The organism is Streptococcus sp. XMC (assembly GCF_021341835.1).
Lineage (GTDB): Bacteria > Bacillota > Bacilli > Lactobacillales > Streptococcaceae > Streptococcus.
The window spans coordinates 807400-922742 of sequence record NZ_JAJTNQ010000001.1 but is presented as its reverse complement, the minus strand read 5'-3'; the positions used below and the strand labels follow the sequence as shown (position 1 = coordinate 922742).

At 43.9% G+C, this 115343-nt stretch carries 106 protein-coding genes and 1 other annotated feature (2 of these 107 only partly in view); of the genes, 89 read left to right on the top strand and 17 right to left on the bottom strand.

Annotated features, from left to right (window positions below; translation table 11 throughout):
- From birA to LXO72_RS04300, 3 genes are all read right to left on the bottom strand, one after another.
- A protein-coding gene (birA, locus tag LXO72_RS04310; protein WP_233331648.1) for a bifunctional biotin--[acetyl-CoA-carboxylase] ligase/biotin operon repressor BirA crosses the window boundary here: on the bottom strand, positions 1–109 show its 5' portion. The gene continues 833 nt to the left of window position 1, outside the view; the window shows 109 of its 942 coding nt (coding positions 1–109); the start codon lies at positions 107–109; its stop codon lies off the left edge, out of view.
- Positions 110–115: 6 nt separating this feature from the next.
- Positions 116–1120, bottom strand: coding sequence for a LacI family DNA-binding transcriptional regulator (locus tag LXO72_RS04305; RefSeq protein WP_233331647.1), 1005 nt, complete (start codon positions 1118–1120; stop codon positions 116–118).
- Positions 1121–1187: 67 nt separating this feature from the next.
- A complete protein-coding gene (locus LXO72_RS04300) occupies positions 1188–2021 on the bottom strand; it encodes an AraC family transcriptional regulator (protein ID WP_233331646.1) in 834 nt (277 codons plus the stop codon).
- 163 nt (positions 2022–2184) lie between these two features.
- Between LXO72_RS04300 and LXO72_RS04295 the strand changes: the two genes are divergently transcribed.
- From LXO72_RS04295 to LXO72_RS04200, 20 genes are all read left to right on the top strand, one after another.
- Positions 2185–4347 (top strand): alpha-galactosidase, encoded by a 2163-nt coding sequence (locus tag LXO72_RS04295; protein ID WP_233331645.1) that lies wholly within the window; start codon positions 2185–2187, stop codon positions 4345–4347.
- Between the two features lie 14 nt (positions 4348–4361).
- A complete protein-coding gene (locus LXO72_RS04290) occupies positions 4362–5621 on the top strand; it encodes an extracellular solute-binding protein (protein WP_233331644.1) in 1260 nt (419 codons plus the stop codon).
- A 13-nt stretch (positions 5622–5634) separates the two neighbouring features.
- Positions 5635–6501, top strand: coding sequence for a carbohydrate ABC transporter permease (locus LXO72_RS04285; protein ID WP_233331643.1), 867 nt, complete (start codon positions 5635–5637; stop codon positions 6499–6501).
- 13 nt (positions 6502–6514) lie between these two features.
- Positions 6515–7348 carry a carbohydrate ABC transporter permease gene (locus LXO72_RS04280; RefSeq protein WP_061590743.1) on the top strand — a complete coding sequence of 278 codons (834 nt, stop codon included), beginning with the start codon at positions 6515–6517 and terminating at the stop codon, positions 7346–7348.
- A 128-nt stretch (positions 7349–7476) separates the two neighbouring features.
- Complete coding sequence (gtfA, locus tag LXO72_RS04275) at positions 7477–8919, top strand: sucrose phosphorylase (RefSeq protein WP_233331642.1); 1443 nt, start codon at positions 7477–7479, stop codon at positions 8917–8919.
- 281 nt (positions 8920–9200) lie between these two features.
- Positions 9201–11423, top strand: coding sequence for an alpha-galactosidase (locus LXO72_RS04270; protein ID WP_233331641.1), 2223 nt, complete (start codon positions 9201–9203; stop codon positions 11421–11423).
- A gap of 115 nt (positions 11424–11538) precedes the next feature.
- Complete coding sequence (locus LXO72_RS04265; protein ID WP_233331640.1) at positions 11539–13962, top strand: glycoside hydrolase family 3 N-terminal domain-containing protein; 2424 nt, start codon at positions 11539–11541, stop codon at positions 13960–13962.
- A 237-nt stretch (positions 13963–14199) separates the two neighbouring features.
- Positions 14200–15378 (top strand): galactokinase, encoded by a 1179-nt coding sequence (locus LXO72_RS04260; protein WP_267913754.1) that lies wholly within the window; start codon positions 14200–14202, stop codon positions 15376–15378.
- Between the two features lie 12 nt (positions 15379–15390).
- Entirely contained in the window at positions 15391–16863 is a 1473-nt protein-coding gene (gene galT, locus LXO72_RS04255; RefSeq protein ID WP_233331639.1) for a UDP-glucose--hexose-1-phosphate uridylyltransferase, read from the top strand.
- 64 nt (positions 16864–16927) lie between these two features.
- A complete protein-coding gene (gene galE, locus LXO72_RS04250; RefSeq protein WP_233331638.1) occupies positions 16928–17926 on the top strand; it encodes a UDP-glucose 4-epimerase GalE in 999 nt (332 codons plus the stop codon).
- 122 nt (positions 17927–18048) lie between these two features.
- Complete coding sequence (locus LXO72_RS04245; protein WP_233331637.1) at positions 18049–19341, top strand: PTS sugar transporter subunit IIC; 1293 nt, start codon at positions 18049–18051, stop codon at positions 19339–19341.
- A complete protein-coding gene (locus LXO72_RS04240; RefSeq protein WP_233331636.1) occupies positions 19328–20188 on the top strand; it encodes an alpha/beta hydrolase in 861 nt (286 codons plus the stop codon). The genes LXO72_RS04245 and LXO72_RS04240 overlap by 14 nt, the downstream gene beginning before the upstream one ends.
- A gap of 110 nt (positions 20189–20298) precedes the next feature.
- Positions 20299–21447 carry a DUF4767 domain-containing protein gene (locus tag LXO72_RS04235; protein WP_233331635.1) on the top strand — a complete coding sequence of 383 codons (1149 nt, stop codon included), beginning with the start codon at positions 20299–20301 and terminating at the stop codon, positions 21445–21447.
- Positions 21448–21620: 173 nt separating this feature from the next.
- Entirely contained in the window at positions 21621–22349 is a 729-nt protein-coding gene (locus LXO72_RS04230; protein ID WP_233331634.1) for an ABC transporter ATP-binding protein, read from the top strand.
- Positions 22342–23862, top strand: a complete 1521-nt coding sequence (locus LXO72_RS04225; RefSeq protein ID WP_233331633.1) for an ABC transporter permease/substrate-binding protein — start codon at positions 22342–22344, stop codon at positions 23860–23862. The genes LXO72_RS04230 and LXO72_RS04225 overlap by 8 nt, the downstream gene beginning before the upstream one ends.
- 503 nt (positions 23863–24365) lie before the next feature.
- On the top strand, positions 24366–25304 hold the full coding sequence (locus tag LXO72_RS04220) for an AEC family transporter (RefSeq protein ID WP_233331632.1): 939 nt from the start codon (positions 24366–24368) through the stop codon (positions 25302–25304).
- Positions 25305–25399: 95 nt separating this feature from the next.
- Positions 25400–25831, top strand: coding sequence for an Rrf2 family transcriptional regulator (locus tag LXO72_RS04215; RefSeq protein ID WP_233331631.1), 432 nt, complete (start codon positions 25400–25402; stop codon positions 25829–25831).
- Between the two features lie 76 nt (positions 25832–25907).
- The gene (locus tag LXO72_RS04210; RefSeq protein ID WP_233331630.1) at positions 25908–26945 is read left to right on the top strand and encodes an NADP-dependent oxidoreductase; all 1038 of its coding nucleotides are present in this window, start codon (positions 25908–25910) and stop codon (positions 26943–26945) included.
- Positions 26926–27762: an alpha/beta fold hydrolase gene (locus LXO72_RS04205; protein ID WP_233331629.1), complete on the top strand. Its 837-nt coding sequence runs from the start codon at positions 26926–26928 to the stop codon at positions 27760–27762. Before LXO72_RS04210 ends, LXO72_RS04205 begins: the two co-directional genes overlap by 20 nt.
- Before the next feature lies 1 nt (position 27763).
- Positions 27764–28636 (top strand): SDR family NAD(P)-dependent oxidoreductase, encoded by an 873-nt coding sequence (locus LXO72_RS04200; protein WP_233331628.1) that lies wholly within the window; start codon positions 27764–27766, stop codon positions 28634–28636.
- A 159-nt stretch (positions 28637–28795) separates the two neighbouring features.
- Here the strand turns inward: LXO72_RS04200 and LXO72_RS04195 are convergent, their stop codons facing one another.
- Entirely contained in the window at positions 28796–29335 is a 540-nt protein-coding gene (locus LXO72_RS04195; protein ID WP_233331627.1) for a TetR/AcrR family transcriptional regulator, read from the bottom strand.
- 132 nt (positions 29336–29467) lie between these two features.
- On the opposite strand from LXO72_RS04195, the gene LXO72_RS04190 reads away from it, so the two are divergent.
- The 3 genes from LXO72_RS04190 to LXO72_RS04180 all read left to right on the top strand — a co-directional run bounded on the left by LXO72_RS04190 (position 29468) and on the right by LXO72_RS04180 (position 32709).
- Entirely contained in the window at positions 29468–30376 is a 909-nt protein-coding gene (locus LXO72_RS04190) for a cation diffusion facilitator family transporter (RefSeq protein WP_233331626.1), read from the top strand.
- A 111-nt stretch (positions 30377–30487) separates the two neighbouring features.
- Positions 30488–31582: a ferrochelatase gene (hemH, locus tag LXO72_RS04185; protein ID WP_233331625.1), complete on the top strand. Its 1095-nt coding sequence runs from the start codon at positions 30488–30490 to the stop codon at positions 31580–31582.
- A gap of 89 nt (positions 31583–31671) precedes the next feature.
- On the top strand, positions 31672–32709 hold the full coding sequence (locus LXO72_RS04180; RefSeq protein ID WP_233331624.1) for a zinc-binding dehydrogenase: 1038 nt from the start codon (positions 31672–31674) through the stop codon (positions 32707–32709).
- Between the two features lie 302 nt (positions 32710–33011).
- On the opposite strand, the gene LXO72_RS04175 is transcribed toward LXO72_RS04180, so the two are convergent.
- Positions 33012–33251 carry a hypothetical protein gene (locus LXO72_RS04175; RefSeq protein WP_233331623.1) on the bottom strand — a complete coding sequence of 80 codons (240 nt, stop codon included), beginning with the start codon at positions 33249–33251 and terminating at the stop codon, positions 33012–33014.
- Positions 33251–33451, bottom strand: coding sequence for a hypothetical protein (locus tag LXO72_RS04170; protein WP_233331622.1), 201 nt, complete (start codon positions 33449–33451; stop codon positions 33251–33253). The genes LXO72_RS04175 and LXO72_RS04170 overlap by 1 nt, the downstream gene beginning before the upstream one ends.
- 342 nt (positions 33452–33793) lie before the next feature.
- Here LXO72_RS04170 and LXO72_RS04165 point away from each other — a divergent pair, with 342 nt between their 5' ends.
- The 12 genes from LXO72_RS04165 to LXO72_RS04110 all read left to right on the top strand — a co-directional run bounded on the left by LXO72_RS04165 (position 33794) and on the right by LXO72_RS04110 (position 53892).
- A complete protein-coding gene (locus tag LXO72_RS04165; protein ID WP_233331621.1) occupies positions 33794–35350 on the top strand; it encodes a type I restriction-modification system subunit M in 1557 nt (518 codons plus the stop codon).
- Positions 35340–36344 carry a virulence RhuM family protein gene (locus LXO72_RS04160; protein WP_233331620.1) on the top strand — a complete coding sequence of 335 codons (1005 nt, stop codon included), beginning with the start codon at positions 35340–35342 and terminating at the stop codon, positions 36342–36344. Before LXO72_RS04165 ends, LXO72_RS04160 begins: the two co-directional genes overlap by 11 nt.
- On the top strand, positions 36344–38233 hold the full coding sequence (locus LXO72_RS04155; RefSeq protein ID WP_233331619.1) for a restriction endonuclease subunit S: 1890 nt from the start codon (positions 36344–36346) through the stop codon (positions 38231–38233). The genes LXO72_RS04160 and LXO72_RS04155 overlap by 1 nt, the downstream gene beginning before the upstream one ends.
- A 19-nt stretch (positions 38234–38252) precedes the next feature.
- A complete protein-coding gene (locus tag LXO72_RS04150; RefSeq protein ID WP_233331618.1) occupies positions 38253–39437 on the top strand; it encodes an AAA family ATPase in 1185 nt (394 codons plus the stop codon).
- Between the two features lie 2 nt (positions 39438–39439).
- Positions 39440–42535 carry a type I restriction endonuclease subunit R gene (locus LXO72_RS04145; RefSeq protein ID WP_233331617.1) on the top strand — a complete coding sequence of 1032 codons (3096 nt, stop codon included), beginning with the start codon at positions 39440–39442 and terminating at the stop codon, positions 42533–42535.
- A gap of 203 nt (positions 42536–42738) precedes the next feature.
- Complete coding sequence (locus tag LXO72_RS04140; RefSeq protein WP_233331616.1) at positions 42739–43503, top strand: nucleoside phosphorylase; 765 nt, start codon at positions 42739–42741, stop codon at positions 43501–43503.
- A gap of 31 nt (positions 43504–43534) precedes the next feature.
- The gene (locus LXO72_RS04135) at positions 43535–44917 is read left to right on the top strand and encodes a TrkH family potassium uptake protein (RefSeq protein WP_233331615.1); all 1383 of its coding nucleotides are present in this window, start codon (positions 43535–43537) and stop codon (positions 44915–44917) included.
- A gap of 9 nt (positions 44918–44926) precedes the next feature.
- Positions 44927–45595, top strand: a complete 669-nt coding sequence (locus tag LXO72_RS04130; RefSeq protein ID WP_233331614.1) for a potassium channel family protein — start codon at positions 44927–44929, stop codon at positions 45593–45595.
- A 134-nt stretch (positions 45596–45729) separates the two neighbouring features.
- On the top strand, positions 45730–46497 hold the full coding sequence (locus tag LXO72_RS04125) for a CPBP family intramembrane glutamic endopeptidase (RefSeq protein ID WP_233331613.1): 768 nt from the start codon (positions 45730–45732) through the stop codon (positions 46495–46497).
- 134 nt (positions 46498–46631) lie between these two features.
- On the top strand, positions 46632–49910 hold the full coding sequence (gene rexB / locus LXO72_RS04120; protein ID WP_233331612.1) for an ATP-dependent nuclease subunit B: 3279 nt from the start codon (positions 46632–46634) through the stop codon (positions 49908–49910).
- Positions 49907–53590 (top strand): helicase-exonuclease AddAB subunit AddA, encoded by a 3684-nt coding sequence (addA, locus tag LXO72_RS04115; protein ID WP_233331611.1) that lies wholly within the window; start codon positions 49907–49909, stop codon positions 53588–53590. The genes rexB and addA overlap by 4 nt, the downstream gene beginning before the upstream one ends.
- Positions 53587–53892: a DUF4298 domain-containing protein gene (locus LXO72_RS04110; RefSeq protein WP_233331610.1), complete on the top strand. Its 306-nt coding sequence runs from the start codon at positions 53587–53589 to the stop codon at positions 53890–53892. The genes addA and LXO72_RS04110 overlap by 4 nt, the downstream gene beginning before the upstream one ends.
- Before the next feature lie 317 nt (positions 53893–54209).
- On the opposite strand, the gene LXO72_RS04105 is transcribed toward LXO72_RS04110, so the two are convergent.
- Complete coding sequence (locus tag LXO72_RS04105; protein ID WP_233331609.1) at positions 54210–54380, bottom strand: DUF3042 family protein; 171 nt, start codon at positions 54378–54380, stop codon at positions 54210–54212.
- Positions 54381–54463: 83 nt separating this feature from the next.
- Between LXO72_RS04105 and miaA the strand changes: the two genes are divergently transcribed.
- From miaA to LXO72_RS04065, 8 genes are read left to right on the top strand one after another with little or no spacing between them, the layout of a single operon-like run.
- Positions 54464–55354, top strand: a complete 891-nt coding sequence (gene miaA, locus LXO72_RS04100) for a tRNA (adenosine(37)-N6)-dimethylallyltransferase MiaA (RefSeq protein ID WP_233331608.1) — start codon at positions 54464–54466, stop codon at positions 55352–55354.
- Positions 55341–56591 (top strand): GTPase HflX, encoded by a 1251-nt coding sequence (gene hflX, locus LXO72_RS04095; RefSeq protein WP_233331607.1) that lies wholly within the window; start codon positions 55341–55343, stop codon positions 56589–56591. Before miaA ends, hflX begins: the two co-directional genes overlap by 14 nt.
- Positions 56575–57195, top strand: a complete 621-nt coding sequence (locus LXO72_RS04090) for a cystathionine beta-lyase (protein WP_442805155.1) — start codon at positions 56575–56577, stop codon at positions 57193–57195. The genes hflX and LXO72_RS04090 overlap by 17 nt, the downstream gene beginning before the upstream one ends.
- A 10-nt stretch (positions 57196–57205) precedes the next feature.
- The gene (gene rnz, locus LXO72_RS04085) at positions 57206–58135 is read left to right on the top strand and encodes a ribonuclease Z (protein ID WP_233331605.1); all 930 of its coding nucleotides are present in this window, start codon (positions 57206–57208) and stop codon (positions 58133–58135) included.
- A gap of 28 nt (positions 58136–58163) precedes the next feature.
- Positions 58164–58655: a DUF7832 domain-containing protein gene (locus LXO72_RS04080; protein ID WP_233331604.1), complete on the top strand. Its 492-nt coding sequence runs from the start codon at positions 58164–58166 to the stop codon at positions 58653–58655.
- Positions 58656–58683: 28 nt separating this feature from the next.
- Positions 58684–59439 carry an SDR family NAD(P)-dependent oxidoreductase gene (locus tag LXO72_RS04075; protein ID WP_233331603.1) on the top strand — a complete coding sequence of 252 codons (756 nt, stop codon included), beginning with the start codon at positions 58684–58686 and terminating at the stop codon, positions 59437–59439.
- Positions 59440–59449: 10 nt separating this feature from the next.
- Positions 59450–60160, top strand: coding sequence for a class I SAM-dependent methyltransferase (locus LXO72_RS04070; protein WP_233331602.1), 711 nt, complete (start codon positions 59450–59452; stop codon positions 60158–60160).
- A gap of 1 nt (position 60161) precedes the next feature.
- Complete coding sequence (locus LXO72_RS04065; RefSeq protein WP_233331601.1) at positions 60162–60566, top strand: GNAT family N-acetyltransferase; 405 nt, start codon at positions 60162–60164, stop codon at positions 60564–60566.
- A 326-nt stretch (positions 60567–60892) separates the two neighbouring features.
- Here the strand turns inward: LXO72_RS04065 and LXO72_RS04060 are convergent, their stop codons facing one another.
- Positions 60893–62821: a Cna B-type domain-containing protein gene (locus LXO72_RS04060; protein ID WP_233331600.1), complete on the bottom strand. Its 1929-nt coding sequence runs from the start codon at positions 62819–62821 to the stop codon at positions 60893–60895.
- 577 nt (positions 62822–63398) lie between these two features.
- Between LXO72_RS04060 and recJ the strand changes: the two genes are divergently transcribed.
- From recJ to LXO72_RS04035, 5 genes are all read left to right on the top strand, one after another.
- Positions 63399–65612 (top strand): single-stranded-DNA-specific exonuclease RecJ, encoded by a 2214-nt coding sequence (gene recJ, locus LXO72_RS04055; RefSeq protein ID WP_233331599.1) that lies wholly within the window; start codon positions 63399–63401, stop codon positions 65610–65612.
- Entirely contained in the window at positions 65612–66205 is a 594-nt protein-coding gene (locus tag LXO72_RS04050) for a TipC family immunity protein (protein WP_233331598.1), read from the top strand. Before recJ ends, LXO72_RS04050 begins: the two co-directional genes overlap by 1 nt.
- A gap of 158 nt (positions 66206–66363) precedes the next feature.
- The gene (locus LXO72_RS04045; protein ID WP_233331597.1) at positions 66364–66876 is read left to right on the top strand and encodes an adenine phosphoribosyltransferase; all 513 of its coding nucleotides are present in this window, start codon (positions 66364–66366) and stop codon (positions 66874–66876) included.
- A 101-nt stretch (positions 66877–66977) separates the two neighbouring features.
- Positions 66978–67922 (top strand): homoserine O-acetyltransferase MetA, encoded by a 945-nt coding sequence (metA, locus tag LXO72_RS04040; RefSeq protein ID WP_233331596.1) that lies wholly within the window; start codon positions 66978–66980, stop codon positions 67920–67922.
- Between the two features lie 9 nt (positions 67923–67931).
- Positions 67932–68618, top strand: a complete 687-nt coding sequence (locus LXO72_RS04035) for a DnaD domain-containing protein (RefSeq protein WP_233331595.1) — start codon at positions 67932–67934, stop codon at positions 68616–68618.
- A 34-nt stretch (positions 68619–68652) separates the two neighbouring features.
- Here LXO72_RS04035 and add read toward each other — a convergent pair whose 3' ends face one another.
- Positions 68653–69672 (bottom strand): adenosine deaminase, encoded by a 1020-nt coding sequence (add, locus tag LXO72_RS04030; protein WP_233331594.1) that lies wholly within the window; start codon positions 69670–69672, stop codon positions 68653–68655.
- Positions 69673–69811: 139 nt separating this feature from the next.
- Here add and yghU point away from each other — a divergent pair, with 139 nt between their 5' ends.
- The 9 genes from yghU to rfbB all read left to right on the top strand — a co-directional run bounded on the left by yghU (position 69812) and on the right by rfbB (position 77967).
- Entirely contained in the window at positions 69812–70600 is a 789-nt protein-coding gene (gene yghU / locus LXO72_RS04025) for a glutathione-dependent disulfide-bond oxidoreductase (RefSeq protein ID WP_154858339.1), read from the top strand.
- Between the two features lie 270 nt (positions 70601–70870).
- A complete protein-coding gene (locus LXO72_RS04020; protein WP_233331593.1) occupies positions 70871–71560 on the top strand; it encodes a tRNA (adenine(22)-N(1))-methyltransferase in 690 nt (229 codons plus the stop codon).
- Entirely contained in the window at positions 71547–72344 is a 798-nt protein-coding gene (locus LXO72_RS04015) for a Nif3-like dinuclear metal center hexameric protein (protein WP_233331592.1), read from the top strand. Before LXO72_RS04020 ends, LXO72_RS04015 begins: the two co-directional genes overlap by 14 nt.
- A 6-nt stretch (positions 72345–72350) precedes the next feature.
- Positions 72351–73469: an NAD(P)/FAD-dependent oxidoreductase gene (locus LXO72_RS04010; RefSeq protein ID WP_233331591.1), complete on the top strand. Its 1119-nt coding sequence runs from the start codon at positions 72351–72353 to the stop codon at positions 73467–73469.
- A 224-nt stretch (positions 73470–73693) separates the two neighbouring features.
- The gene (locus LXO72_RS04005; RefSeq protein ID WP_233331590.1) at positions 73694–74518 is read left to right on the top strand and encodes a ZIP family metal transporter; all 825 of its coding nucleotides are present in this window, start codon (positions 73694–73696) and stop codon (positions 74516–74518) included.
- A 117-nt stretch (positions 74519–74635) separates the two neighbouring features.
- Entirely contained in the window at positions 74636–75070 is a 435-nt protein-coding gene (locus LXO72_RS04000; protein ID WP_233331589.1) for a hypothetical protein, read from the top strand.
- A 185-nt stretch (positions 75071–75255) separates the two neighbouring features.
- Positions 75256–76125 (top strand): glucose-1-phosphate thymidylyltransferase RfbA, encoded by an 870-nt coding sequence (gene rfbA / locus LXO72_RS03995; RefSeq protein WP_233331588.1) that lies wholly within the window; start codon positions 75256–75258, stop codon positions 76123–76125.
- Entirely contained in the window at positions 76125–76718 is a 594-nt protein-coding gene (locus LXO72_RS03990; protein WP_233331587.1) for a dTDP-4-dehydrorhamnose 3,5-epimerase family protein, read from the top strand. The genes rfbA and LXO72_RS03990 overlap by 1 nt, the downstream gene beginning before the upstream one ends.
- Positions 76719–76920: 202 nt before the next feature.
- Positions 76921–77967: a dTDP-glucose 4,6-dehydratase gene (gene rfbB / locus LXO72_RS03985; RefSeq protein WP_233331586.1), complete on the top strand. Its 1047-nt coding sequence runs from the start codon at positions 76921–76923 to the stop codon at positions 77965–77967.
- Positions 77968–78048: 81 nt separating this feature from the next.
- Here the strand turns inward: rfbB and LXO72_RS03980 are convergent, their stop codons facing one another.
- Both LXO72_RS03980 and LXO72_RS03975 read right to left on the bottom strand, forming a co-directional pair.
- Positions 78049–78450 (bottom strand): DUF6556 family protein, encoded by a 402-nt coding sequence (locus LXO72_RS03980; RefSeq protein ID WP_233331585.1) that lies wholly within the window; start codon positions 78448–78450, stop codon positions 78049–78051.
- Between the two features lie 102 nt (positions 78451–78552).
- Positions 78553–79116: a hypothetical protein gene (locus tag LXO72_RS03975; protein ID WP_233331584.1), complete on the bottom strand. Its 564-nt coding sequence runs from the start codon at positions 79114–79116 to the stop codon at positions 78553–78555.
- Positions 79117–79354: 238 nt separating this feature from the next.
- Between LXO72_RS03975 and LXO72_RS03970 the strand changes: the two genes are divergently transcribed.
- The 6 genes from LXO72_RS03970 to rpmA all read left to right on the top strand — a co-directional run bounded on the left by LXO72_RS03970 (position 79355) and on the right by rpmA (position 83624).
- Positions 79355–80497, top strand: coding sequence for a cysteine desulfurase family protein (locus LXO72_RS03970; protein WP_233331583.1), 1143 nt, complete (start codon positions 79355–79357; stop codon positions 80495–80497).
- A 21-nt stretch (positions 80498–80518) separates the two neighbouring features.
- On the top strand, positions 80519–81739 hold the full coding sequence (gene thiI, locus LXO72_RS03965) for a tRNA uracil 4-sulfurtransferase ThiI (protein ID WP_233331582.1): 1221 nt from the start codon (positions 80519–80521) through the stop codon (positions 81737–81739).
- A 74-nt stretch (positions 81740–81813) separates the two neighbouring features.
- A complete protein-coding gene (locus LXO72_RS03960; RefSeq protein ID WP_233331581.1) occupies positions 81814–82413 on the top strand; it encodes a hypothetical protein in 600 nt (199 codons plus the stop codon).
- 106 nt (positions 82414–82519) lie between these two features.
- Positions 82520–82606 (top strand) — a sequence feature (ribosomal protein L21 leader region).
- 33 nt (positions 82607–82639) lie between these two features.
- Positions 82640–82954 (top strand): 50S ribosomal protein L21, encoded by a 315-nt coding sequence (gene rplU, locus LXO72_RS03955; protein WP_003007734.1) that lies wholly within the window; start codon positions 82640–82642, stop codon positions 82952–82954.
- A 15-nt stretch (positions 82955–82969) separates the two neighbouring features.
- Positions 82970–83314, top strand: coding sequence for a ribosomal-processing cysteine protease Prp (locus tag LXO72_RS03950; RefSeq protein ID WP_006596492.1), 345 nt, complete (start codon positions 82970–82972; stop codon positions 83312–83314).
- A gap of 16 nt (positions 83315–83330) precedes the next feature.
- Positions 83331–83624: a 50S ribosomal protein L27 gene (gene rpmA / locus LXO72_RS03945; protein WP_003002805.1), complete on the top strand. Its 294-nt coding sequence runs from the start codon at positions 83331–83333 to the stop codon at positions 83622–83624.
- An 85-nt stretch (positions 83625–83709) separates the two neighbouring features.
- On the opposite strand, the gene LXO72_RS03940 is transcribed toward rpmA, so the two are convergent.
- The gene (locus LXO72_RS03940; protein WP_442805152.1) at positions 83710–83940 is read right to left on the bottom strand and encodes a tyrosine-type recombinase/integrase; all 231 of its coding nucleotides are present in this window, start codon (positions 83938–83940) and stop codon (positions 83710–83712) included.
- 145 nt (positions 83941–84085) lie between these two features.
- Positions 84086–84616: a hypothetical protein gene (locus tag LXO72_RS03935; RefSeq protein WP_233331580.1), complete on the bottom strand. Its 531-nt coding sequence runs from the start codon at positions 84614–84616 to the stop codon at positions 84086–84088.
- Between the two features lie 321 nt (positions 84617–84937).
- On the opposite strand from LXO72_RS03935, the gene LXO72_RS03930 reads away from it, so the two are divergent.
- The 6 genes from LXO72_RS03930 to proC all read left to right on the top strand — a co-directional run bounded on the left by LXO72_RS03930 (position 84938) and on the right by proC (position 90517).
- Positions 84938–85840 carry a LysR family transcriptional regulator gene (locus LXO72_RS03930; RefSeq protein ID WP_048690250.1) on the top strand — a complete coding sequence of 301 codons (903 nt, stop codon included), beginning with the start codon at positions 84938–84940 and terminating at the stop codon, positions 85838–85840.
- A 3-nt stretch (positions 85841–85843) separates the two neighbouring features.
- Positions 85844–86305, top strand: coding sequence for a signal peptidase II (gene lspA / locus LXO72_RS03925; RefSeq protein ID WP_233331579.1), 462 nt, complete (start codon positions 85844–85846; stop codon positions 86303–86305).
- Positions 86295–87185 (top strand): RluA family pseudouridine synthase, encoded by an 891-nt coding sequence (locus LXO72_RS03920; RefSeq protein WP_154858308.1) that lies wholly within the window; start codon positions 86295–86297, stop codon positions 87183–87185. Before lspA ends, LXO72_RS03920 begins: the two co-directional genes overlap by 11 nt.
- A 146-nt stretch (positions 87186–87331) precedes the next feature.
- Entirely contained in the window at positions 87332–88441 is a 1110-nt protein-coding gene (gene proB / locus LXO72_RS03915) for a glutamate 5-kinase (protein WP_154858306.1), read from the top strand.
- A 12-nt stretch (positions 88442–88453) separates the two neighbouring features.
- Positions 88454–89698, top strand: a complete 1245-nt coding sequence (locus LXO72_RS03910) for a glutamate-5-semialdehyde dehydrogenase (RefSeq protein ID WP_154858304.1) — start codon at positions 88454–88456, stop codon at positions 89696–89698.
- Between the two features lie 3 nt (positions 89699–89701).
- A complete protein-coding gene (gene proC / locus LXO72_RS03905; RefSeq protein ID WP_154858302.1) occupies positions 89702–90517 on the top strand; it encodes a pyrroline-5-carboxylate reductase in 816 nt (271 codons plus the stop codon).
- 34 nt (positions 90518–90551) lie between these two features.
- On the opposite strand, the gene LXO72_RS03900 is transcribed toward proC, so the two are convergent.
- Positions 90552–92075, bottom strand: coding sequence for an ATP-binding cassette domain-containing protein (locus LXO72_RS03900; protein ID WP_154858300.1), 1524 nt, complete (start codon positions 92073–92075; stop codon positions 90552–90554).
- 318 nt (positions 92076–92393) lie between these two features.
- Between LXO72_RS03900 and hemW the strand changes: the two genes are divergently transcribed.
- The 19 genes from hemW to ldcB all read left to right on the top strand — a co-directional run bounded on the left by hemW (position 92394) and on the right by ldcB (position 112419).
- On the top strand, positions 92394–93524 hold the full coding sequence (hemW, locus tag LXO72_RS03895) for a radical SAM family heme chaperone HemW (protein ID WP_117744164.1): 1131 nt from the start codon (positions 92394–92396) through the stop codon (positions 93522–93524).
- Positions 93525–93527: 3 nt separating this feature from the next.
- Complete coding sequence (locus LXO72_RS03890; RefSeq protein WP_117744165.1) at positions 93528–94286, top strand: acyl-ACP thioesterase domain-containing protein; 759 nt, start codon at positions 93528–93530, stop codon at positions 94284–94286.
- A complete protein-coding gene (locus LXO72_RS03885) occupies positions 94268–94972 on the top strand; it encodes a hypothetical protein (protein WP_023023018.1) in 705 nt (234 codons plus the stop codon). The genes LXO72_RS03890 and LXO72_RS03885 overlap by 19 nt, the downstream gene beginning before the upstream one ends.
- Positions 94962–95732, top strand: coding sequence for a TIGR01457 family HAD-type hydrolase (locus tag LXO72_RS03880; protein WP_154858298.1), 771 nt, complete (start codon positions 94962–94964; stop codon positions 95730–95732). The genes LXO72_RS03885 and LXO72_RS03880 overlap by 11 nt, the downstream gene beginning before the upstream one ends.
- Positions 95725–96354 carry a TIGR01906 family membrane protein gene (locus LXO72_RS03875; RefSeq protein ID WP_154858296.1) on the top strand — a complete coding sequence of 210 codons (630 nt, stop codon included), beginning with the start codon at positions 95725–95727 and terminating at the stop codon, positions 96352–96354. The genes LXO72_RS03880 and LXO72_RS03875 overlap by 8 nt, the downstream gene beginning before the upstream one ends.
- Positions 96355–96366: 12 nt before the next feature.
- Positions 96367–97326 carry a CPBP family intramembrane glutamic endopeptidase gene (locus tag LXO72_RS03870; protein WP_154858294.1) on the top strand — a complete coding sequence of 320 codons (960 nt, stop codon included), beginning with the start codon at positions 96367–96369 and terminating at the stop codon, positions 97324–97326.
- Positions 97327–97756: 430 nt separating this feature from the next.
- Positions 97757–99118: a hypothetical protein gene (locus LXO72_RS03865; RefSeq protein ID WP_233331578.1), complete on the top strand. Its 1362-nt coding sequence runs from the start codon at positions 97757–97759 to the stop codon at positions 99116–99118.
- A gap of 78 nt (positions 99119–99196) precedes the next feature.
- Entirely contained in the window at positions 99197–100189 is a 993-nt protein-coding gene (locus tag LXO72_RS03860) for a hypothetical protein (protein ID WP_154858290.1), read from the top strand.
- 144 nt (positions 100190–100333) lie between these two features.
- The gene (gene uvrC, locus LXO72_RS03855) at positions 100334–102166 is read left to right on the top strand and encodes an excinuclease ABC subunit UvrC (protein WP_154858288.1); all 1833 of its coding nucleotides are present in this window, start codon (positions 100334–100336) and stop codon (positions 102164–102166) included.
- Positions 102167–102261: 95 nt separating this feature from the next.
- Entirely contained in the window at positions 102262–103110 is an 849-nt protein-coding gene (locus LXO72_RS03850) for a metallophosphoesterase family protein (protein ID WP_233331577.1), read from the top strand.
- An 11-nt stretch (positions 103111–103121) separates the two neighbouring features.
- Complete coding sequence (locus LXO72_RS03845) at positions 103122–104753, top strand: hypothetical protein (RefSeq protein WP_233331576.1); 1632 nt, start codon at positions 103122–103124, stop codon at positions 104751–104753.
- A 125-nt stretch (positions 104754–104878) separates the two neighbouring features.
- Entirely contained in the window at positions 104879–105484 is a 606-nt protein-coding gene (locus LXO72_RS03840) for a nitroreductase family protein (protein WP_125329487.1), read from the top strand.
- Positions 105485–105606: 122 nt separating this feature from the next.
- The gene (gene pepV / locus LXO72_RS03835; RefSeq protein ID WP_154858282.1) at positions 105607–107013 is read left to right on the top strand and encodes a dipeptidase PepV; all 1407 of its coding nucleotides are present in this window, start codon (positions 105607–105609) and stop codon (positions 107011–107013) included.
- Positions 107014–107065: 52 nt separating this feature from the next.
- On the top strand, positions 107066–107668 hold the full coding sequence (locus LXO72_RS03830) for a uracil-DNA glycosylase family protein (RefSeq protein WP_154858280.1): 603 nt from the start codon (positions 107066–107068) through the stop codon (positions 107666–107668).
- A gap of 23 nt (positions 107669–107691) precedes the next feature.
- Positions 107692–108183 (top strand): prolyl-tRNA synthetase associated domain-containing protein, encoded by a 492-nt coding sequence (locus LXO72_RS03825; protein ID WP_154858278.1) that lies wholly within the window; start codon positions 107692–107694, stop codon positions 108181–108183.
- A gap of 21 nt (positions 108184–108204) precedes the next feature.
- Complete coding sequence (locus tag LXO72_RS03820; protein WP_154858276.1) at positions 108205–108486, top strand: rhodanese-like domain-containing protein; 282 nt, start codon at positions 108205–108207, stop codon at positions 108484–108486.
- Between the two features lie 98 nt (positions 108487–108584).
- Positions 108585–109757 carry a Yip1 family protein gene (locus LXO72_RS03815; RefSeq protein WP_233331575.1) on the top strand — a complete coding sequence of 391 codons (1173 nt, stop codon included), beginning with the start codon at positions 108585–108587 and terminating at the stop codon, positions 109755–109757.
- A 78-nt stretch (positions 109758–109835) separates the two neighbouring features.
- Positions 109836–111635, top strand: coding sequence for a TcaA second domain-containing protein (locus LXO72_RS03810; protein ID WP_233331574.1), 1800 nt, complete (start codon positions 109836–109838; stop codon positions 111633–111635).
- Between the two features lie 10 nt (positions 111636–111645).
- Positions 111646–112419: an LD-carboxypeptidase LdcB/DacB gene (ldcB, locus tag LXO72_RS03805; protein WP_233331573.1), complete on the top strand. Its 774-nt coding sequence runs from the start codon at positions 111646–111648 to the stop codon at positions 112417–112419.
- 101 nt (positions 112420–112520) lie between these two features.
- Here ldcB and LXO72_RS03800 read toward each other — a convergent pair whose 3' ends face one another.
- The 3 genes from LXO72_RS03800 to LXO72_RS03790 form a co-directional block, all read right to left on the bottom strand.
- A complete protein-coding gene (locus LXO72_RS03800; protein WP_023023047.1) occupies positions 112521–112763 on the bottom strand; it encodes a type B 50S ribosomal protein L31 in 243 nt (80 codons plus the stop codon).
- A gap of 222 nt (positions 112764–112985) precedes the next feature.
- Positions 112986–113969: a hypothetical protein gene (locus tag LXO72_RS03795; protein ID WP_233331572.1), complete on the bottom strand. Its 984-nt coding sequence runs from the start codon at positions 113967–113969 to the stop codon at positions 112986–112988.
- Positions 113970–114147: 178 nt separating this feature from the next.
- Complete coding sequence (locus LXO72_RS03790) at positions 114148–115086, bottom strand: DHH family phosphoesterase (protein ID WP_233331571.1); 939 nt, start codon at positions 115084–115086, stop codon at positions 114148–114150.
- Between the two features lie 177 nt (positions 115087–115263).
- On the opposite strand from LXO72_RS03790, the gene LXO72_RS03785 reads away from it, so the two are divergent.
- A protein-coding gene (locus tag LXO72_RS03785) for a flavodoxin (RefSeq protein WP_023026746.1) crosses the window boundary here: on the top strand, positions 115264–115343 show its 5' end (the start). 364 nt of this gene lie beyond the right edge of the window; 80 of the gene's 444 nt are visible here — the first part of the coding sequence; the start codon lies at positions 115264–115266; its stop codon lies off the right edge, out of view.

Below are 115343 nucleotides of genomic sequence, written 5' to 3'. Positions count from 1 at the left end.
CCTTCCAGATAGAGGTGCGAGACAGTCCCATTTCTTGGGCTAGTTGTTCGCCGTTGACATAGTCTTGAGCTTGTGCCAAGGTTTGGTATAAAATTTCGTGTGTTTTCATAGTTTCTTAACGTGTGCTTTCACGGATGGTAAGACGAGTGGCCAGAGTATGCATAGTTGGAACACCTGAATCTCCTCTTTGAAGGTCTTGTAACAGACTGTGAATGGCCTGTTTCCCCATTTCTTCCGTATAGACAGTGACGGTAGAAAGTGGCGGATAGACATGCTTAGCAATCGAGGTGTCATTAAAGGAGATGAGACTGACCTGATCTGGAACCGGAATGCTAGCTTCTTGGAGGGCACGAAGAGCCCCAACAGCCAAGGCATCGCTGGCCATAAAAAAGGCTGACGGAAGTCGATCTCCCAATTCATCAATTAATTCTTTCATCATTTCATAGCCAGAGTCACTTGAGAAGTGGCCCACTCGGATATAGTCTGGTTGATAGAGCTCTTTCTCTTCTAGAAAGTACTTAAAACTCAAGTAACGGGGATCAGTTTGAAGAGGACGATTATCGGCGGTCGTTTCTTGTCCAACAAGGAGACCAATCTGGTTGTGACCAGATTCTATCAAGTAAGCTAGCGCTTGGTAGACAGATGTTTCAAAATCTGTCATGACACAGGTATGGCCATATACTAAAGTATTGGAGTCCACAAAGACGAGTTTTTTCTGATAGCTTTCAAGTTGACGGATGGTTTCTGGGCTATATTTACCTAGAGCGATAATTCCGTCAGCTTTTTCAAGAGGTCCCCAATCCTCTAAGTTAAAGACACGGAAGATTTCATGCCCGAGTTCTTGGGCTTGTTTTTCAATCCCAACGCGAATAGAGTAGTAATAAAGGTCCTCTAACTCTTCCTCTTCGGTCACCCATTCTAAAATAGCAATACGGTAGCGCTTGCTTTGAAGAGGGTTATTTTTTCGCTGTTTCTTTTGGTAATGGAGTTTCTCAGCCGTTTCAAAGATCAGTTTCCGAGTTGTATCACTAACGGATAGGTTTTGATCCTGATTGAGGACACGAGAGACAGTTGCTTGAGATACTCCGACTTCTTGAGCAATATCTTTAATAGTAGCCATAGTTCATCCTTTATTGCTTGTTAGTTCCAGTATACTCTAAATACTAGTAAAAGGAAATAAATTTTTACTAAATTTTATGTTTGTTACGATATTGGCTAGGAGTCAGTTGGCTATAGGCCTTAAACGCCTTTGAAAAATAGAGAGGGTCTGAAAAGCCAACAGAGTAAGCCACAATCTTGATGCTCTCGTCTGTGTTGGTCAGCAATTGCTGGGCACGTTGCATGCGGACCGAGTGCAGGAATTCTTTGGGAGAGATCTGGTGAAACTCCTTAAAAACAGTTGTCAGGTAAGACCGATGGACATTGAGGTCATCAGCGATCTCTTGAATACTTAGATGCTCTTTATTGTAATGCGTCTCAATCACATGCTTGCAGGTCAGATAGAGTTGATAGGTTGGTGATGGATCGTTCCGATAGCTATCAGGAGCCACTTCACTGATAAGAAATAGCAGTTCGTAGATTTGCGAGAGAAGGTGGAGTTGGTAGTGCGAGGTCATCTTTGAAACCTCTGCCTTGTGGACGAGTTGCTCCATAAACAGCCCGATCCGCTCTGTGTCCACTTCATCTTTCTTTAGAAAGCCTTTGGCATGAAGAGTTGAAAAGCGCATGAAATCACTCACCTTGGTGCCGCTAATCCCAATCCAGTAGTAGGACCAAGGATCTTCTGCGTCTGCCTGGTAGTAGGTTACCATATTTTTAGGGAGAAGGAAGAGATCCCCGGCTTCTAAATGGATTTCATTTTTATTGATGTGAAAGACACCTTTTCCCTTGGTGATAAAATGCAGAACAAAATTGTCACGGACGCTAGGTCCGAATTCGTAGTTCTTCGGGCAATCTTCGTAGCCGTAAAAATCAAGGGCTAGATCAATGGTGTCGGTTTGGTATTCAGAAAAGACTAACATAGCTGAACCTCCTACCTAACATTTTACCATATATGCCCAACAAAATTCTATTTTCGGAAGCGTTTACAACTAGTAAAATAAAGACATGTAAATGAAAAAAAGATATTGTAACTGAATTTAAAAATACATAGTGATATTTTATAGGAACCAAGGGGAGGAAGATATGGCAATACGTATTGAACAAAATTTGTTCTATATAGAGAGTAAAGGACTGAGTCTCATCCTTGAAAATCGCGATGGCTATTTGATGCTCAAGCATCTAGGGCGCCCAATTCCGTCCTATCATTTTTCCAATACGGTGCATGAGAAGGACCATGCTTTCGCTGGAAATCCAACACCTGACAATCGAACTTTTAGCTTGGATACCCAGCGACAGATCTTGGGACAGCACGGGCTAGGAGATTTTCGAAAACCATCGATCAAGATCCAACACGGTGTTACAGAAGTGACAGATTTTCTTTATGTTGGAGCCAACATCTATTCTGGTAGTGTCGAGGCGACCTGTCTTCCGAACCCTCACTCAGTAGATCAGGCTGAAACCTTGGCACTGGTCTTTGAAGATGATCAAGCGGCCCTTCGTTTGACCCTCTACTACACCGCCTATGAGGATCGGGCAACCATCACTAGCTTCTCAAAGATTGAAAACTGTAGTGATGAAAATGTCGTAATCCACAAGGCTCTTAGTGTGTTGGCCGATCTGCCAGCCAGTGATTACGATATCATCACTCTGCAAGGAGCCTATGCGAGAGAAAAAACAGTTCGCCGTCAGCAAGTGGAGCAAGGAATCTTCTCCATCAGCTCCAACCGTGGTGCTTCTGGACACGCCCAGACTCCGGCCCTCATCCTTGCAGATCATGAAGTGACAGAAGATGCGGGCTCTGCTCTGGCCTTCCAACTGCTCTACAGTGGAAATTTTGAAGGATTTGTTCAGAAAAATCAACTCAATGAAGTTCGGGTTGGACTGGGGATCAATCCTGAAAACTTCTCTTGGGAATTGGAACCAAATCAGAGCTTTGATACGCCAGTAGCAATGATCACCTACTCCCATAAGGGATTGACCGCTCTCAGTCAAGAGAGTCAAGCATTTGTCCAAAACCATATCATTCCTAGCCAGTTTGCCCATAAAGAACGTCCAATTCTTATCAACAACTGGGAAGCGACCTACTTTGATTTCAAAAAAGACAAATTATTGGAGCTAGCAGACGAAGCTCAAAAAGTGGGGATTGAACTCTTTGTTCTTGATGATGGCTGGTTTGGCAATCGTTATGATGACAATCGGGCCCTTGGTGATTGGTCCGTCAATGAAGAAAAATTAGGTGGAAGTCTAGCAGAATTGATCCAAGGCATCCATGACAAGGGACTTCAATTCGGCCTTTGGGTGGAGCCAGAAATGATTTCTGTTGATAGCGACCTCTACCGGGCTCATCCGGACTGGGCTATTCAAGTCCCAGGTTACGAACACACCTATTCACGGAATCAACTAGTGCTTGATTTCTCCAATAAAGAAGTAGTGGCTTATATCAAGCAGGTCTTGGATGACTTACTTGGAAACCATGAGATCGACTATATCAAATGGGATATGAACCGCAATATCACCAAGCTTGGAAATGGGAAAACCTACCTGGAAACCAAGATGCAATCCCATGCTTATATCTTGGGTCTCTATGAAGTGGTTTCGTACTTGACGGAGAAATACGAGCACATCCTCTTTGAGTCTTGCTCAGGTGGTGGTGGTCGTAATGACCTGGGGATGATGCGTTACTTCCCACAGGTCTGGGCGAGTGACAATACGGATGCCATTGCCAGACTTCCGATCCAGTATGGATCTAGTTATCTCTATCCAACTATTTCTATGGGAGCTCACGTATCAGCGGTGCCAAATCATCAGATGGGACGGATCACACCACTAGAAACGCGTGGTCATGTAGCCATGATGGGAAATCTAGGCTATGAATTGGATCTGACCAGCCTTTCTCAAGAAGAGTTGGATCGGATCGCAGATCAAGTTGCTCATTACAAAACGATTCGACCCCTTGTTCAGTTCGGAAAACACTACCGCTTGATCAATCCAGGTCATGGTAGCAATCAAGCAGCCGTCCAGTTCACTTATCAAGACCGTACGGTTGTAACCTATGTACGGGTCTTATCAACGGTTGAGGAGATCGAGCCAACTCTGAAGCTCAAAGGTTTGGAAGAAGATGCGCTCTATAGCTTAGAAGGGACCAACCAAGTCTATTCAGGAGCTGAGCTCATGTATGCCGGCTTAACCGTCGTTCTTCCTCAGGGAGATTTCCTCACTAAACAATATGTTTTTGTCAAAAAATAAAAGGAGACAGCCAAATGAAATGGTATAAAAAAATCGGACTTCTTGCGACAACAGGCTTAGCCTTGTTTGGGCTCGGTGCTTGCTCCAACGATGGAAAATCGGCGGATGGCACAGTGACCATCGAGTATTTCAACCAGAAAAAAGAAATGACTAAAACTTTGGAAGAAATCGCGCGTGATTTTGAAAAGGAAAACCCAAAGGTCAAGGTCAAAGTTGTCAATGTACCGAACGGTGGTGAAGTATTGAAAACACGTGTCCTCGCAGGAGATGTGCCAGATGTGGTTAATATATACCCACAGTCCATCGAACTACAAGAATGGGCAAAAGCAGGTGTCTTTGAAGATTTGAGCAACAAAGACTATCTGAAACGCGTGAAAAATGGCTACGCTGAAAAATATGCTGTAAACGGAAAAGTTTACAACGTTCCTTTTACAGCTAATGCTTATGGAATTTACTACAACAAAGATAAATTCGAAGAACTGGGCTTGAAGGTTCCTGAAACCTGGGATGAATTTGAACAGTTAGTCAAAGACATCGTTGCTAAAGGACAAACACCATTTGGAATTGCAGGTGCAGATGCTTGGACACTCAATGGTTACAATCAATTAGCCTTTGCGACAGCAACAGGTGGAGGAAAAGAAGCCAATCAATACCTTCGTTATTCTCAACCAAATGCCATTAAATTGTCTGATCCGATCATGAAAGATGATATCAAGGTCATGGATATCCTTCGCATTGATGGTTCTAAACAAAAGAACTGGGAAGGTGCTGGCTATACCGATGTCATCGGAGCATTCGCACGTGGGGATGTCCTCATGACACCAAATGGGTCTTGGGCGATCACAGCGATTAATGAACAAAAACCGAACTTTAAGGTTGGAACCTTCATGATTCCAGGAAAAGAAAAAGGACAAAGCTTAACTGTTGGTGCTGGTGACTTGGCATGGTCTATCTCAGCCACTACCAAACATCCAAAAGAAGCCAATGCCTTTGTGGAATACATGACCCGTCCAGAAGTCATGCAAAAATACTACGATGTGGACGGATCTCCAACAGCGATCGAAGGGGTCAAACAAGCAGGAGAAGATTCACCGCTTGCTGGTATGACCGAATACGCCTTTACGGATCGTCACTTAGTCTGGTTGCAACAATACTGGACCAGTGAAGCAGATTTCCATACCTTGACCATGAACTATGTCTTGACCGGTGATAAACAAGGCATGGTTAATGATTTGAATGCCTTCTTTAACCCGATGAAAGCGGATGTGGATTAGGAGTAGAGAGACTATGAAAAAAGTATTACAAAAATATTGGGCATGGGCTTTTGTGGTCATCCCCCTCTTGTTACAAGCAATTTTCTTCTATGTGCCGATGTTTCAAGGAGCCTTTTACAGTTTTACCAACTGGACAGGATTGACGTATAACTACAAATTTGTCGGCTTAAACAACTTTAAGCTCCTCTTCATGGATCCAAAATTCATGAATGCGATTGGCTTTACCGCAATCATTACGATTGCCATGGTGGTTGGTGAGATTGCACTTGGGATCTTTATCGCGCGTGTCTTGAACTCTAAAATCAAAGGCCAAACCTTCTTCCGTGCTTGGTTCTTCTTCCCAGCTGTTTTGTCTGGTTTGACAGTGGCTTTGATCTTCAAGCAAGTCTTCAACTACGGTCTTCCAGCGATTGGGAATGCCCTTCATATTGAGTTTCTCCAAACCAGTCTTTTAGGGACTAAGTGGGGAGCGATCTTTGCGGCTGTCTTTGTCCTTCTTTGGCAAGGGGTGGCTATGCCCATCATTATCTTCTTAGCTGGTCTGCAATCCATCCCAACTGAGATTACAGAAGCTGCGAAGATCGATGGCGCGACTAGCACGCAAGTCTTCTGGAATGTTGAATTGCCTTACTTGCTACCAAGTGTCTCTATGGTCTTTATCCTAGCTCTAAAAGGTGGGCTGACTGCCTTTGACCAAGTCTTTGCCATGACCGGTGGTGGTCCAAACAATGCCACAACCTCACTTGGGCTTTTGGTTTATAACTATGCCTTTAAAAACAACCAATTCGGTTATGCCAATGCCATTGCCGTAATCTTGTTCTTCTTAATTGTAGTGATTTCGATCATCCAATTGAGAGTATCTAAGAAATTTGAAATTTAAGAGGAGAAGCACGATGAAACAAGATGAAAGAAAAGCCATGATTGGCAAATACATTCTATTGATTCTAGGATCGGTTCTGATTTTAGTGCCGCTCCTTGCCACCCTCTTTAGTTCCTTCAAACCCACCAAGGATATCGTAGACAATTTCTTTGGCTTTCCAACTAACTTCACATGGGATAACTTTAGTCGCCTCTTAGCGGATGGCATCGGAGGCTATTATTGGAACTCTGTCGTCATCACTGTCTTGTCTTTACTTGCAGTAATGATCTTTATCCCCATGGCAGCCTACTCCATCGCCCGCAATATGAGTAAGAGAAAAGCTTTTACCATCATGTATACCCTCTTAATCCTTGGTATCTTCGTCCCATTCCAGGTTATCATGATTCCAATTACCGTCATGATGAGTAAACTCGGTTTGGCTAACACCTTTGGTTTGATCTTGCTCTACTTGACTTATGCGATTCCACAGACCCTCTTTCTCTATGTTGGCTATATCAAAATCTCGATCCCAGAAAGTTTGGATGAAGCAGCTGAGATTGATGGTGCTAATAAATTTACAACCTATTTCCGCATCATCTTCCCAATGATGAAACCGATGCATGCGACAACCATGATCATCAATGCCCTTTGGTTCTGGAATGACTTTATGTTGCCACTCCTTGTCTTGAACCGGGATTCCAAAATGTGGACGTTGCCTTTGTTCCAATACAACTACGCAGGCCAATATTTCAACGACTACGGACCAAGCTTTGCCTCTTACGTGGTCGGCATTATCAGTATCACCATTGTCTATCTCTTCTTCCAACGCCATATCATCGCAGGAATGAGCAATGGCGCAGTGAAATAATAAGATACAAAGGGACGATTCAGCTTGCTGATTTAAATCGTATCCTAGAAAGCAATTCTAAAATAGAAAAACTCAAGAAAGCTAGGTCTCTTCAGACTTGGCTTTCAAATAAAGAAAAGGAGACCATTATGCCAATTCAAAACAAAACCATGTTAATTACTTACTCAGACAGCTTGGGAAATAACCTCAAGGACCTCTATGAAAATCTGGAGAAACACTTTGGAGATGCAGTAGGTGGTGTTCACCTCTTGCCATTTTTCCCATCAACCGGTGACCGTGGTTTTGCGCCTGTGGACTATGACCAAGTGGATCCAGCTTTTGGAGATTGGGAAGATGTCAAACGCCTGGGCGAAAAGTACTATCTCATGTTTGACTTTATGATCAATCACATTTCCCGTCAGTCTAAATACTACAAAGATTATCAAGAGAAGCACGACCAAAGTGCTTACAAGGATCTTTTCCTCAACTGGGACAAGTTCTGGCCAGAGAATCGTCCTACTCAAGCGGATGTGGACTTGATTTATAAGCGCAAGGATCGAGCTCCCAAGCAAGAAATTACCTTTGGGGATGGGACAACTGAGCATCTCTGGAATACCTTCGGGGAAGAGCAGATCGACTTGGACGTGACCAAGGAAGTGACCATGGACTTTATCCGCAAGACCATCGAAAATTTAGCGAGCAATGGTTGTGACCTCATTCGTTTAGATGCTTTTGCCTATGCAGTCAAGAAGTTGGACACCAATGATTTCTTCGTGGAGCCAGACATTTGGGATTTGTTGGATAAGGTGCGCGATATGGCAGCCGGCTACGGTGCTGAGCTCTTGCCAGAGATTCATGAACACTATTCCATCCAATTTAAGATTGCCGATCACGACTATTATGTCTACGACTTTGCCCTTCCAATGGTGACCCTCTATACCCTCTATAGCTCAAAAGTGGAGCGCCTTGCTAAGTGGTTGAAGATGAGTCCGATGAAGCAATTCACGACACTCGACACCCATGACGGGATTGGGGTGGTTGATGTCAAGGATATCTTGACAGATGAAGAAATTGACTATGCATCAAACGAGCTCTACAAGGTAGGAGCGAATGTGAAACGCAAATATTCAACAGCAGAATACAACAACTTGGACATCTACCAAATCAATTCGACCTACTTTTCAGCGCTTGGAGATGATGATGGCAAGTATTTCTTAGCCCGCTTGATTCAAGCCTTTGCGCCGGGTATTCCACAAGTGTATTATGTTGGATTCCTAGCTGGGAAGAATGATTTGGAACTCTTAGAAAACACCAAGGAAGGCCGCAATATCAACCGTCATTACTACAGCAATGAAGAAATTGCTCAAGAAGTAGAGCGTCCAGTTGTGCAATCCCTTCTCAAACTCTTTAGTTTCCGGAATAACTCGCAAGCTTTTGACTTAGAAGGTAGCATTGAGGTGGAAACACCAGATGAACATACCATTGTCATCACGCGCCAAAACAAGGACCAGACCGCCACAGCAGTAGCTCGAATCAATCTTGCTGACGGGACTTACCAAGTGACAGAAAACGGTCAAGACATTGTGTTTTAAAAACAATTGAAGTCAGGCGAGACAAGTTTCGGATATTCCCTTTTTGATTGGACAGATTGCTGGAGATTTTATGATTTTACAGTTTTTATCCAATATTTTTAAAACAAAGGATTTTGCACCCCTTTCTAGTAGCATCTCTACCCTGCAAGTGATCCTTTTGTTACTTTGATCTTGTCAGGGTCTGATCATTCAAGTTCTGCTATGATCTTCGCAAATTTTGTCTCTATCTACCTTAAAAGTTTCGTATGATACTAGGAACTTTGATACAAGAAAGGATAAATATGAGGGACCTCATTCACTACCAGGAAACATACAAGCAGTTTCATCTGCGAAATGATTTTATTTCTTATATCTTTATGATTTCCCATGATGGGAAGTTGCTCCATCTTTATTATGGACCGACCTTGCCAGAAGGGGATTATCGTCATTTGGCGGAAATGAAGCACCGCCCTATGACCACTTACCGGCAAGAAGGGGATCTTCTGTATTCACTCGAACACCTGCAGCAAGAATTCCCAGAGTATGGGGCGACAGATTTTCGCCATCCTGCCTTGGAACTGTCTTTGGAAAATGGTTCTCGGCTGACAGATTTTATCTATAAGGATCATGAAATTTCAAATGGAAAACCAAGATTAGAAGGTTTACCAGCAACTTATGTTGAAAATGAGGATGAATGCCAGACCTTGCAAGTCAATCTGACCGATTCGGTGTCGGGTGTGGAGGTGAGTATTCAGTATAGTATTTTCCGAGACTTCCCTGTGATAACGAGAAGTCACCTGATCAACAATCAAGGTTCAAGGCCTCTATCCATCGAAGGAGTCACCAGTCTTTCTTTAGACCTACCTGATCGAAACTATGAGATGATACAGCTTTCTGGAGCGTGGGCTCGTGAAAGGCATATTCATTCCACATTGTTACGTCAAGGAATCCAATCGATTGAATCAACACGTGGAATCTCTAGTCATCTGCACAATCCTTTCATTGCCTTAAAACGGCCAGAAACTACTGAAAATCAAGGGGAGGTTATTGGACTCAGCCTGATTTACTCAGGAAATTTCCTCCTCCAAGCAGAAGTGGATACTTTCGATGTTACCCGACTTCAAGTGGGAATCAATCCCTTCCAATTTTGTTGGAAATTAGCCCCTGGTGCTAGCTTTACAAGTCCAGAAGCAGTTCTGGTATACAGTAGAAACGGTTTAAACGATATGAGTCAAACTTTCCATCGTCTTTATCGTACCCGTCTAGCTAGGGGAGAATGGCGAGATAAGGAGCGGCCGATTCTACTAAATAATTGGGAAGCAACTTACTTTGATTTTGATCAGGAAAAACTGCTCAGGATTGCGCAAAATGCCAAAGAAGTTGGTGTCGAATTATTTGTGTTGGATGATGGCTGGTTTGGAAAACGAACCAATGATCGAGTTGGTCTTGGAGATTGGGTTGCCAATCGCGAGCGATTTCCAGATACCATCGGGGCTTTATCAGAGAAAATTCATGATATGGGCTTGAAATTTGGTCTTTGGTTTGAACCGGAAATGGTCAACAAAGATAGTGATCTTTACCGTTCTCATCCAGACTGGATCCTAGAAGTAGCAGGTCATTCATCACGTCATGGACGAAATCAATTTGTCTTAGACTTTAGCCGTGAAGAAGTAGTAGATGCCATTTATGAGCAAATGGCGCGTGTGATTGAAGAGACGAAATTAGACTATATTAAGTGGGATATGAACCGTCCGCTTACAGATGTCTTTTCTAAATCCTTGGCTCCAGATCAGCAAGGAGAAGTGTTTCATCGGTATGTTCTAGGATTATACCACTTATATGATCGTTTAACGACAGCCTTCCCTTCTGTTCTCTTTGAATCTTGCGCTTCGGGAGGCGGTAGATTTGATCCAGGTTTGCTTTATTATGCACCCCAAACTTGGACCAGTGACGATACAGATGCAGTTGAACGGCTTAAGATCCAATACGGAACCAGTTTAGTCTATCCACTCTCGACGATGGGAGCACATGTGTCCATTGTCCCTAACCATCAAACCAATCGGATCACACCGCTTGCGACAAGGGGAAATGTCGCTTATTTTGGGGTCTTTGGTTACGAGTTGGATCTAGCAGACCTGACGCAGGCTGAGAAGGAAATAGTAAAAGAGCAAATTGCTTTTTACAAAAAAGAGCGATCCCTGATTCATCAAGGAAATTTTTACCGTTTGCGCTCTCCTTTTGACTCAAATCAAGTCGTATGGTCGGTTGTTAGTCAAAATCGTTCCCGAATGATTCTGGCTCAGTATAAGCTATTGAACGAAGTGAACCGTGCTTATGATCGTGTGTATCTGCAAGGACTGAATGCAGATGCTCTCTATGAAGTGGACGGGAAACAGTTTAGCGGTGCAGAACTGATGTTAGCAGGTTTTAGTCTTTCAGACGCTTCCTGTGGACAGCCTTTAAATCAAGAAAAATTGAGTTGTGATTTTGACTCTCACATTTGGGTGTTTGAAGAAGTAACATAATAAGAGAAGCGAGTATCTAATTTTAGATACTCGCTTTTAATGATTTAAAATTGAAACCGTTTACAAAACTATAAAACAATGGTACAATATCTATTGAAAGAAAGGAGGTCGCTTTATGAAAAAAATCATGTATCCATCTGCGGCCCTATTAACGGCTTTTGCTCTATTATCCGTACAAACAGCAAAAGCAGACACAGCTCAAGCGTCGGATCAAGCCAATGAACCGGCGACAACAGTCGAAGAGGTGGTGGCTTCTCCAACGCCAGAGACCACCACAGAAAATCAGGGAGAAGTGGCTGAAACGCCGACTTCAACAGACCGTGCAGTAACCCCTACAACCTCCCCAACGGAAACAACAACGGAGACGGCATCTCCTCAAGTGGAAAAACTACTTGAAGACATGCCTCTCAAGCAAAAGGTTACTCAAATGATTATGCCGGACTTCCGTAAGTGGCAGGAGGCAGGTCAGGAGTCACCACAAGATCTCACCAAGGTCAATGCTGAAGTGGCAGAAGCTATTGATAAGTATGATTTTGGAGGCGTCATTCTTTTTGCTGAAAACGTTAAAGAAACCAAGCAAACCCTAGCTCTGACCCAAGATATGCAAAAGGCGGCTATTGAAAACAAGGCCAATAACGGGAAGATTCCGCTATTGTTAGCGATTGACCAAGAAGGGGGCATCGTCTATCGATTGGGTAGCGGTACAGCTCTCCCCGGAAATATGGCCATTGGAGCGACCAATGATCCCAAGTTAGCGACAGAAGCTGGACAAATTATTGGTCGAGAGCTTTCTGCTCTTGGTTTGAATGTGGACTTCGCACCTGTATTGGATACCAATAACAATCCTCAAAACCCTGTCATTGGGCTTCGTTCCTTCTCCTCTGATCCAAACCGGGTTGCTTACTTAGGAATTCCAATGATGAAAGGGATTCAAGACTACAATGTCGCTGTAGCTGCTAAGCATTTCCCAGGTCATGGAGATACAGCGGTCGATTCCCATACAGGTCTCCCATTGGTGGATAAATCTCTTACCGAACTTGAAAAATTGGAACTCCTTCCATTCAAAAAAGCCATGGATGCTGGCGTAGACCTCTTGATGACGGCCCATATCCAATACCCACAAATTGAAAAAGATCAGGTTGTGTCAAAAGAAACTGGTGAGAAAATTTATGTTCCAGCGACACTCTCTGATGATATTTTAACGGGTTTGGTACGGAAGAAATACGGTTATAAGGGCGTGATTGTCTCCGATGCCATGGGAATGGATGCTATCGCTAAGAACTTCGGTGAAGTCGAAGCTGTAAAAATGGCCATCAAGGCAGGAGTTGATTTGGTCTTGATGCCAACGACCCTTCGCAGTAAAACCGATTTAAGCAAGATTGATACCATTGTCGATGAAGTGGTGCGTGCGGTGCAAACGGGTGACATCTCAGAAGAACGTTTAAATGAGTCAGTTCGTCGGATTCTCACCCTCAAAGAAAAACGTGGGGTCCTGAATTTTGATCCGAGTGCTCGGACGCCTGAAAAAGCAGAAGAAGCAGTCGGCTCTACCCTTAATCGTGATTTGGAACGCAAGATTGCGGCAGCAGCGGTGACGGTTGTAAAAAATGAAGACCATACCTTACCATTTAAGGTTCAAAAAGGAGATCATGTCCTCCTCCTAGGAGCGTTTGAAAATGAAGTCCCTGGACTAAATTTGGGCATGCGTCGCTTAATCGAGGATGGGGTGCTTCCAAAAGATACCTCCTTTGTGGCGAAGAACTTCACCAAAGAATCCACCCTTGATAGTCTAAAAGAAGACCTCGAAAAAGCCACTCATATCGTAGTGATTTCAGAGATCGGTTATGAAGGGCAACTGGATAAAGATTTCTGGCGAACCAAGATCCCAACTGAAATCGTCCATTATGCTAACACCAACCATAAGAAGGCAGCTGTCCTTTCCATCTCGAAACCTTATGATGTAGCCAACTATCCAGCAGCCAAAGCTATTCTAGCAGTCTATGGAAATAAGGGAATGGATCCGACAGAATCCCTCAAACCAGACAATGCTTTCGGTCCTAATATTCCTGCAGGAGTGGAAGTCATCTTCAATGGTAAGGAACATCTAGGTACCTTGCCGGTGGATATTCCAAAAATTGTAGATGGAAAAATGTCGGAAACAGAGTATGCTTACCGTATAGGTCATGGTCTCTTCTATCCAGCACCTGCTCCATTACCAACACCATTACCAACACCAGAAGCCCAAGACCCAACTTCACCAGTTCTAGATCCAACCCATCAGACAAAACCAGTAGTGGTTGGAAACACAGAGATACAGGCCCTTCTTAGCAAGCAAGAAAAGGCAAGCTCTCTTGATGGACCACAAGTTACTCCGGTCTCTGTGTCATATGACACTGCTCAGATTCCTGCAAGTGTATCCGCTAGTCCTGCTTCATCGGTATTGCCAAAGACCGGTCAAACCGAGAACCTCCTAGCCCTTATGGGTGTCAGCCTCTTAACCTTCCTTGGATCTTTTGTCTATCCAAGAAAGAAAAACTAAGGAATGAAGAATCTCAATGGGGTCACTCCCAATTGAGATTTTTTGGTAAAACTTTACTAAAATTAACTCAAAATAGAAAAGTGTTAGAGGTTGGGATGGGGTAGGAAAGCTCTATTGTATGCTTTTTGAAGACAATATAAAAAATAAATAAAATTTTACTAAAAATACTTGAAGTTTTACTTTTGATCGATTATAATAAAAGTATAAAAGCGTTTACAAAACTAAAAGGAGTTTCTCATGACTACATCAATCACGTCTCAAGATCTACAAGAAAAGTTTCAGGCTGTCTTTGGCGAGAAGGCTGATCATACCTTCTTTTCACCAGGACGGATTAATTTGATCGGGGAACACACAGACTACAACGGAGGGCATGTCTTCCCGGCAGCCATTACGCTTGGTACCTACGGGGCAGCAAGAAAGCGTGAGGATAAGGTCTTGCGTTTCTTCTCAGGAAACTTTGAAGACAAGGGGATCATTGAAGTCCCACTTGAAAACCTCCACTTTGAAAAAGAGCACAACTGGACCAACTATCCAAAAGGCATGCTCCATTTCTTGCAAGAAGCTGGTCATGTCATTGATAGCGGTATGGATGTCTATGTCTACGGCAATATTCCAAATGGATCTGGTCTTTCTTCTTCAGCTTCCTTAGAGCTCTTGATTGGCGTCATCGCTGAGAAACTATTTGATCTTCAGTTAGACCGCTTAGATCTAGTTAAGATCGGGAAACAAACCGAAAATCACTTCATTGGGGTTAATTCTGGTATCATGGACCAATTTGCCATCGGTATGGGGGCTGATCAACGGGCTATTTATCTCGATACCAACACCCTAGAATATGATTTGGTACCGCTCGACCTTAAAGACAATGTCGTGGTCATCATGAATACTAACAAACGCCGGGAATTAGCGGATTCCAAATACAATGAACGCCGTGCAGAATGTGAAACAGCCGTCTCTGAACTCCAAGAAAAACTAGACATCCAAACCTTAGGGGAATTGGATCTCTGGGCTTTTGATGCTTACAGCTACTTGATTAAGGATGAAAATCGCATCAAACGGGCTCGTCATGCTGTACTTGAGAACCAACGGACCCTCCAAGCACGCAAGGCGCTTGAAGCAGGTGATTTGGAAGGCTTTGGCCGTCTCATGAATGCTTCCCACGTATCCTTGGAGCATGACTACCAAGTGACTGGTCTAGAATTGGATACCTTAGTGCATACAGCCTGGGAACAAGAAGGAGTGCTTGGTGCTCGTATGACGGGAGCAGGCTTTGGTGGTTGCGCTATCGCCCTTGTTAACAAAGATAAGGTTGAGGCTTTTGAAGAAGCAGTCGGCAAACGCTATGAGGAAATCGTTGGCTATGCGCCAAGTTTCTACATTGCAGAGGTTGCTGCGGGGACACGGGTGTTTGATTAAAAAGGAGATAGGATGACAGAACTGGTATTAGATGCATTTGTCACAGCCGTCATTGCGACAAGTGACTATGAAGAGATGGATCGGATTTATCTAAAAAACCGGGTTATGAGTCGCATTGGAGAAGAAGGGCTAGACGCCCCAGCCCATCAGGCTGACTTGATCGTACTCAAAGATCAACTGATGGAGATTGCGGTTGCGAATAATAAGATCCAAGACAGTATGGCCGCCAAGGACAGCCTGGGAGCGGAGTTGATGGATTGGATCACCCCTAGTCCTAGTCAGGTCAATCATCTTTTCCGGGAGACCTACCGTCAGTCCAAGGAAGACGCGATTGCGGATTTCTATGCTCTCTCTAAGCGCAATGATTACATCAAGGTCAAGGCGATTGCGCAAAATATCGCTTTTGAGGCAGAAACTCCCTATGGCTCCCTTGAAATCACCATCAATCTGTCAAAACCTGAAAAAGATCCTAAAGACATAGCAGCAGCGAAGCTGGCTAAAGCTAGTCATTATCCAGCCTGCCAACTGTGCTTTGAAAATGAAGGATATCAAGGTCGCCTAGACCATCCTGCCCGTGCCAATCATCGGATCATCCGCTTTGACATGGACGGTCATGATTGGGGCTTTCAATATTCCCCTTATGCCTACTTCAATGAACACTGCATTTTTCTCGATAGCCAGCATGTTCCTATGGCCATTAGTCGCAAAACCTTTGAGCGACTCTTGACCATTGTAGAGACTTTTCCAGGCTATTTTGCAGGCTCCAATGCAGATCTACCCATTGTAGGGGGATCCATCCTGACTCATGACCATTATCAAGGCGGACGTCACACCTTCCCTATGGAGCTAGCTCCTGTGGAGGAAAGCTTTAGCGTTGAGGGATTTGAGGCTGTATCGGTAGGGATTGTTAACTGGCCCATGTCAGTTCTTCGTTTGAATTCAGATGACAAGGCGCAATTGATTGCCCTGGCAGACCATATCCTCACAGCCTGGCGAGGCTACTCGGATCCAGCTGTTCAAGTCTTAGCGGCATCCGACGGTCAGCCCCACCATACCATTACCCCCATTGCACGGATTCGTGATGGGCATTATGAACTGGACTTGGTTCTCCGTGACAACCAAACCTCACCAGAGCATCCAGATGGCATCTATCACCCGCATGCGGATGTGCAACACATTAAAAAAGAAAATATCGGCCTGATCGAGGTCATGGGCCTAGCCATTTTGCCGCCTCGTCTCAAAGAAGAGCTCAAGCAGGTTCAAGACTATCTACTTGGACGTGAAAACACTGTAGCGACCTACCACCAAGAATGGGCAGATGACTTGAAAGCTACTCACCCATCCATCACAGACGAAGCAGAGGCAGAAGCTATTGTTCGTGAATCAGTTGGTCAAATCTTTGCGCGCGTGCTCGAAGATGCCGGTGTCTACAAGCGAACAGTAGAAGGCCAAGCAGCCTTTGGACGCTTTGTCGCGACACTTTAAGTGTGGAGAAGAGGCAGAAATTTGGTACAATAAGAGAGAAGACAAAGAAGCGAAAGGAAAACAAATGGCAATACTCGTACTCGGAGGAGCTGGCTATATCGGTTCCCACATGGTAGACCGTTTGGTCAATGAAGGACAGGAAAAAGTCGTGGTGGTAGATAGCCTGGTCACAGGACACCGTGCAGCGGTGCATCCAGATGCCGTCTTTTACCAAGGAGACCTAGCAGATCAAGACTTCATGCGCAGGGTTTTTAAGGACCATGCAGATATTGATGCGGTCATCCACTTTGCGGCCTACTCACTGGTCGCGGAATCTATGGCAGATCCATTGAAATATTTTGATAACAATACAGCTGGCATGGTCAAACTCTTGGAAGTCATGCATGAATGTGGGGTACACTACATCGTCTTTTCTTCAACCGCTGCCACTTACGGTATTCCAGAAGAGATTCCGATTCTTGAAACCACTCCACAAAAACCGATTAATCCTTATGGCGAAAGCAAGCTCATGATGGAAACCATCATGCGTTGGGCTGATCAAGCCTACGGCATCAAGTATGTGCCCCTTCGTTACTTTAATGTAGCGGGTGCTAAACCTGACGGCTCGATTGGCGAAGACCATGGACCAGAGACCCACCTCTTGCCAATCGTATTACAAGTAGCCCAAGGCAAACGCGAGAAGATCGCTATTTTTGGAGATGACTACAAGACACCAGATGGGACCAATGTTCGGGACTATGTCCATCCATTTGACTTGGCAGATGCCCATCTGCTTGCGGTGGAGTATCTCAGAAAAGGGAATGAATCGACTGCCTTTAATCTGGGCTCATCGACCGGATTCTCCAATCTTCAGATTGTCGAAGCAGCCCGCAAGGTGACGGGACATCCGATCCCACTTGAGATTGCAGATCGCAGACCAGGAGATCCAGATACCTTGATCGCATCCTCTGAGAAAGCGCGTGCTATCCTCGGATGGCAACCAAAATTTGATAATATCGAAACCATCATCCAAACAGCCTGGGCATGGCATTCCAGCCACCCAGATGGCTACAATGATCGATAAGAAGAAAACTCAAGTCAATTGGCTTGAGTTTTTGTGTAGGGTAATATGCTATAATGAAGTAAATAGAAGGGTGTGCACGAGTAATGTCACCTAATGGGTCAACAAGGATAGTAGGAGCAACAATGACAAAATATTTGGTGCAAAAATTTCTCTGGTTTCGAGAGCGTGGATTCGTACAAATCACCCAGAAGACCTTGGTCTCTCTCTTTCCATTTTTACTTTTTTCAGCAATTGTTCGAGTGATTTCCCAGTCCTTCTTTTCAGATAGAGGATATATAAATATGCTTTTTTCTGTCTCAGATTGGTTCCCGGGGTTTCAGCTAACGGGTCAGGTCTTGTCCAATCTATCGAATTTTACAGGAGGTTTGGCTGGCCCTTTAGCAACCTACTTTTCAGGGAAATACACTGCTGGACATTATGGAAGAAGCACAGGTACGGCTGGTGTGACAGCTATTTTAGTCAGTTTTATTGTTAGTTCCCAGGGATTATTGCTGGGATCACTTCGTGATGGACAATTGTCTCACATCAATCTACCTGCGATGACCAATATTGTGTTAGCGATTTTTTTAGGTTATCTAATTGGCCAGATTTTTCGCCTATCCAAAGCCAGTGACGACCAAATCGTGAATAAAGACTTCATTTATCAACCAAAGACTGTACGTCCGATTTTCTTGTCCCTGCTCTTAGGTATCAGTCTGAATGGTCTCTTGGTTCTGGGGACTCAGTACCGTGTCTTTCAGATCATTGTTCAGTATTTCAGTTCGCTAACTGTGACCAGTCATCACCTCTTATCCACCTTTGTCATGGGACTCTTGAATGGCTTATCGGGTTGGGTAGGGAACAGTCAGGTTTTTGTCTTAAACTCGATTGCGGATGACAGTTTTGCCTTGGAAAATCTGACTTATGCTGTAACCAATCATACGACGACAGGCATTCCTTATCTCTATACCTTGACCAATTTGTACCGAAGTTATGGAATGGTGGCAGGAGTTGGTGCAGTTCTAGCACTTTTGGTTGCAATTTTGCTGGTTTCACAAAGTCAAAAGGACAAGAAGGTTAGTTTCCTTAGTATGTTTCCAAGTCTCTTTAACAATGGGGCTTCTTTCATGGTAGGAATCCCGGTCCTTCTCAACCTGCTATATGTGATTCCCTTCTTATTGATCCCCTTGGTAAATATGTCAATTGCAGCTCTAGCTTTGTGCTTCAAACTCATGCCGGCAGCTGTCTACCCAGTGCCTGATGGGACACCTAGTCTTCTCTATGCCTTTATTGGGTCAGGAGGAAGCATGAGGGCTTTAGCTGCGAGTCTCTTTTGCTTTGCCCTAGATGTGGCCCTCTATATTCCCTTTGTCCGCATGGGCAACCAAGTTCGAAAAGATTTGCTAGAAGAAGGAGGAAGCCATGAAAGTCTCTAAAAAAACAGCGCTTGTCTTCACCTTGGTCTGTCTTTTCTTGCTTGGGTTAGCCGTCCCTTCTTATAGCTGGACTCGAAAAAATGTCCAGAAAATCGAAAAATTCTATAATTCAAAACTATCGCCTATTATCATGATTCCGGGAAGTTCCGCGACGGAAAATCGCTTTGATGGCTTGGTGACTAAGCTCAATCAAGACCGGCAAGGAACCAAACACAGCCTTCTTAAGGTCAAGGTCTGGAATGATGGTAGCATTACTTACAGTGGGAGCATCGATGCCAAGGACAATGAACCAATTATTGTCATTGGTTTTGAAAACAACAAGGATGGCTACAGCAATATTAAAAAACAAGCCAAGATGGTTAACCAAGCTTTTGAAGCTCTACAATCGAAATACAACTTCAATAACTTTAAAGGATTAGGTCACTCCAATGGAGGCTTGATCTACACATCCTTTATTGAAAATTATTTAGGGGATTATGATGTGGATCTTAAAACGCTCATGACTATTGGGACCCCTTATAACTTTACCGAGATCAATATCAAAAATAAATCAGAGATGTTGGCGGACTTTATCAAGGCTAGAGAAGCTATCCCAACAACCCTTCATATGTATTCAGTAGCAGGCACTATCACCTATGACTCGGATGAGTTGGTTCCGGATGCTAGTGTGTCAGCTGGCAAGTACATTTATCAAAATCAAGCAGCAAGTTATACAGAGATCACGGTGACAGGAGAAGATGCCCAGCACTCGGACTTGCCAACCAATGATGAAGTAGTTGCCTTGATTAAGCAGCATATTGAAAGCCAGGACAATCCGGGTCGTCGAGAGCAAAAAAATCCCAATTAAATCAAATAGCATAAGAAGGTTTTACACAAATCATCAGGTGTAGCCTTCTTTTTTGGTATAATATAAAGAGAAAAGTACAAATGGCAAGGATGACACAAAAGGAGAAGCTTATGAAACGAAAAGAGAAATTAGGAGCCTTCATTCTTCTACTAGCAGGACTTGTTACGGTTGGTTGTAGCAAACGGACTCCCCGACATTCTAGTCAGTTGAATAACAGCTCGGAAACAACGACGATATCATCTTCCAGTAAAAAAGTTACTAAAAAAGAGGTGAAAAAGGATTATAAGAAGTTGTACCAGCCTATATTTGAGGATTACCAAAGGATTTTGACCTCGCCAAAGGATACAGCAAGCATCGCAAGTCTTCCTCAAGAATTACATGCCACAGAGCGTCCAATCAATAGTTGGGCAATCGAGAATGCGGTTAACCAAGCAGATGAAATGCGTTATGCCTTTTCAGATTTAAATAACGATGGGATAGAGGAACTTCTGATTGCGGACCTAAATTTGAGTGGCAAATATTTCTTAACCGGCCTATATTATTTGAAAGACGGGAAACCAGTCCTTTTAGCCGAAGGATTTACTGCTGGTCATGGTGGAGCAAGAAATGCAGCCCTTGTCTATAAAGGTGGAGAGGTTCTGGAGCTTAGCTGGTCCTCAGGTACGGGTCAAGGTTATGGAACTCTTTATCAGCTTAATGCTAAGCAAGAGCAAGCGACTATACTCCAAGAAAAAGAGATTCAAATACAAGCAAATGATATTGCTGCTGATTTTGGAAAAAATGCATCGGATCAAATTGACTTAAGAGGTCTTGATTGGCAGGAATTTGAAGTTTCTGGTCGCACAATTAAATCAGAAACACAGCTAAAAGCTCCTTGGAACGCTAACAAATCAGCGAAACTGGAAGCTTTTATAAAAGACTGGGGAGAAAAACTAGGACAACCCAATTACCAAAAGGGAATCGCAGGAGGAGATGTTGGTCCTGACCACCTCTATACACTTAGGGATGATAGACCAAGTGAAAAAATGAATGCTGAGTACTCGGATACAGGTCTCGGAAATGCCCAGTATCGAATTGTAGAGCGTTATAGCAATTGGGATAAATACCCGGATGTTCATAGTTACTTTTTTGCGATAACTAATACGGGAGAAGCGATTGTCTTTCATTCACCGACGACTAATGGTGGAGACATGTACTTAAAACCAACAGAAAATGCTGAACTCCAGGCAGAGTTCAAACGCTTAGTGGAAGAGGAGTAAACAATAAAACGTAAGTGAGTTTGGGCTATCCCAAACTCTTTTTCTTATATATAATTTCAAATCAAAATCGTTGACAGATGTAATATCTAGTATTACAATGTTGTGATAATGATTACACTCTTATAAAAAGTGAGATAATGATCTTAGCTTTTAAGGAGATGGTGAGGAAGAACATGATTGAATACAAAAATGTAGTCCTACGCTACACGGAAAAGGACATTTTAAAAGATGTGAATCTCCGCATTGAAGATGGAGAATTTATGGTTCTTGTGGGACCTTCAGGATCTGGAAAGACCACCATGCTCAAGATGATTAATCGCCTTTTGGAGCCTACAGATGGTGATATTTATATGGATGGCAAGCGGATTAAAGACTATGATGAACGAGAGTTACGTCTTTCTACTGGCTATGTCCTTCAGGCCATTGCCCTATTTCCTAACTTAACAGTTGCGGAAAATATAGCTCTGATTCCTGAGATGAAGGGCTGGACAAAAGAACAAATCGCCTCTAAAGCCGAAGAACTCTTGGACAAGGTGGGCCTGCCTGCTGCAGACTATGCCTATCGGTTACCAAGCGAATTATCTGGTGGCGAGCAACAACGGATAGGCATTGTGCGGGCCATCATTGCAGAGCCTAAAATCTTACTGATGGATGAGCCTTTCTCTGCTCTCGATGCTATTTCCCGTAAGCAGTTGCAGGCTCTTACCAAAGAATTGCACAAAGGATTTGGTATGACAACTATCTTCGTAACACATGATACAGACGAAGCCTTGAAATTAGGCGATCGGATTGCGGTGCTACAAGAAGGAGAGATTGTGCAGGTGGCGGATCCTGATACCATTCTAGCCCAACCAGCCAACGACTTTGTTGCGGATTTATTTGGAGGTGCTCACCATGTCTAAACTAGTTGCAACCTTTCAAGAACGCTTTGGAGACTGGCTCACTGCACTAGGGCAACATTTGCAACTGTCATTACTGACCCTGCTCCTTGCTATTTTTCTAGCTGTTCCATTAGCTATTTATTTAAGTACACGCAAGAGAGCCAGCAACTGGGTTTTACAGGTAGCAGGGATCTTCCAGACCATTCCTTCCATGGCCCTTTTGGGGCTCTTCATTCCCATCATGGGAATTGGAACACTTCCGGCCTTGACATCTCTCGTCATCTATGCCATTTTCCCCATCCTTCAAAATACCATCACCGGTTTACAGGGAATTGATCCAAGCCTTGAAGAAGCAGGGGTGGCCTTTGGGATGACCAAGTGGGAGCGACTCAAGAAGTTTGAGATTCCCTTGTCCATGCCCGTCATCATGTCTGGGATTCGGACAGCAGCTGTGATGATTATCGGGACGGCTACTCTAGCCGCCTTGATTGGAGCAGGGGGACTCGGTTCCTTTATCCTTCTAGGGATTGACCGCAATAATGCCAGTCTGATTTTGATCGGTGCCCTGTCTTCTGCCTTCTTAGCCATCGCCTTTAACCTTCTTCTCAAATGGATGGAAAAGGCCAAATTGCGGACCATCTTTGCAGCCTTTTCTATCATGGTACTCGGATTGGGAGTTTCCTATACGCCGAGTCTTCTTGCCAAATCGGAAAAAGAAAACCTGGTCATTGCTGGGAAGTTGGGTCCTGAACCGGAAATTCTAGCCAATATGTACAAGATTTTGATCGAAGAAAAGACAGACATGACAGTGACTGTTAAACCAAATTTTGGCAAAACCACTTTCCTATATGAAGCTCTGAAAAAAGGGGATATTGCAATCTATCCAGAGTTTACAGGGACCGTGACCGAAAGTCTCCTCAAGCCGACGCCGCAAGTCAACCATGATCCAGAAGCAGTCTATCAAGCAGCCCGAGATGGGATCAAGAAACAAGACAACCTGGCCTTGCTCAAACCCATGGCTTATCAGAATACCTATGCTGTGGCAGTGCCCAAGAAAATTGCCCAAGAGTATGGCCTCAAGACCATTTCAGATTTGAAAAAGGTGGAAGGCCATCTCAAGGCAGGATTTACCTTGGAGTTTAATGACCGAGAGGATGGGAACAAGGGCTTGCAGAAGGTTTACGGACTCCATCTACAAGTCTCCACCATGGAGCCAGCCCTTCGCTACCAGGCTATCCAGTCTGGTGATATCCAGATCACAGATGCCTACTCAACGGATGCCGAGCTTGCTCGCTATGACCTGGTGGTCCTCCAAGATGACAAGCAACTCTTCCCGCCATATCAAGGGGCTCCCCTCATGAAGGAAGCTCTTCTTAAGAAACATCCAGAATTGGAAGGGATTCTCAATCAGTTAGCTGGTAAAATCACAGCAGAGCAAATGAGCCAGATGAACTACCAAGTCGGAGTAGAAGGCAAGTCAGCTAATCAAGTGGCGCGTGACTTTTTGACTCAGGAAGGGATGATTGAGAAATAATGTCACTTAAACTAGAAATATAAGTCACGTTATTTAAGTTACTTCAGATTGAAGGCAAAATAATTTTAGAATCTTTTCTTAGCTGACTACGGACGTCAGCGAACTTCTACGAAGTTCCATGACTAATTATTGAGCCTAAGGTCTCAATAATTCCGAGTGCCTGAAACAAATGTGTTTCAGGCACTTTTTTCACAGTGAAAAGTTTCTCAACTTCTTAAATGACTAAAAAAGTCATTTTATAAAAATAATCTAGCTGTTTTAAGTAAAAGAATAGTTTGTTTATATTTAAAAGTAACTTATTTAATTTGCCTTCTAAGGTTTTCTCTAAGAACCAAAACTATTTAGTTGTTGAAGGGTACCAAGCAGGACTAGAATTAATGATCTACAAACCACTAGAGGTTGGGTATGTTGCCCACCTCTTTTTGTGATATACTAGACTAGTTTTTGGGACTTGAAAATAATGGGTTTTCTAGTTCAAATTTATAAAAAGAAAAGGAGAGAACATGGATATCTTTCTTAAGAGCATATCGGGGATCCTGGTCATTCTGGGGATGATATTAGTGGGCTTTGTCATAGGTGAGAAAGGCTGGTTTGATGATAAGTCACGTGGCTTGATCGCAAAGCTAGTCACTCAAATTGCTCTTCCCTGCTATATGCTCTACACCATCACACAGCGTTTTACAGCGGCTGACCTCCTAAAAATGTTGCCAGCATTGCGTTTTCCTGCCCTGTCTATGGTCGTTTTGCTTGGAATAGCGACAGCAGTAGCCAGGATCTTTGCAGTGAGACAGGACCGCCGTGGCCTCTTTGTTTCCATGTTCTTTAACTCCAATACCATTTTCGTGGGACTCCCCATTAACCAAGCCCTTTTCGGGGATGCCAGTATTCCTTATGTTTTGATCTATTACATGTGTAATACGACCTTTTTCTGGACCTTGGGGACCTACTTGATCCAGCGAGACGGTGAGGGAGAAGCTCAGTTTGATCTCAAAACGAGTGTGAAAAAAGTCTTTTCACCTCCTCTGATGAGCTTCATCTTGGGACTAGTCATGGTGATGCTGCAGATCAAGCTCCCTGCATTTCTAGCCAGTGATTTGCAGTATCTGGGCAATTTAACAACCCCCTTATCCATGATTTTCATCGGTTTGTCGGTATCTCATGTAGGCGTGAAGCAGTTGGTGCTTGGAAAAGATCAGCTCCTCATTCTACTAGGACGCTTCGTGGTTGCTCCACTCCTAATGGCGACCATTGTTTACTGGGCGCCTCTTCCAAGCTTGATGAAGCAAGTCTTTATCATCCAGTCCGCTATGCCAGTGATGACCAATGCCCCAGTCGTTGCCAGACTCTACGGAGCTGATAGTGATTACGCAGCGGTCATGGTGACAGAGACGACCCTTGCTACCATGGTGGTCATTCCGATACTCATGGTGTTGATGGCTTGATCGTTTTAAAAAAAGTGAAGCAAAAGTCTTGCTTTTCTTTTTATTTGTGTTATACTTGTTCTCGTATTAGATACAAGTTATCTAAAGGAGTTTATATGGATACGAAATTTTCAGTAGCCTTACATATCCTAACCATGATTAGTGAGAGCAAGGATACCTTAAGTTCTCAAGCACTAGCAACTAGCGTTGGCACCAATGCGAGTTACATTCGAAAGGTAATCGCCTTATTGAAAAACGCTGGACTAATCCAGTCTCAGCAAGGAAAAACGGGCTACCAACTTAGTAAATCGCCAAAGGACATCACCTTACTTGAAATTTATTTTGCAACACAAGAAGTCAGCCACATCAGCCTATTTCCCGTTCATCAAAATAGCAATCCGGATTGTCCAGTAGGGAAACATATCCAAGCTGCCGTTTCGCCACTATTTGCTAGTGCTGAAGCTCAACTTGAGAAGGAACTAGCTCACCAAACCTTAGAAGATGTCATTAACAATCTTTATAAAGAATCCAAACAAAAACGAAACTGATTTGCATGCAGATCAGTTTTAAAAAGACTAGACTTGTATCTTTATCAGATACAACAAAAATAGAAAAGAGAAGACAATGAAAGCCGCACAACACACTACTTATAACAAAAAGAATATCACTCTTAACATCACAGAAATCTCAAAACCAAGTATCACAGACAAAGAAGTTTTGGTCAAAGTCACCGCTGCTGGTGTTAATCCTCTCGATAACATGATTTCCCGAGGAGAAGTCAAGATGATTGTCCGTTACAAACTCCCAAAAACTGCGGGAAATGAAGTGGTCGGTATCATTGAAGAGATCGGTAGACAAGTCAAAAATCTCAAAGTCGGAGACCGAGTTTTTGGACGTTTACCACTCGACCACATCGGTGCCTTTGCAGAATACGTAGCTGTCGATAGCCAAGCCTTAGCCAAGGTTCCAGACTATCTGTCAGACGAGGAAGCCGCTGCTGTGCCTTTGACTGCCTTAACCATTATGCAAGCCTTAGAACTCATGGGTGCTCAAGCTGGCAAGACGATCTTTATCTCTGGTGGTACAGGCGGTGTTGGTGGAATGGCCATTCCAATTGCCAAGGCTAAAGGTTTGAAAGTTATCACTAATGGGGCTGGAGATAGTGCTGAGCGTGTATTGAAGCTAGGAGCAGATCGTTTTATCGATTACAAAACAGAGGATTATACAAAAACTGTTAGCCAGGTTGATTATGTCCTTGATACTCTTGGGGGCGCTGAGACTGAAAAACAAATGTCTATCATGAAAAAAGGTGGACAGCTTGTTTCCCTTCGTGCTATGCCAAATGGTGACTTCGCCAAACGTATGAACCTGCCAAAATGGAAACAGATCCTACTTGGACTAGCCGGTCGCAAATTTGATAAGATGGCTGACAAATACGGCGTTCACTACCATTTTATCTTTGTAGAAAGCAATGGTGCTCAATTACAAGAGGTAGCTGACCTCTTTAGCAAATTAGAAATCAAGCCATCTATCGATACAGTCTATCCATTTGAAGAAGTGAATAGCGCCTTAGACAAGGTTGCTAATGGGCGCTCACGTGGAAAAACAGTCCTCAGCTTTAAGAAATTAAAAGGAAAACACAATGTCATATCTTACAAGTAAAACTCAATACATCACTGTCGACGGGAACAAAATCGCCTATCGCGAACTCAGCAAAGGCAAATCAAAACTGCCTCTTCTGATGCTGGTCCATTTGGCAGCAACCCTCGACAACTGGGATCCAAAACTCTTGGACTTGATTGCTGAAAGGCACCATGTGATTGTGGTTGACCTTCCTGGTGTCGGTGCTAGTCAAGGAAAAGTGGCCCCAACCATTCCTGGAATGGCTGAGCAGACAATTGCCTTTGTAAAAGCTCTTGGTTACGATAAAATCAATCTCCTAGGTCTTTCTATGGGAGGCATGATTGCCCAAGAAATGGTCCGAATCAAGCCTGATTTGGTCAACCGTCTCATCTTGGCAGGAACAGGACCTCGAGGTGGAAAAGAGGTTGATAAGGTCACAGGGAAAACATTTAACTATATGGTTAAAGCTGGACTCGAGCGCATCGATCCTAAACGCTATATCTTCTATAACCATGATGAACAAGGAAAAATCGAAGCTTTGAAAGTTCTCGGACGAATGGGAATGCGAACCAAGGAATTAGCGGACAAAGACATGAGTGTGTCTGGTTTCTTGACTCAACTCAAAGCTATTAAACGTTGGGGGAAAGATTCTCAAGACGACCTAACATTTATCACCCAACCAACCTTAATCGTCAACGGGGACAAGGATATGCAGGTACCAACGGAAAATTCTTATGATATGCATGAGAAAATAAAAGATAGTAAGCTTATCATCTATCCACATGCTGGTCACGGTTCGATCTTCCAATATGCAGAGGAGTTTTCAACAGAACTCATTGCTTTCTTGGAGGACTAATATGGTCAAAACCATTCTAATAACAGGTGCTACGGATGGCATTGGAAAGCACTTGGCAAAGAAACTGGCCAGTGAAGGCCATCAGGTCATTCTTCATGGACGAAATCCTCAAAAGCTGGAATTGGCTAGTCAAGAGGTGCGGGCCGTTTCCCTGAGAGGCAGAGTTTCGAGCTACTTGGCTGATTTTTCAAAATTAGATGATGTTTATCGATTTGTAGAGGAAATCAAACGAGACTTTCAAAGTATCGATGTCTTGTTTAACAATGCAGGCCTGTATGCTGGAAAAGAACGAAAAGCGAGTGCTGAAAATGTCGAGTTGACTTTTATGTTATCCGTTCTCGTTCCCTATATGTTAACAACTGAGCTAAGCCCCTTGTTAGAAAAATCGCCTGACGGCCGTGTCATTAATACTTCTTCCTATATGCATCATTTTGCCAAGGTCAAGGATTTGGACTTTGGATTTGAGAACAACTATAACCCAGGATTGGCCTATAATAATTCCAAACTCTATACCATTTGGATAACACGCTATCTAGCAAGAGATTTCTTTTTAAAAGGTTCAAATATCACCATCAATGCCTATCATCCTGGTCTTATCTCGACTAACTTAGGAAATAATTCCAGTGATGAAAAGACGAAAAAGTCTCTCTTTGGACGCCTGATGAAGTCTCTCTCGAAAGATTTAGATCAGGGGATTGAAACAGGCTATTATCTCACCTTATCAGAGGAAGTCAGGGGCTTGACAGGCTACTATTTTGATGAAAAGAAAGTCAAGTCGATATCTGAAAAAGGCTACTCATTTGAAAAAGCACAGAAATTAATGGATTACTGCCAAGAAAAGATTAAAATGTTTAAAGAAAAGCAGGATTATTAATTCCTTATTGATTTCGTAACTACCAAAAAACTCAAGTTTTCATTGATAAAACTTGAGTTTTTCTTAGATAAGGGCTAATAAAATGGTAAGAATCAGAGCAATTCCGATCCGAAGAAAGTGGTAGATGTGAAAACTGGTCCTTTTTAGACAACATGAGGTTCATTTATTGTTTGCGTACAGTATCTCCAAATAAAATTTGACCACTTCTTGTTCGGTGTAAGTCTTGCCTTTTTTCAACCACCAGCTGAGGGTTTCAATGAAGTTGGTTACGACCAGGTGTTTGAGATAGGAGTGGGGGATGTTGGGGTGAGATTGAATCAGTTTCTCAGCTACCATGGGGTAGACGTCATGTTCTAGTTCTTTTCGCAGCTGCCGGATAAAATAATCGTTTTTTGAAAGCAAGAGGCTGGTCACATGGTCTTGATTTTTCTTGAAATGCTGAAAGATATGGGCTAGGTAGTCTTGGGGAGAGAGCTGATCATCTCGCTCAAAGAGGTGGTGAAAGAGTTTTTGGCAGAGTTCATCCAGCAAGAGTTCCTTACTCTCGTAATGGCTGTAAAAAGTTGAACGCCCCACATCAGCACGGTCAATAATTTCCTGAACGGTAATGATGTCGTAGTCTTTTTGGTTGAGTAAGTGTAAAAAAGCATGATAGATAGCTTTTCTAGTTTTGGTAATACGACGATCCTGTGTTGTCATATGGACACTTTGAACAAATTGTTCAGTAACGTACATCCTAAACAGTTTGCCCCTATCCTTTCTTTTTAGAGTTAGAGATAATACTAGTGAGAAGATAATACTATGACTATTATACCAAAGGAAGGTGAAAAAATGAGTTCAAAACGTGCTGTTTGGCTGGCTTTTTTCTTGAATCTAAGCTTTGCCATTGTTGAGTTTATTGCAGGGGGAATCTTTGGTTCCAGTGCTGTTCTCGCTGATTCTGTCCATGACTTGGGGGATGCTCTAGCCATTGGCCTCTCGGCCATTCTAGAAACGATCTCCAATCGTCAAGAAGATAGTCGCTATACCCTAGGCTACAAGCGTTTTAGCCTCTTAGGCGCCATTCTGACGGCAGTCATCCTCATTACAGGCTCCACTCTCGTTATTTTAGAAAATATCAGCAAATTCATTGAGCCACAACCAGTGGATCATGAGGGGATGCTTTGGTTGGGAGTCATCGCCATTATTATCAATTTAACGGCTAGCCTCATTGTCCGCAAGGGGCAGACCAAGAATGAATCCATCCTGAGTCTCCATTTCCTTGAGGATACACTAGGTTGGCTAGCTGTGATAGTCGTCGCTATTATTTTGCGGTATACGGACTGGTATTTCCTTGATCCACTCTTGTCCCTTGGGATTTCTGCTTTCATCTTGTCACAAGCCCTTCCTCGTTTTTGGAGTACGCTCAAGATTTTCCTGGATGCTGTGCCAGAAGGGGTAGATATCAAGCAAGTTAAGAATGATTTAGAGCAGTTGGACAATGTCGCTAGTATCAATCAGCTTAATCTTTGGACCATGGATGGACTAGAGAAAAATGCTATTGTTCATGTTTGTCTCAAGCGAATGGAGCACATGGAGGTCTGCAAAGAAGCGATCCGTACCTTGCTCAAAGAGGGTGGCTTTCAAAATGTCACCATCGAAGTGGATGAAGACCTAGCAACTCACCGCTCCCACAAGCGAAATATCGAAGAGCTGGAAGCCAGTCAAAGTCATGGACATGATCACCACCACCATCATTAAGGTTTGTTTTTCAACTCTTAAAGTCTACCTTTAAGAGTTATTTTGATACTAAGTTCCCTAAAGTAAGCCTTTTCATGATAAAATAGAACAAATGTAGAACAAGGAGTAATTATGAGTAAGAGAGCTGTGTTGATGATGACCTTTGGGTCACCAGAAGAGATTACCTATGAAGGAGTAGCGGAGTTTTTCACGAATATCCGACGTGGTGTTCGTCCTGAACCTCATGAAATTCAGACTTTATATGACAATTACGTCCGAATTGGTGGAACTCCACTCCAAAGGATAACTAGAGAAGAAGTGGATTTGGTTACTTCTGCTCTTGGAGAACGAGCGTCGGTCTACTTTGCTAATAAATTTTCCCGCCCTTTTATCACTGATGTAATCAAAGAAATGGAGTTAGATGGAATTAAAGAATGTTTGTGCTTGATTTTAGAGCCTCATTATTCCTACTATTCTGTCATGGGATATGAGAAATTTTTAGAAAGTGAGCAGATTAGGTTCCAAATTATCAAGGACTGGTACCGCGAACCTGACCTACTCCACTATTGGGCTGATGAAATCCAAAAGATTTTAGATCAGATTGGAGACGACAGTTATAAGGTGATTTTTTCAGCCCACAGTGTTCCAGTTTTGGCACTAGATTTTGGTGACCCTTATATCGACCAGATTTATGACAATAGTCGCATGATTGCAGAGATTTTAGGGCTTGAAGAGGATCAGTACACCAATACTTGGCAGAGTGAGAGTGATATAGGTATTCCTTGGATTAAGCCTGATGTTTTAGAATATCTGCGAGATGAGAGTGAACACCCGAACCACTATATTTTTGTCCCGATTGCCTTTATTAGTGAGCATATTGAGGTTCTTTTTGATAATGATGTGGAGTGTAAGGAGCTATGCCAAGAGCTTGGAGTAGCTTATCACCGTCCTCCTATGCCAAATAGCGATTCTCGTTTGATTAAAGCCCTTCTGTCAACTATTCAGTCTCATATAGACGGTGACTATCGTTACTATCAACCTCAACTAGAGACTTTTGATGAGTTGGAAGCTCCTTCAAACACAGGACAGATTTTAGAAGCAGAAGAAGATATTCAGATGCCTGATTTCGTCAAAAAATTGATTGCTAAAAAAGGTCGAGAGAATGTCAAGATGCCCTATCTGATTAAGAAAATGCTAGAAAAGAAGTATGGGAAAAAATATGATTAAACGATGGAGTTTGAAAGCAGGAAGTGGGCTAGAGCTAGATAAAAAGTGTATACTATAGGTAAGTAAGCAATAGAAAGTAGGTCGTCCCTATGAAGAAAACAGTCTATACAAAAGCTGGGCAAGTGGGTATAGTAGAAGTGGAGCGTCCACACATTGAAGCACCAGATGATGTCATTCTCCGCATCGTTCGCACCTGTGTCTGTGGATCTGATCTCTGGAGCTACCGCAATCCAGATATTGAAGCGGGGCACCAAAATAGTGGTCACGAAGCCATTGGGATTGTGGAAGAAATCGGAGAAGCTATTACAACGGTGAAACCGGGAGACTTTGTCATCGCCCCTTTCACTCATGGCTGTGGGGAGTGTGATGCCTGCCGCGCTGGCTATGATGGGACGTGTGACCGCCATATTGGCAGCAACTGGTCTGACGGGGTGCAAGCGGAGTACATGCGCTTCGAATACGCCAACTGGGCCCTTGTCAAAATTCCTGGGCAACCGTCTGATTATACAGAAGCCATGCTCAAATCCTTCTTGACGCTAGCAGATGTCATGCCTACGGGCTACCATGCGGCGCGTGTGGCTCATGTGAAACGGGGGGACAAAGTGGTTGTCATTGGGGATGGAGCCGTGGGTCAATGTGCTGTCATCGCTGCCAAGATGAGGGGAGCATCGCAAATTGTCCTCATGAGCCGTCACGAAGACCGCCAACAAATGGCTCTGGAATTTGGAGCGACAGCGGTCGTAGAGGAGCGCGGGGAAGAAGGGATCGCTAAGGTACGCGAAATCCTTGGTGGGGGAGCAGATGCTGCCCTCGAGTGTGTCGGGACAGCAGCAGCGGTCGATCAGGCCTTGGGTGTCCTTCATAATGGTGGACGCTTGGGCTTTGTAGGAGTACCCCACTATAACAATCATGCCCTTGGTTCGACCTTTGCGCAAAACATTTCTGTTGCAGGAGGGGCTGCTTCCGTAACAACTTATGACAAACAATTCTTGCTGAAAGCAGTGCTTGATGGCGATATCAATCCAGGCCGAGTCTTTATGCATAGCTATAGCTTAGAAGAAATCGACCAAGCCTATAAAGATATGGATGAACGCAAGACCATTAAGTCTATGATTGTGATAGAGTAACGAAAAATTCTAGTAGAGACTGTCTACTAGAATTTTTTAAATACAATTGCCAATTGGGCGTGGCGAATTTTTTGTTTGACTTATATAAAAATGAATAAAGTGAACTTCCAATGCTAAGGTCATCACGGTTGAGTTGGTGATAACTACGGTTGGATAGGCTGAGAAAAGAAGGGAAAGAACAAGTCCAACTGCTTGCAAGGCATAATAGAGTTTGTCATCATTACATCATCCATGGACGGGAAACTGATACAGCACATGATGCATCAAAAAAAACGGTAGTGGTGCCGGTTTTTTCTTGTTAACTAATCAAATTTTTTGAATTTCAAGATGGTATTAAGGATTTTCCCTGTGAAGGATTTATTTTGATAGGCGATGGTGAGAGAGTTGAAAAACTCAACGGCCAGATGTTCTTGGTGACCGAGGACCATTTCGTGTGGTGCTGAATCTGGGAAGAAGACACCGATCTTGATGCGAAGGCCACCTTTTTTCATTTTGAATTGGTGCATCCCGTACATCATCATATCCAGATTTTTGTCTGACATCAGCACCCATCCCTGACCATCGCCAATTTTGTATCTGAGTCAACAGCAACGGGCTTTTCAGCATCTGGATGAATGAAGAGTTTTTGATAGGTAGGCTCACCGTATTGCCCCACCATTTCCATGACTTCTTGTCCGCCGTGTACACCTGCAAAGACAAAGTGTTCAGGATGAAACTTAAATGGAACAGCTGGATCGACCATCTTGTTGAGTTCTTGGTTGAAAGCGAGGAAATCTCCTAAAGTCAGGTCTTAAGAAAATTCGTAATGTATCACAATTTAGTAAACGTTAATTCGAGAGAGTTGCTATATTTACATGGAACATACTTCGGGCTGTTCGTTTTTATGCTTGTAAATCGATTTAAAATAGTTTACCTAATGATTAGTCGTTTCAATTTTGTTGTCGAGACCTAAGTAGATTTTTGATTGGTAATCAATAAGATGATAGTTAGCTTGGTAAAAACTCTTGAGAAATTCACTCTGATGAAATTAAATAATGAGAAAAATGATATAATAAGAAGAATAAAAAGTTAATGAGGAAATATGATGTCAGAACAGGAACAAAGACAAGAACTACATAGAAAGATATGGAAAATTGCTGATGAAGTTCGTGGTGCAGTAGATGGTTGGGACTTCAAGCAGTATATTTTGGGAATTCTATTTTATCGCTTTATTAGTGAAAATTTCAAAACTTATATCGAAGGTGGCGATGAATCAATTAACTATGAAGAGATTTCTGAAGATTTAATTACACCTGAAGTTCGAGATGATGCCATTAAAACCAAGGGTTATTTTATTATGCCTTCGCAGTTGTTTTCCAGTGTTGTCAAAACTGCTCGCCAAAATGAGCGCTTAAATACAAATTTAAAAGATATCTTTGATGATATTGAGTCTAGTGCGATTGGTTATGCGAGTGAACATGACATTAAGGGGCTTTTTGATGATGTAGATACCAGAAGTAACAAGTTAGGTAGTACAGTTCCGGAAAGGAATCAGCGCTTGGCTCTGATTCTTGAAGGAATTGCAAGTCTTGATTTTGGAAACTTTGAAGATAACCATATTGATCTCTTTGGGGATGCTTATGAGTATCTAATCTCTAATTATGCTTCTAACGCTGGGAAATCTGGTGGAGAATTTTTTACACCGCAAAGTGTATCTAGACTCTTGGCGCGGATTGTTATGCTGGGTAAGAATGAAAAAAATAAAATCAATAAAATTTACGATCCTGCCTGTGGTTCGGGTTCGTTGCTTCTGCAAGCTAAAAAGCAGTTTAATGAGCACATAATTGAAGATGGATTTTATGGTCAGGAAATTAATATGACCACCTATAATCTAGCTCGGATGAATATGTTTTTACACAATATCAATTATGATAAGTTTAGCATTGAGCGTGGCAATACCTTGCTTGATCCTAAGCATGTAAACGATAAGCCTTTTGATGCTATTGTGTCAAATCCACCTTACTCTATCAAATGGATAGGAAGCGATGATCCAACGCTTATCAATGATGATCGCTTTGCACCTGCGGGTGTATTGGCGCCTAAATCTAAGGCTGATTTTGCTTTTATTATGCATAGCTTGTCATACTTGTCAAATAAGGGGCGAGCTGCAATCGTAACTTTCCCAGGTATTTTCTATCGTGGAGGTGCTGAGCAGAAGATCCGTCAATATCTAGTAGACAATAACTTTGTTGAAGCGGTTATTCAGCTACCAGACAATCTATTTTTTGGGACATCCATTGCGACCTGTATTCTGATTTTGGCAAAGAATAAGCCAACGACCGATATCCTCTTTGTTGATGCAAGTAAGCAGTTTAAGAAAGAAACTAATAATAATGTCTTAGAAAAAGAGAATATCAAAAAAATCTTAGACAGTGTTGAAAAGAAAGAAAATGAAGATTACTTTTCTTGTATGGTGGCACAAGAAAAAGTAGCAGAAGCAGATTATAATCTTTCAGTGTCCACTTATGTAGAAAAAGAAGATACACGTGAAAAGATTGATATAGATGTACTCAATAAAGAAATCGCTGAGACTGTGACAAAGATTGGCCACTTGCGTGCAGAGATAGATAAGATTGTAGAGGAATTGAGCCATGGCAAATGATGTGATTCTTTACAAAACTGATGACGGTGAGTCCGCTATTGAGCTTCACTTGGATAATGGAACGGTCTGGCTAACCCAACAAGAACTAGCTGAACTCTTTCAAACTTCCAAGCAAAATATTAGTAAACATATCAAGGCGATTTTTGAAGATGGAGAGTTGGATGAAACAGTGGTTGTCAACTATCAGTTGACAACCACTCGTCACGGTGCAATAGCTGGTAAAACTCAGTCAAAAAAAGTTGCCTACTATAATCTGGATATGATTTTGGCGATTGGCTATCGTGTGCGTTCTCCTCGTGGAATACAGTTCAGACACTATGCTTCGACAGTCTTGAAAGAGTATCTGATTAAGGGCTTCGCTATGGATGATGAGCGCTTGAAAAATTTGGGTGGGGGCTCTTACTTTAAAGAACTTCTTGAAAGAATTCGAGATATCCGCTCGAGTGAGAAAGTCTTTTACCGTCAGGTTTTGGATCTTTTCGCGACATCTAGTGACTACAATGCAAATTCACCAGAGGCAAAGAAATTTTTCGCGACGGTGCAAAACAAGATGCATTACGCCATTCACCACAATACTGCGAGCGAACTCATCTACAATCGTGTGGATAGTGAAAAGGAGTTTATGGGCTTGACCACTTTTAAGGGCGACCTCCCTACTTTATCTGAAACAAAAGTTGCCAAGAACTATCTGACAGAAAAGGAACTCCGTGGGCTTAATCAGCTTGTATCAGGATATCTAGACTTTGCTGAAAGACAGGCAGAGAGGGAAGAAGTCATGACTATGGCTGACTGGGTGACTCACGTAGATCGTATCCTTCAGGCTACTGGAGAAGACTTACTTGATAATAGTGGTTCTATTTCTCGTGAACAGATGAAGTATAAGGTGGATAAGGAATATAATAGATACCAAGCCAAGACACTCAGTCAAGTTGAAAAAGATTACCTCAAGGAAATCAAAAGTATTGAAAATCTAGCCAAGGAAGGAGGTAAGTGATGAACATCCTAGAAGAAATCCAGAACTGTCCCGTTGAGTGGAAAGAGTTGGGGGAAGTGTGTGAATTAAAAAATGGGTATACACCTTCGAAAACTAATAAAGAATTTTGGGAAAATGGAACTATACCATGGTTTAGATTAGAAGATATACGTAAAAACGGACGAGTATTATCTAATTCGCTACAGCATGTCTCTAGAAATGCAATTAAAGGTGGTAAAGTTTTTACTGCTAACTCTTTAATTGTTTCCACCACTGCTACTATAGGAGAAGTTGCTTTAATTACAGTTCCTTTTTTATGTAATCAACAGATAACTGCTGTTATGAAAAAACAGAAATATGAGAAAGATTTAGATATTAAGTTTTTATTTTACTACTTACAAATTCTAAGTAGCGACATGAAGAAAGGGATAAATGAGGGGAGCTTTCCAATAGTTTCTTTATCAAAAATGAGGAGTTTTAAAATCCCCATTCCTCCTTTAAAAATTCAAGAAAAAATTGTGCAAATGCTTGACAAATTTACCGATTATGTTACAGAATTGACCTCAGAATTGACCTCAGAATTGACCTCACGTAAAAAGCAATATTCTTATTATCGAGATAAACTCTTATCCTTCGAAGATGAGGTATATCAGGTTGAGTGGAAGACGCTGGGAGATATTGGAAAAGTTTCCATGTGTAAGAGGATTTTAAAGAATCAAACTTCAGATGATGGTGAGATTCCTTTTTATAAAATAGGAACATTTGGAAAAGTTGCAACTTCTTTTATTTCTAGAGAATTATTTGAGGAATATAAACTAAGATTTTCATATCCTAAATTGGGAGATATTTTAATTTCAGCATCTGGTACTATTGGTCGAACAGTTGTATTTAATGGTGAAGATTCTTATTTTCAAGATTCTAACATTGTTTGGCTTGAACATGATGAGAGTCAAGTTTTAAATCGTTACCTTTATTATTTTTATCAGATGAATCCTTGGAAAGTTTCAGATGGTGGGACAATCAGTAGGCTTTATAATGGAAATATAGAAAAAACAACAATCCCAGTCCCATCTCTCGAAATCCAGTCTCGTATTGTTCAAGTTCTAGACAACTTCGATATGGTTTGTAATGACCTAAATATAGGACTTCCTAAGGAGATTGAGCTTCGCCAAAAACAGTACGAATATTTCCGAGAAAAACTCTTGACATTCGTCGCCGAAGGCGAGTACACTGACAGTACAGTACAGTACAGTACAGTACAGTACAGTACAGTACAGTACAGACAAGACCTCATTAGGCTCTTGACTTGGGTGTTTGGGCCAATTCGAGTGGAGTTGGGAGCTGTTTGTGACTTTGTAAGAGGAAATGGACTCCAGAAGAAAGATTTTACAGCAATTGGGAAATCTGTTATCCACTACGGACAAATTTACACTAAATACGATTTTTCAGTCTCTGAAACTCTCTCCAAAACTAGTGAAATAGTGTTCGAAAAGTTAAAAAAAGCACAACCAAATGACTTGGTAATGGCAACTACATCTGAGAATGTTGAAGATGTTGGAAAAGCAATTGTTTGGGAAGGAAAAGAAGAGATCGGTATTTCTGGAGATAGTTATATCATTCAAACTACCCAAAACTCACGTTACTTAAATTATTGGCTGAGATCGACTTCTTTTCAAACTCAAAAGGAAAGAAAAGTGACGGGCACAAAAGTTATTCGTATCAATTCGAAAGATATAGAAAAATTTCAAATCATCCTCCCGTCCCTTATAGAACAAGAAAGAATCGTCTCCATTCTTGATAATTTTAACACTTTAACCAACTCTCTTTCTGAAGGTCTTCCAAAGGAAATTGAACTAAGACAGAAACAGTATGAATACTGGCGGGAACAATTGCTTAATTTTGATTTATAGAAAAGAATAGGAAAGGGATATGGCAAAAGCGCTAAGTGATATTGCACAAGAGTTAAAAGCTTCGAATCAGAAAGTTCAGCTGATCTACGCCTTTAATGGGACAGGAAAGACCAGACTCTCTAAAGAGTTTGCTAAGTTGTTTCAAGCTGAAGAAGGGGGTCTTACGAGAGATAAGATTCTTTATTATAATGCTTTTACTGAGGACTTGTTCTATTGGGATAATGATCTTGACAGCAATCAAGATTTTAAACTGAAGATTCAACCAAATTCTTTTATATCTTGGATTATTCAAGAGCAGGGACAGGATCAGAATATTATTTCGCATTTTCAGCATTATACAAATGATAAAATGACACCTTCATTTCTTTTGTCAGATGGTCATATTCTTTTCACTATTCAAAGTGGTGATGGTGAGGATAGACTAAACGAACAAATTAAGTTATCCAAAGGTGAAGAGAGCAATTTTATTTGGTCTATTTTTTATACATTGCTAGAGCTAGTTATTAGTGAGCTTGATATACTAGAACCTGATGAACGTAGTATTAGAGAGTTTGATGATTTAGAGTATGTATTTATTGATGACCCGGTTTCATCATTAGATGAAAACCACTTGATAGAAGTTGCATCAAATTTAGGTAAGTTAATTAGAACAAGTAAGTCTGATCTTAAATTTATAATAACAACTCACAATCCGTTGTTCTATAATGTCTTATATAATGAGTTAAAAAATATTAACCGGAATGAGAGATATAGTAAGAGAGCTATTGACGAAGAAACTGGAGAGAATAGAACCTATATTGACACCCGAAAGGTTCCTGATAGTAGTAGATTTAGATTTGAAAAATTAGGAGATGGGTCATATGAGCTAATAAAACAACCAGATGACTCTCCTTTTGCTTATCATAATTTTTTAAGAAAATCATTACATAAAGCTATAGAAGACAATTTGGTTTATAAATATCATTTTAATTTTTTAAGAAATCTTTACGAGAAAACAGCAACTTTCCTAGGGTATCAAAATTGGCAGGATTTATTGCCACGTGATAATGAAGGAAGTTTTAGTAACTATGAGTCAAGGATATTAAATATTTCTAGTCATTCTAAAGTATCAACCGAGGAAGATGAACTAGTAACCCTCCCAGAAACTGCGCTTTTAAAAAACTTGTTACAGCATTTAGAGAGCACTTGCAATTATAAGGAGTAATTATGTCTGAAAGTACATTGACTACAGCTATTGTGGAGTCAGATAATTTTATCATTTTAGAAAAGTATACCAAGATAGAACAGCCTAGTCAGTATCAGACAGAGGCGGACTTGGAGAAGGAACTGATTGCTGACTTGCGTCAGCAAGGATACGAGTATCTTACTTATTTGACGACCCCAGAGGCGCTTTTGGCTAATCTCAAGACCCAGATGGAAGTTCTGAATAATGTGGTTTTTACAGATGCTGAGTGGTTGCGCTTCTTGGATGAGTACCTCAATAAACCCAGTGACAGCTTGATTGATCGTACCAGAAAACTTCATGACAACTATATTTATGATTTTATCTTTGATGACGGGCATATCCAGAATATCTATCTATGGGATAAGAAAAATATTAGTCGAAACAAACTGCAAGTCATTAATCAAATGAAGCAAGTTGGCACCAGTAGCAATCGTTATGACGTGACCTTACTGGTAAATGGATTGCCTCTGGTACAAATTGAGCTCAAAAAACGAGGAGTTGCGATTCGAGAAGCCTTTAATCAGGTGCACAGATATAGTAAAGAAAGTTTCAATGAGGAGAATTCTCTCTTTAAGTACCTTCAGATTTTTATAATCTCAAACGGAACGGATACTCGGTATTTTGCTAATACGACTAAGCGAGATAAGAATTCCTATGAGTTCACCATGAACTGGGCTTTGAAAAATAATACTCCGATTAAGGACTTGAAGGACTTTACAGCAACTTTCTTAAGTCAACAGACCTTGTTAAATGTCTTGATAAATTATTCTGTCTTTGATACTAATGACACTCTTCTCATCATGCGTCCTTATCAGATTGCGGCAACTGAGAGAATCATCTGGAAGATACGTTCAGCTATTGCTTCAAAAATAAAAAGCGGTCCAGATACAGGTGGTTATATATGGCATACTACCGGTTCAGGGAAGACTTTGACAAGTTTTAAAGCTGCTAGACTTGCTACTGAGATGAAAGAAGTGGATAAGGTTTTCTTTGTGGTGGACCGCAAGGACTTGGATTATCAGACTATGAAAGAGTACCAGCGATTTTCACCTGACTCAGTCAACGGTTCAAATAGCACTGCAGGACTCAAACGCAATATTGAGAAAGATGATAATAAAATTGTCGTGACGACTATTCAGAAACTTAACAACTTTATGAGCAGTGAGAGTCAGCATGAAATTTATCAAAAGCAAGTGGTTTTCATTTTTGATGAATGTCATCGTTCTCAGTTTGGTGAAGCGCAAAAGCGGCTCAGGCAGAAATTTAAGAAATATTGTCAGTTTGGCTTTACGGGTACACCAATTAAGGTAGAGAATGCGCTTGGTTCCGAGACAACGGCATCTGTTTTCGGTCGTGAGTTACATGCTTATGTGCTAACTGATGCGATTCGAGATCAAAAAGTTCTGAAGTTTATGGTGGATTATAACGACGTTCGTCCGCAGTTTAAGTCAATTGAAAGCGAGCAGGACTTGACCAAGTTATCTGCAGCTGAAAATAAGAAAGCACTGCTTCATCCGACTCGAATCACTGAAATATCCAGGTATATCTTAGATCATTTTGATCAAAAAACGCATCGATTAACTGGTAAAGGTTTCAATGCTATGTTTGCTGTTTCAAGTGTTGATGCAGCAAAAGCCTACTATCAAGAGTTGCAAAATCAGCAAAAAAATTCTGATAAACCATTGAAGATTGCGACTATCTTTTCCTATGCTGCGAATGAGTCTCAGGTAGCTATTGGTGAAATTGATGATGAGAGCTTTTCACCGGCAGATTTAGCGGATATTAGTAGTAAAGAATTTTTGAGTAGCTGTATAGCTGATTATAATCAGTTGTTTGGCACTAATTTTACGATTAACGGTAATGATTTTCAGAATTACTATCGTGATTTGGCTAAACGCGTCAAAAATCGGGATGTGGATCTCTTAATTGTAGTTGGGATGTTCTTGACTGGCTTTGATGCACCGACTTTAAATACTTTATTTGTGGATAAAAATCTGAGATATCATGGTTTAATCCAAGCTTTTTCACGCACCAATCGAATTTATGATGCTACTAAGTCATTTGGGAATATTGTAACCTTCCGGGATTTAGAGAAGGCAACAACTGATGCTATTAAGCTATTTGGAAAGACTGAGACAGCAGAAGTCTTGCTCGAACGTTCTTATCAAGAGTATATGACAGGCTTTACGGAGGCTGGTGAAGAGCAAAAGGGTTATATGGCAGTTGTTCAGGAGTTACAAGAAAAATTTCCGGATCCGCAAGCTATCATTAAGGAGCGCGATAAGAAGGAATTTGTCTCTTTGTTTGGTCAATTTCTTCGTCTAGATAATATCTTACAAAACTACGATGATTTCATGAGTCTACGAGCGTTACAAGAACTTGATGTCTTAGATGATAAGGCTGTAGAGGCTTTCAAGGAACGTTTCCATGTGGATGATGAAACTTTAGAGGAGTTATCTAGGTTAGACATCCCAAGTACTAGGGAAATTCAAGACTACCGTTCAACTTATAATGACATTAAGTCATGGTATGAGAATGAACGCCGTAATCAGGAAGATAGCGAATCTAAAGTTGATTGGGATTCAATTGTCTTTGAAGTTCAATTACTAAAATCTCAAGAAATCAATCTAGACTATATCTTAGAGCTAATTTTTGAGACTAATAAAAAGGTTTCAGATAAGGATGAACTTGTTTCGGAAATTACTCGGACGATTCGAGCAAGTCTTGGAAATCGAGCTAAGGAAGATCTGATAGTTGCTTTCATCCATGACTGTGATTTAGATAGTTTTGCTGATAAATCAGATATCATTGAGCAGTTCTTTATTTTTGCGCAAGGTGAGCAGAAAAGGGAAGCGGATGAGTTGATACAGACTGAGGGATTAAATGAACAAAGTGCTAAGCGCTACATACAAGCTTCGTTGAAGCATGAGTATGCTAGTGAAAATGGGAATGATTTGAATGAAGCTCTGCCGAAATTGAGCCCACTAAATCCACAATATCGTACAAAAAAACAAACCGTTTTTCAAAAAATCAGTAGTTTTGTTGAAAAATTCAAGGGAATTGGTGGAGATATTTAAGAATCATTAGATTGAGTAACGAAATAAATCTGCCTAAACAATAAAAAGTAGCTATCAAATGTTGTACTGCACCCCAAAAGTTAGATTTTTTCTGTCCAACTTTTGGGGTGCAGTTCAGCTGTCCAACACTTTATGAATTGCTTCGATTCCTGCTTAAAGGATGTACTGGAATAATTTTTTATTAACAGAATAGGAGAGAGAATATGATCCATAAACATGAAATTCCTATTTTAGAGTTTGACGACAACCCACAAGCAGTCATTATGCCGACCCATGAGGGGTTAGAACTGCACCTACCTGAAAAATGTGTTTATGCTTTCTTGGAGGATGAGATTGATCGCTTTGCAAAAGCTGTTGGTGCTAAGCAAGTAGCTAGCTTTGTCTCAGCTACCAAGACCTATCCGGTTTATGTCATGGAGCACCAAGGAGAGGATATCTGCTTGTCGCAAGCGCCAGTCGGATCTGCCCCTGCAGCTCAATTCATGGATTGGTTGATTGGCTATGGAGTGAAGAAGATCATATCGGCAGGTAGCTGTGGCGTCTTGGTAGACATGGAAGAAAATGCCTTCTTGATCCCGACCAAGGCCTTACGAGATGAGGGAGCTAGTTACCATTATGTGGCGCCATCTCGCTATATAGAAGTGGATCGTCGAGCACTGACTGCCATTGAAAGGGTTCTAAAACAAGCGTCCATTCCCTATCAAGAAGTGATGACTTGGTCGACGGACGGGTTTTATAGAGAAACGCCCGACAAGGTAGCCTATCGCATTGAAGAAGGGTGTAGCGTTGTGGAGATGGAGTGCGCCTCACTGGCAGCTGTAGCCCAGCTTCGTGATGCGGTTTGGGGCTTGCTCCTTTTTACCGCAGATTCTCTTGCAGACCTGGAAAATTATGACCAGCGTGATTGGGGATCTGAAGCATTCGATAAAGCCTTAGAATTGTGCCTAGAAATGGTTCTTCACTTGTAGGTCTATTCTCTTTTTATGGTACAATGAAGCTATGTTAGTCAAATTATTTTTTAAACAATGGCAGCCCAAGATGAAAAGTCTATCTCCAGCAAGGAGGATCTTTTTCAGCTTTGCTTTGGTCATCCTGGTCGGCTCGCTCTTATTGAGCCTGCCTTTTGTCCAGCAAGCAAGCTCAAAAGCAGGTTATGTCGACCACCTTTTTACAGCAGTCTCCATGGTCTGTGTGACAGGGCTCTTTACCCAATCAGTAGCCTCTACCTACAATGCATGGGGGCAGTTGATCTGTATGCTCTTGATTCAGATCGGTGGCCTGGGGATCTTGACCTTTATCGGTCTCTTCTTTATGGAAAGTCGTCAAAAGCTCAGCTACAAGGACCGACAGACCATTCGGGACAGCTTTAGCTTTAGCAATAACCAGAGCTTGGCCCGTTTTGTCCGTTCTATTTTCATAACCACCTTTACCATCGAAGGACTGGGGGCCTTGCTCCTCATGATTCGCTTCATTCCTCGCTTCGGCTGGGGGCATGGAATCTTTAACTCCTTCTTTGTCGCGATTTCCGCTTTTTGTAATGCAGGCTTTGATAATTTTGGGGGCGATAGTATGATGAGTTTCCAGACCGATTGGCTGGTGAACCTGACCTTGTCTGCCCTTATTATTACTGGGGGCTTGGGCTTTATGGTCTGGTTTGACCTCGCAACTAAGGCTCGTAACCAATCAGGACGGCGAACCTTACGCTTCCATACCAAGGTGGTTCTCTGGTTAACAGCTGCGATCCTCCTCTTTGGGACAGTCACCAGTCTCTTGACCGAGTTTGATAATCCGGCAACCATTGGGGCCCTCCCATTGGGAGAGAAAATTTTAGTCAGCTTTTTCCAAACCGTTAGCATGCGAACAGCTGGTTTTGCCTCCTTAGATTATACAGCAGTCCGACCAGTGACGCTCTTCGTCTATCTCTTGCAGATGTTTTTAGGTGGAGCACCAGGCGGGACAGCAGGGGGGATGAAGATCACCACCTTCCTGGTCCTCTTGCTCCTGGCTCGGAAGGAACTATTGGGGCTACCACATACCAATTTAGGAAAACGAACGATCTCACCAGACATTGTTCAACGTTCCTTTGGGACGGCGGTGATTTTCCAGTTGACCTTCTTAGTGGGGCTATTAGGAATCTGTTTGGTGACACCGGATGGCCAACGTTTTATTTATTTGGTCTTTGAGGTGGTATCCGCTCTAGCGACAGTGGGAGTGACCGCCAGTGTGACCTCGACCTTAAATGGAGCGGGATTAAGCATTATCATGGTCCTCATGTTTATCGGACGGATTGGTCCTTTGACCCTCATGGTTAGCTTGAACAATTACCAAGCCAAGAAAGCAGATACCTTGCAGTATGCCAAGGCAGACATTATTATTGGATAGGAGAAACTTATGGAGAATCGAACCATTGGAATTTTAGGATTAGGAATTTTTGGACAGAGTGTCCTGAAAACTCTGCAGGATCAGGATGTGGATATTATTGCAATTGACGATCACGCAGATGTGATCAACCAATATGAATCCATGATTACGACTGGAATTGTTGGAGACATTACGGAAATGGACCTCCTGGATGCGGCTGATATCGGTACCTGTGACACAGTCGTGATCGCGACGGGAGAAAACTTGGAGTCCAGTGTGCTGGCGGTCATGCACTGTAAGGCATTGGGCGTCGAGCACGTCATTGCCAAGGTCAAGAATGAAGTGACCAAGGAAGTCCTTGAGAAGATTGGGGCTGATTTGGTCATCCTACCAGAGGTAGAAGCGGGGATGTCTCTAGCTAAGATGATCCTTTTCCAACACGGGATTGAAGTCTTCCAGTTGGATGAAGCAGTGGTGGTGGTCGAGTTTACAGTTCCAGCTAGCTGGGTAGGAAAAAGCATCCGAGACTTGGAAATCAGAGACCAATATCAACTCAATATTATTGGCTATCGAGATGCGGAAGACCAGCCTTTGCGAAGTCAGATTGGTCCCGACTTTATCTGGCCAGAAGGGGTGCGCGTGATGGCGGTGACAGACAACCAGTATCTGGATAGAATCCAAGACCTCTTAGAGGAATAGAAATATAGAAACGGCCAAATGGTCGTTTTTTACTGATATAATTTTATTACTAGCTAAGAATTAAAGTTTCTTTAAGCATATTCTTTTATAGTAGAACTATCAAAAATACTTCCAATGTGGGAATAGAAGGATGAATGATGAAAATTCTTAGATTTATACGTCCAGAAAAGCCTTTAAAAGAGCTTAAATGGTATGATATCGCTATTGTGACCGCCATTATGTTTGGACAGTTTATTGTCTGGTCGACAGAGGCCTTTATGGCAAGATTTCAGCCAGTTGCGCAAACCGTCACCACAGCTACTGAAACGGCCACCAATACAGCAACGGATGGGGCAGCCTACTCCAGTAACTTTACTTTACAGATTATCTTATTAGCCCTTTCATTGGCTTACTTGCTGCTCCGGAATTTCGATTTTAAACAGCTGCCGATTCGCTTCAAATGGTCTGTCCTCTTTTGGGTACCTTTGATCTTTGCCATTGTTGGGCTATTTGGGGATATCGTGACAACGGTGAGTGGAGAGTACGATTACTTCAATATCAATCTCCTCCCTTATATCGATCCCATGCAGATTATTCACAAGTTCTTAGCGCTCAGTCCCATGGCTATTGCTTATGCCTTGCTCAATGGTTTCTACGAAGAGTTCTTCTTCCTAGGAGTCATGACATCTGTTAATCAGAAGTACAAGTGGTGGGCACTGGCTTATTCGACCTTGATTCGGATTTCCTTTCATACCTACCAAGGTTTGCTTTGGGCAGTGGTCATCGGAGTTATCTATGGACTCTTCTACTATGTTCTCTACAAGAAGGTGATCAAAAACCTTTTGCCATTCTTCCTCATGCATGCTTTGGCCGATATGTTTGGCTCTAGCATACTCTATCTTTTAATCAACTGGGGAAGTTAATAAAATAGTTAAAAAACTGGACGTTTTGTCCAGTTTTTTAACTGCTTTGAATCTCCTGAATGATGGGAAAATCCCTGTAGAAAAGGCGCAAAGATGGTATAATAGAACTATCATTTTACAGGAATCCTAACATTATGAAATTAGTCTATACAGATATTCGAACCCCTTTAACCCAGGTCTTGGTGGATGAGGCCAATCGATTGGTTGAAGAAGGGAAGCGGGTCTTTTATATCGCGCCCAACTCTCTATCTTTTGAGAAGGAGCACAAAGTCTTGCAACTCATAGACCAGAAGGCTTCTTTTGCCATCACCATTACGCGCTTTGCTCAGATGGCACGCTATTTTACACTCAATGAAAGTCACCAGCAGCAGTCGCTCGATGATATCGGTCTTGGCATGCTCTTTTTTAAGGTGCTTTCTCAGATGCCGGATGAAGAGCTCAAGGTTTATGCCCGTCTTAAGAAGGATCCCCAGTTTATCCAACAATTGATCCAGCTCTTTCATGAGTTGCAGACAGCCCAGATGACAGCATCCGACTTGGATGCCTTGCCAGATCAGGAGAAGAGAGAAGACTTGATCCATATCTTGAAGGCTGTTCAAGACCAGTTAGTTGCAGGTTCTTTTGAGTCTGAGTCTAAGTTGGCTAGTTTTGCCTCTCATCTTATCAAGGGAGATTTGGATGAGGAGTTGAAAGACTTGGCCCTAGTAATTGACGGTTTTACGCGTTTCTCAGCCGAGGAGGACTACCTGGTACATTTGTTACATGACAAGGGTGTCGAGATCATTATTGGGGCTTATGCCAGTGAGAAAGCCTATCGCTCGAGCTTTCGAGAGGGCAATCTCTACCAGGCTAGTGTGGATTTCTTACTAGACTTGGCTAGGACCTATCAGGTCACGCCAAGCTACGTCGGTCAAGGAAAAGAAGATGCCTTTAGCCGCATGACGCGGATCTTGGAAGCGCGCTATGACTTTACGGAGGTAGAGGCTAAGCTGTCTGACCAAGACCGAGATGCGGTCGAGATTTGGACCTGCAACCATCAAAAGGAAGAACTAGAGGCTGTAGCCCGCTCCATTCGCCAACGCCTGTATGAGGGAGCGCGTTACAAAGATATTCGAGTTCTCTTGGGAGATGTGGATGCTTATCAACTCCAGCTCAAGACCATCTTTGACCAGTACCAGATTCCTTTCTATCTTGGAAAGAGTGAATCCATGGCCCAGCATCCCCTGGTCCAATGGGTGGAATCCTTGGACCGCCTTCGTCGTTATCGGTTTTTGGCCGAGGATGTGGTCAATCTCTTGAAGACGGGGCTCTATGGGATGCTGACACGAGAGGACATTGACCATTTCGAACAATATGTTCGCTTTGCAGAGATCAAGGGTCTGGCTGCCTTTTCTCGTGACTTTACAGCCAACCACCAAGACAAATTTGACCTAGAGCGTCTCAATCAGATTCGCCAGCAAGTCATCGGTCCTCTGAAGAATTTATACAAGACCAAGAGCCAGACCAGCCAGGGGCTTCTGAAGAAGTTTGCCCAGTTTTGTCAAGATGCCCAGTTGGCGCAAAATATGCAACAGTTAGCCAGTCGTGGCTCGGAACAGGAAATGGAACGCTATGACCAGGTCTGGAAGTCCTTTAGCCATGTGCTAGAACAATTTGCCCAGGTCTTTGATCAAATCAAGGTGATCTTGGATGATTTTCTTAGCATTCTCTTGTCAGGGATCTTGTTAGCAAGTTATCGGACGGTCCCAGCGACTGTGGATGTGGTGACAGTTCAGTCCTATGATTTGATTGAGCCCTTATCAGCTCCTTATGTCTATGCTATTGGTTTGACTCAGGAGCGCTTCCCTAAGATTGCCAAGGACCAATCCTTGCTGACAGATGAGGAGCGTCATGTCTTGAACCAAGCTTCAGACGACCAGGCTAATCTCCAAATTGCCAGTCAGGACAATTTACGGAAGAATCGCTTCGTCGCCTTGTCTCTCTTCAATGCGGCCACTGAACAGTTAGTCTTGTCCAGCCCTATTCTGGTCAATGAGGTGGACGATAAGATGTCCCCTTACTTGCTTGAGCTGACCAAGGAACCGCTCAGTCTATCTGTTATTCAGAAGAAGGCAAGTGCCTCTAGTGAAGATATGGGTTCTTATCAAGCCCTCTTAGCACGACTGATTGAATTGCACCAGGGAGAAATTGACCAGGAGTTGAGCAAGGAAGAAGCGACCTTCTGGGCAGTAGCCATTCGCGTCCTTCGGAAGAAATTAGCTTCAGAAGGCTTGCACATTCCGCAAATCAGCCAAAGCTTGACGACCAAGGTCTTAGAGGATGAGACGCTGGAAGTCCTTTATCCTAAAGGGCAGGCTCTCTCTTTATCTGCCTCAGCTCTCAACACCTACTACCAAAACCAATACAGCTATTATCTCCACTATGTCTTGGGCTTGCAGGAGGAGTGGCACTTACGCCCAGACGCGAGAAGTCATGGGAATTTCTTGCACCGAATTTTTGAACGGGTGCTGAAAGAACCTTCAGAAGGGGATTTTGATGAGCGCTTGAACCAGGCCATTCGCGAAACCAGCCAGGAGACAGAGTTCGCCCTCCTTTATGAGGAGAATGCCATGGCAGCTTTTTCAAAAGAATTGCTCCTGGATACAGCTCGGGCGACTGGTCGTGTCCTCGCTCACAATGATAGCATCGAAACGATTGGAGAAGAGGCTCTCTTCGGCCGAGAAGATCATCCCTTCTTAACCCTAGAAGATGGCCGTCCCCTCTTGGTCAAGGGCAAGGTCGATCGGATTGATCGTCTTTCCGATACAGGAGCCTTGGGAGTGGTGGACTACAAGTCGAGTGAGACCAAGTTTAACTTTGAGAAGTTCTTTAATGGACTCAACTCCCAGCTACCAACCTATCTCTCTGCTATCCAAGACTTTCAGGCTTTTGATCCTGATAAGGGGATCTTCGGAGCCATGTATTTGCAGATGACTGATCCTTTGGTAGCTCTCAAGGATACCAAGGCGGTCGATGATGCTGTCCAAGCGGTTCTAAAATCCCAACAATACAAGGGACTTTTCTTGACAGACCAAGCGAACCAACTAGGTGAAAGTTATGAGAAAAACAAGGCCATGTTGCTGAGTCAAGAGGAGCTAGATCTGCTCTTGCTCTACAATGCCCATCTCTATCAACAAGCTGCCGAGGGCATCTTGTCGGGAGACTTTGCTATCAACCCTTATACTGAAAATGGTCGAAGCATTGCTCCGTATGTAGAACAATATAAATCGATTACGGGATTTGAAGCCAATCTCCACCTAGGACAAGCTCGCTTCTTGGAGAAATTGGACCCAAGTCAGTATGATAAACGCCCAGTCGGTGACAAGCTCCGTCAGGCCTGGATAGAAAAAATGAAGGAGGAATTGAATCAATGAAACCACTTGAATTTTTAAGTCCCAGTCAGATTCAAGACCTCCAAATCCAGGAGGCCCAGTCTGACAAGGATCCAAAGCGGACACCTGAGCAGATAGAAGCCATCTATTCGTCAGGAACCAATATCCTAGTCTCAGCTTCGGCTGGTTCTGGGAAGACCTTTGTCATGGTCCAACGGATTCTAGATCAATTGCACAGAGGGATTTCTATTCAGCAATTGTTTATCTCAACCTTTACGGTTAAGGCAGCAACTGAGCTTAAGGAACGGCTGGAAAAAGAGTTGGAGAAGAGCCTCAAGTCTACCAAGGACGAGGAGCTTAAGCACCACCTGGCCCAACAAATTGCAGAATTACCAACTAGTGATATCGGAACCATGGATGCCTTCACGCAGCGACTGGTCTCCAAATATGGCTATTTATTAGGCCTATCGCCGACCTTCCGCATTCTCCAAAGTGCCAGCGAGCAGTCCTTACTCAAGAATGACTGCTTCGAGCAAGTCTTTGAGCGCTTTTATGAGGAGCAAGGGCCTGACCGCCTCTTTAGCCGCTTGGTTAAGAACTTTACAGGCAAGGGCAAGTCGCTAGCTGGTTTTAAGGACCAGGTCTATGCCCTAGTAGACTTCTTACAATCCACTGCGGATCCTCTCGCCTGGTTGGAGGAGTCCTTCCTCAAAGGCTATCAGGATCTGGACTATGATGAAGCCTTGCACCAGTTAGCCCAAGAGGTGAAAGAACAACTCTTTGAATTGGAATCTTTCTTTACCTTCCATCTGGCTAATGAAGGACAAGCATTTTCAGGGGCCAAGTACCAAGAAAATGTGACCGCTATTCAAGACTTGATTGCCAGTCTCAATGAGAAATCCAGCCAGGAAGCGATTTTTGAGGTCTTGGAGCGGGTGGTCTTAATCTCCCGTGCCAGTGGAGGACGAAGCCTGACCATCACGACGCGAAAAGAAGACCTGAAAGAGCTAGCGACTGCCTTCAATGACGAACGCAAAGAACGCATCGAAGCCTTGCGGGCAGCAACTTCGCAGCACTACCAGCTAACCTATCAGATTCGCTTCAAGGACGAACCCTTGCCTTTGCTAGTCTTGCTCAGGGATTTTGTCCAATCTTTCTCGATTGCATATTTGGAGCGCAAGAAACAAGAAAATGCCTTTGAATTTGGCGACATCAGCCATTTTGCTATCCAGATTCTAGAAGAATTTCCCCATATCCGCAGTCTCTATCAGGAGCGCTACCACGAGGTCATGGTCGATGAGTACCAAGATACCAACCATACTCAAGAGCGGATGTTGGAGCTCTTGTCCAATGGCCACAATCGCTTTATGGTGGGAGATATCAAGCAGTCGATCTACCGCTTCCGTCAGGCGGATCCTCAAATTTTTAATGACAAGTTTAAGGCCTACCAAGAAGAAGGCGCAGATGGCAAATTGATCCTGCTCAAGGAGAATTTCCGGAGCCATGTAGAGGTCTTAGAAGCCACCAACCATGTCTTTGAACGCCTCATGGATGAGGAAGTTGGGGAGATTCTCTATGACCAGAGCCACCGCTTGATTGCGGGCAATCCGGAGAAGAAAGAGCCGACGCCCGCTTACGAGACGGAGTTCCTGCTCTATGATGGCAGTCAGGACGCAGCTGAAACAAGTGAAGAAGGGGAGCAAGAAGGGGATAGCTTATCCTCAGGTGAAGTTCTTTTGGTCATCAAGGAGATCATCCGCCTCCACAATGAAGAAGGGGTAAACTTCAAAGATATGACGCTTTTAACGGCTTCTCGGACCCGTAACGACAAGGTGCTTTCAGCCTTTGAAGCCTATCAGATTCCGATCGTTGCGGACGGGGGAGAGGAAAACTACCTCCAGTCGGTTGAGGTCATGGTCCTCTTGGATACCCTCCGGACCATTAACAATCCTTTACAGGACTATCCTTTAGTTGCCCTCATGAAATCAGCCATGTTTGAATTTGACGAGGACCAGCTAACTCGTATAGCCTTACAGGGAGTTGAAGGCAAGAAAGCAGAAAACCTCTATGAGAAACTGCAACATGCCTTAGACCAGACTGGAAATGCTCCTCATTTGATTGATTCGAGCTTAAAAGAGAAACTCACTCGCTTTATGGAGACACTGGATGCTTGGCGTGACTATGCCCAGACGCACTCCCTTTACGATCTGCTTTGGAAGATTTACCAGGATCGCCACTATTATGATTATGTGGGTGCCTTACCAAATGGTGCCCAACGGCAGGCCAATCTCTATGCCTTGACCCTTCGGGCAAATGATTTCGAAAGCTCTAGCTTTAAGGGGTTGCCTCGCTTTATTTCCATGATTGATAAGATTTTAGAAAATCAGCACGACTTGGCCAATATCGCCCAAGCAGTTCCTAAGGATGCTGTCCAGCTTATGACCATCCATAAGAGCAAGGGACTTGAGTTCCCCTATGTCTTTATCCTTAACACCGATAAAAAGTTTGTCGGAAAGGAACTGTCGACAAATACCGTGATCAGTCGGAAAAATGGGGTGGGCATCAAGTATATTGCGAATCTCCCTGTCGAGTCTGATCAAGAGGGACTTCCTGAGGCCGTTCGATTGGTCATTGAGACCCTGCCTTACCAGCGAAATGTCGAGGAAATTCGTCTGGCTGCCTTATCGGAACAGATGCGCCTTCTCTATGTCGCTATGACCCGGGCAGAGCGCAAGCTTTATCTGGTGGGCAAGGGCCGGCAAGATAAATTGGAAGAGAAAAAATGGGGAGCCAGTGTCAATGGACGCTTAAGTCCCGCTCTTCGCAAGGAAATCAATTGTTTCCAAGACTGGCTCTATGCTATCCAAGCCGTCTTTGCCCAGCAACATTTGGCCTATCAGACACGCTTTGTGACCGACCAAGACTTGACGCCGGAGCAAATCGGTCACTTGGAGGTTAAGACGTCCCTCCCAGTCGATGACCTCAAGGACAATCGCCAATCAGAAGAGATTCGCCGTGCCCTGGATGTCTTAGAATCTGTGGACCGGCTCAACACCCAGTACCAAGCAGCTATCCAACTCCCTAGTGTGAGGACTCCAAGTCAAATCAAAAAATTCTATGAACCTATCCAAGGTATCGACGGAGTGGACCTCATGGAAAAAGCGGACCTCCCATTACCAAGCTTTGACTTTCCAACCTTTGGGAAAGAAGAAGCTGTAACAGGGGCGGCAGTCGGTAGTGCCCTGCACGAACTGATGCAACGGATCCCATTGACGACGATTCCAACCATGGAGAGCCTAGCAATGGTTCTCCAAGAGGTCAATGCCAGTCCAGCTGTCAAGAAGCGGATCGACCTCAAGAAGGTTTTAGCCTTCTTCCAGACCGACTTAGGCCAACTCTTACTGAAAGAGTCAGACAAGGTCTATCGTGAAGCACCATTTGCCATGCTCAAGACGGATCCAGCTAGTGGCCAGGACTTTGTGGTCCGGGGGATCTTAGACGGCTACCTACTGTTGGAAGACCGGATCCTTCTCTTTGACTATAAGACAGATCGTTACAGGAATCCTCAAGAATTGCTGGATCGCTACCAAGCCCAACTGGAACTCTACGCAGAAGCCCTCCGCCGCTCATATGGTGTGGACCAGGTTGAATCGTATTTGATCTTACTGGGCGGTGAGCAGTTGCAAGTCGTTTCTTTAGCAGATAGAAAGGACAACTCATGACCCCAATTGAACGTATCCAAGAGATGGAAAGTCATCTCAATATCTACCAAGGCTTAATCCAAGAGCTTGAAGCATGTTTGAAACGGGTAGAAGCTGGCCAGTCTAGCTATATCGCCCTTCGCGATTACTACACTAGCCAGGTCTACATGGACGATGTCGAATTGTCCAATCAGCCAGGCTTCCCTGAAGAGGTCTACTGTGGCGTCTTATCGGAAGATGCCGTCTACGATTTGTTGGACGAGCACTACCAAAAGGCAGTAGAGATGCTAGACCTTGCCACCAAGATGTTGAAAGAACGATAAGAATACAAAAAAACTCCGGTTTCCCGGAGTTTTTAGATTAAAGATAAATTATTCTGAAAAACTTTCCTTAGGTGAGTACGGACGCCAGCGAACTTCTACGAAGTTCCATGACTTAGTTTTGGACCTAAGGTTCCAAAACTCCCGTGTGCTAGAAACAATCGTGTTTCTAGCACTTTTCTCACAGCGGAAAGTTTTTGACTTGCTTAAAATCTTAAATAATAAATAACTTTTTTGAAAAAATTATCTAGCTAGTAATGTAAAAATAGTTTGTCTACATTCACAAAAAAACTCCGGTTTCCCGGAGTTTTTTCTTTTGATTAGTGTGATACACGACGACGTGCTGCTTTTTTGCGGTTTTCTTCGATGAAAGCTGCTTTTTGTTCTTCAGGCTCAATTACTTTTTTCTTGAATGTGTAAACTGCACCTGCTACAGCAGCAACTGTACCAGCAACACCAGTAAGAAAACCTTTTCCAAATCCTTTAGCCATGAGAATTTCTCCTTTTTAGAACTTTAAATTTTTATGTTATAATATATGGTAACGAAAAAATGCGATTTTTGCAAGGAAAAACGATGAAAAACAAGATAATTGTGATAGTGGGACCGACCGCTGTTGGGAAAACAGCCCTCGCTATCGAGGTGGCCCAGCGCTTTCAGGGGGAGGTCATCAGCGGAGACAGTCAGCAAGTCTACCGCACCCTAGATATTGGAACGGCCAAGGCCAGCCCAGAAGAGCAGACGGCAGTTCCCCATCATCTGATCGATGTTCGCGAGGTGACAGAGACTTACTCGGCCTATGATTTTGTGACAGAAGCCAGCCAAGCCATCGAGGAGATTCAAGGACGGGGCCACCTTCCTATTATTGCCGGAGGGACAGGCCTCTATGTCCAGAGTCTCTTAGAAGGTTATCATCTAGGAGGGGATGTTGCCCACGAGGACATTCTAGCCTATCGGGAGTCCTTGTCCCCTCTCACTGACGAAGAACTTTTTGAGCGAGTAGCAAAAGAGGGAATTGAGATCCCGCAGATCAATCGTAGACGAGCTATGCGGGCCTTGGAAATCGCCCATTTCGATCAGGCCTTGGAAAATCAAGCTCCAGCCTATGAACCCTATATCATCTGTCTAGATGATGATCGCCAAGCCTTGTATGACCGCATCAATCGACGGGTGGATCTCATGGTCAAGCAGGGCTTGTTAGAAGAAGCCCAATGGCTCTATGACAACCATCCTGAGGTTCAGGCTGCGAAAGGGATTGGCTACAAGGAGCTCTTCCCTTATTTCAAGGGGGAGCAAAGCCTTGAAGAGGCTCTTGAACAGCTCAAGCAAAATACGCGCCGTTTTGCCAAGCGCCAGTTGACCTGGTTCCGCAATCGGATGACAGTTCATTTTTACCAGATTGGAGAAGAAGGCTTCAAGGAGCGGGTCCTTCAAGATATAGAAAGATTTTTAAATGATAGAAACTGAGAAAAAACAGGAGCGGGTCCTCATTGTTGGTGTCGAGCTCCAAGGCATGGAGAACTTTGACATGTCTATGGAGGAGTTGGCCAGTCTAGCCAAGACAGCCGGGGCAGAAGTCGTCGGCGTCTACACCCAAAAGAGGGAGAAGTACGACAGCAAGACCTTCGTCGGCTCTGGGAAGCTAGAAGAAATTGCCCAAATGGTCGATGCAGATGAGGTTTCGACCGTTGTCGTTAACAACCGTTTGACCCCTCGCCAGAATGTGAATTTAGAAGAAATTTTGGGTGTGAAGGTCATTGACCGGATGCAGCTGATCTTGGATATCTTTGCCATGCGGGCCCGGAGCCACGAAGGCAAGCTCCAGGTTCATCTAGCCCAGCTCAAGTACCTCTTGCCTCGTCTCGTAGGTCAAGGGATCATGCTCAGCCGTCAGGCCGGAGGGATTGGTTCTCGTGGTCCGGGGGAAAGTCAGCTGGAGTTGAACCGCCGGAGTGTCCGCAATCAAATCACCGATATCGAGCGTCAACTCAAGGCGGTCGAAAAGAACCGTGAAGTGGTTCGGGAAAAACGCCTAGAATCCCCTATCTTTAAGATTGGCTTGATCGGCTATACTAATGCCGGCAAATCAACCATTATGAATGCCTTGACCAGTAAGACCCAGTACGAGGCAGATGAACTCTTTGCGACCTTGGATGCGACCACCAAGAGCATTCATCTAACAGGCAATCTACAAGTAACTCTGACAGATACAGTCGGCTTTATTCAGGACTTACCGACAGAGTTAGTGACCAGCTTTAAGTCGACCCTAGAAGAAAGTAAGAATGTGGATCTCTTGGTCCATGTCATCGATGTCTCAGATCCCAACCATGAAGAGCATGAAAAGACAGTTCTTCAGATTATGAAGGATTTGGAGATGCTGGAGATTCCACGCTTGACTCTCTACAATAAGGCTGATAAGGTCGAGAACTTTACACCGACCCAGACACCTTATCGTCTGGTTTCAGCCAAGGATCCCGATAGTCGGACTAAACTGCAGGACATTCTACTTGAAAAGATGCAGGAGCTCTTCCATCCCTTTACGATTCAGGTTCCTTTTGATCAAGCCTACCGCATCCATGAATTGGAGACCATAGCCATCTTGGCTGAGCGTTCCTATGAGGAAACTGGTGAGGTCATAACAGGCTACATCGCCCCCAAAAATGCATGGAGACTAGAGGAGTTTTATCATCATGGATTATCTTAATATTGCCCTCAGCTATGGCGGCTATACCAGTCTCGACAAGGTCTATTTGGAGCGGGTCTTAGCGGGATTGACAGAAGAGCAAAAGCTCCAGTTTATCACGCCACCGCCCAGTGTCATCAATGCCTATTTTGCTGAGCTTTACCAAAAGAAGAGCCCCGAAGCAGCAACAGACTACTATGAACAAGTCACTGAAGGCTTTGATCTCTATCAGACGAGTCCCAGCTTTGAGGAGGACAAACCCTTTGTCCGTCTCAATCTGTCTGGCAAGGCCTATGGCTTTTGCTACCGAGAAAAGGGATTGGCTCAAGTCTTTGCCCAGCAAGCAGAAGACATTCGTATGGACCTCTTGTTTGAGATTGCGCAAATCTTCCCTCACTATCTCGTCTATGAAGAGGAAGGCTTGATCTTGATGCGGCATGTTACGGATCAAGAGGTGGTGGAGACCAAGGAATTGTCACCTCTATCTACTCTTGAAGAGTTGGCAGATGGTAGCATCCGCCTGACTGGCTACAACCAGGACGAATTGGCTCAATTAGCTAAGGCCTACCCAGGAAAAATCGCCGTTCGATCAAAAAATCGGACTGCTATGATCTATATTAGTTAGAAAGAATACAATGGAAATTCAATTTTTAGGAACGGGTGCGGGACAGCCGTCCAAATCTCGTAATGTCTCAAGTCTAGCCCTCAAACTTTTGGATGAAATCAATGAAGTTTGGCTCTTTGACTGCGGGGAAGGGACACAGAACCAAATCTTAGAAACCAGCATCCGTCCTCGAAAAGTCAGCAAGATTTTTATCACCCACTTACACGGGGACCATATCTTTGGTTTGCCAGGCTTCCTCTCTAGTCGCGCCTTTCAGGCCAATGAAGAGCAGACCGATCTAGAGATTTATGGACCGGTTGGGATCAAATCCTTTGTTTTGACCAGCCTTCGGGTTTCCGGTTCACGCTTGCCTTACAAGATCCATTTTCATGAGTTCGATGAAGGTTCTCTTGGAAAAATCATGGAGACTGATAAGTTCACGGTCTATGCCGAGGCCTTGGACCACACCATCTTCTGTGTCGGCTACCGCGTCATGCAGAAGGATTTGGAAGGGACCCTCGATGCAGACAAACTCAAGGCAGCAGGGGTTCCTTTTGGACCACTCTTTGGTCAGGTCAAAAATGGCCAAGATGTTACCCTGGAAGATGGCACCAAGATCATTGCTGCGGATTATATCTCAGCCCCTCGACCGGGTAAGATCATCACCATCTTGGGCGATACCCGCAAGACCAATGCCAGCGTCAGACTTGCCGTCAATGCAGATGTCCTAGTGCATGAGTCTACCTATGGCAAGGGCGATGAGAAGATTGCTCGTAAGCATGGCCACTCGACCAATATGCAGGCGGCAGAAGTGGCGCGTGAAGCAGGAGCCAAACGCCTTCTACTCAACCATATCAGTGCCCGCTTCCTCTCCAAGGATGTCAGCCAATTGCGCAAGGATGCTGCGACTGTGTTTGAGAAAGTCCATGTGGTCAAGGACTTGGAAGAAGTGGAATTGTAATGGTACAGGTACATCGAGAGGAAATAAGATGACAGTTGAAAATCGTTTATTAGATAAGGCAGATTGGTATTTTGAGGACACGGTAAGCAACTATTTGCACAGCTATCAATTACAAAAAGAAGCATTAACCCAAAATGATCTCCGCGAGATTTATCGTTGGGCTGCCAATCATATCGGTTTCTTCGTTACTTGGCTCATTCAGCAGGATGCGAAAGAAACGATGTCTCCTGATGAAGAAACAGCATGTCAGAGTGTAAAAGACGAGCAAACGTTGGGCGTTGATTATCTTTTAGACTGGTGTGATGGTAAGTTGGGAACAATGGATATCAAAGAGGAGTTTCAAGCTTTTGTAACTGACTATTATGAACACCAGTATATGGATGATTATTCTGAATTTGTAATCAATGATTTGGATGACTTGCCTTTAGAATTTTTAGGTAGCTGGGAGGATTATCACCTCTTTGCTCCTATCATTGATGATGCTTATGCTGACTATTTAGCTGGAATAAGATTTCATTAATAGGACCAACCCATTGAAAGGAATAGAGATGCGAACTATCATCATCACAGGCGCGAGCGGAGGCCTAGCACAGGAAATGGTCAAGCTCCTCCCTGAGGACCGGCTCATTCTCCTAGGCAGAAATCAAGAAAAACTAGAACAACTCTATGCTGACCATCCTCAAGTCGAATGCATCGGGATTGATATCACCGATTCCTCAGCCGTCCAAGACTTGGTAGAAGAGCTCTATCAGCGCTATGGACAGATTGATGTCTTGGTCAACAATGCAGGCTATGGGATTTTTGAAGAGTTTGACAAGATTACCAATGAGCAGATCCATGCCATGTTTGAAGTCAATACCTTTGCCCTCATGCAGCTTTCGCGCTTGATTGGTGCCCGCATGAAGGCAACAGGCAAGGGGCACATCGTCAATATCGTCAGTATGGCGGGCCTCATCGCAACTGCCAAGTTCAGCCTCTATTCGGCTACCAAGTTTGCGGCCATTGGCTTCTCCAATGCCCTGCGGTTGGAACTCATGCCCTTTGGAGTCCATGTGACGACGGTCAATCCAGGACCAATCCGGACCACTTTCTTTGACCAGGCAGACCCAGACGGAAGCTATGTCAAAGCTGTGGATCGCTATATTTTGGAACCGGACTTTGTGGCCAAGAAGATTGTGAAGAACTTTGGGAAAGCAAAACGCGAGCTCAATCTGCCTTGGCTTTTGAACCTGACCCACAAGCTCTATACCCTTTTCCCTCGCATCTCGGACAAGCTAGCCAGCAAGATGTTTAATTACAAATAGGAGGAACCAGATGGCAGCCAATATTCAAGCCTATTTAGAAAACCTCCAGCAACCCTGGGGACAGATCTATTACGATATCCTTTTTGAACAATTAAAAGACATCAAAGGCAAGCGAGTCCTTGATTTCGGCAGTGGCTTTGGCCTCGTGGCCAACCACCTGGCGCAAGACAATGAGGTCCTTGCTGTCGAACCCAATGAGGAAATGGTGGCCTTGCGGGCCCAGGATCACCCCTATCAGCAATTGGTCGGGAGCTTGGACCAGTTAGCAAGTCTTGAAGATGCAAGCTTTGATGTCATCCTCTGCCACAATGTCTTGGAGTATGTAGGGAATCGCGAGTCTGTTCTCAAGGCATTCACCCGGCTCTTGAAACCAGGAGGCCTGCTCTCTATCGTCAAGCACAATGAGGTTGGCCGCGTCCTACAGACCGTCGTCTTTGAAAATGATACTCAGAAGGCGCTTGATCTCCTAGCAGGTCAAGATCTGGAAACCCACTCCATGGGCTTTGCTCAGGCTTATGATCTCGGTTCAGTAGTAGAAGATCTAGCCCTCGAAGTTCAGGACTACCAAGGAATTCGAGTCTTTTATGCCTTGCAGGACAATCGCTTCAAGAGCCAAGAAGGCTGGCGAGAGTCCATGCTTGAGATGGAGCTGGCAGTCTGCCAAGAGTCCCCTTACCGGGATATTGCCTTCTTCCAGCACTATAGGTTAAAAAGGAGTTAAGATGTTAGAGTACAAACAAGAGATTCCAGCGATGGCAGACCTAGTCGCACTCTACAGCTCGGTCGGCTGGACCAATTATACCAACAACCCATCTATGCTGGAAGAAGCTGTCAAAGCCAGTCTCTGGCAGTTGGCCGTTTATGATGAGAAAGAGCTCGTCGCCTACATTCGCTTGGTAGGAGATGGCCACTCTGTCCTTTTGGTGCAGGATCTCTTGGTGCGACCAGATCATCAGCGCCAAGGCATTGGAGCAAAACTCTTAGAAGAGGCTTTAAGGACTTTCCCCAATGTCTATCAACGGCTTCTTGTCACTGAACGAAGCGAGAAAAATCTAACCTTTTACCAGTCACTAGGCTTTGTCGAACTGTCAGAGCAAGCCTGTACAGGGATGATTTATATGAAATAAAGAGAGTGGGACAGAAATCGGTAATTCGTTAGAATTCGATTTCGTTGTCCCACCTCCGCACAGTTGAGTAGGGCTGTAAAAGCTGATGAAATCAGCGTAGTAAAGCCCACTCAACCACTGCGTCTTGCTCAACAATCCAAAAATAATTGAGAGGCTAGGACTTTTGTCCCAGCCTCTTTTTTGTAGCGCCTAGGATAAAAAAATAACTAGCTAGTAATAAAATTCTTTTTAAGAAACAAAAAAGAGAGAGAATCACATTCTCTCTCTGGCTATTAGTGACTAGGAGGTGGAGCTAGTGCAAGCTAATAGTAATCATCTGAACTGAATTAGTTATCAGTCATTTTACGTTTTAATACAACGGCACCGGCCAAGACCAATACTCCTGTAAGAACAAGACCTGTTGCGACAACTTCACCTGTACTTGGAAGAAGTTTCTTACGTCCGCCACCATTACCGTTTGGTGTAGGTCCTCCAGGTGTGGTAGTAGTACTATCTTCAGTAGCTTTAGATGTCTCAGGTGTTGTCTCAGGTGTTGTCTCAGGTGTTGTAGAAGATCCTTCAGGTGTTGTTGTAGTATCTGAAGGAGTTGGATTTTCAGTAGTAGTTACTGTAGTGCCAGGGTTTTCAGTAGTAGTTACCGTAGTCGAAGGCTCCTCTGTAGAAACAGATGTAGCAGGAGTCTCAGGCGTAGTAGTTACTGTAGTCTTAGACTCTTCAGTTGTTGTAGTAGTTGAAGTAGTCGGCGCTTGAGTTGTTGTAGTAGTTGAAGTAGTTGGCGCTTGAGTTGTTGTAGTAGTTGAAGTAGTTGGCTCTTCAGTTGTTGTAGTAGTTGAAGTAGTTGGCTCTTCAGTTGTAGTTGTAGTAGTTGTTGTAAATGTCGTAGTAGTGGTTGTTGTAGTCGTTGTAGTTGGTTTGTTTGATGTGTTAATGACCTTGATCACGTTAGCATCATCAATTTTTTCAACTTTTGAAGTGTAACCTTCAGGTGTGTTTGTTTCCACTACTGAGTACTCAATCTTCTTACCGTCTTTGATACCTGGCAAATTCGTAAATGCTGCTTGCCAACCAGAAGCTTTTGTAAGAGTTTGTGTCATTCCTTCTAAAGCTTGGCCGTCAGCATACAATTGAACAGTGATATCTTTACGGTCTGCTTCGCTATCTCCAACCCATTCTTTTTGAACGGTCACAGTTGTGTCACCAGATACCCAGAATTTCAACTCAGTGTTGTTCCAGAAAGCTGGGTCTGTTTGAGGTGTTGTGATTTCGTCAGCTGTCAAGGTAGCGTTGTTGTCAACACGGATAGTTGTTTTAGGAATTAATGTTTGGTATTCAATGATTAATTCTTCGTCCGTAGCTGTTTTGAAGACATCACTGACATCTGACAAGTTCACAGTAAATCCGTTACCGTCTGCATCGAATTTCACATGTTGCCAGAAGTCCCATCCTGAAGCAACTACTTGTCCACCTTTTCTTAATGTGAAGGATGGTTTCAAGTAAGTTCCAACGAAGAATTCACTTGCAGCGTGATTGGCAGCTGGAGCAAAAGTGATTTTTGAGTAATCTACAGCTGGAGCTTGGATTTTATCAGATACAACAGGATTTGTGATGGCTTGTTTCTTACCATCTCCGTTGATACGGATGAACCATTTTGTAAGGTAATAGTCATCTCCAACATTCATCCAAGCATAGTTTTCTGATGCATCAAGTTTGAATGTTTTAGCTACATAGTCACCTGTAAGGTTGTACTTGTTCAAGACAGATTCAAATACGCCAGGTCCGTCAGGACGAGTGATGACAACGGATTCCGAACCGACTTTAGAAGTGGCAGTCTTGTTTCCAGGATTTCCTGGAGTGTTATCCCACACTGCTTGATATGAGAAACCACCCTTAACGTTTTGGTTCATGGATTCGATTGCTTTTTTAAAGGTAAAAGTAATCTTTTTGTCTGTCATCGACAAGGTAGCTACCTCAGCACCGTTGGCTTGAAGTGACTCCGTTGCAAGTTTGGTGATATTGACACCTTCAGGAGCGTCGATAGTAAACGTATCACCTTCCTTAACAGAAATTCCTGTCAAGTCCCAGTCAAAAGAAAAATTGACCTTTTGACCAGATGTCTCTGCTTTAAGGTTTGTAATGGTTGGTGTAACAGTTGCTGCAGAAACTGGCTTAATGATTGACAAGCCAAGAGCAACTACACTAATCATTGCTACAAACGCGAATAATTTTTTATAGAAAGTTTTCACTTGTTCCTCCATTCCTTTTTCCTGGTCTGGAAGTACATCACTTTTTTTCCACACATTTTAAGCGTGTCCAGCTCTATACCGACAAAAAGTCGGCTAGATTTTATGACGGTTTTTCTGCTAGGACTGAATGGTAGAGACCATCGTTGTAGCCAGAGAAAAGCGGAAGTCGACTGTGACAGCTTAAAATAAAAAACTGATTGTCCTTTCCACACACAGAATTAATAACTCCAAGGGCCATAAAGTCAAGGATTACAAACCAAGACGGCTGAAAAACCGAACGATCTTTTTCCCTATAATTTTAGACCTCTTATATTATAATACAATCCTTTGCAGTGTCAAGTAATTTGTATCTAAATAATAAAAAATAGTAGGATTTTTTTATTTGGAGGTATTTTCGTAGATTAAAAAGATTGAAAAGATTGGAAGAAGACTTGTAACAGACGCAGTTTGGGAACTGGGCTAAGCTTGATTTTTAAGACCTGGGATAGAAGATTTTACCCCTACTGATTCAAAGCTAGCTTTCGTTTTCCTGATTTCTGGCTTTCATGTTATAATATGCTGATAAGAAAAACAGGAGACAAGGACCGAGATGATCACGTCAAAATATGAATGGCAGTTTGCTGCGCCCTTTTCAGATGATACTTTTTTGGCGCAAGCAAAGAAGAGAGGATTAGAAGCATCTGCAGCCAAGTTACTGGGAGAACGAGGAATCCAGACGGAAGAGGCGCTGGATCGTTTTCTTGAACCTCGGCTAGAAGATCTGCATGATCCCTACCTGCTTCACGATATGGACAAGGCAGTGGATCGCATTCGCCAAGCCATTGAAGATTATGAACAAATCCTAGTTTATGGAGACTATGATGCGGACGGGATGACGGCCGCTTCTATCATGAAGGAAACCCTGGAGCAGATGGGGGCGGAAGTAGCCGTCTATCTACCCAACCGCTTTACGGATGGCTACGGTCCCAATGCCAGTGTCTATAAGTACTTTATCGAGCAACAAGGGATTTCCCTTATCATCACAGTGGACAATGGGGTAGCTGGTCATGAAGCCATTGAATTGGCCCAAAGCATGGGAGTAGATGTTATCGTAACCGACCACCATGCCATGCCAGAAGTTTTTCCCGATGCCTATGCCATCATTCACCCCGATCATCCAGATGCTGACTATCCTTTCAAACACCTAGCGGGCTGTGGGGTCGCCTTTAAGTTGGCTTGTGCCCTCCTAGAAGAGGTGCCCCTAGATTTCCTTGATTTGGTTGCCATTGGGACTATTGCGGATATGGTCAGTCTGACAGACGAAAACCGCATCCTAGTTAAGTACGGCCTAGGTGTCCTTCGTCAAACCCAACGGATTGGTCTCCAGGAAATGCTCAAACTGGCCTCCATCACTCCTCAAGATGTAAATGAAGAAACAGTTGGTTTTCAGATTGCCCCTCGTCTCAATGCCCTGGGTCGCTTGGATGACCCAAATCCAGCGGTCGAACTCTTGACAGGTTTTGACGACGAAGAAGCGCTGGAAATTGCGCTGATGATTCAAGCAAAGAATGAAGAACGCAAGGAAATCGTCCAAGCCATCTACGATGAGGCCAAAGCCATGGTGGACCCAAGTCTTCCCGTTCAAATCTTGGCAAAAGAAGGCTGGAATCCTGGTGTCTTAGGGATCGTGGCCGGTCGTCTACTTGAAGAGCTTCATCAGCCCATCATCGTCCTCACCATAGACCAAGGCAAGGCCAAGGGAAGTGCACGAAGTCCCGAAAGTGTCCATATTTTTGAAGCCCTAGATCCCCATCGTGATCTCTTTATCGCCTTTGGAGGCCATGCGGGTGCAGCTGGTATGACTCTGGAAGTGGACAAGCTCCCTCGTCTGACTGAGATTTTTTCTGACTATATTGTAGAAAAAGGGATTGACCTGACGGCCAAATCCACACTCTTCGTGGATGAAGAATTGGACCTAGAAGAGCTGAACCTGGATACTTTGAAGAGTTTTGACCGTCTCGCTCCTTTTGGGATGGACCATAAGAAGCCAGTCTTTTACATTCGTGATTTTCAAGTGGAGTCTAGCCGGACCATGGGGTCTGGCAATAGCCATCTGAAGTTGAAGATTCAAAAAGGGGATGCCCGCTTTGATGTCGTGGCTTTTGGTCAGGGCCATTTGGAATTGGAATACTCCCAAGCGAAAAACTTGGAGTTGGTGGTATCCTTGTCCATCAATCAGTGGAATGGACAGACCACCCTGCAACTGATGGTAGTGGATGCCCGTGTAGAAGGAGTCCAGCTCTACAATATCCGAGGAAAAAATGCTCCTCTCCCACAAGCTATCCCACTCTTTAGTCAGTTGGAAGGAGGAGAAGATTGCCCTGCCATTGTCATCGATCGCATTCCAGATGACCTGGCTGACTTGAAAGCCCTCTTCCAAGAACAGAGCTTCCAAGCTGTCTATTTTAAAAATCACCTAGACAAGGCCTATTACCTGACAGGCTACGGCAGTCGCGATCAGTATGCCAAACTCTACAAGACGCTGTATCAGTTCCCTGAGTTTGATATTCGCCATAAGCTCAGCCAACTATCTGACTACCTCAAGATTCCACAAGTTTTGTTGATCAAGATGATCCAAATCTTCCAAGAGTTAGGCTTTGTCCAGATTGAAAATGGCATCATGACGGTCAATAAGGACGCGGAGAAGAAGGAGATTACCTCGAGTTCCATCTATCAGGACTTGGTGCAGACGGTCAAAGACCAGGAACTCATGGCTTTAGGATCTGTGCAAGAAATCTATGACTATTTAACGGAATCGATTTAATGAACAAGAAGAAAATATTTCTCTGGCTCAGCCCTTTCATCCTTTTTGCCCTCTATTGGCTGGGGATCTACTGGAGTTTGAGAAATCCCATGGAAGAAATCAACTACGCTGAAAATGGCGGCTGGATGCGCTATGTGATGTTTAGGCCCTTTACAGAAACGATCGGAAGTGATCGCATCTGGAAGGAGGATGAAGGATTTCAGTCCTATCCCTATTCAGATAACATTGTTGGTAGTCAGGAATACCTATCCGTCATGATGTTTCGAGACAGTTCTGAATGGGTTTACTGGTATGAATACCATCTAAATGAAAATGCATACGTTTGGATGACCTTCAAATACAATTCTAAAAAAAGAGCATTGATTCAAGAAAAAGTGTATCTTTACGAGGATAATCAAACAGTTGAAGGAAGTGATTTTTTACAGAAACTTGCTACTTACGGCAAAGACGTTACTTGGCTTCGAAAGCAAAGCAAGAAGGTCGTCGAACAATACATCCTTGGTACTTGGTTCAAAAGGGGAAGTTCGCGCTATTCCTTGAAGAACTTGGGCGATATGAAAATCCAGTACAATGAATTGTTAGAAAAGAAGTAAGACATTTTTTTCGAATCCAGTCCCGCATCTTTTTCAGATGTGGGATTTTTGTTTTCGTTGCAGGAGGCTGGGAAAATGATTTAGTAAAAAATGATGCACGTTAGTAGAATTCATGGTATAATGGAATGTAAAAATTTTTTTATGAAAGAAAGTTAACCATGAATTTAAAAGATTACATTGCAAGCATTGAAAACTATCCACAAGAAGGAATTACCTTCCGTGATATCAGCCCTTTGATGGCAGATGGCAATGCTTATAGTTATGCGATTCGTGAAATCGTTCAATACGCAACCGATAAGAAAATCGACATGATCGTCGGCCCTGAAGCGCGTGGATTCATCGTTGGATGTCCGGTCGCTTTCGAGCTCGGTATTGGTTTTGCGCCTGTTCGTAAACCTGGTAAATTGCCACGTGAAGTCATCTCAGCTGACTACGAAAAAGAATACGGTGTGGATACCTTGACCATGCACGCCGATGCTATCAAACCAGGTCAACGTGTTCTCATCGTCGATGACCTCTTGGCAACAGGTGGTACCGTTAAAGCAACCATCGAAATGATCAAAAAACTCGGTGGAGTAGTTGCAGGTTGTGCCTTCTTGATCGAGCTCGATGATCTTAAAGGTCGCGAAGCTATCGGAGACTACGATTACAAGGTCTTGATGCATTACTAATATAGTTTAGAGCTATATCTAGATAGAGAAAAACCATAATTGAAAACTATATGCTCCTGTCTTATAATAAGAGGTAACAACTTGTAAGATGGGAGCTTTTTATGCCAATTACCTTAGATAAGAAATTACCAGCAGTTGATATTCTTCGCTCAGAAAATATTTTTGTCATGGATGATATTCGGGCAACTCACCAAGATATTCGTCCGATGAATGTTCTGATTTTGAATCTCATGCCGACTAAGGTAGCCACTGAGACTCAACTCTTACGCCTCTTGGCTAATACTCCCTTGCAAATCAACGTGGATTTCCTCTATATGACCAGCCATGAGTCCAAGACGACAGCGGCAGAACATATGGAAGTCTTCTACAAATCCTTCGATGATATTAAAGAGAACTATTATGATGGCTTGATTATTACGGGAGCTCCAGTAGAGAAACTAGACTTCGAGGAAGTGGATTACTGGGAGGAGTTAACAAAGGTCTTTGCTTGGTCGAAGCGCCATGTCTTTTCCACCTTGCATCTTTGTTGGGGTGCCCAAGCTGGTCTCTATTACCGCTATGGGATTGAAAAAGTAGCTCTCTGCGACAAGCTCTCTGGGATCTATGAGCAAACAGTCATGAATCCTCAGAATCGCTTGATGCGTGGTTTTGACGATGCTTTTTTGGCTCCTCACTCACGTTATACGGATGTCCCCCTCAAAGAAGTGCTAGACAAGAGCAACTTGCAAGTCTTAGCTCAAGGCGGTGAAGTAGGTCTATCAATTCTGGCCAGTCCAGACCTTAGAGAGGTCTATAGTTTTGGTCATCTGGAGTATGACCGTGATACCTTGGCCAAGGAATACCAGCGGGATGTGAAAGCGGGCTTGAATCCAGATCTTCCCAAGAACTATTATGATCAGGATGACAGCAGTCGCGATCCTCGGATGCGGTGGAACTTAGCGGCAGCCAACTTCTTTAGTAATTGGATCAATTATGCAGTTTACCAAGAAACTCCTTATCGTTTGGAGGAGTTAGAAAAAGATATTTCATTTTATGGTTACCTATAAAGGGGTAGTATGACATATTCACAAGCATTTAAATCGGGCAATTTGGTTTTACCAAGTGCCTTACTTTTCCATTATCACCATTTATTTAAAGACGCAGAGGATTTTCTTGTTTGGCAGTTCTTCTATTTGCAAAACACGACCAACCAATCCAGCCTCACACCTAATCAAATTGCAGATGCGATTGGCAAGTCTGTCGCAGAAGTAAACCAGTCCATGTCTCGCCTAACCAACCAAGGTTTGCTCCAATATCGGACCATTGAGTTAGATGGCGAGATTGAAGTTCTTTTTGATGCGACCATTGCCCTCGAACGTTTGGATGATTTGCTTCAAAGTAAGACAGATACCGCACAGCGTGGGCAAGGTAAGCAAGCAGAAAATGAACTAGCTGATTTGGTCAAAACCTTTGAGCAGGAGTTGGGACGTTTATTGACGCCATTTGAAATCGAAGATTTGACGCAGACAGTCAAGCAGGATCAAACAGACCCTGATATTGTAAAGGCTGCCTTGAGAGAAGCTGTCTTTAACGGCAAGCCTCACTGGAAATACATTCAGGCCATCCTGCGCAATTGGCGACGGGAGGGCATTACCAGTTTGACACAATTAAAAATCAAACAACAAGAACGGGAAGCCCTTCAGCCTGAAAATGTTACAGTTTCAGATGATTTCTTACAGGCAATGGATTTGTGGAAAGATTAAAAAACTAGCACCCAGAAAGTGCTAGTTTTTTCGTTTATAAATAGTTCGCGTAAGCTTTTTCTAGTTTGGTAAGGAGCTCTTGCTTTTCTTCGTCACTAGCAAAGGAAGCTTGGATAGCATCGACATTGTGCTGGTAAAAGTCAGCTGGGGTCGTTTGGAAGTGGCGATGGTAGAGGGCATATTCCTTGGTCAAATCCGTATCAGAGACGGTCCGGTTATCGGTGTTGATACTGATATGGGCCTGAGCTTCTTTCATCTTGAGGTAAGGGAAGTCCGCCACAGTGGCAGCTGCCTTGGTTTGAAGATTACTGGTCAAGCAGAGCTCACCAGTAACCCTATTTTTCACAAACTCTTTTAGAAGTTCTGGTTCATTCGCTAGTAAGGTCACGTGACCATTTCGTTTGATGCCGTAGGCCATGGATTGAACGACGTTGGCTGGACAGTGGCATTCTCCCGCATGTAGGGTCATAGGACGGTTGTAACTTTTGACCTGTTGGATGAGGGCATCAATGGCTTGTGGTGGATAGTGGTGTTCATCCCCAGCGAAGTCAAAGCCAACAAAATCCTGATCAGTGACCTCGTTGGCTTCTGCCAAGATGCTAGAGGTGAGCTCTTGATCGGACTGGCGCATACCACAAACGAGGGCTTTGGCTATAATGCCGAATTCATCCTGGGCTTGGCGCAGTCCTTCACAGACAGCATCGATTGTTTCTGGAACAGTGAGCCCTTGGTCCATGGACAATTCTGGGGCAAAACGAACCTCAATGTAGACGACATTTTCCAAAGCAGCTTGTTTGGCCACATCGTAAGCAGCAAGGGTCAAGGCTTCCTTGGTCTGAAGAAGAGGGCGAATGTAGTCAAAGGCCTCCAAATAGTCCAAAAGATTCTCACAGTGGGCAGGTGCAGTGACATGGTGCTTGAGCTCTTCATCACTAGCAGGAAGGTCAATATTGGCCATGGCTGCTAATTGGCGAATGGTCGGAAGAGACAAGGAACCGTCTAAGTGGCAGTGTAGTTCTGTCTTTGCCAAACTATGAAAGTCGATCGTGGACATGATTTTTCTCCTTCAAAAATGTATTTTTTCTATACTATCATTTTGCCAAGAAAAGTCAAGTAAAGTCAGCGTAGCAGATTTTTGAAAGTAGCGTCTGGATTTGATATGCTAGTAGTAACATAGACAAAGGAGAAAAGAGATGTCAGATTATCAATTACCAGAAGTATGGGAAGCACCGAGCCAAATGGGAGGAGCCTGGGGTGGCTTGAACCAACCAACAGCAGGTGCCCGCTTTGAACAGACTCTTCCAAAAGGTGATCAGCCTTTCCAACTCTATACCCTTCCAACACCAAATGGGATTAAGGTGACCATTATGCTGGAAGAATTGAAAGAGCTTGGAGTGGAAGCTGGTTATGATGCTTATCGCATCGAGATTGGCGAGGGAGATCAGTTTGGCAGTGACTTTGTAGCCATCAATCCAAACTCGAAAATTCCAGCTATGTTGGATCAATCAGGAGAGGAAGCGATTCGGGTCTTTGAATCAGCTAATATTCTCTTGTATCTAGGAGAGAAATTTGGCCAATTAATCCCGACAGATCCTGCTAAGCGGACAGAAGTGCTCAACTGGCTCTTCTGGCAGACTGGTGCGGCACCATTTTTAGGGGGAGGCTTTGGTCATTTCTTCCACTATGCGCCGGAGAAAATCGAGTATGCTATCAACCGCTTTGCCATGGAAGCCAAACGTCAATTGGACTTACTGGACAAGGAGCTTGCCACTAAACCTTATATCGCAGGGGATGACTACACCATTGCAGATATTGCCATCTGGTCTTGGTATGGTCGTCTAGCCCAAGACAAGGTCTGGGACCGTGCAGGAATTTTCTTAGATGTGAAGGAATACAAGCATTTGCAAGCTTGGACAGAGAAAATTGCCAATCGCCCAGCTGTGAAACGTGGCTTGGAAGTAGACTATAAGGAAATTAACTAAAGTCTAATATCGGCTTGTTGAGGATGATAGCGAGAGTTTCCGCCGTGAGTATAGCACATGAAACGTATAAGTTTCATGTGCCCAGAAGTTTTGAGACATTAGACTCAAAACTTAGTCATGGAACTTTGAAGAAGTTCGCTGACGTCCGGACTCACCTAAGGAAAGTCTAAAGTAATACCTTTCCATAATAGACAAGGCGCCGTTGCGCCTTTTTTTAATGGTGCAAACATGGTATACTAAAGGGTGGAATAAAAGTATAGAAAGTAGCACATGGAATTTACAAAATTATCAAATCGATTGGACTTGGTGGCTAGCTTCGTCCCAGCTGGAGCTCGTCTGTTGGACGTGGGGAGTGACCATGCTTATCTGCCAATCGCCCTCTTACAAGAAGGCAAGATTGAGGCTGCTATTGCTGGTGAAGTGGTAGAAGGGCCTTATCAATCTGCCCTCCAAAATGTCGCCGATAATGGTTTAGAGGACAAGATTGAGGTCCGCCTGGCCAATGGTTTGGCTGCCTTTGAACCAGCAGACGGCATTTCCTGTATCACCATTGCTGGTATGGGAGGACGCTTGATTGCAGACATCCTAGCCGCAGGTCTTGAGAAATTAGCCAATGTCTCTCGCTTGGTCCTACAGCCCAATAATCGTGAAGATGAACTGCGGGCTTGGTTAGTCGACCATGATTTCCGCATTGTTGATGAAGCGATCTTGGAAGAAAATGAGAAGTTCTATGAGATCCTTGTGGTCGAACACGGTTCTCAAGAGTTGTCAGCCAAGGAACTACGCTTTGGTCCCTATTTGATGCTGGAACAAGCTCCAGCCTTTGTCCAAAAGTGGTCCAAGGAAGTAGAGAAATTAGCCTTTGCCTTGGAGCAGGTCCCAGTTGATAATCAATCTGCCAGAGCATCATTAGAAGAGCGCATCGCACAAATCAAGGAGGTTCTACATGTTAGCAAGTGAAGTCATTAAGCGTTATGAAGCCTACTGTCCTCAGGAGCTTTCCATGGAGGGAGATGTCCGTGGCCTACAGGTCGGCACTCTGCAAAAAGACATCAAGAAGGTCATAGTAGCCCTAGATATTCGCGAGCAGACGGTGGCAGAAGCTATCGCCCATGGGGTGGACTTGATTATCGTCAAGCATGCGCCCATTTTCCGTCCCATCAAGGATTTGGTAGCTGATCGGGCTCAAAATCAGATCTATATCGACCTGATCAAGCATGATATCGCGGTTTACGTCAGCCATACCAATATTGACATTGTCCCAGATGGTCTCAACGATTGGTTCTGCCAGCTCTTGGACATTGAAAATACAGAGCCCCTCAGTTTGACGAGAGAAGGGCTCGGAATTGGTCGCATCGGTCGGGTAGCTACTCAAACCTTTGGTCAGTTGGCTGACAAGGTCAAAGAAACCTTTGGCTTAGATGCTTTGCGCTTGGTCAGTTATGATCAGGCTGACCTGGATCGGGTCATTGAGTGCGTCGCCATCTGTGGAGGAAGTGGACAGTCCTTTTACAAGGATGCTCTCGCCAGGGGAGCAGAGGTCTATATCACCGGAGATATCTACTATCACACGGCTCAGGACATGCTGAGCGATGGCCTCTTGGCCTTGGATCCAGGACACCATATCGAAGTTCTTTTTGTGTCAAAATTAGTAGAAAAGCTCAATCAGTGGAAGGCTGAGGGAGCCTGGGAGATTGAAGTGATTGGCAGTCAAGCCAGCACCAATCCTTTTTACCATATCTAAGGGGTCATGATGAAAGTTGCCATTATTGGTGCAGGGATCGTGGGATCCACTGCAGCCTATTATTTATCCAAAGAAGCACAAGTGGATGTGACTGTCTATGACCATGGAGTCGGCCAAGCAACTAAGGCGGCGGCAGGCATTATTAGTCCTTGGTTTTCCAAACGGCGGAACAAGGCCTGGTATCGTCTGGCTCGTCTGGGAGCAGACTTTTACCAAGAATTGGTAGAAGACCTGACCAAGGACGGAATTAAAACAGATTTTTACCAGCAGACTGGTGTCTATCTCCTCAAGAAAAAGGAGGACAAATTAGACGAACTCTATCAGTTGGCGCTGAGCCGTCGGGAAGAATCTCCCTTGATTGGAGACTTGGCGATCTTAACCAAAGAAGAGGTGGCCCAGCAATTCCCAGGGCTGCAAGGTTTTGAGAAGCTGCTCTATGCATCAGGTGGAGCCCATGTGGAGGGGACCCTTCTGACAGATACCCTTCTTCAGGCAAGTGGGGCAAGAGTGATCAAGGAAGAGGTTGCTCTCACGGTTACAGACACTGGCTATCAGATTGCAGGAGAAAGCTATGATCAAGTCATCCTAGCAACAGGAGCCTGGTTAGGGCAAATCCTCGAGCCACTTGGTTACCAAGTCGATGTCCGTCCCCAAAAAGGACAGTTGAGGGATTATCAGCTAGACCTAGATACTGATGATTATCCTGTGGTCATGCCGGAAGGAGAGCTGGATATCATTCCCTTCCAAAAGGGCAAGATCAGTATGGGAGCCACCCATGAAAACGAGATGGGCTTTGACCTGACGGTGGATCAGGCTTTGCTGAATCAGATGGAAACAGAAGCCTTGACCTACTATCCAGAACTAGCTCAAGCGGAAGTTATCGGGGAGCGCGTGGGAACCCGGGCCTACACCAGTGATTTTTCACCATTTTGGGGAGCTGTTCCTGATCGAGCAGGCCTCTATGTCGCTAGTGGACTTGGTTCGTCTGGCCTCACAACAGGTCCCCTCATTGGTTGCCATCTAGCCCAACTCGTGGTAGGAGGAAACCTGCGCTTAGATCCAGCAGATTATCCAGTTGAACAGTATGTGAAGAAGAGAGTAGGACAGAAATCGGAAATTCGTTAGAATTCGATTTCGTCGTCCCACCTCCGCACAGTTGAGTAGGGCTGTAAAAGCTGACGAAATCAGCGTAGTAGAGCCCACTCAACCACTGCGTCTTGCTCGACAATCCAAAGATAATTGAGAGGCTAGGACTTTTGTCCCAGCCTCTTATTTTCGAAAGACCTTCCGTAATTCGGATAAAAATAGTAGAATAGAACAAGTGAATCAACAAGAAAATTGGAGTTGTTATGAATTGGTTTCAATCGCAATCCGTGGTCTTACAGGCCTTTATCGCTGGATTGTTTACATGGGGCTGTACCATTGTCGGGTCAGCCATTGTTTTTTTCTTCAAGCATATTAGTCGTAAGTTACTGGACATCATGATGGGTTTTGCGGCAGGGGTCATGATTGCGGCGTCATTTTGGTCCCTCTTGCAACCGTCTATTGAGTATGCGGAAAAATCATATGGGAGCTTTGCTTGGTTTCCGGCTGCGATCGGTTTTCTAGCTGGAGGTTTTTTCCTCCGCTTGATCGATGCTATCGTTCCTCACCTTCATATGAGTAAGGAGATTGAGGATGCTGAGAGCATCCATACTCCGAGAGAAAAGAAGTTGTCTAAAACGACTCTACTCTTTCTCGCCATTACCATCCACAATTTCCCTGAAGGCTTAGCGGTCGGAGTGGCCTTTGGCGCTCTGGCTAGCAATCCAAGTCCAGAAGCCTTTATCGGGGCGGTTGGCCTAGCTATTGGGATCGGCTTGCAAAATATCCCAGAAGGGGCTGCCCTTTCGATCCCGATTCGGACAGATGGGAAATCCCGTCTCAATGCCTTTTATTGGGGATCCATGTCAGCTATCGTGGAACCAGTAGGAGCCCTTCTCGGGGCAGTAGCGGTCCTATCTATGACAGCTATCTTACCTTACGCCCTCTCCTTTGCGGCAGGTGCGATGATCTTTGTAGTGGTCGAAGAGTTGATCCCAGATTCCCAGACTAACGGCAACACAGATGTTGCGACCCTCGGTCTCATGGTTGGATTTGTCATTATGATGATCCTCGACGTCGCTTTGGGATAAGGAACTGAAAAGGAGAGCATCAGGACAAGCTCTCTATTTGATTGCTGTTATTGTCTTTGAAAAAAAGATAGTCAGATACAGCTCAAATGGTTCTTCATTAGTCAGGAGTATTATCTTATGGTAAAAATCAAGTTTATAAAGAAAAACAAAAGGATGATGAGTGTTATCGCTTTGGCTCTCCTTTTTGCAATTGGGATTTCTTTGTTTTATGTGAATAAAAAATTAGAGGAAAAGCAACGCAATAGAGAGTATGAAGTCCGCCTTGTAAAGACTTTGAAGAATTCTTACGAGGGTATTGAGGAGATTGAGATTCTAAATCCATCCTATAGCTCCATACCTTCAGACGCATGGGGAGCTGAGGTGAAACTCACATTTGTTGACGGGACTTGCAAGAAACATGAACTGGCTTATGATAAAGATGCGAATAAAATTAATATAGGGGTCTATCATAATGAAGATGAGGAATTTCAGAGCTTTATGGATTCTAGGAGAGGCACGACAAAATCAAGAGTAAGAGTAAGATATTCGGACGGTTCAGAGGAGAAGCAGTGATTAGTGTATAAATGGATGTCAGGGAGCCCTAGTCCAGGTGTCCTATTTGAACCGCGAGAAAGAAGAGAGCTTACAAGACTAGAGCGTCTATATCTTGTCATCACCTTGTAGCATGGAAACAAGGTGACTTTTTTATATAAACATGATAAAATAGGAGTAATGAATACGTAGAAAGGCCTAACATTATGAAAGGTATTATTTTAGCCGGTGGTTCGGGTACTCGTTTGTATCCTTTGACTCGTGCCGCTTCCAAACAGTTGATGCCCATTTACGACAAACCAATGATTTACTACCCATTGTCAACTCTTATGTTGGCAGGGATCAAAGAAATCTTGATTATCTCAACTCCGCAGGATCTTCCTCGTTTTGAAGAGCTTCTTGGAGATGGTTCTGAACTTGGGATTTCCCTCTCTTATGCAGAACAACCAAGCCCAGACGGCTTGGCACAAGCCTTTATCATTGGTGAAGAGTTCATTGGTGACGATCATGTTGCCCTCGTTCTTGGAGATAATATCTTCCATGGAAATGGCTTAACAAAGATGTTGCAACGGGCTGAAGCCAAAGAAAAAGGTGCGACTGTCTTTGGTTACCAAGTCAAAGATCCAGAACGCTTTGGTGTGGTTGAGTTTGATGCGAATATGAACGCCGTTTCTATCGAAGAAAAACCAGAACATCCAAAATCCAACTTTGCGGTAACTGGACTTTACTTCTATGACAATGATGTGGTAGAGATTGCCAAAAACATCAAACCAAGTCCTCGTGGCGAGCTCGAAATCACAGATGTTAACAAGGCTTATTTGGAGCGTGGAGATCTCTCTGTTGAGCTCATGGGCCGTGGCTTTGCCTGGTTGGATACAGGAACTCACGAAAGTCTCTTGCAAGCATCTCAATATATCGAAACTGTTCAACGCTTGCAAAACGTCCAAGTGGCTAACCTTGAGGAAATTGCCTATCGTATGGGCTATATCACTAAAGAGCAAGTCTATGAATTGGCGCAATCGCTGAAGAAAAACGAATACGGACAATATTTGCTCCGTTTGATTGGAGAAGCTTAATGACAGAACAATTTTTCGAGAAAGAATTAGCAGCCCGCAAGATTGAAGCGATTCCAGGTTTGATGGAGTTTGATATTCCAGTTCGTGGGGACAACCGTGGTTGGTTCAAGGAAAACTTCCAAAAAGAGAAGATGCTTCCTATTGGTTTTCCAGAAAGCTTCTTTGCGGAAGGCAAGTTGCAAAATAACATTTCATTCTCTCGTAAGAATGTCTTGCGCGGCTTGCATGCAGAACCTTGGGACAAGTACATCTCTGTAGCAGATGAAGGAAAGGTTCTCGGTACTTGGGTAGACCTTCGTGAAGGTGAGACCTTTGGGAACACCTACCAAACTGTGATTGATGCTTCTAAAGGAATCTTTGTCCCTCGTGGCGTTGCCAATGGATTCCAAGTTTTGACGGATAAAGTGGCTTATACCTACTTAGTCAATGACTACTGGGCATTGGAGCTCAAGCCAAAATATGCATTTGTTAATTACGCAGACCCAAGCCTAGACATCCAATGGGAAAACTTGGAAGAAGCAGAAGTCTCAGAAGCTGACAAGAATCACCCATTGCTCAAAGACGTCAAACCCCTAAAAGCAGAAGATTTGTAAAAACGAACTTTGCGCAGCAGCATCGCGACTGCAAGGAGCGTTATCAGATTGTTCCTGCCCTAGTGAAAACAAGATTCCTTCAGGGAATCTTGTAGGGAAATCCGGAGACTTCGGCTCCGGATTTAGCCATGAAACCGAAGGGTTGCTGGCGTCCCTCACTAGCTAAAGGAACAATCCAAAGAAAGAACTATTTGGAGAAAAAATGACTGAATACAAAAACATCATCGTAACCGGTGGCGCTGGTTTCATCGGTTCAAACTTCGTACACTATGTCTACAACAACCATCCAGATGTACATGTGACTGTCCTTGACAAACTCACTTACGCTGGTAACCGTGCTAACATTGAAGAAATCCTTGGGGATCGTGTTGAATTGGTTGTGGGGGACATTGCTGACGCAGCATTGGTGGACAAATTGGCTGCCAAAGCGGATGCTATTGTTCACTATGCGGCTGAAAGCCACAATGACAATTCCTTGAATGACCCATCACCATTTATCCACACCAACTTCATTGGTACTTACACACTTTTGGAAGCGGCTCGCAAGTACGATATTCGTTTCCACCACGTGTCAACAGACGAAGTGTATGGGGACCTTCCATTGCGTGAAGATCTTCCTGGACATGGAGAGGGTCCTGGTGAAAAATTCACGGCTGAAACCAAATACAACCCATCATCACCTTATTCATCAACTAAGGCTGCTTCAGACCTTATCGTTAAAGCATGGGTGCGTTCATTTGGTGTTAAGGCAACTATTTCAAACTGCTCAAATAACTATGGACCATACCAACACATTGAAAAATTCATCCCACGTCAAATTACCAATATCTTGTCAGGGATTAAACCAAAACTTTATGGTGAAGGGAAGAACGTCCGTGACTGGATCCACACAAACGACCACTCAACTGGTGTTTGGGCTATTCTTACCAAGGGCCGTATCGGTGAAACTTACTTGATTGGTGCTGACGGTGAAAAGAACAACAAGGAAGTGCTTGAGCTCATCCTTGAAACAATGGGTCAACCAAAAGACGCTTACGACCGTGTAACAGACCGCGCTGGTCACGATTTGCGTTACGCCATCGATTCAACAAAATTGCGTGAAGAATTAGGTTGGGAACCACAATTCACAAACTTCGAAGCAGGTTTGGAAGAAACCATCAAGTGGTACACAGACAACCAAGACTGGTGGAAAGCTGAAAAAGAAGCTGTCGAAGCTAACTACGCGAAGACACAAGAAGTAATTAAATAAAAATTAGCCTCTGTCAATCAGGATTTCTGGCCGACAGAGGCTTTTCTAATTTAGAAACAAAAAAGACCAAACGGTCTTTTTTTACTGGTTAGCAGATGATTCGGTATCTGTAGCAGATGGTGTTGTATCTGTAGAAGCTTCACTCGCACTGGTTTCTGCCTGTGATGAATCAGTTTGTTCAGAGCTTGCCTCGGATGCTTGGCTACTGCTAGCACTGGTATCCGTTCCCGTAGCACTTGAATCAGTAGCAGATCCATCCTTTTCATGGACAACGACAACGCTAGTAGAGCTATCTTTTTTCTCCTCTGTCTTAGTCGTTGGTTTCATGATACTGTAAATGGTAAATGAAGTAACGATAATCCCGAGGAGACTAGCAATCGTTGCGACAATCATCTGGAATAAAGAGAGGCTCTGTTTTACTTTTTCGCTTCTAGATGGTCTGTTGCTGTCTTGGTGTTTTTCTTTTCGTGAGTATTGTGACATAATCTGTTTCCTCTTCATTTCAATTTTTGTTCTTTTATATGAACACTTTAGTCATTATACGTTATTTTTATGAAAATGTCTAAAAAGAAATGAAAGAGGTTATTAAAATTTCAAATTGCTTTCAAACTGGACACTTTGTGTTTCGCTTGCTTCAGAGGATGTTGCAAAGTTTGCCTGCCCTTTTTCAGAGACTGAAATCGGCTGGCTTGTTTGACTAGGCTGACTGATGATTTCATGGTTGCTAAAACTAGAGGAATCATTAGGAGTGCTAAACTGACCATTTACCTGGATCTCAATCTTGTTTGGATCCGGGATAGAGTAATCAATCCTTCCCTTGAATTCCTTTGTTTTTGAAATCACTTTTACATCTTTCACGCGGATGATACGACGGAACCAGCCATTGTATTCGACCAAGCATTTGAATTCGATGTGACTATCGGATTCGCCAGGGATTGGTTGGATAAGGCTCATTTCGCGGAGACTGCCCTCATCTTCTCTAAAGTAAGGTGGCTTCTCCAAGGGCTGTTGTAGGTCACACTGTCCTTTACCGTGGCAGGCTAGTTGGGCAGAAGGGAGGGCAAATGGAAGTGGTGGTAGGACAGCGAGCAGTCCTCCGAGAGCAAGGCTTCCAGCTAGGACAATGGAAAGATAAATCGGTCGTTTCATGCTTGTCTCCTTGTAACTTCAATCAGTTTCAGTTCTGGACTTGAGTAGGTCATAAAAAACAACAGGGGATCTTGTAAGCGTTTTACAAAACTCTCCATCTTCATCATAAGCTATTTTGAGATATTTACAAGTTTTCTGTCTGAAACTAGGAACAAAATGAAGCCTGCCAAATCCTTGTCCCTCTACCCTAGAAATGTTACAATAAGATGATTGAAAATTGACTAGGAGAGAGTGGAAGATGATTTACTTTGATAATTCAGCAACAAGCAAACCTTATCCAGAAGCCTTGGCTACCTACACGGAAGTCGCAAGCAAAATTTGGGGCAATCCATCTAGCTTGCACAACCTGGGAAGTCAAGCGACTCGGATTTTGGAGGCATCTCGTAAGCAAATAGCTTCCCTCCTAGGCAAGAAAGCAGAAGAAATCTATTTCACCTCAGGTGGAACAGAAGGGGACAACTGGGCGATCAAGGGAGTTGCTTTTGAAAAAGCTCCTTATGGAAAGCATATCATTGTCTCAGCTATTGAGCATCCGGCTGTGAAGGAATCAGCCCTTTGGCTACAAGATCAAGGATTTGAGGTGGATTTTGCTCCAGTTGATGCGCGTGGCTTTGTGCAAGTAGAAGAGTTGGAAAAACTCTTGCGTCCGGATACGACTCTCGTCTCGATCATGGCAGTGAATAACGAAGTGGGTTCTATCCAGCCTATTCAAGCCATTGCAGACCTATTGGTGGATCGTCCGACTATCACCTTCCACGTCGATGGGGTTCAGGCGCTAGCTAAGATTGCCACCTCTCTCTACCTACCAGAACGGGTGGATTTAGCGACCTTCTCCAGTCACAAGTTCCATGGACTTCGTGGGGTTGGCTTTCTCTACCTCAAAGAAGGCAAAAAAATCAGCCCTCTCTTAACCGGTGGAGGACAAGAAAAGGACCTTCGATCGACGACTGAGAACTTAGCTGGGATTGCAGCAACTGCCAAGGCCTTGCGCTTGGCGATGGAGCGTCAAGAGGAATTTGAACGCAAATGCCATCAGTTGAAGGAAGTCATTCGTGAGGAACTAGCCCATTACCCAGATGTGACTGTCTTCTCAGGAGATGAGGGCTTTGCACCCCATATCTTAACTTTCGGTATCAAGGGAGTACGAGGAGAAGTCATCGTTCACGCTTTTGAAGAGTATGAGATTTACATATCGACAACCTCTGCCTGCTCTTCCAAGGCTGGTAAACCTGCTGGAACCTTGATCGCCATGGGAGTAGACAAGGCTCTGGCGCAAACAGCTGTCCGTCTCAGTCTAGATCTCGAAAATGATATGAGTCAAGTCGAGCAATTTTTGACCAAGTTTAAACTGATCTATGAAAAGACGCGAAAGGTGCGTTAAGGAAAAGAAAAGGAAGTAAGTATGCCATTAACTTATTCAGAAATTATGATCCGCTACGGGGAGCTTTCTACTAAAGGAAAGAACCGGATGCGCTTCATCAATAAATTGCGCAATAATATCTCAGATGTTTTGTCCATTTACCCAGCTGTCAAAGTGACAGCCGATCGGGACCGGGCTCATGCTTATCTAAATGGAACGGATTACGAACCAGTGGCTGAATCTCTTAAACAGGTCTTCGGGATTCAAAACTTTTCACCAGTCTACAAGATTGAAAAATCTGTCCCAGCCTTGATTTCAGCCGTTCAAGAAATCATGCAGGAAATCTACCAGGAAGGGATGACCTTCAAGATTTCCAGCAGACGGAGTGATCACTCTTTTGAACTCGATAGCCGCGAACTCAATCAAACCTTGGGTGGAGCTGTCTTTGAAGCGATTCCAAGTATCCAAGCACAGATGAAAAAACCGGATATCAACCTCCAAGTAGAGATCCGGGAAGAAGCAGCCTATATCTCTTACGAAACTATTAAGGGAGCAGGTGGTCTGCCGGTTGGAACGTCTGGTAAAGGGATGCTCATGCTATCTGGTGGGATTGACTCACCGGTAGCTGGTTACCTAGCCTTGAAGCGTGGTGTGGACATCGAAGCGGTCCATTTTGCTAGCCCACCTTATACCAGTCCTGGTGCGCTGAAAAAAGCCCACGATTTAACTCGTAAATTGACCAAGTTTGGGGGCAATATCCAATTTATCGAAGTACCTTTTACTGAGATTCAAGAAGAGATTAAAGCCAAGGCACCAGAAGCCTATCTCATGACTTTGACCCGTCGCTTTATGATGCGCATTACAGATCGCATCCGTCAAATCCGTGGTGGCTTGGTCATCATTAATGGGGAAAGTCTTGGTCAGGTTGCCAGCCAAACACTAGAGAGCATGCAGGCTATCAATGCCGTGACCAATACGCCCGTCATCCGTCCAGTGGTGACCATGGACAAGTTGGAGATTATCGATATCGCCCAGGCCATCGATACCTTTGAAATCTCTATCCAGCCTTTCGAAGATTGCTGTACCATCTTTGCGCCTGACCGTCCAAAGACCAATCCAAAACTAAAAAATGCAGAGCAGTATGAGCAACGTATGGATGTGGAAGCTTTAGTTGAGCGTGCGGTAGCAGGCATCATGATTACTGAGATCAGACCACAAGCAGAGACTGATGAAGTTGACGAGCTGATTGAAGGGCTGTTGTAGGAGTTCAGAAGTAGCTTTTTACTGAAAGAATCTGGAATTGTATCCATTAATGCTGAAGATAAGAGGGGGTATTTATGAACGAATGGGATTCCTTTTTGAGTGGGCTCATGGGAGCATTGTCTTGGAAAGATGGACAAGATAATGCTTTGCTGTTTGGAATGCCCAGTTGGACTTATTTACTTGGTCTCTTAGTTCATTTTCAGATTTTCCTGAGCTTGTATGCTCTCTTATTTTGGGGATTTCATTTAAGTATTAAGGAAGCTGGCTCTGTCAAGAGGGCCATGAGAAATAAATGGGAAATCATACGTCAAAGCCATAAAAGTAAGGGCAGAGCTATTTTTGCTACAATAATTGGCTCTCTTCTTATATTTATTATCTTTCCTGCTTATGAAGGATATCGTGTGACCAATGGTGTTTGGCGCTACAATTATTTTACTAATCAGACAACCGAGCTAAAAACGGCTTTAGTTACTGGTTTTGATACGGAGACAGGAGGAAGCAAGTCTACCTATTCTCGAATTACCTTCACTATTACGGTTGATGGGAAAGAGCGAAAGGTCAATGTTTCAGATAGTAATAAAAGTCTTGCCAGATCAGCTAAAAAACATTTGAAGCCTCCGATAGCTATTGAGGTTCATGTCAATCAAGAAGGGCAGATTGTATATTTGAAATAAATGGAAGTAAAGAATGAGGCTATTTACTTGAAAATCCGTTTTCATTAAATGAAATCACTTGCCAAAGGTTAGTAGAAGTGATATACTTAGAGAGTTGACTATGCACATGCCTGTGCAACCGCTCGATCATCGTTGCTCATCCTTTGAGCTTAAGTGGTTCGTCCCACGATGCTAGGCGAGTCTTCACAAAATACGGGGAAACCCAAAAATACATAGGAGGTGCATAATGAGCACATACGCAATCATTAAAACTGGCGGAAAACAAGTTAAAGTTGAAGTTGGTCAAGCAGTCTACGTTGAAAAATTGAACGTTGAAGCTGGTCAAGAAGTTACATTTAACGAAGTTGTTCTTGTTGGTGGTGAAAACACTGTTGTCGGAACTCCACTTGTTTCAGGAGCTACTGTTGTTGGAACTGTTGAAAAACAAGGAAAACAAAAGAAAGTTGTTACTTACAAGTACAAACCTAAAAAAGGTAGCCACCGTAAACAAGGTCACCGTCAACCTTACACTAAAGTTGTCATCAACGCAATCAACGCTTAATTTTTAGGAGAACACATGATACAAGCAGTCTTTGAACGAGCCGAAGATGGCGAGCTGAGGAGTGCAGAAATTACTGGTCACGCCGAAAGTGGCGAATACGGCTTAGATGTCGTGTGTGCATCGGTTTCTACGCTTGCCATTAACTTTGTCAACTCAGTTGAGAAATTTGCAGGCTATGAACCGGAACTAGAATTAAACGAAGAAGAGGGTGGCTTCATGCGGGTCACAATCCCGACAGACATTCCACCTCATCAAAGAGAAATGACCCAACTATTCTTTGAATCATTTTTCTTAGGGATGGCAAACTTATCGGAGAACTCATCCGAGTTCGTCCAAACAAGAGTTATCACAGAAAACTAACTGGAGGAAAACAATTATGTTGAAATTGAATCTTGCTAACTTGCAACTTTTCGCCCACAAAAAAGGTGGAGGTTCTACATCAAACGGACGTGATTCACAAGCTAAACGTCTTGGAGCTAAAGCAGCTGATGGACAAACTGTAACAGGTGGATCTATCCTTTACCGTCAACGCGGTACTCACATCTACCCAGGTGTGAACGTTGGACGTGGTGGAGACGATACTTTGTTCGCTAAAGTTGAAGGCGTAGTACGCTTCGAACGCAAAGGTCGCGATAAGAAACAAGTTTCTGTTTACCCAATCGCAAAATAATTGCTTTAAATAGCATAAAATAAGGCTTTCCTATATATTCGGAGAGCCTGTTTTTTGTTTTGATACCCACGGTGATACCCATATTCTAAAAACCAATGTAGGAAGGAAATTTATCAGCAACTTCATTTTTGGCTTTTTGGGTAACGTGGGTGTATATGTCCATCGTTGTCTGTATATTTCCATGGCCTAGTCGTTCTTGGACCTCTTTGATAGCAAACAGTAGTGAGCAATGTGTATATCTGAATCCGTGAGGAGTGATACGCTTGAAATTAGGGTACCTTCTCCAAACTCTATTCAGCAAGTTATTGACATGCACAATACTTTTAGGACTACCTGATTCATTTAAATAATAAGCCTTTTGTACGGTATTTGTAACAATCTTTTAAAATTTCAATAGTTTTTGGAGTTTTGGAAATGATATTATTTTTTACTATGACTGAAAAAATTATTCGGGGATGAGGCTATCGTAGATCTCGTAATAAAGCCATGGTCGATTGTCTAATAGCTGTTGCAGGAGAGTCGCTATTGTTGCTCTCGTTTACTGTGTAGAGCATTGCAGATGCCAAGGTAGCATCAAGTACAAACTTATCTGTATATTTGTTTTTCCTGCTATCAGAGTAGGTAATTGTTAGTGTGATTCGACCTTTATAACCTTCTTGTATTGATGATGTAAATTTTTGTCCTGGAGCAATCATATTTCCGATGAGTGAGCCGAAGCGGTGTATAGAATTCAATGAATCCAATTCTCCATCTATCTGAATATTATCGATATATGCTGGTGTTTGGCCAAAGTTTTTAAAAACATAGGTACGTTGTTGATTTTTAACTGCATAGGCATCTACATAAACATTAATATAAGGCTTTGCCATATCCTCTGTAGCTTTCTTTGTTTGCCAGAGTGAAATGGTATTAAATATAAAACCGATTACAGCAATAATCACAGTTACATATAGTGTCCATATTTGGACATTTTCATTAGTAATTGGCGACATGAGATTCACCTCCTTTCTGCTTTTATTATAGCAAAAAGGAGAGAGAAATAGAGGGGAGAGAATATGAGTCAACAACCTCAAAAATGGATTCAGCTTGTTAATGATAAATTGAGTCTAGGAGGAATGACACAAACATATTTTGCCCTTGCTTTCTGAGTTCATAAATTTTAAGATTATTATTGTACGTTAATTTAACAAAAATAACACTCAGAAAAGTTAGATTTTTTCTGTCTAACTTTTGGGGTGCAGTTCAGATACCCCAACTTTTTTCATCCTCTAGATTATGGTATAATGGAGTGATATTGTTAGAAGGAAGAAGACATGAATATTCAACAATTACGCTATGTTGTCGCGATTGCCAATAGTGGTACTTTTCGTGAAGCAGCTGAAAAAATGTACGTCAGTCAGCCGAGTCTGTCCATCTCTGTGAGAGACTTGGAGAAGGAACTGGGCTTTAAGATTTTCCGTCGGACTAGTTCAGGGACTTTCTTGACCCGCCGCGGGATGGAATTTTATGAAAAGGCCCAAGAATTGGTCAAGGGCTTTGATGTTTTTCAAAACCAGTATGCCAATCCTGAGGAAGAAAAGAAGGAATTCTCGATCTCGAGTCAGCACTATGATTTCCTTCCCCCTTTGATTACCCAATTCTCAGTCCTTTATCCGGAGAACAAAGACTTCCGGATCTTTGAGTCGACCACGGTTCAAATCCTAGATGAAGTGGCTCAGGGTCATAGTGAACTGGGGATTATCTACCTCAATAAGCAAAATACAAAAGGGATCATGCAACGGGTGGATAAACTGGGCTTGGAAGTCGTTGACCTGATTCCATTCCAGACTCATATCTATCTGCGCAAGGGTCATCCATTAGCCAAGAAAGAATCCTTAGTGATGGAGGACTTGGCACACCTACCGACTGTTCGCTTTACCCAGGAAAAGGATGAGTACCTCTACTATTCGGAGAACTTCGTCGATACGAGTAGCAGTTCCCAGCTCTTCAATGTGACGGACCGGGCAACTTTGAATGGGATCTTAGAGCGGACCGATGCTTATGCGACCGGTTCTGGCTTCTTGGATAGCCAGTCAGTGAATGGCATTACCGTTATCCCTTTGATCGATGATCTGAATAATAAAATGGTCTATGTCAAACGGGAAGAGGTAGATCTCTCGCCAGTGGCTGAGAAGTTTGTACAAGTTATGGAAGCCTACTTTGATGAGAAGAGGTAGGTAATGAAGAGAAAAGTAAGTATTTTTATTAGTATCCTCCTCTTGATTCTTCTGGATCAAGCGGTGAAGGGATATGTCGTCAAGGAGATCCCGCTAGGGGGTATGCGTCGCTTCATTCCCAAAGTGGTCAGTCTGACCTATCTCAAGAACTCTGGAGCAGCCTTCTCCATGTTGGAAAACCAACAGTGGTTCTTTACCATCATTACCCTGATTGCGATGGGAGCAGCCTTTGTCTATCTCTATCGTCATATCGAAGGTTCCATTTGGCTCTTGTTGGGATTGACCTTGATTATTTCTGGTGGTATTGGTAACTTTATTGACCGGCTCCGTCAGGGCTTTGTCGTCGATATGTTCCACTTGGATTTTATGAATTTTGCCATCTTCAATGTAGCGGATATCTATTTAACCATCGGGGTGGGACTGCTACTGATTTATCTATTGAGAGAGGAGAGCCATGGAAGTTAGAGTAGAAGTCGCTGGAGCGCGACTGGATAAGGCCGTCTCAGAGTTGACTGAACTCTCACGTGGCTTGGCCAATGAGCAGATCAAGGAAGGAAAGATCCTCGTCAATGGTCAAGTCAAAAAGGCCAAATATACCGTAAAAGAAGGGGATGTTATCAGCTATGAAGTCCCTCAAGTGGAAGAAGTGACCTACGAGGCAGAAGATATTCCCTTAGAGATTGTCTATCAAGATGCGGATGTCGCAGTGGTCAACAAGCCCCAGGGCATGGTGGTCCATCCGAGTGCCGGTCATACCAGTGGGACCCTGGTCAATGCCCTTATGTATCACATCAAGGACTTGTCAGGGATCAATGGTGAGCTTCGTCCGGGGATCGTCCATCGGATTGACAAGGACACCTCTGGCCTTCTCATGGTGGCCAAGAATGATGTGGCCCATGTAGCCTTGGCAGATGAGCTCAAGGCTAAGAAGTCCCTGCGCAAGTATTGGGCTATTGTCCACGGCAATCTTCCTAACGATCGGGGTGTTATTGAGGCGCCGATTGGGCGGAGTGACAAGGACCGTAAGAAGCAGGCTGTGACAGCCAAAGGAAAACCAGCTCTGACCCGTTTCCATGTCTTGGAGCGTTTCGGGGATTATAGCTTGGTCGAGTTGCAATTGGAGACAGGCCGGACCCACCAGATTCGGGTTCACATGGCCTACATTGGCCATCCAGTCGCTGGTGATGAAGTCTATGGCCCTCGCAAGACCTTGAAAGGCCATGGCCAGTTCCTCCATGCTAAGACACTGGGCTTTACCCATCCTCGGACGGGAGAGGTCATGGAGTTTTCAGTAGAGGTTCCGGAGATTTTTCAAAAAACCTTGGAGCAGCTTCGTCAAGGATAAGCATTCAATCATCAAAACGAGTTTACCTCTTGTGGGTCAAACTCGTTTTTTTGTGGACAAATGGGGGTTTCCCCTGGTCCGCTCTTAGTATTTTTTAAGGCTTTCATGGTATAATGTTACAATCGAATACTCTGGAGAATGAATGGATGAAGAATAAGAGAATTGTGTTTAAAGTGGGAACCTCTTCCCTAACCAATCAAGATGGAAGCTTGTCTCGGAGCAAGGTCAAGGCCATCACCCAGCAACTAGCTCTCTTACATGAGCAAGGGCATGAATTGATTTTGGTCTCTTCGGGGGCGATTGCGGCTGGTTTTGGTGCGCTTGGCTTTAAAAAACGCCCGACCAAAATCGCAGACAAGCAGGCTTCTGCAGCAGTTGGCCAAGGGTTGCTGTTAGAAGAATATACCTCTAATCTACTGGTACGCGACATCGTATCTGCCCAGGTCCTCTTGACCCAGGATGACTTTGTTGACCAACGCCGCTATAAAAATGCCCACCAGGCTCTCTCTGTCCTCTTGCAAAGAGGGGCCATTCCGATCATCAATGAGAACGATACAGTTTCGATTGAAGAACTAAAGGTCGGAGACAACGATACCCTAAGTGCCCAAGTGGCGGCTATGGTCCAGGCAGATCTCTTGGTCTTGCTGACGGATGTGGATGGTCTCTATACAGGACATCCCCAAAAGGATCCGACTGCCAAGCGTTTGGAACGGATCGATTCGATCAGCAAGGACATTATCGAGATGGCCGGTGGAGCAGGCTCAAGTAATGGGACAGGTGGCATGCTGACAAAAATCAAAGCAGCCACCATTGCCACCGAGTCAGGAGTTCCTGTTTACATTTGCTCGTCCTTGAAGGAAGACGCTCTTCTAGCAGCAGCAGAGAAGACTCAGGATGGTAGCTATTTTACAGCTCAGGACAAGTTTTTGCGCAATCAGAAACAGTGGCTGGCCTTCTATGCCCCTAGCCAAGGGTCTGTATGGCTGGACCAAGGGGCGGTTAAGGCTGTCAAAGAAGAGGGCAAGAGTATCCTTGTGTCTGGTGTGGTAAAGGTTGAGGGAGCTTTCTCTTTCTTCGATATTATCACGGTTCATGATGGAGAGACTGGACAGGTCATTGGGAAAGGGCGTACCCGCTTAGGGGCTGCGGCCATTAAGGATTTGCTCCATGGTCAAAAGCCAAAGGGTATTGTCATTCACCGGGATGATTGGATTACCATCACACCTGAGGTAGAACTCTTATTTACAGAATTTTAAAGGAGGGATTAGATGGAGACGATTGACCAGCTTCGCCTGGCTAAACAGGCCAAAAAAAGTATTAATACTGCAACAAGTGATGAGAAAAATAAAGCCTTAAGAGCGATGGCCGACGCCTTGGTTGACGCAACAGCTGATATTTTGGCTGCTAATCAATTGGATATGGAAGCAGCTCAGGGCCGGATTTCGGAGGTAATGCTGGATCGCCTGCTCTTGACAGAAGAGCGCATTCAAGCCATGGCCGATGGGATTCTCCAAGTGGCTGCCCTACCCGATCCAGTCGGAGAACTCTTGGAGGAGCGGACCCTGGAGAACGGTTTGGTCATTCAGAAGAAACGAGTGGCCATGGGGGTTATTGGGATTATCTATGAAAGTCGTCCAAACGTGACCTCTGATGCAGCAGCCTTGGCCCTGAAAAGCGGGAGTGCTGTTGTTCTGCGCAGTGGCAAGGATGCCTATCAGACAGCCCATGCCATCGTTAGCGCCTTAAAAACAGGTTTGCAAGCAACCACCATTGATCCTGCTGTCCTCCAGTTGGTCGAAGATACCAGTCGGGAGAGCAGTCTGGTCATGATGAAGGCCAAGGGAGATCTAGACCTTCTCATTCCACGTGGGGGAGCTGGCTTGATCCAGGCAGTTGTAGAGCAAGCAATTGTCCCTGTGATTGAGACAGGAACAGGGATTGTCCACGTCTATGTCGATCAAGCGGCAGATTTAGACAAGGCTCTCAATATCATCCAGAATGCCAAGACCAGCCGACCATCCGTCTGTAATGCCATGGAAGTTCTCTTGGTGCATGAAGCTATTGCTGATGACTTTCTGCCACTAGTGAAGAAAGTCTTGGTAGAAGAGGCTCCGGTGCCAGTGGAACTGCGCTTGGATGCTCAGGCTCAACAAATCATTGCTGGGACACCAGCTTCTGAGACTGACTTTGATACGGAATTCTTGGATTATGTCATGGCTGTCAAGGTGGTTCCTTCTGTAGAAGAAGCGATTGCTCATATTGAAGCCCACAGTACCCATCATTCAGATGCCATTGTTTCTGAAGATCCAAGAGCTATTGAAGTCTTCAGCAACCAGGTGGACTCGGCAGCCGTTTATGTCAATGCCTCGACCCGCTTCACAGATGGCGGAGAGTTTGGCCTAGGCTGTGAGATGGGGATCTCGACCCAGAAGCTGCATGCGCGTGGTCCTATGGGATTGCGTGAGCTGACCAGCTATAAGTATCTGGTCACTGGAAATGGTCAAGTGAGGTAAGAGATGAAAGTAGCATTTATCGGACTTGGAAACATAGGCGCTAGTCTGGCCAAAGCAGTCGCAAAAGAAGTGGCTGCCACAGATTTACTTTTGGTCAATCGTTCCCCTCAAAAGGTGGAAGAATTCATCAGCAAGTATGGCGGCACAGCGTCTCATGTTCAACAGGCCTTTGAAGAGGCAGAGGTTATCTTCTTAGGCGTCAAACCCTACCAGATCTGCCCTTTACTAGAAGAGTACCAGGACATCTTGGGCCAACGTTCCAATCTCTTGTTGGTTTCCATGGCAGCAGGTCTGGATCTAGAGCAAATGGCAAGTGTGGTTAAAAATGATCGGGTGGGGCTCATTCGTATCATGCCCAATACGCCCGTAGCCATTGGTCAAGGTGTCATCAGTCTGGCCCGCTCCCAAGTAGTGACAGACCAGCAAGTAGCCCAAGTCAACCAGCTCTTAACAGGAGCAGGGGCCCTCTACGAAATCGAGGAAACATTAATGGATCCTGCAACGGCTGTCGCAGGCTGTGGTCCAGCCTTTGTCTATCAGATGATCGAAGCCATGGCAGATGCAGGAGTAAGCTTAGGGCTTACTCGAGAGCAAGCCTTGCAGATGGCTGCACAGACCTTCCAAGGCGCTAGTCAAATGGTCCTAGAGACAGGCGAGCACCCAGCCCGCTTGCGAGATGCAGTTTGTAGCCCAGGTGGCTCTACTATCGCAGGAGTCAATCGTCTGGAACAAGTTGGCTTACGGGGCGACATTATTGCAGGAGTGGAAGCAGCCTACAAACGTACCCAGGAAATGGGACAAGAGGCAGCGAAGAAATAGAAAAAAGATTGGTTTTTGGCCAATCTTTTTTACGTTAGAGCGATTCTATTTCTACCAAACCATTTTCGGTCAGACGATAGATTTTTTGGCAGACTTCTTTGAGGAAGGTCCGGTCATGGGAGACTGTAACTAGTCCGCCTGGGTAGTCTGCGAATAGGCGTCGAATTTCTGGTTGGGAAGTGGGGGAAAAATTGCGGGTAGGCTCGTCCAAGAGCAGAAACTGGGGACTTGTGAGTACTAGTTGCAGGAGAAAGAGTTTTCCTTGCTGGCCACCAGAAAGTTCTGAGATCGGATGGTGCATTTCCGAATAGGTAAAGTTGAGGGAGGCTAAATGCAATTGAATGGTGTTGATTTCTTCGCGATCGCCTGAATGCTGTAGAAATTGAACCGGTGTCTGAGTCAAAGGAAGGCCTTCAGTGTAATCTTGAGGCATATAGGCAGTACGGATGCTCTCATTCTTCTGTAAGATCTCCCATATCATTTTTAGGAAAGTGGATTTCCCTACACCGTTAGAACCGATAATCCCTATTTTGTCCTGCCCTTGAAGAGTGAGGGAGAGGTTCTTAATCAGGACCCGATCACCAATTGCGAGATCTTCCTGATCTAAGAGAAGGACTCGTTTTTGAGGAGACAAGGGAGTGAGGTGAGGAAAATGCAGATTGATGACTTCCTCATCATAGGGTTGGGGAGTCATAGATTGGAATACTCGCTCGTAGCGCTTTTCTTGTGAGAGGAGGGACTTCATTTTCTTTGCCAGGAGACGTCCGGCAGTGCTATCCTTGGTGTTTCGTAAGGAAGTTTCAACTTGCTGACGGACGCGGCGATGCTTCTCCATTGTTTTCTTATAGGTTCGTTGATCATTGGCAGCTTGCTGAGTCTGTTGCTTGAATTGTTGCTCCCTCTGGCTACTGTAGTCTTGATAGCCTAGGTGCTCCACAATCGTTTCAGCCTCCTTGCGGTGTTTGATCTGTCTTAGGTGGATGATCGTATCCGCCGTCTGCGTCAAAAAATCCTCATGATGGGAAATAAATAGGATTGTTTGGAGGCTCGTTTGGATCATCTGCTGGAGCCAGTCCAGGGTTTCCAAATCCAGATCATTTGAAGGTTCATCTAAAAATAACAATTCATGAGGACGACAAAGTTCGTGAAGCAGTTGGACTTTAAGGGCTTCTCCTCCAGATAGACTTCCAATAGCTTGGTCGCTTGTAAATCGGTTGCTATCAAACTGCAATTGATCAGCCAGTCTGTAGAGGGTGGCATAGTCTAGCTCGTCTTCTCCAAAAAAATATTCTTCCAATGTTTTTCCCTTCAATGCTTCCGGCAAAGTCTGGGGAATATAGGCATAGGAGTGAAAAGAAGTGGTGATTTCGCCTTCTATGGTCAGATAATCTGGTAGGGATTTTGGGGACATGAGGACTTGAAGTAAGGAAGATTTTCCATTTCCTTCTTCGCCAATAATGGCAACTTTTTCTCCTTCATGAATGGTTAGGGACAGATCGCGAACCAAATCTCGTAAATCTTTTGTATGGCGGATGGTGAGGTGGGATAGTTTTAGCATAAGATTCCTTTCTACTGGGACAAAAAACAGCTCTACCTATTTAGTAGAGCTGTATTCAAGTGGAACCCAAGCAGAAAAAGACCTAATATAGCCAACAAGAAGTTGGAGAATAGGCAAGAGGGTACACAAAAAGAGATAGAACAAGCAGTCCACTAAATAAAGTATCTTATTTAACGAAACTTAGTTGTTCATATCTCCTTACCTCCGAATGTGATTAGCTTTATTCTATTCCTTTCATTCCTTCTTGTCAAGGAAATCCTTACTTTACCCTCCCTTTTCTGCTCGGGCTTTGGTGCGAAATGTGGTATAATAAAGGTTATGCAAGCTAAACCGTCCTCTGCCTATGTGCATATTCCATTTTGTACCCAGATTTGTTATTATTGTGACTTTTCGAAGGTTTTTATCAAGAATCAGCCGGTCGATGCCTATCTGGAACACTTGATCCAGGAGACTCGATCGTATGAGATTGGCAAACTTCGGACTCTCTACATCGGTGGAGGGACTCCGACAGCTCTGTCCGCCCAACAACTGGCCTATCTCTTGACAGAATTGCCCAAGGTTATGGACCTATCGGAAGTAGAAGAGTTTACCATCGAAGCCAATCCTGGCGATTTGGATCCGGATAAGATCGCAGTTCTCAAGGAGTCTCAGGTCAATCGGGTCTCTCTGGGTGTCCAAACCTTTGATAACAAGATGCTGAAAAAGATCGGTCGGAGTCACCAGGAGCAGGATATCTATGACAATATCCGCCACCTCAAGCAGGCAGGATTTGACAATATTTCGATTGATTTGATCTATGCTCTGCCGGGTCAGACCATGGACCAGGTCAAGGAAAATGTCGCCAAGGCGATCGACTTGGACATCCCCCACATGAGTCTCTATAGTTTGATTTTAGAAAACCACACGGTCTTTATGAACCGCATGCGACGGGGCAAGCTTCCTCTCCCCAAAGAAGAGTTGGAAGCGGAGATGTTTGAGTACATCATTGAGGAACTGGAAAAAGCAGGCTTTGAGCACTATGAGATTTCCAATTTCTCCAAGCCTGGCTTTGAAAGTCGCCACAATCTGGTCTATTGGGATAATGCAGAATACTATGGCCTGGGAGCTGGTGCTTCCGGCTATGTCGATGGGATTCGCTACAAGAATCATGGCCCAATCCGGCATTACCTGGAAGCTGTTGAGGCTGGTAAGGCACGGATTACAGAGGAGCACCTGACACTGGAAGAGAAGATGGAAGAGGAGTTGTTCCTCGGTCTACGGAAAAAGACAGGTGTGTCTAAGGCACGTTTTGAAGAAAAATTTGGTATCTCCTTTGACCAACGCTATGGACAAGTGGTGGCCAGTCTAACGGAGCAGGGACTCTTGGTTCCAGATGACAAGCAAGTGCGGATGACTAAGAGAGGCTTGTTCCTTGGGGATACCGTAGCAGAGAAATTTATATTGGAGTAAACGATGGCTAAAATTTATCAGTATGACATGAAAGTCCCCTTTGATATGAGCGATGTGAATGGCTTTATCAAAATGCCACAGCTCATCCTCTTGTCCTTGCAAGTCTCAGGCATGCAGTCGATGGAGATTGGTATCAGTGACAGGGACCTGCTCGAACAGTACAATCTAGTCTGGATCATCACCGACTATGACATCACGGTTCATCGCCTGCCGGTCTTTGATGAACAGATTACCATTGAGACTCAGGCCCTGGCCCACAATCGTCTCTTTTGCTACCGTTCCTTTGTGGTCAGAGATCAGAATGGGGAAGCTATCGTCGAGATGGTGGCCACCTTTGTCTTGATGGATCGGGATAGTCGTAAGGTCCAATCCGTACCGGAGGAGATCACCGATCCATATGAGTCACCGTTTGAGAAGAAAATCCGCCGTGGTCCACGCTATCCAGAACTGAATGGGGCCATGGAGCAGGACTACCATGTGCGGTTCTATGATCTAGACATGAACGGTCATGTGAACAACAGCAAGTACCTAGACTGGGTCTTTGAAGTCATGGGAGCAGAATTCCTAACCCAGCATATCCCCAAACGTGTCCATCTCAAGTATGTTAAGGAGGTCCTTCCTGGAGGCATGATTACCTCTAGCGTTGAGCGAGAAGGGATGATCAGCAATCATGTCATCTCATCAGAAGGCCAAGTACACGCCCAAGCCCTCATCACTTGGGAAGAAATAGATAAGGAAACATTATGGAAAAAAGAAGATTAAAACAGAAAAAAGAAGACTTGATGGAGGTTCAACGACGGGTTGTTGCCTATGCTCGTCGTAAGAAAAATCCTCTCTATGTATTGGGAGATGGTTTCTTAACCTTAGTCGCAGCCTTTTATATCTTTATTGAGGAAGCGATTCGTTTTGTACGCTACCGATTGAATTTTGAAGACTTTCTTCGTTTTCTCAAGGAAGATGTACGCTGGTATCGTGTTTGGATTCATTTGATTTTGGCCTTTATCCTGCCTGTCGTCGTCTTTTCTTTGAGTATCACTAGCCAATCAGGTAGCTTTTGGAGTAACTTCTTTAATAAGCTCTCTCAAGGTGTCCTCTTCAGTACGACTGTCAGCCTCGCAGCGACTTTAATGACAGATTTCATTGAGACCATGAAGCCTATTCAGGCTGGCAAAGAGACTAATGAGGAAAAAGAAACTGGCGTCTATACCATTACCATTGATCAGGCTAAGATTGGTGGCTTAATGGTGACCATCGTCATCTTGATGATTTCATCCTTCCTCTTTACTCAGGCTGGAAAAGCAAGTATCAATTTCTTCGGTCTGGTCCTTCAATTTGCCTTATACGGGGCTTGCTTGCTTCTCTATGGAGCAGGTGGCCAGTTTCAATTTCAGGAGAAAGAAGCAGAGGAATTAAGTGAAAAAGGAGACCAAGAATCTCGTGACTTATAAGGGTTATTTAATTGACTTAGATGGAACTATTTATAAAGGGAAAGAGCGGATTCCAGCTGGGGAAGCCTTTGTCCACGAATTGCAAGAGCGTCAGATCCCCTACCTCTTTGTGACCAACAATACCACGCGGACGCCAGAAATGGTCCAAGAGATGCTGGCAGGCCAATTCAACATCGAAACGCCGCTGGATACCATCTATACAGCGACACTAGCAACCATTGATTATATGGTGGACATGAATCTTGGGAAAACTGCCTATGTCATTGGAGATGTGGGCTTGAAACAGGCCATTGCTGAAGCAGGTTTCGTCGAAGATACGGTAAATCCATCCTATGTCGTGGTGGGTCTTGACTGGGAAGTGGACTATGAGAAATTCTCCATCGCGACTTTGGCTATTCAAAAGGGAGCCCATTTCATCGGGACAAATCCAGACCTCAATATCCCGACAGAGCGCGGAATGATGCCAGGGGCTGGTGCTCTAAATGCCCTGATTGAAGCGGCAACGCGCGTGAAGCCAACCTTTATCGGGAAGCCCAATGCCATCATCATGGATAAGGCCATCGCTCACCTAGGACTAGAGCGCGAAGAAGTGGTCATGGTGGGAGATAATTACCTGACCGACATCCGAGCAGGGATTGACAATGGCATCCCTACTTTGCTAGTGACCACTGGCTTTACCAAGCCAGAAGAAGTACCAGACCTGCCCTTGCCACCAACGCATGTCCTATCGAGCTTAGCGGAGTGGGATTTCGATGCGTGATCGGTTAAAAGTAACGGGCTTTGTCCTCTGGCTCTTAGCAACGGTGATTTTGGGGACCATTCTACTAGCCTGGTTGATCTATCCCATGGAGATTAGCTGGTTACGAATTCATAATCGGACCGGTTTGGCTCCAACAGTCATCCAGAAGAATTTTCAGATCCTTATGCAGTATTTGACCAGTCCTTTTACCTGGAAGCTGGACATGCCGGATTTTCCATCCTCTCCGGATGGTCTCCATCATTTTCAAGCAGTCAAATACCTCTTTCACCTGACCCAGGTCTTATTCCTGGTCTTGTTGCCAGTGGCTGTACGATTTATTCGAACAGTGATGCGTAAGGGCTACGCAAGCCTCTATCGCCCTTTATTTGGTGGGATGGTTCTCTTGCCGATCATCATAGGAGGAGTGACCCTCTTTATTGGTTTTGATCAATTCTTTACCCTCTTTCACCAAGTCCTCTTTGTCGGAGATGCTACCTGGCTCTTTGATCCTTATCGGGATCCGATTATTCTAGCTTTACCGGAGGACTATTTCCTACATGCCTTTCTGATTTTCTTTGTATTGTATGAAGGGGCTTTTGGATGGTGCTACGGGTGGAGTCGGAAAAGAAAAACAGTAGATTAGTGGAGTGAATGGATGAAACAGTTCAATCGATTTATAGATCCTAAAAAGGATTTGGGAAGCTTTTCAGGGATGGTTTGCCTCTATCTCTTGGTCATGGTCTTTGTCAGCATCATTTCGACCTTTGCCATTACCCTCTTTATGTATGGACGGTATGGGGTGGAGATGGCAGAGAAGCAGGAGGAAGTCGCTTCAATCATCAATGGAAATGGGATTAGCTACTTGATATCTGTCAGTATAGGTGTCCTCCTATTTGCCCTTTATCGGCAAGGATCCCTCTTTAAAGGAGATGTGAGACAAAAGGGACGCAAGATGACCTGGCAGACTTTCTTAGTGTTTATTGCCTTCTTGGGGTTTGCCCAATTGGCTTCTAGTGCCTTATCACAGCTCTTAGACCACATGATGGAAACCCTGGGATTTTTCAAGCCTCAAGAGGACATGTCTGAACAACTCAGCCAATCTTGGAGTCTCTTACTCTATGCGACCCTGATTGGTCCCATCACTGAGGAATTGGTATTCCGGGCCGCTGGACTGAGAGCCTTAGAAAAGTATGGAAAAGTCTTTGCAATCGTCATGACAGCCTTGGCTTTTGGAATGTTCCATGCCAATTTTGATCAGTTGTTCTTTGCGACGATTATCGGCTTTGGCTTTGGCTACTTGACCTTCGAGTATTCGATCTGGTGGGCCATTTTCTATCATATCTTTAACAACCTGGTCCTCTCTCAAGGGCTTCATTACCTCGGTACGCATGTCAATATGAATGTAGCCGAGTGGGTTCAAATTCTAGTCTTTTTAGGTGGAACCATCGCCTTTACCATCGTCTTGATTTTAAAGAGAAAAGCTATTTTTCACTACATACAAGAAAACCGACCAGCACCAGGCGTCTTCCAAAGAAGCATGTATTCCTTCTGGTTCTGGGTCTTGGTCCTCGGGACAACCCTTATGTCCTTACTTCCTTACCTAAGAGGCTATTAATATCAAGAGGGATCGTGTTAGATCTCTCTCAAATTGAATATAAAATCTTCTGAAAAACTTTCCTTAGGTGAGTACGGACGTCAGCGAACTTCGAAGAAGTTCCATGACTAATTATTGAGCCTAAGGTCTCAATAATTCCGATGCCTGAAACAATTACGTTTCAGGCATTTTTCTCACAGCGGAAAGTTTTTGATCCTCTTAAATGAATAAAAGATTCAATTTTTTTATAAACATCTAACTGTCTTATGTAAAATAATAGTTTGTTTCCATTCATGAAAGGATTATTTTATATCCCTCTTTTTGCTATAATAGAGGTAGTAGAAGTGATGGTAAGCGATTAGGTTGATTGGGAATTGCTTGCTGCATCACAGCTTGGTCTAGATCTACTAAGAAGGATTCGAAAGAAATTGTCAATGAAATAAGGAGATTTATGGTTAAAGATTATAGAGAACTCAGAAAGCGTTACAATATTCCAGTGATCGTCCTATTGGTCATTCTAGCCCTACCATTTTTGTATATTGTGCACGTAACCCAAAGTAAAAATATTGCAACCATTTGTTTTTTGATTTACCTAATGATGGAGCTGGTTCTAGCTATCATTAAAGATACTCTTTTAATCAAAAAGTTGTATATTCTCATCTATGAGGATATCAATCTAGACCTGATGGCAAGCTATATTCTGACTCAAAAAAGAAAGAGTATCAAAACGATTAAGGTGAGAGTACTGATTGCCATACTTTTCTACTATTATCGGATTGGTGACTTTGGATCTATTGAAGCAGTTGCAAAGGAACTCAAACAGAATCAGAAGTTTACAGATGTTGAACAAGTAACATTAAATGAAATTCTACTGAATGCGAACCTATTTTCAAGGCTGGATTTGAAGGAAGATGAGTTTGAGGAGTTACTAGCTAACTATTTAGCAGATGATGAATCGCTCAAGATGGCTTACAGAGCCCGCTACGATATTCTGGTCAAAAAAGAAGCTAATGATGCCATCTTAAAGGAAGTAAAAACTACCAAATTCTCTCAATTGGAATCCATCTACCTAAGGGCAGTCAATGAGTACCTCAAAGGGAATAGAAATAAGGCAAGGGAGCTATTTGCTACCATTGCGAAAGAAGATGAGAGACTCTATCTGGTCAGAATGGCTCAGGCCTATCTAGGTAGTGAAAACTCAGGAGGAAAGAGTGTTTCGCTTGATGCAAGACAAGAAGAAGTCACTGTAAAACTATTGCGTTTGAAGCTGGTAGAAGAGGAGCCGGTCAAACGAGATATAGCAGCTAAATCTAATAAAGGTCTTGCTTTTTTCAGAGGCTGGAAAATCGCTCTTCTTTTAATCCCACCATTTTTAATGTATGCGATAATTTTAAGCATCCTAGCAGTCCTCAAAAAAATAGGGTCGTTCCTTCCCAAAAAATTTAAAATGGGGTTGCTTTTATTAATTCCTGTAGCAATGATCATATTCTATATCAAACAAGAACAAGAATTGAATGCTATTAAAGATGGCAGGTATTATCTAGTGGTTAAGAGTAAATCATCTAATACAGCTTCTATAGATAAGTCGACTTGGGTAGAGTTTTCTGGGGATTATATTATTCTCAAAGAAGGAAATACAACGACTACTATTCTGTATAATAGTGAGGATCGAAGTTTTGAAAAAGATGGAATAATTTATAGGTTTACTGATGACCATGGAGACTTATCCATCAGTGACATGGTTTCACACGAGTCCGTGTCATATGTCAGTACAGAGAGTTCAATGTTCCCTAAATCTGAAAAAGGAAAGTAATTGTTCAAGATTGAAATGCTTTGTCCATTTTTTAGAGTAGATGCATTTTTAGGGTGTTAGTAGAGGTAGAGGTGGAAAGTGAAGATTAGCAGAAAAACGTTCTTACGAAGTTTAGGGGTACTTATAGGGATTGGACTCTTGGTAAGCATCAGTTTTTATACCTATCAAGGATATTTAACGAAGAAATATTCAGGATTTCTATATTACACTGGAAAAGCGAAAATTGACTCTTACGAGTTTATTGCAGATGGTCAAGGTGTTATTGTTCATTGGGACCCTGTTGAGTCTGAGAAAAAGGAGTTGCATAAGTATAATGAGTACTTGATCACGGAGTGGCGTAATCCAACATCCCGACACTATGTTCTCAGAGATAATATGAAATTGCCAAAACATCCTTCCGACATCCATGAAACTGTCAGAAAGGATGCTTATTGGACCCTGTCCATGTATAAAGTGGAGGGAAATCGTCTGAAAGAAGAACCTGAGATTGATTTACTTGCTACGGTTGATCAGTATAAAAAAGGCTATATTTCAAATGATCTTGGTCCTGTCTTTTCGTATAAAGGAAAAGATTATTTAACGCTTTATGTGAGACCATTAAAAGAATGGAAAAATGAAAAGAAAGTATTTTTAAACCTTCAAACCAGAAAAGTTGAAGAAGTCGTAGCGCTTGAATCGATGGAAGATCCATTGCCACAAACTGAAGTAAATGTTAAAGATTTTTCAGAGCTTGGTATTAAAGATTCCATTTTAGATATCAACCAATTTGTGGTTGAGAAAAAGACGTTAAAAACTTCTCCTATCAGCAAAGATAGAAAAGCAATGTCTATTCTAGAAAAAGAAAATTCAACTATCATTGTTTTGAACAATATGAATACGATTGATTTTGGTCCGCGACTTGTTTCGGTGTATCCACTATTTTATCCTAAAGGATATAGCCCAACCGAATATCTGTATATTCCAAAAGAACTTTCAGTAGATGGTCAGGACCATGATACTAAAAATAAACAAGAGTTTGATCAGTACTATGATATTGATAAAGCTAAACAATTGTATCATCTCACTGATTGATTGAACTAGGCTGGCTGTCTCGTGGGAGTTCCAGTTGGGATTCTTTCATTTTGGAACTTTAGAAAGCATACGATTTAAAATGAATACTATGATATAACAATATAAAGAGGGGCATTGCTCCTCTTTTTTGCTATAATAGAGAGTATGAATAACTTGATTAAATCAAAGCTCGAGCTCTTGCCGACGAGTCCGGGCTGTTACATTCACAAAGACAAGAACGGTACCATCATCTATGTGGGGAAGGCCAAAAATCTTCGCAATCGGGTGCGGTCCTATTTCAGAGGGAGCCACGATACCAAGACGGAAGCCCTGGTATCTGAGATTGTGGATTTTGAGTTTATCGTTACCGAGTCCAATATTGAGGCCTTGCTTCTTGAGATCAACCTGATCAAGGAGAACAAGCCCAAGTACAATATCATGCTCAAGGACGACAAGTCCTATCCCTTCATCAAGATTACCAATGAGCGCTATCCGCGCCTCATCATCACGCGCCAGGTCAAAAAGGATGGTGGTCTCTATTTTGGTCCCTATCCGGATGTGGGAGCGGCCAATGAGATCAAGCGGCTTTTGGATCGGATTTTCCCATTCCGCAAGTGTACCAATCCGCCTTCCAAGGTCTGCTTTTACTATCATCTAGGGCAGTGCATGGCCCATACAGTCTGCCACAAGGACGAGGCCTATTTTAAGGGCATGGCCCAGGAGGTTTCTGATTTCCTTAAGGGGCAGGATGATAAGATTATCGATGAGCTCAAGCTCAAGATGACTACCGCTGCGCAGAACATGGAATTCGAGCGGGCGGCCGAGTATCGTGATTTGATCCAGGCTATTGGGACCCTACGGACCAAACAGCGGGTCATGGCCAAGGATTTGCAGAACCGGGATGTCTTTGGCTACTACGTAGACAAGGGCTGGATGTGTGTGCAGGTCTTCTTTGTTCGTCAAGGCAAGCTGATCGAGCGTGACGTCAATCTCTTCCCTTACTACAATGATCCGGACGAGGATTTCTTGACCTATGTGGGACAGTTTTACCAGGAGAAATCCCACCTGATCCCCAATGAAATCCTGATTCCTCAGGATATTGATGAGGAAGCGGTCAAGGTCCTAGTGGATACCAAGGTCCTCAAGCCCCAGCGTGGGGAGAAGAAGCAGTTGGTCAATCTGGCCATCAAGAATGCGCGTGTCAGTCTGGAGCAGAAGTTTAATCTCCTTGAAAAATCCATGGAAAAGACCCAAGGTGCTATTGAAAACCTTGGAAAACTTCTGCAAATTCCAACTCCTGTGCGCATTGAGTCTTTTGATAACTCCAACATCATGGGGACCAGTCCGGTCTCTGCCATGGTGGTCTTTGTCAATGGGAAGCCAAGCAAAAAGGACTACCGCAAGTACAAGATCAAGACTGTCGTCGGGCCAGATGACTATGCTAGCATGCGGGAAGTCATTCGCAGACGCTATAGCCGGGTTATGCGGGATGGCCTGACGCCACCAGATCTGATCGTTATCGATGGGGGTCAGGGGCAGGTCAATATTGCTAAGCAAGTCATCCAAGATGAGTTGGGGTTGGATATTCCCATCGCAGGCCTGCAAAAGAATGACAAGCACCAAACCCATGAATTGCTCTTTGGGGATCCTCTCCAAGTCATTGAACTCTCACGGACTTCGCAGGAATTTTTCCTTCTCCAGCGGATCCAGGATGAAGTCCACCGTTTCGCCATCACCTTCCACCGCCAGCTACGGTCCAAGAATTCCTTCTCCTCTCAGCTGGACGGCATCGAAGGCTTGGGACCAAAACGTAAGCAGTTACTGATGAAACACTTCAAGTCACTGACCAAGATCAAAGAAGCCACTGTGGATGAGATTGTCACGGTCGGCATCCCACGAGCAGTAGCGGAGGCGGTGCAAGTCAAGCTCCATCAAGGAAAGCAGGAAGAAGCAAGTCCCTTGATGGAAGTGGCGGAGTCCTCCCAAGGATTTGAGTAATTGCACCATCCATTTTCATGGATGGTTTTCACTTTTTGTACTCGTTTTTGTTATACTTAAGGCACACAGATTTTTCAATCCATAAAGGAGTAGTTATGAACCATCGAATCGCTATTTTATCTGATATTCACGGAGATACGACAGCCCTGGAGGCAGTGATTGCGGATGCGCGTGCTCTAGGCGCGACGGAATACTGGCTTTTAGGGGACATTTTGCTACCGGGACCTGGACGAGAGGACCTTTTTGACTTGCTGGATGCGATTCCGATTACAGCGGCTGTTCGAGGAAATTGGGACGATTGTGTTCTAGAGGCCTTGGATGGCGAGTACGGACTTGAGGATCCGCAGGAGATCCAGCTTCTTCGTCTCACTCAGTACCTCATGGAAGGACTAGATCCTAAGCGGATCGATTGGCTTCGCTCGCTTCCACTAGTGGAGAAGAAGGAGGTCAATGGCATTCGCTTTTCACTAAGCCACAACTTGCCAGAAAAGAATTATGGTGGGGACTTGCGTCCAGCTAATGCGACGGAGAACTTTGATCAATTGCTGGATGATCAGACAGATATGGCCATCTACGGGCATGTCCACAAGCAGTTGCTTCGCTATGGCAGTCAGGGCCAGCAGATTCTTAATCCAGGGACTATTGGCATGCCATATTTCGACTGGGAACCAATTCAAAACCACAGGGCCCAGTATGCTCTGATCGATGTCGAGGCAGATGGGGTGACCAACCTGCACTTTCGGAAGGTGGCCTACGACTATGAAGCAGAGCTCCAAGATGCTAAGGACAAGGGCCTTCCCTTTATTGAGATGTACGAAGAACTGAGACGCGAGGATAACTATCGGGGCCATAACAACGAGCTTCTAACTTCCTTGATTGAACAACACGACTATCTAAAGGAGGCTAATGCTTTCCTTCAGTCTATAAAAACACATAAGGGGTAAGTAATAAAGAAATGGGATTAACTGTTGATCAGCATAGAGAGCTTGTGGTAAATGATATCCGACAAGCCCTTCAACATGTTTTTGGTGAGCATTTCGAGATTGTAGATATAGAAACGACGGCCCGGAGTGCTTATGGTCCGACATTTATTCTTGAGGTTCATCTTGAAGTATATAAGACAACAATAAATATGTTGGTTGAAGGTAACGATGTATCACTCCTCTGGGGTCCTGAAAGATTCGGGATGGAGTTTTTGTATGATCGAGATCGTTTTCGGGATAGCTTCGGAAAGATCAAAGCTTATCTGGATCAACCTGGCCTTATGTTTTCTGAAACACTGACTCCTGATAATCTCTTAAAAAAGCGTTTCCTCCTTAAAAGAATGATAGAATCGACCTTTGAGGGAATAGCAATAATAGACTTCTGGAGAAGCCCCTTCGAAAAGAATGAACCCTTTAGGGTTGTCTTTACTTGTTTGTTGCCTCATTATCCAGCTTTTTTTAGCTTTGAGATAGCGGGTCAGCAGTTTGTCCTTGAAGAGATAGCCCCAGCAATGTCTGGGATAGAAAGACAAGACTTCCCATTTCCTCAACCTATTGATCTAACTGTTTCCAATATGACTTCTTTCTTGGATTGGTTTAAAGATAGTCTAGAAGGGAATACTTCCACTGATACGTTTTCTGCTTTAACACTCCCCCTTGATCCTGCTACAGTTGAAGAAAAAGTTTCCCAAGCACAAGAGATAATCCGATCGACGTTTACAAAGGATGTTTCCTTTATGGAAGCGAACAAACTGGTCAAGTCTAATAGTTTTTATGGCGTTGATTTTTCAGTTCTTTCTGAATATTATGATGCGAGCTTTTCAATTAGCTTGGTTGGACGACACTTTGCTCTTCGTGTTATGAAGCCGGATAAGGCCGACAAGAAAGACAATTGGATGATCAATGGCTTTCCTTATCTGTTGACGGAGGAAAATCTTAGCAAAGTCATCAAGGAAGCAGAGGCCTATTTTGCCAGACAGCTAGAACCAGTTGAAAAGAACGTAGGGTCAACTAAAAGTAATAGTGAAGTAAAACCAAGCACCCCAGCTCCAGTAGAAGTAGACCAAGCTAAGGAGAAAGAAGAGGCACTCAAAAAAGAGTATTTAGGATTGAGAAAACTATGGAAAGTCCAGATCCTGATTTTCTGTCTGTTGATGATTGCCGTCTTCGCCCTAGAAGTGTATATGGGGGGAGCTGGTTATAAGGCCTTTAAGATGAAAATTAAGTATAGTTGGATTTCTGTCCATAGTTTTTCTTTTCTCTTTCTGACCTTGTATGCATTGTTGACCCTCTTCCCGACTCAAAAGAGAATCTATGAGCTCTTACCTCAAAACCCTAGTTGGAAATCTCTTTCGACCAAGAAAGTTCGTATGCCTAAGAAGGAAACTGGCTGGACCTCTTTAGTGATCCTGATCATGGTTCTTATGGGGACGCTTGATTTCCTCAGTCGCAAGCCAGAACCAAAGTTTGAAAATCCGTTGAACTATCAAGAAATCGACAAGCTCTATGAGGAAGAAAGAAATTCTCGCTACGACGATATTATCAACAAAATCCAAGACTCTAGTGGTCAGTTCTTTGAAAAAGAAAGTCCTGCATCAGAATGATCTGATCTCGTAGAAGGGCCAGGAGCCTAGTTGAAAAGGAAACCGACTCTTCAATGAAAAAACTCTGCAAGCTCTTTCATTTTGTGTTAAAATAGAGGTAATAGAATTAGAAAAGGAAGTTGACTATGAAATTCCTAGAACTCAACAAAAAACGTCATGCGATCAAGCATTTTACAGATCAGCCGGTCGATCCAAAGGATGTACGGACAGCTATTGAAATTGCGACCTTGGCTCCAAGTGCGCACAATAGCCAACCATGGAAATTCGTGGTCGTTCGTCAGAAAAATGCGGAATTGGCTAAACTAGCCTATGGTGGGAACTATGACCAAGTCATGGAAGCACCTGTGACCATCGCTCTCTTTACAGATACCGATTTGCAACGTCGGGCTCGGAAGATTGCGCGTGTCGGTGGGGTCAAGAACTTCACAGAGGAGCAGTTGCAATACTTCATGCAAAACCTTCCTGCAGAATATGCTCGCTACAATGAACAACAGATTAGCGATTACTTGGCTTTGAATGCTGGATTGGTCGCAATGAACTTGGTATTGGCCTTGACGGACCAAGGAATCGGCTCAAACATCATCCTTGGCTTTGACAAATCAAAAGTCAATGAAGTCTTGGAAATCGAAGAGCGTTTCCGTCCAGAACTCTTGATCACAGTCGGTTACGCAGCGGAGAAGGTAGAACCTAGCTACCGCTTGCCAGTAGACGAAATCATTGAAAAACGCTAATAGAAACTGAAAGAACCGGATGGTCTCGTCTCTACGATACAAGTCCGGTTTTCTAGAATCCTTTGGCAGTCGCTGAAGGGATTCTATAGGATTCAATTTAAATCGAAATAACGGAGGAATGCATGACAACAATTGACTTTAAAGCAGAAGTAGAAAAACGTCGCGAAGAAATGATGGCTGACCTTTTCAGTCTCTTGGAAATCAACTCAGAACGGGATGACAGCCAGGCGGATGCGACTCACCCTTACGGACCTGGACCAGTCAAAGCTCTTGAAAAATTCTTGGAAATTGCTGAGCGTGATGGCTACGAAACAACCAACGTGGACAACTATGCTGGACACTTCACCTTTGGACAAGGGGAAGAAGAGCTCGGAATCTTTGCCCATATGGACGTGGTACCTGCAGGTAGTGGCTGGAATACAGACCCTTATAAACCTGAGATTATCGACGGCAAGCTTTATGCGCGTGGTTCATCAGATGACAAGGGGCCTACAGTAGCTTGTTACTACGGTTTGAAGATTATTAAGGATCTGGGATTACCAGTTTCTAAGCGTGTGCGCTTCGTTGTCGGTACAGATGAAGAGTCTGGCTGGGGCGATATGGACTACTATTTCAAACACGTCGGACTTCCTGATCCAGACTTTGGTTTTTCACCAGATGCGGAGTTCCCAATCATTAACGGAGAAAAAGGAAACATCACCGAGTACCTCCACTTCGGTGGCCAAAACACAGGTCAAGCGCATCTTCATAGCTTCACAGGTGGCCTTCGTGAAAACATGGTACCAGAGTCAGCGACAGCAGTCGTTTCTGGGCAATTACCAGATCTAGCTGGTCTCTTGGAGGCCTTTGCCAATGACCACCAACTTCGTTACGAAGTGGTAACAAAGGATGACGGTAAATTTAAAGTTACCATTATCGGGAAATCTGCCCACGGCTCTACTCCAGAAGCTGGGATCAATGGAGCAACCTATTTGGCTCTCTTTTTGAATCAGTTTGACTTCGGTGGAGATGCCAAAGCATACTTGCAAGTGTCAGCATCTCTTCTTCATGAGGACTTTGCTGGTGAGAAACTTGGCATTGCCCATGTGGATGAAAAGATGGGGGCTCTCAGCGTTAATGCGGGTGTCTTCAACTTCGACGAAAACAGCTCAGATAACACCATCGCCTTGAACATTCGTTACCCTAAAGGAACAGATCCAGAAACCATCAAGGCTGGTCTTGGAAAAGTAGAAGGAGTGGCGTCCGTTAGCTTGTCTGCCCACGGCCACACCCCTCACTATGTTCCAATGGAAGATGAATTGGTCTCAACGCTTTTGCGTGTCTATGAAAAACAAACCGGACTGAAAGGTCATGAGCAAGTAATCGGTGGCGGAACCTTTGGTCGTCTATTGAAACGTGGGGTTGCCTTCGGTGCCATGTTCCCAGACTATGTGAACACCATGCACCAAGCCAATGAATTTGCGGATGTAGAAGATCTCTACCGTGCAGCTGCAATCTACGCAGAAGCCATCTACGAACTCATCAAATAAGACTCTACTCAGTCGGCACTTGCTGGCTGAGTTTTTGCTTAATGGAGGAGAAATGGATCAACTAAAGCTGATCAAAGAGGCCATTATGGCCGATCCACAAAACAAAGACTATACGGATAAAGGGATCGAGCCCTTATTTGCAGCACCAAAGACTGCTCGGATCAATATTATTGGCCAAGCGCCTGGTCTCAAGACCCAAGAAGCAGGTCTCTATTGGAAGGACAAGAGTGGAGACCGTCTAAGGGAGTGGTTAGGAGTCGATGAAGAAACCTTCTATCATTCGGGTCTATTTGCGGTCATTCCCATGGACTTTTATTTTCCAGGGCATGGCAAGTCAGGGGACCTGCCACCTCGCAAAGGCTTTGCGGAAAAGTGGCACCCACAACTCCTCAAGGAGTGTCCGGATATAGAGTTGACCCTCTTGATTGGCCAGTACGCCCAAGCCTACTATCTCCATGAGAAGGTTAGTGGCAAGGTGACAGAACGGGTGCGTCGGTTCAAGGACTATCTGCCAGATTATTTCCCTCTGGTCCATCCTTCACCTCGCAACCAGATCTGGATGGCCAAGAACCCCTGGTTTGAGACAGAAGTAGTTCCCGATCTCCAGGCTCGGGTTCAGCAGATTTTAAGAGAGTACAAAAAGAATAATGAGTGATAACCACAATAGGAGGTATTGCCATGGATGCATATCAAAAAGTCAAAGACAAACTAGATGAACTCGGGATTGAATTTGATGTGGTGGAACATACTCCAGCATTTACTACTGAGCAGGCCGATTCTTATATTGAAGGTCTCGAAGGGGTCCGGACAAAGAGCATGTTTTTGACCAACAAAAAGAAAACCCAGTACTATCTGCTCATCATGGATGATCAGAAATCTTTAGATATGGATGACTTCAAAGAGCAAGTAGGAGCCAATCGGATCCGCATGGCTTCAGCTGAATCGCTAGCTGAAAAAATGCAATTACCAGCAGGGACGGTATCCCCATTTGGCTTGTTAAACAATGAAGAAAAAGATATTCTCGTCTATTTCGATCAGGACATTGTATCAGAAGAGATCATGACCTTCCATCCGAACACCAATGAAAAGACCATCTTTATCAAAACCAAAGACCTATTCCGCTTTTTAGAGTCCATTGACTTTAACTATGAAATACTAACCTTGCCATAGTGGCCTCAAAAAGGAGAAATCATGAAAGAAATTCCATTTAATGACTTTGTAGCAAAGTACCAGGCAGGAGAAATCCAAGTCCTCGATGTCCGTGAGCAAGAGGAATATGATGCCCTTCATCTGGACGGAGTGACCTTGCTTCCCTTATCAGTGTTGGCAGAACGGTACGCAGAACTAGACAGGGAGCAAGCCTATTATGTCATCTGCAAGTCTGGTCGACGCTCGGCCCGTGCCTGCCAATTTTTGGAAGAAGAGGGCTATGATGTAACCAACGTCCAAGGTGGCATGGATGCATTTGACTAGTTGGGAAATCCCAGCTAGTGAATGCCAGTAGAACATTGAATTCTAGCGAAAATTTTTATATAATATATCTGTATTTTATTTTATAAGGAGATTATTTTATGATCAAACAGGATTGGCTTGATTACTTTGAAGCTGTGAACGGTCGTTCAGCAACTGAAGCAGAGATCGCTCAAGCATTGGCTGCTGGTGAGTTCCAAGAAGAACAAGTAGCCCAAGAGGCTTCACAATTTGTAGGGGCTCCAGTAGCTCCAGAGCAAGCAAATGCTGGCTTTGTTGCTGCTCCAGCTGCACCAGAAGAAGTGACTTCACAGTACGTTGCTGCGCCAGAAGCACCAGTTCAAGAAGCGCCACAATTCACTGCTGCGCCAGAAGCACCAGTGCAAGAAGCGCCACAATTCACTGCTGCACCAGAAGCGCCTGTGCAAGAAGCGCCACAATATACTGCTGCGCCAGAAGCACCAGTTCAAGAAGCGCCACAATTCAATGCTGCACCAGAAGCACCAGTCTTTGGTGCTCAACCAAACGGCTTCCAACAAGCGCCTCAACAACAGCCACAACCAGGATTTGGTCAACCTGCTTCAGGTCAAGCTCCAGGTCAAGTATTCCAACAAGCCCCTTATCCAGGTCAACCTCAACCAGGTCAAGCCTATTATGCACAACCTGCTCAACCAAACGCCTTTGGTCAAGCGATGAAAGGATTCTGGTCATGGATCGTTTCTGCTTTGGCTCGCCCAACAGTAGAAAACCAACCAAAAATCTTGAATGGTATCCTTCATTATGTGTTAACAGCTTTCATCCTTAGCCTCTCACTTTTCTTCGTGGCGAGTGCCTTCCCTTACGCTCAAGTAGGATTTACGGCTTACTTATTGATTGTCATTGTAACTTTCTTTACACTTTATACTATTCAATTGACTGGTTTCTTGGTTCGTCACCTTGTCTTGCAAGACAAAGAGTACACCTACAAACGTTCATTCGATGAGTTTGCTCGCTTGTCTATCTATGCCTTGCCTGCATCCCTCATTGTCTTGATCCTTTCTCTAGTCAAGTACTTTGAAGGATTTAGCTTCCTTCTATCTTTGATCTTTGTTCTCTACTTCTTAGGCTTGTTCTACACTGTTTACCAAGGTTTGAACAGAACAAAATTCAAGGCTGACAAATTCTTGTTGCTCCTTGCTTCTACAGCAGTCATTCTTGTCATCTTCACCATTGTTGGCATGATTGACAGACGCATTTTAGAACAAGTATCCTTCTATATCGCTTCCTTCTTCTAATCAGATAGGGAAACGGTCATAATATCTTGTTCAACAACTATCGGATAAAAATAATTTAGGTTTTAGGAGAACATACCGATGAACAAAAAATGGGTAGAATTATTTGAAAAAGTAATCGGTCGCAAACCTACTCCTGAAGAATTCATTGCCGGAAGAGATTCCGGCTTTGATTTTAAGGCAATCAAATCAATTGCCGGAGTAGCTATCGACCAAGTGGCAACAGAAGTGCCAGGACTAGGAGAGCAGGAGGCGGTAGAAGCAGTTGTAAATCCACTCCAACAGGCCTGGGAAGAGCGTTTCTTCGCCCTCTATGGACGTGCGCCACTTCCAGAAGAGATTGAATCTGCACGTAGCCAGAACTTTGAAATTGTGGAAGGACCTGCTCCAACGATTCACTTGGATGAGACCAATCAAACAACACAGGTCTTCGCACCAGTGGAGAGCCCTTCAGAGGCCCCAGAAAGCCTGCCCCAGCCAGTTGAAGCCCTAGCGCCAGCAGAAGCGCCAGAGCAAGAAGAAGCTGTCAAGAAAGGCAAGAAAGGCAAGAAAAAGAAAGAAAAGAAAGTCAAAAAAGAGAAAAAGGGCAAGAAAAAGAAGGTCTTCTTCTTCAGTATTTTGGCTTTGTTGGTCTTGGTCTTGTCTGGACTAGGCTATTACTTCTCAACAACTACGGGCCCACAGGTGACAGTAGACAAATTGGTTACAGCCATTGAACAAAAGGATTACCGGGAAGTGGCTAGCATCCTATCAAATGACAAGGATAAGTGGACCAAGGAAGAAGCTCAAGGTTTACTTGACTACATGACGGCTCAGAAGATCGATGTCATTTACGAATTAGATCATATCGCCCAGTCTTCAAAAACAGGGATCGTCAAGGACAAAAAACAGAATCTGCTGATTGGGATTGAGAAGGCGGATAAGAAATTCGGTATCTTCCAAGAATACCGCATCGCCACCTATCCACTTGAAGTCACAGCAACTACGAATCTAGATGATGCCAAGCTTAAGACCAGCGAAAAAGATTCGACAGTGCTCAAGAAGAACCAAACAACCAAACTTGGAAAGGTTCACTTTGCACCACGAGACATGCAACTAGACGGTAAGACCGAAGTTGGAAAAATCTCTAGTGAGGTCAAGCTAGATCCAGCTCAAGCTTCTAAGAATAAGCTGGACTTGACCTTCAATTCTGAGAAACGACTTCTGGAAGTTGAATTCCCAGAGGAAGTCAGCAATCCAACGGATATCAAGGTAGCCGTGAATGGCAAGGAAGTCGGCACAAGTACCTTATTTGAAGTCGACGTCGTAGCCCATCAAGAAATCGAGGTCCATGCAGTCTTTAGTCTCAACAATGAGAGCTATACAACTGAAAAGACCAAGGTTACGATTGGTGAAACTCCTGATGACGATGAAGTCATCACCTTGAAGCTTTCTAAGGATGTGGCTAAACGGTTGAAAGATGCAGAAACAGCTCGTAAAGCCAAGGAAGAAGAAGCCAAGAAGGCAGAAGAGAAGAAAACTGCTATCACCTCCTTCCTCCAAGACTACCGGACAGAAATCTTCTCATCTGTCTCAAGTAGATCCAACACTTATTCCAAGTACTATGACACTTCAAGTGACGCCTACAAGGAAATGGTGGAGTGGACAACAGGTGGAGGCGTCAAGAAGGCTGAAATCGACTACTATACACCAGGTGTTTTCAACGTTCTCAGCGTTACCGAAGAGAACGGAATGATTATCGTGAAAACCCATGAAGAATATACTGTACACTATGTGACCAGCCGAAAAGATAGCCAGAGTAGCAAGGACAAGACCTATACTCTAAAACCAGTAGGGGATACCTACGTGATTACGGCTATCGAGGTCACGGCTGGTAATTAGGAGGTTTATGATGAAATTAAGCATGACAAAATGGACGCTTGCAGGCCTTGTTCTTTTGAGCCTGGGCGCTTGTGGCCAACAAAAGGAATCAAAGAGATCGACGCCAAAAGAGCCTGCTTCCAGTAAGCAAGTCGCTCAGTCGTCAGCCAGCAAAGAAACCAGTGCTTCTGAAGCAACTTCGTCTGATGATAGCAAAAAGTCAACGAAGAAGGCTGGTGAAGTCACAGTAGATAAAGGTGTTTCCTTCAATGGTTCTTATTACAGTGTCCAAGGGAAGTCTGGAGATATCGTCATCGCCAACAAGCACTATCCCTTAGCTGCAGACTACAATCCAGGTGAGGATCCAACAGCTGTTGCGGCCTTGCACGAGTTGATTGCAGCCATGCAGGAAGAAGGCTATGCTATCAGCGATCAATACAGTGGTTTCCGCAGTTATGAGACCCAGGTTGATCTCTACCAAAGCTATGTCAATCAAGACGGAGCAGCTGCAGCAGATCGCTACTCAGCTCGTCCTGGCTATAGTGAGCACCAGACAGGTCTAGCATTTGACCTCATCGATACTAGTGGCAATCTGGTCCAAGAAGCAGGCGCAAGCAAATGGTTGCTTAAGAATGCTGCCAAGTATGGCTTTATCGTCCGCTATCAAGAAGGAAAAGAAGCGAGCACAGGCTACATGCCTGAAAGCTGGCACCTTCGCTATATCGGAGAAGATGCAAAAGACGTCGCAGCTTCAGGAAAAAGCCTAGAAGAATACTTCAACTTTACCGGTGGCGACTACGAATAATAAGAAAACCGCTCTTTCAGGAAGCTTGAAGGAGCGGTATTTTTGTGCGGAGAAGAACAAGAAAAAACCACTGCCAAGTGGAAGTGGTTTTGATTGGTTTCTTATTTGAGACCGTATTTTTTGTTGAAACGATCCACACGTCCATCTGCTTGAGTGAACTTTTGACGTCCAGTGTAGAATGGGTGTGAGTCTGATGAAATTTCAACACGGATCAATGGGTAAGTTTCACCTTCGAATTCAACAGTCTCGTTAGAGTACTTAGTTGAACCACTAAGGAACTTATAACCAGTAGTAGTGTCCATGAAGACAACAGGGCGATATTCTGGATGGATATCTTTTTTCATTTTGCAATAATTCCTTTCTGCCATGGTCTCTTTCCGAGCCATAGATTGTTACTAAGCTAGTGTATCAAAAACAAAAGAGTTTGGCAAGGATTTTTACCAAATTTTTCGCATTTTATAAAGAAAAAAAGTGGGAGAAGCTCATCCTGTTAGGTAAGCTTTTCCCACTTTGTCTAACAGTCCTAGAAAGGAATAGTTAGCCATGCAAGATCAATAGAAATCATTTTATTCTTGACCAGGTTCAGTAGTTGACTGTTCTGGTTGTTGAGGTTGCTGTTGCTCTTGTGGTTGCCAAGCTTGTTGAGGTGCTTGTTGGAAGCCTTGTTGAGGCTGTTGAGGCGCTTGTTGGAAACCTTGTTGAGGTGCTTGTTGGAATCCTTGCTGAGGCTGTTGAGGCGCTTGTTGGAACCCTTGTCCTGGAGCAGGTTGACCAAAGCCTTGTTGCGGTTGTTGCCATTGTTGTTGATTAGGTTGACCAAATCCTTGTTGAGGTGCTTGTTGGAACCCTTGTCCTGGAGCAGGCTGACCAAATCCTTGTTGCGGTTGTTGGAATCCTTGTCCTGGGGCAGGCTGACCAAACCCTTGTTGAGGTGCTTGTTGGAATCCTTGTCCTGGAGCAGGTTGACCAAATCCTTGTTGAGGCGCTTGTTGGAATCCTTGTCCTGGGGCAGGCTGACCAAACCCTTGTTGCGGTTGTTGCCATTGTTGTTGTCCAGGTTGACCTGGTTGTTGTGGTGATTGGACAGATGATGCAACAGACTGTGCAAATCCTCTACTTGTTGATGCAAGTTCTTGGAATGTCCCTTTAGTGATTTTACCACCAGACATAGCAAGGAGTCCTGTGACCACAATAGCAATACTTGCAATTACAGCAATAATCAAACCAAAACCAATAGAAAAGCCATCACCGAATTGAGATGAAGCACCAAAGACTCTAAACATAGTGATAATCGTAATTAAGCTTTCAAGAATACCGATAGCAATGACACCAATGGAAAAATTCTTGTTCATTGGTGGAGCAATGTTTGGAAGACAAGCTAGAACGATAGCACCAATAGCTAGGACAACGATGACCCATCCAAATTCACCTTGAATTCCACTGAAAGAATAACTTCCGAAGGATCCACCATTTAATGTACTCCATGGCAAAAAGGTAGAAATGGCAGTAAGAGCTGCTGCGACGATGATAAAAATACGATGTTTATGCATAAAACGTCTCCTTTTTTTGTGATTATTATAGCATAAATAAGCTCAAACTGGAATGGAAATGTAAGAAATCGTTCACATTTTTCTAAATGTTATTAAAATTCATTCGTTTTTGTGAAAATGAAAAAAGGTCCATCGTCTCCACTAGAAACGACTGACCTGATTGCTTGATTTTCACTATCTATTTGGCCTTGGCAACTTCCTGTAGTTCTCGATAGATTTGCTCGTTTTCTTCTAAGGAATAAGAATTGGCTCCACTAGCGAGGGGGTGGCCTCCACCATCGTGGCGTTTGGCAATCTCGTTGATCACTAGAGCCTTACTTCTCATACGGACGCGGTAGTGACCATCAGCTTGCTCGACAAAGATAGCCCACACGCTAACGTCTTCAATCCGACCAGGTGCTGAGACGATTGCAGCAGTCTCGGCATCTGTGATTTGGTAGTGTTTGAGAAGCTCTTGAGTAAGGGTTACGCGACTAGCTCCATTTTCATCGATTTCGAGATGATCATAGACATAGCCTTGAAGCTTGGCAATCTTAGAGCTCATGCTGTCCATCTGACGAGAAAGACCTGCAAAGTCAAAGTCAAAACTACGAAGGTGGGCAACCATCTCGAAAGTCCGGCTAGTCGTCGAAGGGTAGAGGAAGCGTCCAGTGTCTCCGACAATACCAGCATAGAGGAGACGGGCTGCTTCTGGACTGATCTCAAGCTCTTGTTCAAGAGCAAAGAGGGTGATGAGCTCGCTCGTAGAGCTTGAATCTGTGTCTACCCAGAGGAGATCTCCGTAGGCATCGTCGTTTGGATGGTGGTCGATCTTGATTAGAAAATTGCCACTTGTGTAGCGTTTGTCATCGATGCGAGGGGTGTTGGCAGTATCGCAGACAATGACCAAGGCACCCGCATAGTCCTCATCTGTGACAGTATCCATGCTAGCCATCCAAGCAAGTGTCGGCTCGTTATATCCAGTGGCTAGGACTCTTTTGCCTGGGAAGTTGGTCTGGATGATTTCTTTCAGACCGACCTGGCTTCCAATTGCGTCAGGATCCGGATTCATATGGCGGTGAAGGATAATGGTATCGTAGTGGTTGATTTTTTCTAAAATGTCCTGTGTAATCTGCATATAGTACCTCATTTAGTTCTCATTCAATTTTAGCATAAGGCGGGCATTTGGAAAAGAAAAAGATTGTTTGGCTCTCTGGTAGAGAATTTCCGAACAATGCCAGGTACCCAGAACTTCCCCATGCAAAATGCGCGCGAAAGTGGTATAATGTCATAAGATTATTATTTGGAGGGAATTATGACATTAGCAAAGATTGTTTTTGCAAGTATGACAGGAAATACAGAAGAGATTGCTGATATCGTAGCAGATAAGTTTCG

Bases quoted from the DNA above. Each gene is read 5' to 3' on its own strand.
- LXO72_RS04190 (WP_233331626.1), top strand. From the start codon at position 29,468: ATGAGTTCAAAACGTGCTGTTTGGCTGGCTTTTTTCTTGAATCTAAGC.
- LXO72_RS04280 (WP_061590743.1), top strand. From the start codon at position 6,515: ATGAAACAAGATGAAAGAAAAGCCATGATTGGCAAATACATTCTATTG.
- miaA (WP_233331608.1), top strand. From the start codon at position 54,464: ATGAAAAACAAGATAATTGTGATAGTGGGACCGACCGCTGTTGGGAAA.
- recJ (WP_233331599.1), top strand. From the start codon at position 63,399: ATGATCACGTCAAAATATGAATGGCAGTTTGCTGCGCCCTTTTCAGAT.
- LXO72_RS03800 (WP_023023047.1), bottom strand. From the start codon at position 112,763: ATGAAAAAAGATATCCATCCAGAATATCGCCCTGTTGTCTTCATGGAC.
- gtfA (WP_233331642.1), top strand. From the start codon at position 7,477: ATGCCAATTCAAAACAAAACCATGTTAATTACTTACTCAGACAGCTTG.
- LXO72_RS04010 (WP_233331591.1), top strand. From the start codon at position 72,351: ATGATGAAAGTTGCCATTATTGGTGCAGGGATCGTGGGATCCACTGCA.
- LXO72_RS03885 (WP_023023018.1), top strand. From the start codon at position 94,268: ATGGAAAAAAGAAGATTAAAACAGAAAAAAGAAGACTTGATGGAGGTT.
- LXO72_RS04135 (WP_233331615.1), top strand. From the start codon at position 43,535: ATGTTAGTCAAATTATTTTTTAAACAATGGCAGCCCAAGATGAAAAGT.
- lspA (WP_233331579.1), top strand. From the start codon at position 85,844: ATGAAGAGAAAAGTAAGTATTTTTATTAGTATCCTCCTCTTGATTCTT.
- rfbB (WP_233331586.1), top strand. From the start codon at position 76,921: ATGACTGAATACAAAAACATCATCGTAACCGGTGGCGCTGGTTTCATC.
- LXO72_RS04195 (WP_233331627.1), bottom strand. From the start codon at position 29,335: ATGACAACACAGGATCGTCGTATTACCAAAACTAGAAAAGCTATCTAT.
- LXO72_RS04285 (WP_233331643.1), top strand. From the start codon at position 5,635: ATGAAAAAAGTATTACAAAAATATTGGGCATGGGCTTTTGTGGTCATC.
- LXO72_RS04235 (WP_233331635.1), top strand. From the start codon at position 20,299: ATGAAACGAAAAGAGAAATTAGGAGCCTTCATTCTTCTACTAGCAGGA.
- uvrC (WP_154858288.1), top strand. From the start codon at position 100,334: ATGAATAACTTGATTAAATCAAAGCTCGAGCTCTTGCCGACGAGTCCG.
- LXO72_RS04230 (WP_233331634.1), top strand. From the start codon at position 21,621: ATGATTGAATACAAAAATGTAGTCCTACGCTACACGGAAAAGGACATT.
- LXO72_RS04260 (WP_267913754.1), top strand. From the start codon at position 14,200: ATGACTACATCAATCACGTCTCAAGATCTACAAGAAAAGTTTCAGGCT.
- LXO72_RS04140 (WP_233331616.1), top strand. From the start codon at position 42,739: ATGATCCATAAACATGAAATTCCTATTTTAGAGTTTGACGACAACCCA.
- LXO72_RS04265 (WP_233331640.1), top strand. From the start codon at position 11,539: ATGAAAAAAATCATGTATCCATCTGCGGCCCTATTAACGGCTTTTGCT.
- LXO72_RS04105 (WP_233331609.1), bottom strand. From the start codon at position 54,380: ATGGCTAAAGGATTTGGAAAAGGTTTTCTTACTGGTGTTGCTGGTACA.
- LXO72_RS04150 (WP_233331618.1), top strand. From the start codon at position 38,253: ATGGCAAAAGCGCTAAGTGATATTGCACAAGAGTTAAAAGCTTCGAAT.
- ldcB (WP_233331573.1), top strand. From the start codon at position 111,646: ATGAAATTAAGCATGACAAAATGGACGCTTGCAGGCCTTGTTCTTTTG.
- thiI (WP_233331582.1), top strand. From the start codon at position 80,519: ATGCCATTAACTTATTCAGAAATTATGATCCGCTACGGGGAGCTTTCT.
- LXO72_RS03920 (WP_154858308.1), top strand. From the start codon at position 86,295: ATGGAAGTTAGAGTAGAAGTCGCTGGAGCGCGACTGGATAAGGCCGTC.
- LXO72_RS04050 (WP_233331598.1), top strand. From the start codon at position 65,612: ATGAACAAGAAGAAAATATTTCTCTGGCTCAGCCCTTTCATCCTTTTT.
- LXO72_RS03865 (WP_233331578.1), top strand. From the start codon at position 97,757: ATGGTTAAAGATTATAGAGAACTCAGAAAGCGTTACAATATTCCAGTG.
- LXO72_RS03960 (WP_233331581.1), top strand. From the start codon at position 81,814: ATGAACGAATGGGATTCCTTTTTGAGTGGGCTCATGGGAGCATTGTCT.
- rexB (WP_233331612.1), top strand. From the start codon at position 46,632: ATGAAATTAGTCTATACAGATATTCGAACCCCTTTAACCCAGGTCTTG.
- proC (WP_154858302.1), top strand. From the start codon at position 89,702: ATGAAAGTAGCATTTATCGGACTTGGAAACATAGGCGCTAGTCTGGCC.
- LXO72_RS04290 (WP_233331644.1), top strand. From the start codon at position 4,362: ATGAAATGGTATAAAAAAATCGGACTTCTTGCGACAACAGGCTTAGCC.
- LXO72_RS04180 (WP_233331624.1), top strand. From the start codon at position 31,672: ATGAAGAAAACAGTCTATACAAAAGCTGGGCAAGTGGGTATAGTAGAA.
- LXO72_RS03830 (WP_154858280.1), top strand. From the start codon at position 107,066: ATGGATCAACTAAAGCTGATCAAAGAGGCCATTATGGCCGATCCACAA.
- LXO72_RS04045 (WP_233331597.1), top strand. From the start codon at position 66,364: ATGAATTTAAAAGATTACATTGCAAGCATTGAAAACTATCCACAAGAA.
- rplU (WP_003007734.1), top strand. From the start codon at position 82,640: ATGAGCACATACGCAATCATTAAAACTGGCGGAAAACAAGTTAAAGTT.
- LXO72_RS04175 (WP_233331623.1), bottom strand. From the start codon at position 33,251: ATGTCAGACAAAAATCTGGATATGATGATGTACGGGATGCACCAATTC.
- LXO72_RS04270 (WP_233331641.1), top strand. From the start codon at position 9,201: ATGAGGGACCTCATTCACTACCAGGAAACATACAAGCAGTTTCATCTG.
- LXO72_RS03980 (WP_233331585.1), bottom strand. From the start codon at position 78,450: ATGTCACAATACTCACGAAAAGAAAAACACCAAGACAGCAACAGACCA.
- LXO72_RS03795 (WP_233331572.1), bottom strand. From the start codon at position 113,969: ATGCATAAACATCGTATTTTTATCATCGTCGCAGCAGCTCTTACTGCC.
- rfbA (WP_233331588.1), top strand. From the start codon at position 75,256: ATGAAAGGTATTATTTTAGCCGGTGGTTCGGGTACTCGTTTGTATCCT.
- LXO72_RS04155 (WP_233331619.1), top strand. From the start codon at position 36,344: ATGAACATCCTAGAAGAAATCCAGAACTGTCCCGTTGAGTGGAAAGAG.
- pepV (WP_154858282.1), top strand. From the start codon at position 105,607: ATGACAACAATTGACTTTAAAGCAGAAGTAGAAAAACGTCGCGAAGAA.
- LXO72_RS03935 (WP_233331580.1), bottom strand. From the start codon at position 84,616: ATGTCGCCAATTACTAATGAAAATGTCCAAATATGGACACTATATGTA.
- hemW (WP_117744164.1), top strand. From the start codon at position 92,394: ATGCAAGCTAAACCGTCCTCTGCCTATGTGCATATTCCATTTTGTACC.
- LXO72_RS03850 (WP_233331577.1), top strand. From the start codon at position 102,262: ATGAACCATCGAATCGCTATTTTATCTGATATTCACGGAGATACGACA.
- LXO72_RS03870 (WP_154858294.1), top strand. From the start codon at position 96,367: ATGAAACAGTTCAATCGATTTATAGATCCTAAAAAGGATTTGGGAAGC.
- hflX (WP_233331607.1), top strand. From the start codon at position 55,341: ATGATAGAAACTGAGAAAAAACAGGAGCGGGTCCTCATTGTTGGTGTC.
- yghU (WP_154858339.1), top strand. From the start codon at position 69,812: ATGTCAGATTATCAATTACCAGAAGTATGGGAAGCACCGAGCCAAATG.
- LXO72_RS04005 (WP_233331590.1), top strand. From the start codon at position 73,694: ATGAATTGGTTTCAATCGCAATCCGTGGTCTTACAGGCCTTTATCGCT.
- LXO72_RS03975 (WP_233331584.1), bottom strand. From the start codon at position 79,116: ATGAAACGACCGATTTATCTTTCCATTGTCCTAGCTGGAAGCCTTGCT.
- LXO72_RS03790 (WP_233331571.1), bottom strand. From the start codon at position 115,086: ATGCAGATTACACAGGACATTTTAGAAAAAATCAACCACTACGATACC.
- galE (WP_233331638.1), top strand. From the start codon at position 16,928: ATGGCAATACTCGTACTCGGAGGAGCTGGCTATATCGGTTCCCACATG.
- LXO72_RS04160 (WP_233331620.1), top strand. From the start codon at position 35,340: ATGGCAAATGATGTGATTCTTTACAAAACTGATGACGGTGAGTCCGCT.
- LXO72_RS03970 (WP_233331583.1), top strand. From the start codon at position 79,355: ATGATTTACTTTGATAATTCAGCAACAAGCAAACCTTATCCAGAAGCC.
- LXO72_RS04295 (WP_233331645.1), top strand. From the start codon at position 2,185: ATGGCAATACGTATTGAACAAAATTTGTTCTATATAGAGAGTAAAGGA.
- LXO72_RS03990 (WP_233331587.1), top strand. From the start codon at position 76,125: ATGACAGAACAATTTTTCGAGAAAGAATTAGCAGCCCGCAAGATTGAA.
- rpmA (WP_003002805.1), top strand. From the start codon at position 83,331: ATGTTGAAATTGAATCTTGCTAACTTGCAACTTTTCGCCCACAAAAAA.
- LXO72_RS03950 (WP_006596492.1), top strand. From the start codon at position 82,970: ATGATACAAGCAGTCTTTGAACGAGCCGAAGATGGCGAGCTGAGGAGT.
- LXO72_RS04145 (WP_233331617.1), top strand. From the start codon at position 39,440: ATGTCTGAAAGTACATTGACTACAGCTATTGTGGAGTCAGATAATTTT.
- LXO72_RS03890 (WP_117744165.1), top strand. From the start codon at position 93,528: ATGGCTAAAATTTATCAGTATGACATGAAAGTCCCCTTTGATATGAGC.
- LXO72_RS04205 (WP_233331629.1), top strand. From the start codon at position 26,926: ATGTCATATCTTACAAGTAAAACTCAATACATCACTGTCGACGGGAAC.
- LXO72_RS03825 (WP_154858278.1), top strand. From the start codon at position 107,692: ATGGATGCATATCAAAAAGTCAAAGACAAACTAGATGAACTCGGGATT.
- LXO72_RS04080 (WP_233331604.1), top strand. From the start codon at position 58,164: ATGACAGTTGAAAATCGTTTATTAGATAAGGCAGATTGGTATTTTGAG.
- LXO72_RS04015 (WP_233331592.1), top strand. From the start codon at position 71,547: ATGTTAGCAAGTGAAGTCATTAAGCGTTATGAAGCCTACTGTCCTCAG.
- LXO72_RS04220 (WP_233331632.1), top strand. From the start codon at position 24,366: ATGGATATCTTTCTTAAGAGCATATCGGGGATCCTGGTCATTCTGGGG.
- galT (WP_233331639.1), top strand. From the start codon at position 15,391: ATGACAGAACTGGTATTAGATGCATTTGTCACAGCCGTCATTGCGACA.
- LXO72_RS04215 (WP_233331631.1), top strand. From the start codon at position 25,400: ATGGATACGAAATTTTCAGTAGCCTTACATATCCTAACCATGATTAGT.
- LXO72_RS04210 (WP_233331630.1), top strand. From the start codon at position 25,908: ATGAAAGCCGCACAACACACTACTTATAACAAAAAGAATATCACTCTT.
- LXO72_RS04000 (WP_233331589.1), top strand. From the start codon at position 74,636: ATGGTAAAAATCAAGTTTATAAAGAAAAACAAAAGGATGATGAGTGTT.
- LXO72_RS03900 (WP_154858300.1), bottom strand. From the start codon at position 92,075: ATGCTAAAACTATCCCACCTCACCATCCGCCATACAAAAGATTTACGA.
- rnz (WP_233331605.1), top strand. From the start codon at position 57,206: ATGGAAATTCAATTTTTAGGAACGGGTGCGGGACAGCCGTCCAAATCT.
- LXO72_RS04225 (WP_233331633.1), top strand. From the start codon at position 22,342: ATGTCTAAACTAGTTGCAACCTTTCAAGAACGCTTTGGAGACTGGCTC.
- proB (WP_154858306.1), top strand. From the start codon at position 87,332: ATGAAGAATAAGAGAATTGTGTTTAAAGTGGGAACCTCTTCCCTAACC.
- LXO72_RS04125 (WP_233331613.1), top strand. From the start codon at position 45,730: ATGATGAAAATTCTTAGATTTATACGTCCAGAAAAGCCTTTAAAAGAG.
- LXO72_RS04060 (WP_233331600.1), bottom strand. From the start codon at position 62,821: ATGGAGGAACAAGTGAAAACTTTCTATAAAAAATTATTCGCGTTTGTA.
- LXO72_RS04200 (WP_233331628.1), top strand. From the start codon at position 27,764: ATGGTCAAAACCATTCTAATAACAGGTGCTACGGATGGCATTGGAAAG.
- LXO72_RS03815 (WP_233331575.1), top strand. From the start codon at position 108,585: ATGATCAAACAGGATTGGCTTGATTACTTTGAAGCTGTGAACGGTCGT.
- LXO72_RS04035 (WP_233331595.1), top strand. From the start codon at position 67,932: ATGACATATTCACAAGCATTTAAATCGGGCAATTTGGTTTTACCAAGT.
- LXO72_RS04170 (WP_233331622.1), bottom strand. From the start codon at position 33,451: ATGGTCGATCCAGCTGTTCCATTTAAGTTTCATCCTGAACACTTTGTC.
- LXO72_RS04110 (WP_233331610.1), top strand. From the start codon at position 53,587: ATGACCCCAATTGAACGTATCCAAGAGATGGAAAGTCATCTCAATATC.
- add (WP_233331594.1), bottom strand. From the start codon at position 69,672: ATGTCCACGATCGACTTTCATAGTTTGGCAAAGACAGAACTACACTGC.
- LXO72_RS04245 (WP_233331637.1), top strand. From the start codon at position 18,049: ATGACAAAATATTTGGTGCAAAAATTTCTCTGGTTTCGAGAGCGTGGA.
- LXO72_RS03845 (WP_233331576.1), top strand. From the start codon at position 103,122: ATGGGATTAACTGTTGATCAGCATAGAGAGCTTGTGGTAAATGATATC.
- LXO72_RS03820 (WP_154858276.1), top strand. From the start codon at position 108,205: ATGAAAGAAATTCCATTTAATGACTTTGTAGCAAAGTACCAGGCAGGA.
- LXO72_RS03875 (WP_154858296.1), top strand. From the start codon at position 95,725: ATGCGTGATCGGTTAAAAGTAACGGGCTTTGTCCTCTGGCTCTTAGCA.
- LXO72_RS03910 (WP_154858304.1), top strand. From the start codon at position 88,454: ATGGAGACGATTGACCAGCTTCGCCTGGCTAAACAGGCCAAAAAAAGT.
- LXO72_RS04075 (WP_233331603.1), top strand. From the start codon at position 58,684: ATGCGAACTATCATCATCACAGGCGCGAGCGGAGGCCTAGCACAGGAA.
- LXO72_RS03930 (WP_048690250.1), top strand. From the start codon at position 84,938: ATGAATATTCAACAATTACGCTATGTTGTCGCGATTGCCAATAGTGGT.
- LXO72_RS04240 (WP_233331636.1), top strand. From the start codon at position 19,328: ATGAAAGTCTCTAAAAAAACAGCGCTTGTCTTCACCTTGGTCTGTCTT.
- addA (WP_233331611.1), top strand. From the start codon at position 49,907: ATGAAACCACTTGAATTTTTAAGTCCCAGTCAGATTCAAGACCTCCAA.
- LXO72_RS04300 (WP_233331646.1), bottom strand. From the start codon at position 2,021: ATGTTAGTCTTTTCTGAATACCAAACCGACACCATTGATCTAGCCCTT.
- LXO72_RS03810 (WP_233331574.1), top strand. From the start codon at position 109,836: ATGAACAAAAAATGGGTAGAATTATTTGAAAAAGTAATCGGTCGCAAA.
- LXO72_RS03840 (WP_125329487.1), top strand. From the start codon at position 104,879: ATGAAATTCCTAGAACTCAACAAAAAACGTCATGCGATCAAGCATTTT.
- LXO72_RS04305 (WP_233331647.1), bottom strand. From the start codon at position 1,120: ATGGCTACTATTAAAGATATTGCTCAAGAAGTCGGAGTATCTCAAGCA.
- LXO72_RS04130 (WP_233331614.1), top strand. From the start codon at position 44,927: ATGGAGAATCGAACCATTGGAATTTTAGGATTAGGAATTTTTGGACAG.
- hemH (WP_233331625.1), top strand. From the start codon at position 30,488: ATGAGTAAGAGAGCTGTGTTGATGATGACCTTTGGGTCACCAGAAGAG.
- LXO72_RS04070 (WP_233331602.1), top strand. From the start codon at position 59,450: ATGGCAGCCAATATTCAAGCCTATTTAGAAAACCTCCAGCAACCCTGG.
- metA (WP_233331596.1), top strand. From the start codon at position 66,978: ATGCCAATTACCTTAGATAAGAAATTACCAGCAGTTGATATTCTTCGC.
- LXO72_RS04065 (WP_233331601.1), top strand. From the start codon at position 60,162: ATGTTAGAGTACAAACAAGAGATTCCAGCGATGGCAGACCTAGTCGCA.
- LXO72_RS04165 (WP_233331621.1), top strand. From the start codon at position 33,794: ATGTCAGAACAGGAACAAAGACAAGAACTACATAGAAAGATATGGAAA.
- LXO72_RS04020 (WP_233331593.1), top strand. From the start codon at position 70,871: ATGGAATTTACAAAATTATCAAATCGATTGGACTTGGTGGCTAGCTTC.